The following is a 110,614-nucleotide window of genomic DNA, read 5'->3' as shown; positions in this document are numbered from 1 at the left end:
TTGTTGGGATGTTGAGAAGATCACGTTTCAATTCTCTTAGAGTCTTATTGCAACTTTCCGCAAAGGGTACTTTGAAAAGCCCTCAGGAGCCCCCAATTCAAGGATTGTGGGCGGATTTTTCAACCAGAACCGATTTCTCTCCCTTCCGCTTAGTGCATGAACAACAATGTTCAGAAGACTTCCCGAGCATTTTTAAGGCATTAAACCCAGATTACTCCGTTCTAACGTCTTTTTATGAGAAAATATCCAATTTTCACTAGGAGAAAGCACAAAAGAACCTCTCAAGTGCCCCCGCTCAAAGCTTTGAAAAAATTTCGTCACGATTTTTGCTGAATATATAACTTTTCGTTTGATAATAACTAAACGTTACTAAAGACTTCCCAACCCTCGACGCGGGCCTATTTTCAATAAAAGCCCATGAAAAAGGAGAACGGTCAAAAACAAAGCTTCTTAGCGTGATACAACGAAGTTGCCGATGACAAGAGTGTCGAGGCCCGCCTCTCTGAAAGTCTTCACAGCATCGGCAGGTGAACAGACTATCGGCTCCCCGTGCATGTTGAAGCTTGTGTTGAGAACCGCACTGAGCCCCGTCTGTTTGCTGAACTTCTCAATTGTGAGGTAGTACAATTCGTTGATCTCTTTCCTTACAGCCTGTGGTCTTGTCGTCCCGTCAACGTGGACAACGGCGGGAGCCATTTTTCTAAACTCCTCACTGGCAGTATAGCTCATTGTCATGAACTCGTTCGGCCTTCCGTTCAGGTCTTCAAGGTATTCTTCGGCTTTTTCCCAGAGCATGGAGGGCGCGAATGGCTGGAAGACGTCCCTCTTCAGGGCGATGTTAAGCCTCCCCTTCACGCCTTCGTCCCCCGGATTGGCGAGGATCGAGCGGTTGCCCAAAGCCCTCGGCCCGTATTCCATCCTCCCCTGGAAGAGGCCGACGAGATTGCCATCAACGAGGGCATCTGCAACGAATCCTGGAATATCACTTACCTCCTCATAATCAATGCCTTCCCTCCTGAGAAAGCTTTCTATCTCTTCACTGGAATACCCAGGCCCCAAATAGACATGCTTTAATCTGAAGGGCTTCCACTTTCCGTCCAACCTTTCCAGCTGGGCCTTGAGGAAGACAGCGGCACCAAAGGCGAGGCCACCGTCGTCCATCGCCGGGAATACCCACAGGTTGTCGTCTCCGAAAACGTGCCTTAAAACCGCGTTGGCCTTAACGTTCTGGGCGACACCGCCGGCGTAGGCCACGGGCAGGGAGTGGCCTTTAAGTCTAAGGCCAAGCTCCTCGATTAGTTTCTCAAGGTGGGCTTGGGCGCTGGCGGCTATCTCTATCGCCTTCCGCTGGAGCTTCCCGTCGAGCTTTCCGCGCTTCAGTTGCATAGCTATCTCCTTTGCATGCCTGAGCGGATACTTAAACAGTTCTGCCAGCTTCCTCGTTGCCTCGATGCCAACAACCTTGAGGTGGTTCTCGAAGGTCAGGCCGTTTAGTTCGATTATCGAGCTTAAATCATAGGTGGGCTTTCCATAGGCCGCTAAGCTCATCACCTTGCCCTCGTGCCTCATCGGCTTGAAGCCGAGCAGTTCAGTAACTGATGCATAGAAGTCCCCGAGGGAGTCGAGGTAAGTGCTCTGGGCTATCCTGATCATCTCACCGTCTCTCGCAACGTAGATGGATGAGCTAAGCCCGTCTCCTGCCGCATCTATGCTCAGCGCTATCGCATCCCTCCAGCCTGAGGTGTAGTAGGCCGAGGCGGAATGGGCAAGGTGGTGCTCGACGAAGAGGACCTTCCGCTTAAAATCTGGGCCAAAAATCGCCTTCAAGTTCTCCTCAAGCTCGATGAGCCGTTTCTGCTTCCGGAATATCCCCGCAACCGCTATAATCTCAACGTCCTCTGGGGAAGCCCTGGCCATCTCAAGGACTTTCCTTATGCTCAGCTCTGGAAAACCGCGGTACTTTTTAATTCGGTTTAAGCGCTCCTCGTTCACCGCGAAGATTCTCTCTCCGTCTATCAGAACAGCTCCCGCGTCGTGGCCGTCGTGGACTCCGAGGATCATCCCTTCCACCGCAAAAAATTTTGAAGCGAGATAATATTACGGCGATTCAAAAATGGAGAGGTCAGTAAGTCCTCGCGAACCTCGCGATGAACTTGGCTTCCCTGCCGCAGACCGGGCACTTCTTGCCCTCTGGGGCTTTGGCCTTCTCCTCAGGGTAGGGAATACCAAGCATCTTTGCCTCAAGTTCCTCCTCCATCTTGAGGCCGCACTCCTCCTCACCGCACCAGGGAATTTCAACGATCCCGCGCCTGTCCTCGAAGACCTTTTTGGCCTCCTCGATTGTGTCAACGCGCTTGATGTGGGTCTCAAGGAACTCTTTGGCCCTCTGGTAGAGGTTTTCGTGGATGGCATCAAGGGTCTTCCTGACTTCCTCGACGATCTTCTCCCTCTCGACGGTTATCTTTTCGAGGGTGTCCCTCCTAGCTAGGACGGCCTTCTTTCCTTCCACGTCCCTCGGGCCAACCTCTATCCTGAGTGGGACACCTTTAAGCTCCCAGTCGTAGTACTTCCTTCCGGGCCTTATGTCGCGCTCGTCAACGTGGACTCTGAGCCCGGCCGTTTTTAGCTCCTCAGCTATCTCCCTCGCGTAGGCGAAAACGTCAGCCTCACTGTCCTTCTTGGGGATGGGAACTATTACAACCTGTATCGGAGCTATCGTCGGCGGGAGCACCATTCCCCTATCGTCGCCGTGAATCGCTATGACGGCCGCTAAAAGCCTCTCGCTCATTCCAAAGGTCGTCTGATGGACGTACTCGTGGTCGCCGGTTTCGGTCTCGTACTGGATGTTGTATGCCTTTGCGAAGTTCTGCTTGTAGTTGTGCATCGTGCCTATCTGGAGCGTCCTTCCGTCGGGCATCATAACCTCAGCGCCGAGGGAGTAGTAAGCCCCGGGGAACTTGTCCCACTCCGGGCGCTTTGAGATTATGTAGGGCAGAGCGAGAAACTTCGCAAGGTTGTCGAATATCTCAAGGTCCTCCTTTATCTGCCTTTCAGCGTCCTCGTAGCTGTCGTGGGCGGTGTGGGCCTCGAAGAACCTGCTTATCTCCCTGACACGGATGAGGGGTCTGGTGTGCTTGGTCTCGTAGCGGTAGACGTTGACGATCTGGTATATCTTGAACGGCAAGTCAGCGTGAGACCTTATCCAGAGTGAGAACATCGAATACATGGCCGTCTCGCTCGTCGGTCTGAGGATGAGCCTTACATCGAGAGGATCGAGGCCAGCATGGGTTACCCAGTAAACCTCACCCTCGAACCCCTTTATGTGCTCCGCCTCTTTCTGGAACTCGGTTTCAGGGATCAAAGCGGGGAAAAGGACCTCGTCGTGTCCAGTTCTTTCCATCTCGGCGTGGATGAAGCGCTCTATGTTGCGCATGATCTTGAGGCCGTAGGGAAGCCAGACGTTCATTCCCTTAACCGGGTAGCGCTTGTCCTGGATTCCAGCAGTTTCGATCAGCTCGTTGTACCACTCGCTGAAGTTCTCGCTCCACTTCTTCCTCTCAACCGCCATCTCGACCACCTAAACGGGAAAGAGCAGTTTTATTTTTAAGCTTTCCCGGTTCCAAAAACCTTATTAGGCCCGTTTCGATGTATATCTTAAGGTGGTAAGATGAGGCCGAGGGTTCTCATTACGTTTAAGATGAAGAGGAAGCCCGTGGAGGAGCTGAAGAAGTACGCGGACGTTGACTTCCTCCTCTACCCGAGTGTCGAGGAGCTGACGGAGAAGGTTAAAGACTACGATGGACTGATCGTCTCCCCCCTAAACCCCGTCCCGAGGGAAGTTATCGAGAGGGCCGAGAGGCTCAGGGTCATAAGCTGTCATTCGGCAGGCTACGACCATGTAGACGTGAAAGCCGCGACCGAGAGGGGTATATATGTAACAAAGGTCTCCGGTGTCCTGAGCGAGGCCGTGGCAGAATTCGCAGTTGGCTTAACTATAGCCCTCCTCAGGAAGTTCGTTTACACCGACAAGCTCATCAGGAAGGGCGAGTGGGACAGTCACGCCAAGATATGGAGCGCTTTCAAGGAAATCGAGACGGTTTACGGCAAAAAGGTCGGAATCCTCGGCATGGGGGCAATCGGAAAGGCCATAGCGAGGAGAATGAAGGCGATGGGGACTGAGATAATCTACTGGTCTCGCTCAAGGAAGGAGGACATCGAAGCCGAAGTTGGGGCCAAATACCTCCCGCTTGAGGAAGTCCTAAGAGAAAGCGACATCGTCATCCTTGCCCTCCCAGCGGCTCCAGAGACCTACCACATCATCAACGAGGAACGCTTGAAGCTCCTTGAGGGCAAATACCTCGTTAACATAGGCAGGGGTACTCTCGTGGATGAGAAGGCCGTCATCAAGGCGATTGAGGAAGGAAAACTGAAGGGCTACGCCACCGATGTCTTCGAGAAAGAGCCTGTAACGGAGCACCCGCTCTTCAAGTACGAGTGGGAGACGGTTTTAACCCCACATCACGCAGGCCTTTCGAAGGAAGCCATGGAAGACATGGGCTTCCAGGCGGTAAGGAACCTCCTAGCCGTTCTCAGGGGAGAGATACCGAAAGACCTCGTGAACAGGGAAGTCGTGAAAGTCCGCCCGCCGGAGAAGGTTAAGATGCTGTGAGGTGATCATGATGCTTATTGAGGAGCTTAGGGAGATAACCCGGATTCCCGGAATTTCCGGCTACGAGGAGAAGGTCAGGGAGAAGATAGCCGAGTGGATAAAGCCCTACGCCGACTACACCGTGGACACCATCGGAAACCTCCTCGTCGAGCTCGGCGAGGGTGAGACGAAGGCGGTCTTTATGGCCCACATGGACGAGATAGGGCTTCTTATCACGGGCATAAGGCCCGACGGGAAGCTCACCTTCAGGAAGGTGGGAGGTATTGACGACAGGCTTCTCTACGGACGGCATCTGGATGTGATAACCGAGAACGGGAAGCTCGACGGCGTTATTGGGGTTTTGCCAGTTCACCTCAACCTTGAGAGAAAGTTCGAGACGGTTCCCTGGCACAGGCTCGTGATAGACATCGGGGCCGACAGCAGGGAGGAGGCAGAGACGCTCGGCGTCAAGGTTCTCGACTATGCCGTCTTCAAGAAGCACTTTGCCGTCCTGAACGACCGCTACGTCTCAACGCGCTCGCTTGACGACCGCTTTGGGGTAGTTGCCCTCGTCGAGGCGATAAAGGACCTGGTTGACCACGACCTCGATGGCAAGTTCATATTCGCTTTCACCGTTCAGGAGGAGATTGGACTTAAGGGCGCGAAGTTCCTAACCCAGAAGTACTCTCCAAAGTACGCCTTCGCCGTTGACTCCTTCGGCTGCTGTGCCGATTTAACCGGCGACGTTAGGCTTGGTGGCGGGGCGGTGATAAGGGCCGTTGACAACTCGGCCATCTACACGAGAAGGCTCGCGAGAAGGGTCGCGGAGATAGCCTCGAAGAACAAAATCCCGCTCCAGATAGGAGTCACCGGCGGGGGAACCGATGCGTCAGTCTTCCAGGACAAGAGCGAGGTCTTGGCTTTGAGCGTCCCCATAAAGTACCTCCACAGCGAGGTCGAGACGCTCCACCTCGGAGACCTTGAGGCACTGATAAAGCTGATAGAGGCGATAGCCTTCGAGCTTTAAAGAAGTCATTGGATGTTGTGGTTTTCATATTTTCTTTCCATTCCCCTCGTTCAGCCGGTTGATTTTTAAACCACCTACCAATTCTTCTCCCGATGCTCCTCCACATCGGCATTGATGACACAGATTCACCAAACGGCATGTGTACCACCTACCTCGGTGCCCTCATCTACCGCGAGCTCTCAAGGTTAGCCGAGCCTCTGGACCTGCCCAGGCTGATCCGCCTGAACCCGAACATCCCCTACAAGACACGCGGAAACGGTGCAGTCGCTATGTCCTTTAAGGCCGATGAAGACGTTATTCCCGAAATCAAGGACACGGTTCTTTTCTACGTCTCACAGCTGGCGGATTTTGCACACGAGAACACAAACCCCGGCGTTGTCTTCCTTGAGGGAGAAGTTCCCGGTGAGCTGAGGGAGTTCTCGCTCAGGGTCTTGAGGGAGCACGTGACCATCGAGGAAGCCGAGGAAGTCGCGAGAAAGGTTGGGGCAGAGTATTTCAAGTTCAAGCTCGGGAGGGGGGTAATCGGGTCCCTCGCGGCAATTGGCTACCCCCTTGAGAGGTTTACCTATGAGCTTTTGGCCTACCGGGAGCGGGAGTACTGGGGAACGCCGAGAAGGGTAAACGAGGAGAGCGTCTTCCTTGCAGATGGGTGGGCCTACCCCTTCAGCTACGACAACGTTGACCCCTACAAGCGGGTTGTTTTAATCACGCCCCATGGAAAAGACCCCGTCCTAGCTGGAATCAGGGGAGTTGATAGGGCCAGAGTCCTCCAGGTCTTTGAAATGGTCGAGTTTGAGGAGCCAGTAGCTTTCTACCAGCTCTACAAGACGAACCAGAACACTGACGACCACCTCACCCCAAAGAAAATCGGTGAGCTCAAGCTCTACGACAGCGCAGTGGTTAGGGGGAGAGTTGCCGGACCTTACTGGGAGCGTGGGAGGCACGTGTTCTTCGAGCTTGAGGACGAGACAGGGAAGATTCGGGTGGCGGCGTTCGAGCCAACCAAGAAGTTCCGCAACTGGGTGCGCAAGCTTCTCCCCGGCGATGAAATCATAGCCGCTGGCGGCGTCAAGGAGCACGAGGGAATACTAACGCTCAACCTCGAAAAGTTCTATCCGGTTGAGCTGGTTCCGAAGGTTGAGTACAGGAAACCAAAGTGCCCGGTCTGTGGAGGGACCATGAAGAGCAAAGGCGACTACCTGAAGTGCAAGCGCTGTGGATACAAAATGCCGAAAAGGCTAATCCCCGTTGAAGTCCCCCGCAACCTGGAGAGGAAAATCTACGAAGTTCCCCCCGATGCTAGGAAACACCTTTCAAGGCCGCTCGTCCTTCCCGGTGGGGAAGAGCGGCTGATGGAACTACTGTAAAAGGCCGTGGTGAGCAAAATGAGGACGTTCATCCTCAAGGCGAACACCGCCATAACATCCCCGGACTTTTCACTAAAAGACCTGCCTGGAACTGGGGGACGAATTGACCTGCTCTGCAGGTTCCTCAACAGCGCTTTCCTCCTCTCGCACGGGATAAGGAAGGATGTAAGAGTCTTCATAACGCTCTACGGAAAGCCCAACCCTCCGAAGACGATCCACTTTGAGGGTCCTAAGCTGAAGGTCAGACTCAACCCGGACGAGAGGAGCACCTCCCTTATTTTGAAGAAGGCCCTCGAGGTTGGGAAGGATCTCAGGGAGCCCACGAAGGAGGTTGAGGTCTTTCCAGGCGTTTACGTCAGCAACATGACGTTCGAGGATGTGGTAAGAAGATCCATGAAAGACTCGACGCTCTACTACCTCGTCGAGGACGGAAGGCCAATAACTGAAATCGAGTTCCCACAGAATCCAGCCTTCGTCCTCGGAGACCATCTCGGTCTCGGCAAAGAGGATGAACGCTTTCTGGAGGGAATAGCCGAGAAGGTCAGGGTTGGGAGGAGGAGCTATTTAGCTTCTCATGTTGTTGCCTTCGTGAACATCTGGCTGGACGGGATGTGAGAAACCTCGAAACCATAACCAACTGTTCTCAACCTTCCGTTTAAGAAACTCTTTAATTCCCGCCAGCTTTTGAGCTATTGATGATTGTGAGAGGCAGGATCCTCGGGACTGGAGTTGTCGCTCCCTTCGAGGTCAGGAAGGACGAAAGAGGGCTCCATGTTAAGGTTGAGCTTCCCAGTGGTCCCTTTGAGCACTCGATAGACTGCCCCTGCCTTGAACCCCTTGAGCTACTCGGCCTTCTTCTCCCGGCGCTCGAAGAAGAGCTCGGCGAGGTGAAGGGCGTTTTCGTGGAAAAAGTTGAGGAAGAAAAGCCTCACTCCCGCTTGAAGAGCTTCTTGAGGTTCCTCTCGAAGGGCGGCCACACAACGCCCCGGTCGGTGATTATCCCGGTCAGATACTTGTGCGGCGTTACATCGAAGGCAGGGTTGTAAACGTCCACATCCGGAGCTATCTTACAGCCGCCGCAGGTGAGGACTTCCTCCGGCTTGCGCTCCTCGATTGGTATCTCCTTTCCGCTCTTCAGGCTCATGTCGATGGTTGAGAGCGGCGCAACGGTGAAGAAGGGTATCCCGTGCTCCTTTGCGAGAACCGCGAGGCTGTAGGTTCCTATCTTGTTGGCGAAGTCGCCGTTGGCAACTATCCTGTCTGCACCGACTATTATCGCATCAACTTTGCCCTGCTGCATCACGAAGCCCGCCATGTTGTCGGTTATGAGCTTGAGCGGGATTCCGTCGTAGTGGTACTCCCATGCTGAAAGCCTAGCGCCCTGGAGGACGGGCCTCGTCTCGTCCACCCAGAGGAGCTTTAACGTCCCATCCTTATGCATGACCCTCAAAACGGCACCAACGGTTCCGAGTTGGACGGTAGCTAAGCTGCCAGCGTTGCAGTGGGTTAGAACGTTACCCTCTGGAAGAACCTCAGCACCGTAGTGACCCATCCTCAAGTTAGCTTCAACATCTTCGTCCGCTATCTTCTGCGCCTCGGCAACGATGAGCCTCTTTATCTCCTCCAGGCTGTCCTCCATGTGCTCCTCGACGAGGTTCTTCACTCTGTTGAGCGCCCAGAAGAGGTTAACGGCTGTTGGGCGGGTGTTCTTGAGCCTCTCGTACGCCCTCTCAAAGCCCTCCATGAACTCCTCCTTGGTCTTGGCCTTGGAGGTGTCAGCGTAGAGGGCCAGTCCAAAGGCAGCGGCGGCCCCTATTGCGGGAGCACCGCGCACCTTCATGGTGATGATGGCCTCAGCCACTTCGTCAACCGTCTTCAGCTCTATCTCCTTGAACTCCCTCGGGAGGAGGGTCTGGTCTACCATGATCACCCTTCCCGGCTCGTACCTAACGCTCCTTGGAAGCCTCGTGAGTTCCTCGGGCTTATATCTTATCTCCATGAGCACCACCCCAAAGGGTTTAAGGGAGGAACTTAAAGCTCCTTCGGTGAGTGAAATGGTTTTGAGAATATTCGTGACAGGCCCTGCAGGAGTCGGCAAGACAACCCTTGTGGAGAGAGTAGCAAGGGAGGTTGACCAGTGGGGTTACCTGGTGGGTGGAGTAATAACCAGAGAAGTGCGCAGGGGAGGAAGGCGCATTGGATTTAAGATAACTGCCCTTGACACGGGTGAAGAGGGAACCCTCGCAAGCCTCAGGGGGACTTCACACCTTCCAGGGGTTCCCTTCGGAAAGTACGTCGTCCACGTAGATGAGATAGAGAGAGTGGCCGTTCCGGCAATAAGAAGGGCGATCGTCGAAGCTGATCTTATCGTGATAGACGAAATTGGCCCGATGGAATACACGAGCGACGAGTTCATCAGGGCAGTTGGAGAAGTCCTGAAGTCCGAAAAACCGCTCCTGGCAGTGGTTCACAGAAAGTTCATCGACAGGTTCAGACCCCTTGGGGAAGTCCACACCTTGAGCTTCGAGAACAGGAACGCGGAGTTCGGGATAATCCTGGACAGGGTAATGAAAGAGCTGAAGGGGATCAGAGATTGAGCTCATCCTTACAGCTTTCACAGACCCACTTTTCCTGCCCTTCAATGTACACCTTGTAGAGCGGTCCGTACTGGCCGCATATCTCGCAGATGCCGTAGACCTCGGTCTCCTCCTCGATCTCTTCCTCTTCCTCGCTGTTCATGCTGTTTAAAGCCGCAAGAAGGTCGGCGGCAGTAACGAATCCTATCGGCTTCCCCACCCTCGTGACTAGGAGCCTTCTGATTCCCTTGTCCATCATCTTGTCTATGGCATCCTGGATAGTATAGTCATCCTCTATGGTGACGGGCTTCGTGGTCATAACATCTTTAACGAGAACCTTCTTGGGATCCTTCCCCTTGGCAACGACCTTATCTAGGATGTCGCGGTCGGTTATTATTCCAACTATCTCCTCGTTCTCATCAACGACCACAGCACTGCCCACCTTGTTGCGGGCTAATATCCTCGCGACCTTGTGTATGGTATCGTCCGGCCTAACGAGCACTGCCTTCCTTTTGACAACCTGTCCCACGGTGATCTCTGCCATGTTACCACCTCTCAAGCGAAAATCCTCACGGTCTCTTAAAAACGTTTCCGGAAACGATGCTCTAAAACACCAAATATGAGCATGAATGTTAAGACTGCAATAAGCACAGCGGCCCAGTCGATGGAAGTTTTTGACGCTTCCTGGGCAGTGTTCACGGCGAGTATTCTAACGGTTTCGGACTGTTCCCCATTTCTTCCCGTCAAAAGCTTAACCGCAAAGTACACCCCAGTAGAAGCAACGGCACTCACGGCGAGATTTATAACCCGGAGCTTTTCCCATGTCCTATGTTTCTTTTTTCCTCCTGGAAGAATCAGTATCGGCTTGCTTGAAGCCCTGTACAGCTTTACCTCCTGGAGGCGCTTCCCGTACTTCCTTCCCGCCACTTCAACGAGCCCGACTTTGAGCATTCGGTCTATGTGGTATGAGACTGTCGATATCGGAATCTCGAGCTCCTGAGAAATTTCGCTTATTGAGCGGGGTCTCTCCTCTATTAACTTGAGTATCGAGAGTGCCTTCTCGTTTGAAAGTATTTGGGCAAGCTCCTTAGCGCGCTCGTCATGAATGTCAATGACCTCGTAATTCAAAAGACCCACCGTGAAGAATCCGGGCAGGAGGTTATAAGAATTTCCAGAGCTTCAAGAAAAACTGAAGCGTTTGAAGGAAAAGGAAAGGGATCAAATTCACGGCTTCTCGAGAACGATCTCGATGGTTGAAGTGTTAGCAGTCCTGCCGTCGGCAGTCGGGAGCTCCTCGGTACCGATCTTGATCTCCTTAACCCTGACCTCTGGGAGGAACCTGTTCCTGACGATCTCAGCGACGTCAACGGCCCTGCTGATAGCCCTACCGCGAGCCCTGATGCTGACCTCCTTGGCGCCCTCGTTGAACTGGGTTATCACAGCGAGGACGTAGTTCATAACCGGCTTCTTTCCAATGTATACGACGTGCTCCTCAGCCATTTCTGGCACCTCCGGAAGTTTTGTCGTTAGGCTATCGCCGAGATGGGGTTAAATACTTTTCGGTCGTTTTCACTCAGCGGGAAACAAAATTGACACCTCCAAGGGGCTTTGCGAGCTTCACGAGATTAAGTTCTTACAAAATTATGACAACATAAACATTTTAAGGCGCAAAAATTGACTTAAACGTGGTGATAAAATGGCCGTTCACCCGATTGACTACCGCTACGGAAGCGAGGAGATGAGGAGAATCTGGGACGAGGAGAACAAGTTGCAGAAACTCCTCGACGTTGAGGCCGCCCTCGCGAGGGCACACGCGAAGGTCGGGAACATCCCAGAGGAGAGCGCACGCGTAATCTCTGAAAGGGGTAACACAAAGTGGGTGAAGCTTGAGAGGGTTAAGGAGATTGAAGAGGAGATACACCATGACATAATGGCAGTTGTCAAGGCGTTAAGCGAAGTGTGCGGCGAGCACGGGAAGTACGTTCACCTTGGGGCAACCTCAAACGACATTATAGACACCGCTAATGCTCTTCTAATAAAGGAGAGCCTCGCGATAGTCGAGAGAGACTTGAAGGAGCTCCGCTCAATACTCAAGAAGCTCGCGAAGGAGCACAAGTACACTGTTTGCATCGGGAGAACTCACGGTCAGCACGCGGTACCCACAACCTACGGCATGAAGTTCGCGATATGGCTGGACGAGGTGCAGAGGCATATAGACAGAATCAACCAGCTCAAGGAGAGAGTTCTCGTTGGCCAGATGAGCGGCGCTGTTGGAACAATGGCCAGCTTCGGGGAGAGAGGCCTTGAAATACAGAGGTTAGTCATGGAAGACCTCAGCCTCAAGCCCGCTAGAATAACCAACCAGATAATACAGAGGGACGTTTATGCAGAGTTAATGATGGTTCTTGCCCTAATAGCCTCGACCCTCGACAAGATTGCCCTTGAAATCAGAAACCTCCAGAGGACTGAAATCCTCGAGGTCAGCGAGCCCTTTGGGAAGAAGCAGGTGGGCTCGTCAACCATGCCGCACAAGAGGAACCCGATAAGGAGCGAGAAGGTGAGCGGTTTAGCCAGGGTTCTCTACTCCAACGTGATTCCGGCGTTGTTGAACAATCCTCTCTGGCACGAGAGAGACCTCACGAACTCATCAGTTGAGCGTGTTATTCTCCCTGAGAGCTTTGTCCTCCTCGATGAGATGCTGAAGACTACGATAAAGGTGCTTTCGGGCCTTGAGTTCTTCCCCGGGAACATTAAGAGAAACCTCTACCTTACCAATAACCTCATAATGGCCGAGCCGCTGATGCTGAAACTGACGGAGAAGGGTATGGGGAGACAGGAGGCGCACGAACTCGTTAGGCAGCTGGCTATGAAGGCGTTTCACGAAAAGAGAGACCTTCTTGAAGTCGTTAGGGAGAGCGAAGAGGCCATGAAGTACCTTACAGAGGAAGACCTTGAGTCCCTTAAGCCGGAGAATTACATCGGGCTTGCACCACAGATTGTGGACAATGTAATAGCGTTCATAGAGGCTAGAGAGCGGGAAGAAGCTATTAAAGGCGAGTAATTTCTTTTTAGGTCTCTTTTGTGCCTTTTTCTTTGCAAGTTCATTCTTGGTTCTTGCTGCAATTTATCTCTTGGATTTTTGGGTGAATTGTTACGTTTTATAATCTTAAATTCAAAAATTTGCTTGCGTTTAATTTCATTTATTTTGATAAAACACTTATATATTTTTATTTAGCTTTGTATTTTATCTAATATTTGGGTTTCTCTAATATACTTAAAAAATTTGAAGTTTTTAAAAACTATTATTAGTAGTAGAAAATGGCAAATTTGTACTACTTCCTGACGTTAAATAGACAAAGACGAACATTTAATTCCTAGAAATGGCCGAATGTCAAGAATGCTAATTATTCAAGCGAGAAGCCCGCTATCACAAGACCAGTTTTTCATTACGATGAAAGATAGTTATCGGCCGATGAGGTTAGCAGGATTTTAATCTAGAAGATCTCCACTACCATGTTGATAGACCCCCTTTTGAAATACCGACAACCCAAAAACGCAAGACAACTGTAGTCATTTCTAGATACTGCTATGGGAATCACGAAAACCAACCTTATTTGAGAGCACTCCCACTTTGGAGACAAGAGAGAAAGCTGGATGTGATTCAAGCGATAAAAACTCCGTTTCTTAGAAGATTGATCGGGAGAGTCTTTGAGAATAGTATCGAGGATGATATTAAACATGTTGCCGTTAATGATCCCATATGGTCACTTTTAGGCAGGTAGTTTACTTGGCTTCATATTATTTAAATAAGCACCCCAATAACGAGACCAGCGATGAAGGTCGTCTTATCGGAGAAACTGGTTCCCATAAGAAGTTCCTGATGAATAAACCCTGCCATGGGTTAAGTATAACACTGTGCTAGTTACCTGCTGAAGCTATATGTGTCTTGCTCTTATTTGGTTAACTATGATGTAAGTGCCCATTTTTGTACTGCAGTTTTTGATATAATGTACCTTATATGACAAACTGATGGACAATACCGGACATTAAAAAGAAAAAAGTTTGGGATTATACTTACATTTTGGTAGGAAATACAAAGGGACCCAACTCTCTACTTGTAGTGCATGCCCCCCTATCATAACTGAGATTCTGATTAGTCCAGAGCTATTGTCTGTTATACCCCCGTTCTATTTTTCGCCAAGCTCGTATTTGGGGTCTTTCAAGAGCTCGCTCTATTTTTCTGGAAAAGGTAGTCTAGGAGTGAATTATTATCTCTCATTGAGGATCCTCTCAAGGCTACTTCCAGTATCTTGGAAAGGTCTGGACAAGTAACTTTTTGTGAACTTCTAACTTTCGATTAGTTTGTGAGTATACATTCTCCCACTGAGGGTGGGGGTAGTATGGGTGACTGTGGGCTCAGCTTATATTTCTTTCCAGATTCCCCTGCACGTTGGTTTATAACTACCTTTAATTGTAACTAGAAGTTGTTGTATGATAGCGGGCTTATCTATGCAACTTCCTCTGTTTTGAGTGGGCATTATAATTCATTCATTGCCCATTTGTCGCTGTAGCTTGCGCCTTTTCTGCTGGCCCTCTATTGGCCATGGTTTTGTCCTTTTAACAACTCAATATTGTAAAAACTTATGATTTTCTATATTATTAAAACGTAATTTTATCGTATATATTATTTTGAATGTATTTTTATTTTTATTTCGTATTTATACGGAAAATTTTTGAGTTGGTTTTTATAAAACTAATATTAATTAATTAACTTATGTTATACTAAAGTAACAACTCACCCAAAAATCTGAGAGATAAATCTGCAGGGAATTTTAGGGTATCCTAACAAAATTCAAAAAGGCTTTAGATGCCTAGAACACCTAAGAAAAGACACGAAATGCCAAATCTAGCGAATAAAAACTTGTTGAGGCTTCACTCGTCTGCTCCCCTTGGAACCTCATTTCCCCCCGGGAGAATTATAAGCTCCCTACCCTCGACGAGCATCTGTGCCACCTTTTTCCTTGCAGAGGTCAAAGCCCTCCATACTGTGCCCCTCGAGACACCCATCCTCTGACCCGCCTCTTCCTGGGTCAGCCCCTCATAATCGACCAGCCTCAGTGCCTCAAACTCCTCATAGGTCATAAAAATCGGTGGTTTTGGCTGAAACACTGGTGGCTGAGCAGGATAGAAATGCCTGACCTGTGGTATAAATCCTATCATCCTCATCTTTCGTCTTCTTCCTCTTCCTCTGCCCCAGCCCATACCCCTCGGCATTCCAACACCTTCCCAGCTTTGGCCAGCAAGGGTTATAACTTTATTGCCTTCTTTATCTTACGGTGGGAAAATGAGTGAAAACTTCAGGGTAGTTGAGAGAAAGATAAGCTGGAACAAGGACTTTGACAGCTCCCACTTCCTTGCACTGCCCTACGAAAGCAAGTGCCTCAGGATTCACGGCCACACTTACCACGTTGATGTCGAGATATGGGGCGGGCTGAATGAGAGCGGTATGATCTTTGACTTCAACCACCTGAGCACCCTCGTCAAGCTCCTCGACCATCGAATCCTTGTAAGCGAGAACTGGGTAAAAGAGCGCAGGGATGAGGTTGTCATCATTGAGAAGAACGGCAAGCGGCTCGAACTGCCCGAGAGCGAAGCAGTGATCCTCAACAAGTCCAACGTGACGGCCGAATACATTGCCGAATGGTTCGCCGAAAGGATTGCAGAAAAGGCCGGAAACAACGTGAGGAAGATAAGGGTAAGAATATGGGAAGATCCAAGAAGCTATGCCGAGGTGACTCTCGAACGCTAACAGCCCTTTTCTTTTTCTACCGCTGAGACATCCGTTCCGCATTTTCCTCTCAGTTCATCAAGTATTCTATTGGCTGATTTGAACAGTTCATCATAGTACTCATTGTTGAACTTCTCCATGGCCTCCCTGGCTAGCTTTGCTATGACAACCGCGTAGGCTCCAGCGGTTTCGCAGTCTTCGTTCTCCACTATCATCGGCATCATGCTCACGAGATAGCCAACGAATGACGCCAGGAGCTTTTCCCAGTCCCTTTCAAAGCCGTTTTCATTGAGCCATCCTTTTAGGGTTATGAAGACCTTGACTGCCGGCTTGACAACCGCGTACTCGTTGAAGCGACGGTAGCGGATGAGCAGGTATTGAAAGAGCGATACCAGAAAACTCCTGACGACTTCCCTTCCAAGGTCGTTCTCCTCAACGAACTTCTGGAATTCGACTAAGCCTTCCCTTCCAGACTCCTCAAAGGCATCTATGACTCCGGGATAAGGCGGGTTGAACTGGGAGAAGTCAACGTCTCCCATCTCCTCGATCTGCGGCAGGATTTTCATGACTGTTTCAGCTTTCATTTCCTTACACCCAAAGCGTTAAAGCCTCCTGGGTTTATTAGGGTTGAGGTGAGAGTATGAAATTCAAACCCGGACGGATCTTCCTCTTCAGGGTTCCCGAGGGGGAAGACCTTCTGGAGGCAATAAACCGCTTTGCTGAGAGTAGGGGCATTAATGCCGGGGTCGTCATGGGTATCGGCTCCCTAAGGAATCCTGTGGTGGGATACTACTCTGAGGAAGAGAAGAAGTACAGGAGTATCAAGCTCAGCGGAACTTTTGAGCTCCTCTCATTGAATGGCAACATAAGCCTCAAGGAGGGAAAGTCCTTCGCACACCTTCACGTGACCCTCGGCGATGAAGAGGGAAGGGTCTTTGGCGGCCACCTAATCAGAGGAGATGTCTTCGTTGCGGAAGTTTACATAGGGGAGCTAATTGGGGAACCACTTGAAAGAAAAGACATGGGGAACAACCTCTGGCTCTGGGAGGCGGAGCGTTAGCGTATCGTCCTCCCTTCCTCTATCTCCTTCTTCAGCATCTTTGCCTCTTCCTCGGTCTTTCTCACCCGGAAGACCCTCGCTATCCTCTCAATAGCCTCGAGCTTCCTAACGATGCCGTCGAGCCACGTGAAGACATCTCCAGGATAGACTATGAGGCCGTAGACCTTTCTGAAGTGCTCCGCTATCTGGGTCGGGTGCTTTCCGTTCCTTCTAAGCTCGATTATCAGGTTGCTCACCCTCTCCATAGTGTACTCGGTGCAATCCTCCTCTGGACACATGAAGAACTCCTGGTAGATCGTGAACAGCCTCTCCGCTGCGTTGGGACTCAGCTCGGGAATAACCTTATCAAGTTCTTCAAGGATTGAGGCAAAACTCGGAGAGAAGACGTTTGCGCTTAAACGACCCCTAACAGCCCCTTCAAGCTCTCTCTGGAGAGTCCCGCTGAGGTAGAGGTTCTCGAACGGGAGGAGCTTGATCGCTATCCATCTAGCTTCCCTTTTCCTGAGGTTTTCCCTGATGAAGGTTGCCTCCTTTGGCAGGAGGAAGCTCATGCTGACGGCCCTTCCGTAGGGAGTAACTTCAACGACCGGTCTCTTTATCCTCACGAAGCCTAACCCCTCGAGCTTTTCAAGGACTTTTTCGGCGCTCTGATTAGCTCCTAAGCACATAGATTGGACTTCCTCGATGACGTCCAGCCGATTGAAGACGCAGGAGTGAGCTAAGACGTTGTCCTGCTCAAGCTCGTCGCTCCACTCCACCTGAACTGGCTCGATAGAGGCCGTCAGAAGCTTGAAGGCGATTTCATCTTCAGTTCCTTCCATCTGGGCGGAATACTTCCTTCCGGGTTCGACGAGAAGATAGACCTTCCCCTTCTCGTGGTAGAGCGGCCTTCCGGCTCTCCCTAGCATCTGGTGGAACTCCCTAACGGTTAGCCACTTGTTGCCCATGGCAAGGCTCTCAAAGATGACCTGGGAAGCGGGAAAGTCCACGCCAGCTCCAAGTGCCGCCGTCGTAACCACAACATCAAGCCTTTGAGCCAGAAACTCCATCTCGGTGAGCTTTCTCTGCTTGTACGGAAGGCCGGAATGATAGGGCTTGGCTTTGAGTCCTTTGCTCGTCAGGTAAGCCGCTAATTCGTGCGTTCTCTTCCTGGAGAATGTAAAGACAATACTCTGTCCCCTGTAGCCCTGCCTTGACTTCCTCATTGCCTCTGCCCTGCAGAGGTTCACTATATGCCTCCACTTCTCGCTCTCGTTTCTAACTATTATCACGTGTCTCTCAAGGTCAACGGGCCTCTCGTCGTAGAGCACCAGTTTTAGCCCAAGCTCCTTTGCAAGCTCCTCTGGGTTGCCGACTGTTGCGGAGAGGCCTATGAACTGGGCCTTTGGGTAGAGCTTTCTCAATCTCGCTATAAGGCCGTCAAGTCTCGGTCCGCGCTCCTCATCGTCGAGCGTGTGTATCTCGTCTATCACTATGGTTCCGACGTTTCCTATCTTTCGCCCTGCGCGGAGAAGGTAGTCTACACCTTCGTATGTTCCGACGATTATATCGGCGTCTATCCCTGTGTCAACGACCACGAGCTCATCCTTGGTCTTTATCCTGCTCATGCCGACCCTTATCGCCACCCTCAGGCCAAGCTTGGAATAGCGCTTCTTGAAGTCTTCGTACTTCTGGTTCGCCAAAGCTACCAGAGGTACCAGGAAGAGGAGCTTTTTCCCATTCATTGCCTTTGGTACCCCTGCCAGCTCGCCTATTAAGGTCTTCCCGCTGGCAGTTGCAGAGACTACCAGAAGGTTTTCACCCTCAAGGAGACCGTTTTTGACTGCAAGGCTCTGGACGGGCAGGAGTTCATTTACTCCTTCTGTCTTTAGGACTTCTTTAAACTTCTCTGGGATAGGTAATTCGTCGATTTTTATTTTCTCGACTTTAACGTGCTTGGCCTTGAGCTCGTCCCACTTGGTTATCTCCGGGTGCTTCGTCGGATCGAAGCGCGGGTCGAAGGCGTAGAGGACTTTATCAAGGTCACGGAAGCGGTCAAGGAGCTTCTTCGCCTGATCAAACATTGCTATGCTCTTGAATCGGAAGCGGAGCTCCCTCTTCAGCTCGTCCTCGGCACAGCGTTCGCAGATGTACTCGTTGCGGTACTTTATACGGTTGCCCTCTGTCAGGACGGTTATCCTGCCCTCCAGCAAGCAGAGGCGGCACAGCTCGGCCTTTTCAACTCTCTTGTTCTGAAGCCTCCTCTTGAAGTAGTCCTCCCACTCGTCGGCGTTGACGAGGACGATCCTGGATTGACGGAGGAGCTTCTCTATTTCCTTCGGGTTCCGGTACTGACTTCTCTCAAGTACTTTGAAAAGCCTGCCTTCTCTCATTATGAAGCGGTAAATCCGATCAGCTTTAAGGTTCTGCATTTGAGAGAGCTTTTCGGGCTCGTTTTCAATGAAAAACGCCTCAAGCTCGTTTTTCTTCCTTCCCGGTCTCACGACGAAGAGCATCTTTCACCGCCTCGCAGGGAAGTTTTCGCCCTTTCTTCTCTCACCAGTGAAGGGCACCCAGCAGTTTTTAAGTTCTTCCAGAACGAGCGTCGCCTCCACGAACGTTAAGTTTACCCCAAAAATGGCTTTTAACCTCTCAATAAAACGCCTGAGTTCATCGGTATCGGCGACGTTTACCTTCATGAGAACCTGACTCTCCCCGGTTCTTACATACAAAAATTCGACGTTCTCCATCGTGGAAAGCCGTGAAAGGTATGGCCTCAAGGAATCGTCGAACTCTTTAAAGTAGAGCTCCAGTATGGCAGAGACGAATTCATCCAGAAACGCATGATCAACAACGGCCGAATATCCCTTTATCGCGCCGAGCCGCTCCAGTTTTTCCAGTCTGTTCTTGACGCTGGCCGGGGAGAGGTTTACCCTTTTCCCAAGCTCGGTAAGGGTAATCCTGCCCTCTCCGCGGAGTATCCTTAGGATTTCTCTGTCCTTTTCATCTACGCCGGGCATCTTCTTCACCGGAACTGAAACGGAAAGAAAAAGAAAAATCACCTTGTTATCTTTATCTCTTTCATTAACTCGAGGGGCTCTGGGTGCTTCTCGAAGTAGTCCCTGACTGGCTTGAGAAGCTCAATTAGGTACTCCGCCACGGCGTTCTTGAGGTCAAGTGGATGGAGTTTTCCTTCCGCGAAGTCCTTCTTAAGCTCTTCGAATGTGGTATACGTGACGTCGCCGCCGAACTTCGCCGGCCTGTGGATGGTGAACTCTGTCGGCTCTTCACGGAAGACGATGTACTCGGTCCAGTCGAGAACCGGATTGTATTTAACCTCTCTAGCCGGGCAGAAGGCCTTCCTTAACTTTTGCCTTATCTCCTCAGGGCTGTCGTGGATGAAGACAGCCGAGTAGGGCTTGCTCTTGCTCATCTTCATCTGGGTCTTCAATTCCTTGAACTGCTCCTCGCTCTCTATCGGCCAGACTGGCGGCTCCTGCAGGCCGAGGAGGAGGTGGTGGTGGAGAGCTACTGGCTTTAGCTTCTCGCCTTTCCATTCAAGCGGGTGGTACTTGAGCTTTTGAGCCACCTCAATCGCTATAACGTGCGCTTTTCTCTGATCCATTCCCGCGTGGGCGATTGTAACGCCCTGGTAGAATATATCAGCAACCTGCATCATTGGATATATGAGCTTTGCAAAGTCCACGGCCTCTCTCATCTGTCTTCCCATTATCGTTATCGAGCGCATGACCCTGCTGAGGGTCACGTTCTTGGAGATGTCTATGACGGTCTGCCAGTAGTCACCCTTCTCGAGTATCTCGCTCGCCAGGACGAACTCAACCTTGTCCGGGTCGCCGCCCATGACCTTTATGCTCTGCTTCATGCCCTCCTTGAAGTAGGTGAGCGCGACCTTCTGGATCGTCTCGAGGTCTCCTCCGAGCTTGTCGTTTATCCAGCTGTGCCAGTCCGCCAGAAAGACTCTCGTCTTCACGCCAGCCTTCTGGAGGTCTGCTATCTTGGCCCCGGCCATCAAACCAGTCCCTAGGTGAATGTAACCGCTTATCTCGAAGCCTATGTAGTGCTGAAGCGGAGCGCCGACCTCAAGCAGGCGTCTCAGATTTTCCTCAGTGAGAAGCTCCTCGGTTGGCTTTCTCTTGATGAGCTCTATCTTCTTTTCTATGTCCATTCTATCACCACCGCTTGGAAAAAGGTGGAGTCCTTTAAGGACTTTGCGGAAGTTTTTCAGCCCTGTTAAAGTTCGAGCGATAAGATTTATAACTTAATCATGATTAATTCAAACGGTGATACCATGAAGAAGGCTGCAATAATACTGGCGGCTGTTGTGTTGCTGTCTGTTTTTGGAGTTGTGGGAATGCCGAAGGTCAGCGCCGCTGGGGGGGGTCGTTATAGCGGTCGACCTCGCCCACGGCGAGAACCCGAAGGGACTGAATGACCTGACCTACAAGAACCAGACACTGACAGAAGGAATGCTCACGGTTCTGACCGACTACACCTTCGTTTACTTTGGCGATGCCAAGTATGAGGCAGACCTCGGTATCAAGAACATCGGAGACAAGATAACCTACGAGGCCCTCAAGGAGAACAACGTTACAATCCTGGTGCTCGGCCAGCCGACCAGCCCGCTCTATCCTGACGAGGCTGAGGCAATAAAGAAGTGGCTTGAAGAGGGCGGCCACGTCCTCTGGATTGCCGGCGATTCTGACTATGGTAACGGTGCAAAGACCCAGCAGTTCGTTAACAGCTTCCTCGATCAGCTTAGTTTGACCAACCTCAGGCTCGACCTCGCTTCAGTTGAAGACCCAGTCAGCAACGCGGGCGGAAAGCCCTACCGTGTTGTTGCCTATGCCGATCCCTGGCAGGGCACTCCCAAGAGGGACATTCTCGTTCAGGGCTTTGAGCACAACGGTGCAGTCCTTGCCCACGGTCCAGGTGTTGTTGCATGGGTTGACGGTGTCGATGGAAGCGGTGACTGGCACCCGCTTACACCCGATGAAAAGCCCGAGAACACCTACGTCCTCGTTCACAGCAACAGCAGTTCTGACATAACAGAGAACAACGACCCGCCGGCCAACGCTTACACCGCCGGTGAGCAGGGTGAGTTCCCGATCGTTGCTGCTCAGATAATCAAGTTTGAGGGCAAGAAGCCAAGTGTGATCATCGTCAGCGGTGAGAGCCCGATCGGTGACTACGAGCCGATGTGGGCCAGTGTCTACTACCAGAGGCCGCTTGACGGACCCAAGGTCGTCTCCAATATCTTCAAGTGGAGCGTTGAGATGACCAAGGGCGAAGAGAAGACAGCCGGTGGATCAAGCAGCTCAAGCACCTGCGGCCCAGCGTTCCTCGTGGGCCTTGCCGTCGTGCCGCTCCTCCTCAGGAGAAGGAAGTGACTCCCTTCCCTTCTTTTTGTTTCATTCGACCGACATCCTTTTATTGGGTTCGTTAAAGTCCTAACGGGGATGGTACCATGAAGCGCTTTATCGGTGTCCTGTTGGTAATCGTTCTTGGCTTAAGCGTAGTCGCCAGCGGCTGTATAGGTGGCGGTGGTAGCAACACCAACACAGGAACTTCTGGAGAGGGAATAACCCTCACCATTGTTACGAGGCACGATGCTACAATCCAGTACAAAGTTAAGCAACTCTTCCTCCAGAGCGACATCGCGAAGCAGTACAACATCAAGGATCTCAAATTCATAGGTGTTCCTGAGTCTCTCTGGCCGAGCTACATCAAGAAGGGAGCCGACGTCGGTTGGGGTGGAGGCCCAACACTGTTTGACGATATGTACAGGATGGGCTACCTCGCACCGATAACCGACCAGAATATACTCGACCTCATTGGCAAGCAGATTCCGGAGGAACTCGCCGGAATGCCAATGGTCAGGAAAAATGGAAGCCAGGTTTACTGGATAGCGGCGGCGCTCTCATCATTCGGTTTCACAGTGAACAAGGAGGTTCTCAACAAGCAGGGTCTTCCCTTCCCCAAGAAGTGGGAGGATGTAGCCTCACCCGAGTGGGCCAGAGACCCGCAGATGTACGGCATAGCTGACCCGACGAGGAGTACCTCCAACACGAGGATATACCAGATTATCCTTCAGGCCTTCGGCTGGGACGAAGGATGGAGGATAATGACGCTCATAGCGGCGAACTCCAAGGTCTATGAGGCCAGCGACGCCGTTAGAGATGCAGTCATCAACGGTGAGATAGCCGCTGGAAACACCATTGACTTCTATGGTTACACTGCCATGAAGCAGAATCCGAACTGTGTTTACGTTATCCCTGAAGGAGAGAGCATCATTAACGGTGACCCAATAGCCCTCCTCAAGTACAGCAAGCACCCCGAGGCGGCTCAGGCGTTCATCTATTGGGTTCTCACCGAGGGCCAGAAGGTCTGGATGAGTCCAGACATCAACAGGCTTCCTATCAATCCTGATGTCTTCAACATGACCATAACCGAGGAAGATGCCAAGATACTCTTCAAGGGCCAGAATGTCGGTGAGACCTACGCCCAAGCTGCACCTGCCCTTTACAAGGCCTACCAGATCTCAATATCCAGCAAGGGCATCCCGTTTGACGATGCTAGGGCGCTCAAGACCGTCAACTCCCTCCAGTACTACTTCAAGGCGACCCTCGTTGATGTGAACGGCCCGCTCCATCAGGCCTGGATGGCTATAGTCAACGCCTACAAGGAAGGAAAGATCACCCAGGAGCAGTTTGAGAAGCTCAAAGACGAGCTTACCGCACCTATAGAGTTCAAGGATCCGGAGACCGGACAGATAGTCACCTTCACCGAGGAGTACGCTGCCAAGATCAACGACAGAATTGCAACCGACGCTGGATTCCAGAGCCAGCTCATGGACGAGTGGCGCACCGCGGCCCAGGAGAAGTACAACAAGGTCCTTGAAGAGCTGAACAAGATTACCGGCTGAAGTCTTTTACTTCCTTTTTCTCATGTTTTTGGTGGTACTTTCCACTCTTAAGTTCTGAATTGACCCGCCACTTGTTTCCACCTAGACGTCTAATTTTGTCGCTTGAAGTACGGGATGTTCCTTGGATTAAGACCAGAAACATTTAAAACACGCTTATAGACCCCATTCTGTTGGGACATGCTGTAACTTAGCGAGAGGTGGTCGTCCAATGAAGGTCAATAAGTGGAGCGAAAGGCTGTTCGGGACGCCGCTACCTGATGGCGTCGTCATAACGTCGTTCCTATTCCCGTTGCTCTACCTCGTGGCGTTTCTCATCATACCCACGTTCGTGATGCTAGCGACGGCGTTTGAGTACAACGGTCGTATCTCGGGGCACTGGTTCAGCAGCATCTTCAGGTCTGCCTATTACTTCAACCCGCTCCATCCGGACGGATACCTTGTAAAGACCCTGACTTACGGCGGGCAGGAGGTCTATCACTTCTATGGCTGGGACTTCGGTGTTGTCATTAACTCCATACTGGTATCAATAGCAGTAATGATACTGACGACGATCCTTGGAACGGTCTTCGCGTTCATAATGGCTCGCTATGACTTTCCAGGCAAGAACATAATGAGGATTCTCCTCTTTATTCCGCTCCTGGTTACCCCCTTCGTCAACGTGGTCGTCGTCAAGAAGATGTTTCTTCCTGATGGAATCATAAACTGGATATTCTACGAGCACCTGCATCTCTTCCCGAAGCCCATCTGGATAGACGGGCTGGTCGGTGTCATAATTGCCCAGACCATAACATACTACCCAATAGTTTACCTAAATGCCTACGCAAGCTTCATCAACATCGACCCGTCCCTCGAAGAGCAGGCTGAGAACCTCGGTAGCAGGGGCTTTCACCTATTCAGGACAGTTACCTTCCCGCTCGCCCTCCCGGGAATTATGAGCGGTGCAATACTCGTTGGAATATTCAGCCTTGAAGACCTCGCCGCGCCGATAGTCTTCCAGGGAAGTCCAATAGCAAAGAAGCTCATGTCCTACCAGATTTACAGCTCGTTCGTTTCAGGGTTTGCCGTGGGCAACCCGCAGATGGCGGCTTTGGCCCTCGTGATGCTCGTCTTAGCAGTTATAATGTTCCTCGCCGTCAGGTGGTATGTTGGCCTCAGGCAGTACGCAATGCTCAGCAAAGGTGGAAGGTGGAACCCGAGGGTTGCAAAGCCCAGGTGGTGGCAGGCGCTCCTTATAGCCTTCGTGGCAGTTCCACTCCTCCTTATAACTGTGTTCCCCCAGATAGGAGTCCTCCTCCTGGCGTTCTCCAAGAGCTGGTACGGTACATGGCCGAGCGGCTTCACACTTGACAACATGAAGGCTATTATAACACAGCCCGACATTGAGAGGGTCATCATAAACAGCCTTATGTACTCAACCGCTGCAGTCTTCATCATAATCCTGCTCTCTCTTACCTCAGCTTATGCCTCCAACAGGTTCAAGAAGGCCAGGCTCGCCCCGATAATAGATAGCCTCGCCACGATACCTATAGCAGTTCCGGGTATCGTCATAGCGATGAGCTATTTCTTCTTCTTCTCTACTGTGCCGCCGTTCAAGGGAAGCACCCTTGACCCCACCAACCTGCTGGAGTTCTTCCCGGGAGCGGCGCTGATACTGGCCTACTCGATCAGGCGTCTGCCCTTCGCCGCCCGTTCAATCTCAGCCGGGTTGCAGCAGGTTCACGTCTCCCTTGAGGAAGCGGCTATGAACCTCGGAGCGGGGAGGTGGAAGGCCCTCACCAGCGTTATAATACCGATGATATACCTCAACCTCTTCGGCGGTGCAATGCTCAGCTTCGTCTACTGTATGAGTGAGACAAGCGTCGGCATCACGTTAGGTTCGATAAACTCAACCTGGTATCCAATAACGGCTAAGATGAAGGAACTCATTATCGGTGCAGTTGGAAGCGCGAACCTTGCCGCCGCCCTCGGTGTCTTCCTTATGGCCGTCCAGATAACGGCCATAGTCATAGCCAACGTGATAACCAAGCAGAGGTACTCCTTCATAGGCCTAACCTGAGGTGATGATAATGGTCGATGTCAGGCTTGAAAACGTGGTTAAGGAGTTTGACGGCGTTCAGGCCGTCAAGGGGATAAACCTCCACATAAAGCACGGTGAGCTGTTTACACTGCTCGGTCCAAGCGGCTGTGGAAAGACTACAACGCTGAGAATGATCGCCGGCCTGGACTATCCGACGAGCGGGAAGATATACTTCGGCGACCAGGAGGTCACGTACCTTCCATCCTACGAGCGCGGTGCAGTCCTCGTCTTCCAGAACTACGCCCTCTGGCCACACATGACGGTCTTTGACAACGTCGCCTACGGCCTCAAGCTCAAGAAGCTTCCCAAGGAGGAGATAAGGAAGAAGGTCGAGTGGGCGCTTGAGCTTGTCAAGCTCAAGGGCTTTGAGAACCGCTATCCAACACAGCTCTCGGGCGGTCAGCAGCAGCGTGTTGCGATAGCCAGGGCTTTAGTAGTTGAGCCAAAGGTTCTTCTCCTTGACGAACCGCTCAGCAACCTCGACGCAAAGCTCAGGCTTGAGATGCGCTCCGAGATAAGGAGAATCCAGCGCGAACTCGGAATCACCGTTATCTACGTTACGCATGATCAGGAAGAGGCCATGGCAATAAGCGACAGGATAGCGGTCATGAACGTCGGAACGGTAGAGCAGGTAGGAACGCCGAGGGACATCTACGAGAGGCCCCAGAGCGAGTTCGTTGCCAGCTTCATGGGCAAGACCAATGTCATTCCGGCTAAAGTCGTTAAGAGAGAAGGGAACAAGGTTACGGTCGAGTTTGAGAGCTTCCGCCTCGACGGCCTCCACTACGATGGCGACGGAGATAACGTCGTTCTCGTCATAAGGCCCGAGAGGATAAAGCTCCACCCGGTTGAGAACGCGGTCTCCATCGAGGGTACCGTCGACCTTGTTGAGTACTATGGCTTCTTCACAGAGGTCGTCGGTCTCTTTGGGGAGACAAGAATAATAGCTAGGACAATAAGCGACAGGGAAGTCCAGGGACTTCGCCCGACCCAGCCCGTTACCTTCTACATCAACCGTGAGGACATAATCGTCCTGCCCAAGCAGCTCTGAGCTTTTTTCTTCTTTTTGAGGTGAACCCTATGATGAAGCTGATGAGGGAAGGCCAGGTTTACGAGCTCCTTCTTGTCTCAAAATCCAACGTCACCCCAGTCGGTGTCGTGAGGAAAGGAGAGACGCTTCATTTTAAGCTCTTTCCAGGGAAGAGCTTTAGAGATCTGTTGGAACACAACAGGGTCGCCCTTCAGATGGCCTGGGACGCTGAGCTCCTCGTGAAGACCGCTCTTAACCTCGATGTGGAGCTTTCCTTTGAGTCCGATGGGCAGTATCGGTGGATATCTAACCTTCCTGGCTGGCTGGGAAAAGTTCAGTGCAGAAGAGAGTTATGGAAGGACGAGCTCGGGACTACCGAAGTCCTTAAGTGTGAATTCTTTCCTGAGAAGGAGCTGGCAGGAAATGTCCAGCAGGTTCCCTTCACTAGGGCTGACTGCATTCTTGTAGAAATGGCTGTTCTTTTCACAAGATACCTTGTTAAACCCACATCGGAGCTTAAGAACAAAATCCTTGACCTTTACGCCCTCTACAAGCATCTCGGTGGAAACTCTGACGCGGTAGAGTACATCGTTAGGCATCTTGATTGAATCGTTCGAAAATAGCATCCAGAGGAAACGTTTTAAGCAGTGCGGGTTTCTTATTACCTGGTGATACCATGCTGAGGAAAGTCCTCCCCATATTACTTGCCCTGACTGCCGTTTTGGCCGCCGCAGGGTATGTCTCGGCGGGAGAGTACTCCTACACCTACAGCGACTACCTCTACCAGCCGGCACCAGTTGTTCCAGCTTTTGCACTTCCCGGAGGGAGCTTCGAGCTCTACGTAAAGGAGGGGATCTCAGTAAGCTCAATAGAAGCCGTCTCAGTGCTTCACGGCCCGTACCAGCTGGAAATCCAGGGAACATCGCCGGGAGAAGATGGGATGACTGTAGTGAAAGTCAAGACCCCGGAGGATATAGTCCCTGACACATACTTTCTGCTCATAAAGACCGACAAGGGCACCCTTGTTCTTCCCGACGGCCTGAAGGTGTTCAAGGAGTGGCCGAAGGAGCTTAAGCTCGCCTGGACGAGCGACACCCATGTCACTACGGGTGCCAAAGTGGGCTATGTCTGTGGGGACTACTTCCAGAGGGACATATACAAGCTTGAGGAGATGTGCTCGAATCCGATTCCGCTCCACAGCGTCGTCGCTACCTACAGCGCCTACCTCTACTGGGAGATGAATGGAGCGACACTGATGATAAACACTGGGGATGAAGTTGATACCAGCGGCGACATGGTTGGATACAAGATTATGTTTGACATAACAAAGGACACCTCCGCCGGCGACATGCCCGTTGTTGGAATCAAGGGCAACCACGATGACCCGCCGACGGTTTACACCCAGCTCCTCGGTCCGAAGTACTTCTACGTAACCATCGGCAAGTTCATCATAATAGGCCTCGATACCGGTGGTGACCAGGGATACCCCACAATGGATCAGATTGAGTGGATGGAGAAGGTTCTTGATGAACACAAAGGCTACACACCGATAATCCTCTACCACCACCCGTACTTCTTTGATCCGGGCTGGAACTATCTTGGTGGTGTCCTCAAGGGCCTTGACCCGGACGCAGACTGGGATCAGATTAAAGTACACCTCCGCAGGAGCTGGTCAGCACAGGAGGAGATTTCCAAACGCTTCCTTGAGGACATAGTCAAGTACAACGTGCCGCTTACCATGAGTGGACACATCCACCACGACATGTACTGGCTCTACATTGACAAGAACGGCAACAAGCACTACTTCCTCACCCTGACCTCAACTGGTGCCCCTGACAAAGAGACAAACCCACAGACTATCAAGACGCACAGCCCGACCTGGTACGGAAGCAACCTAGTTGTTATCAAGGAGGATGGAACCGTTGAGATGCCCTATGTCAACGTTGAGATCAAGGACGACAAAGTCCAGAGCGACTTCATGAGCGTTCCGGTTCCGCAGAGGTTCATGGCCTTTAGGCACATCTCGAAGGAAGGGACTGCGGTCAAGTTTATTAACGAGCTTAACGAGAGCGTCAGCGGCCCTATAGTTCTCCCGATACCTGAGGGAGCAAAGGTTGATCCAAAGGCCACGAACATAACCTACACGATCCTCGGTGAGAGGCAGATAGCCGACCAGTACTACATAATGCTGAACGTCACGATTCCCCAGGGTGTCTCCCAGCTTGTGATTGACACCGGCGCAGACACCGAGAAGCCAGTTGTCCAGATAGCCTACCTCCAGCCTAGCCACCCGAAGCCGAACGCCAACTTCATGGCCTACTTCACGGCCCAGGACAACCTCGGTATAAGGGACCTCTACGCCGTCATATATGACGAGAACGGAAACCCGGTCAAGTACGGCAAGGTTGACAAGTTCCCGGGCGAGCCATCAAGCGGAAAGCCTGGAGACACTTTCTACATCGTCCAGCTCCCCGGCCTTAATGAGGGCAAATACAAGATAGAGATAGTCGCAGAAGACTTCTACGGCAATAAGGCGACCGCTACCAAGGAGATAACCATCACCAGCACTTCAAAGGCCGCTAAGACCACTACAGCCAAGCAGACGTCCTCTGAGGGCAAGAGCACCTGCGGGCCAGCGGCCCTCGTTGGCCTTGCGGTTGTGCCGCTCCTTCTCAGAAGGAAGAAGTGACTTCTATCCTTTTTTATTTCCTCTTCACCGTAACTTTTATAAGAGCACTCCTCAAGTTCTCTCCCGAGGGCCCGTAGCCTAGCAGGATAGGGCGCCGGCCTTCTAAGCCGGAGGTCGCGGGTTCGAATCCCGCCGGGCCCGCCATAACAGCCCTTTCTTGCGAAAGCGCTGGCGGAAAGTTAGTATGCTTTTTGGAACAGGCTAATTTTATGAGGGTTTACAGACCAATTTGAAATCTTACAGGATTTTCTCACAGTATAGTGCCCAGAGGGCACTAAAAAGAAAGTTAAAATCCCATTAGCGAGGAGATTTTGGAGTTAAACCCGCGCGAGCTTGCCTTCTATAGGAGCATACACCCCCTAACAGGCGAGCTCAAGGGGAAGGGAACACTTTTGCTCAAGCTTTTTTCCAAAAGCTTCGCACCGTTTTTGTTCTCCATATAAGCAGATATTTTTCTGAAGTACTCCCTAAGCTTTTTTAACCCACTTCCCAATCCCTCTTCGATGCTCGCCGTAAAAGTTCCAAAGAGGGAAGCTGAAAACGTCCGAAGGAAGCTTATCGAGCTCGGCGTCCTGGCTAAAGGATACTCCCCCAAGCGAGAGAAAGATTTCGTGCTCTTTCCCGTTACAAGACCCGTAGAGGGGTTTGAACTCGCCGAGGCAGAGTTCAAAAAAACTGAAAGACGGCCCCACAGCTACCGTGAGGTCGTAGAAGTTCCCAAGGAGCTGAGGTCACTCCTCCCTAGCTCATTCGACATTATCGGCGATATCGCGATAATCGAACTACCGGAGGAACTCATAGAGTATGGAAAGGCCATTGGGGAAGCCATCCTTAAAGTCCACCGCCACATAAAGGCTGTTTTTGCAAAGGGGAGTAAGGTTTCAGGGGAATACCGCGTTAGAGAGCTCATACACCTTGCCGGTGAGAAAAGGACTGAAACCCTCCACCGCGAAAACGGAATAAGGCTAAAGCTCGATGTTGCTAAGGTCTATTTCTCTCCCAGGCTTGCCACCGAGAGAATGAGGGTCTTCGAGAAGGTCCAGCCTGGGGAAATAATCTTCGATATGTTCGCAGGAGTTGGGCCATACTCGATACTCCTCGCCAAAAAGGCAAAGCTCGTGTTCGCCTGCGACATAAACCCCTGGGCGATAAAATACCTTGAGGAGAACAGGAAGCTCAATAAGACACCCAATGTTATTCCCATCCTGGGCGATGTGCGGAAAGTGACCGGCCAAATCGAGGCCGACAGGGTTATAATGAACCTTCCCAAGTTTGCCGACAGGTTTCTGAGGGAGGCCATGCTGAGCGTAAAATCTGGAGGAATAATACACTACTACGGCTTCGACCCGGAAGAAGACCTGTTTTCAGAGCACAAGCGGAAGATAAAGAATGTGGCTGGGGAGTTTGGTTTCAAGGTGGAATTTCTCGACGAAAGGAAAGTCCGCCCCTACGCGCCAAGGCAGTTCAACATAGCAATAGATTTCAGGGTCTGGAAGTAAAGGCTTACTTTATGTGGACGACAAGGTTCATAATGGTGGTTGTTTTCCCGATAAAGCACCCAAAAGGTTAGGAGAAGAAAAGGCATCATTTTCCAGCGATCTTCACGTTCTCGAACTTTATGTGCGGCGTTATCATAGTGTTCATGAAGGGCATTACGGTCTGCTCCCTCGAGACCTCGCTCGCCTGCTGGAGAAGCTCGTAGACATTGCCAGCTATGAGGAAGACCGCTGAACCCTTTACCTCCCCATCCTCGATGAGGAACGCTGGATTGGCGGTTACTGCGAAGTTTCCGTTGTCCGGGTTGCTCGAGTGCGCACCCTGCAGGCCGTCCACGAGGTAGCCCCTGTCGATCTCCCCTACGATGTCCTCAAGGGAGCGCTTTCCGTTCTCGATGACGACGCTGTGGAAGCCTATGTTTATCCCACCACTCCTGAGGTCGCGCTTTCCGTTTCCAGTGCTCTCTGTCCCGTAGACCTTTGCCCAGTAGTTGTCCCAGACGAAGCCCTTGAAAGTTCCGTTTTCAATGAGGACGTTCTTCCTCGTGGGGACGCCCTCTCCATCGGCTATGAGGGGCTCGAGAGAAAGCGGGTGGAGCGGGTCGTCGTAGAGGGTAATTACTTCACTCGCTATCTTCTCCCCAACCTTCCCTGCGAGCGGCGTGGTCTCCTTGACCAAGCGCTCACCGCTGAAGGCTGGAAGGAGGGCGTAGCTGAAGAGCCCCGCTATTGCCCACGGACCGAAGACCAGAGGCACTTCTTCGTTCTTACTGGTAACGACGTTGTAAGCCCACCCAACCTTCTGGACGGCTCTTTCAACGACCCCCTCAACGTCGAGGTCGAGGTCTCTGCGTGCATCGAAGTCGAAGATTCCCGGTGTGACGACGCTTCCCTTCCTTCCAACAAGCTCAAGGTACATGTACGCCGCTCCACCTTCCTGGAAGACGTCGAGACCGTGTGAGTTGAGGACATGCCTCTCTTCCCATGAAACCCCGCTGGCTCCTCCAGCCACTACAGCGTTCTTGTCTTTCTCACGGGCGAGCTTTATCCCCCTGACAAGCTTCTCGACCAGAATATCGGGAGAAGCCTCCTTCAGCTCGTAGTTCGGCTTTGGCTTTTCCCGGTACTTCCCAGGCTCGGGCAGAGAGACCCACGTCTCGTCGGGTGAGTTTAGCTTTGCCATCTTGGCGGCCTGTTCTATGGCTTCCTTCACCTTCTCCTGCTCATCGCTGTCCACAATAGCTAGCCCGAGGCGCTTGTCCTTTATTCCGCGGATTATAGTTAAAGCCCCGCTCCTCGTTGAGGCCATAGAAATCTCGTTGAGCTCCACGTTGGCTGAGACTTCTCTTGAGCAGTAAACGGCTATCTCAAGCTCGTCAAAAAACTTCTCGCCGAAGCGTATGAGGTTCTCCATCTCCACCACCTCACCCGATGATTATTCCTCCGTCAAAGCGCATGTGCGGGCCGCCGGAGCTTACGAAGGCCGTCTGCCCCTTGCCGCAGAACCCTACTTCAAGGCCGAAGTCCTTGCCCACAGCTGAAATCTTCTTGAGAGCCTCGATGGCGACTCCGGTGATAGAGGTGTCCCTTATCGGCTCGGCTATCTCACCGTTCCTTATGACGTAGCCCTCTTGGATTCCAACCTGGAATGCTGAATTGAGCTGGGCCTGGCCGCCGCGGAAGTCCACGACGTAGTAGCCGAACTTGATATCCTCTATCAGCTCCTCGAAGGAGTGGTCGCCGGGCTCGAAGATGGTGTTTCTCATCCTGATTATCGGAGGATAGCGGTAGCTCTCCGCTCTTGCGTGTCCGTTCGGCTCCATGCCCCACTTGGCCGCGTATTCCCTGTTCAGCATTATTTCCTTGAGGATTCCGTTCTCGATGATGTGGATGTCCTTGACAGGAACGCCCTCGTCGTCGTACTTGTCGTTTCCAAAACCGCCCTCTACGATCCTCTCGCTCATCGTGACGAACTCCGGAGCGATTTGCTTGCCGATTAAGTCCTTGAAGGGCGAGTTTATCGTCAAATCGGCCTCAGCTAGGTGACCCAGCGCCTCGTGGGCTATGATGCCTACAACTATCGGTCCGGCCACGATGGGCCACTCACCGCGCTTTGGAGCAATGCCCTTGAGCTGGCTCCACATCTTCCTCTTCAGCCTCTCGGCGACCCTCTCGTTCGGCTCCTTCTCGGTCATCAGCTCCCAGCCGTAGTCAACCGCGCCGATGCTGTCCCTCGCCATTGCAAGCTTTCCGTCGGCCTTGCCGGTGACGTATGTCCCCTGGTAGAGGTAGTTGTAGTCCCACTCTATCCGCGTCCCCTCGTTGGTGAGGAGGAGTTTCTTACCTCCACCGTCTTCGTAGCGTATCTGGACGCTCTTTACGGCCTCGTCTTCCTTGAGAATCTTCTCCAGCTCGCGGAGGTGGTTCACCTTCTCCTCGATGTCAACTTCCCTCGGCTTGATCCTCATCTTGCTCTTCACGAAGTCCTCAACGGGCTTTATCTCCGCCAGCTCAATCTTCTCCCTCTTGGTCTGCGCTGCGGCTTTGGCTAGCTTGTAGGCCTCTTCAATCTTTTTCTCTAGGTTTGTTAAGTCGCTGGTTGAGGCGAATCCCCATGCTCCATCAGCCAGAACTCTTATTGCGACGCCCCTGTGGAGCTTTCCAGTGAAGCTCGTAAAAACGCCATCTTTGAGGCCGAGTGTTGTCTTTCTCAGGTCTTCATAACGGAGCTCTATGTACTCCGCCTTCAGGTTCTCCTCAGCCCAGCGGAGGGCCTTTTCGAGTGCTTCCATGTCCACCACCGTTGACGTTTGTCCAATCTATGTTCTCGTTGAGATATAAAAGTCTTTTGAGATAGATTGAACATTTCGATGAAATTCGAAAGGGAAGATTTTTCAATACTGGGGATAATCATATCACCGGAGGGGACAATATGAAAGCCGAAATCAAAAGCCTCATCGACCGAGGTACTTACCGAAAGCTCCCACTCTTCGAGGGCGAACTGCCCGATGGGAGCTACGCGCAGATAGTTGAGGTCAAGCCAAGGCAGACCGTCAAGAAGCACTATCACGAGCGCCAATATGAGCTGTTCTACATTATCAGCGGCGAAGCGAGGCTGGGGATCGGTGAGAAGGAATATACAGCGAGACCCGGAGACATCTTCCTCGTCAAGCCGAAGACCGTTCACTGGGTGGTCAACGAGAGGGACGAGCCGTTCAGGCTGCTTGTTGTCAAGCTGAACTACTACGGGGATGACTCCGTATGGCTTAATGAATGAGCGGGTGAGAGCATGCCCGAGAGGGTAATTGGAATCCTTGGTGGGATGGGGCCGCTGGCAACCTCAGATCTATTCCGCAGGATAGTCGAGAAGACTCCCGCAAAGCGCGATCAGGATCACCCGAGGATAATAATCTACAACAATCCCAAAATCCCCGATAGAACAGCCTTCATACTTGGAAGAGGGGAAGACCCAAGGCCAGAGCTCATAGCAAGCGCGAAGAGGCTGGAAGAGTGCGGTGCGGACTTTATAATAATGCCTTGCAATACCGCCCACTTCTTCTCCGAGACCATTCAGAGGGCGATAAACATCCCCCTAGTAAGCATGATAGAGGAGACTGCCAGAAGAATCGAAGAAATGGGCCTCAGAAAAGTGGGTCTCCTCGCCACCGACGGGACGATAAAGGGAATGATATACCACCGGGCGCTCCTCAAGAGGGATATCCATATAGCAGTGCCGAACAAAAAGGATCAGGAGCTCGTCATGAAGGGTATCTACGAGGGGGTCAAGGCTGGAAACCTCGAACTCGGCAGAGAACTTCTCTTGAAAGTTGCAAAGAAGCTGGAAAGGAGGAGCGAGGGCATAATAGCCGGCTGTACGGAGGTAAGCGTTGCTCTAAAGCCGGAAGACTTCACTGTCCCTCTGATAGATCCGATGGACGTGATAGCCGAGAAGGCCGTGAGGCTGGCACTTGGCATCGAGGACTTTTAAAGCCATCCCTTCTTCCTGAAGTATGACAGCATGCCAACCGCTATCACCAGCATCACCACCAACACCGCAGGATAGCCGTAGCGCCACTGCAGTTCGGGCATATACCTGAAGTTCATGCCATAGAGGCCCGTAATGAACGTCAGCGGAATGAATATGGTTGAAACCACTGTAAGAATTCTCATGATGTCATTGGTTCTCATTGAGATTGTGGAGTAGTAGAGATCTATCAGGCTGTTGGCGAGCTCACGCTGGCCCTCCAGGATTTCCAGAACCTCACGGACGTGGTCATGGAGCTCGTCAAGAAAAGGCCGTGTACCTTCACTGAAAAACCTTGACCCATCAATTTCGAGCTGTCTGAACGCCTCAAGGAGCGGAAAAACAGTTCTCCGCATGAAGAGGATGTCCTGCCGTATGCGGTGTATCTTCCTAAGAGTTCCTGTGTCGCCTCTCGAAAGTATCCCGCTCTCAAGCTCCTCGATTTTGGAGCTTATAGCCTCAATTATCGGGACGTAGTTCTCCACTATTGCCTCAAGGAGAGCAAAAAGAAGGTAGTCCGCTCCCTGTTCTCTGAAAAGGCCCTCTCCCTCTCTGATACCTTCCCGAATTGGGTCAAAAACATCCCCAGGTATCTCCTGAACCGTTATCAGGAAGTTGTCTTTCAGGATGATGCCAACTCTCTCCCTTTTTAAGCCCCCCTCGCTCTCGTAAACTTGGTGGACGATGAGAAACAGATACTCGGGAAACACGAAGACTCTGACACGGGAGGTCTGTCTTTGAAGAGCCCTTATGGGTCTCTCGTGAATTTTAAAAACATCCCTTAGCTCCTCCGCCAAAGAAAGGCCGTCAACGTTGAGCCAGACAACGCGATAATCTTGGAATCCAAGGGCCTCTTCTATATTTGAGAGTTTCTTACTAACGAATTTGTCTTTTGAGTAAGCTATCGCAGTAATCTTGGGCTTTTCCTGTTTTTCCATTTTTCTTCCCCCGTTTAACAGCATAGACAATTTGGCAGAAAATAGTAAGAGAGGAAATTATAGTTTTCGGCCGAAAGGACTTAAAAGTCAGTGGCGAATTTGGGCTGGTGGAGAGCATGGAGATAGGTGTCGTTGGAAAGCCAAACGTTGGAAAGTCCACCTTCTTCTCGGCGGCAACGCTTGTTGATGTGGAGGTCGCCAATTACCCGTTCACGACGATAGATGCTAACGTTGGGGTTACCTACGCGATAGCAGAGCACCCATGTAAGGAGCTCGGGTGCACTCCAAACCCGCAGAACTACGAATACAGGGACGGAAAGGCGCTGATCCCGATAAAGATGATAGACGTCGCGGGTCTCGTCCCCGGGGCGCACGAAGGACGCGGCCTTGGGAACAAGTTCCTTGACGACCTCAGGATGGCCTCAGCGCTGATACACGTCGTTGACGCCACCGGGAAGACCGATGCAGAGGGTCAGCCGACCGACTACCACGACCCGGTCGAGGACATTGAGTTCCTCGAGAGAGAGATAGACTACTGGATACTCGGGATACTCAAGAAGGGCTGGGAAAAGTTCGCCAAGAGGATAAAGCTCCAACACATGAAGCTTGAGCAGGCGATAGCAGATCATCTCTCTGGAATCGGTGTGAGCGAGGAAGATGTGTGGGAGGCTATTCACAGGCTCGGACTGGGCGACGATCCAACGAAGTGGACTGAGGAAGACCTGTTCAACTTCGTCCGCGAGCTCAGGAAGGTGAACAAGCCGATAATCATAGCGGCCAACAAGGCTGATGCAGCCAGCGATGAACAGCTTGAGAGGCTGAAGAAAGAGGGTGAAAAGAGGGGCTACATAGTAATTCCGACCTCGGCAGCGGCCGAACTGACCCTGAGAAAGGCCGCTAAGGCAGGTTTCATAGAGTACCTCCCCGGAAGCTCGGACTTCAAGGTTCTCAAAAAACTGAGTCCAAAGCAGGAAAAAGCCCTTGAGCTGATAAGGGAGAAAGTCCTCCAGCGCTTCGGCTCAACGGGCGTTCAGGAAGTAATAAACAGGGCTGTCTTTGAGCTCCTCAAGCTGATTCCCGTCTATCCTGTCCAGGACGAAAACAAGCTCACTGACCAGTTCGGGAACGTCCTACCGCACGTTTATCTGCTCTCAAAGGGCTCAACGCCAAAAGACCTGGCCTACAAGGTGCATACTGACCTCGGGAAGACCTTCCTCTATGCTGTCAACGCGAGGACAAAGCGGCGCGTTGGGGATGACTACGAGCTCCAGTTCAACGACATCATTAAGATAGTGGCCACTGCAAAGTAAGTTCCTGTTTTTGGATCAGTTTATTTCTTTTCAGCTTTTTATCAGCTGGAGCTCGCCTGAACCTTTTCCTTCAGGAGCTCCTGGTAGAGCCTCGGTTCAACGTCTTTATCGCTGAGCCCGAGCTTTTCGGCAATCTCCCAAATCCTTCTTTTGGCGTATTCAACGTCCTCACTCATGACTTCAATATCGAGAAAAGCACCCAGTCCCTCAACATCGCTCAGCTCGAGTGTCACATCGTCGAGCTTGTAAACGAGCCTCTTCTTCCTGACCCAGAGGTCTCCCCTGAAACCCAGCCTTTTGAGGATTTCAACTGTAGTCTCGAAATCAGAGACCTCGACCTCAAGCTCGTCGAACTCCTCGTTTCTGCCCGGGTCTTTTATGAACTTATATGTTAGAAAAGCCTTCCCAAGGTTCGTGATTCTCCGCACTCTGAGAAGATTTGGCAGCGGAATTGAAAAATAAAGGTCTTCCTGGACTTCCTCTCTGATGAAAGATGCCCCAAGCCCTTCAATTTTTCTCCTTATGTCCTCAAATCCAACTCTGAACTTTATTTCGATCTCCATCAGACGTCCACCAGGAAGCCTATAACATCTTTGCCCTTCACAATGCTCGTGAACGGGAATACTTCTACCCTTCTAAGGCTTGGAAGGGTTCTTATTGTGTCGTCAACGAACTTTTCTATCTGCTCCTCAGTTTCCCCACCGATAAGGGCCATAATTCCGTTTCTGCCGCTCTTTGCAACTGCCAGGACGTTCGGGAGCATTGAGAGGGTTTTTGTTATGTGATTGATGTACTTCTCAAGGAAGTCTTCTATAACTGGTATTTCCGTCTCGATGTACACTGCAACTACTGATTTTGGTTTCAGCGGCTCTCCAAGGATTATGGTGTACCTGTCGATCACGCCTTTTTCAATGAGCTTTTTTATTCTAAAGTGTATTGTGGATTCTGGCCTATTTAACCTCTCGGCAAGCTCGGATATTGTAAGTCGGGCATCCTGTTTTAACAGCTTGAGTATAGCCCTATCAAGGTCGTCCAGCTGTATCATGGATCGTCCCCCAACGTTTGTATAATTCGTGAGGTATTCCGAGAATATCTAAGATTCTGCCAATTATAAAGTTTATCATATCCTCCACAGTCTGGGGCCTTGTATAAAATCCAGGGGATGCCGGCATAATCACGGCCCCCGCCCTGGCGGCCTTCATCATGTTTTCAATATGAATCACGTTGAGTGGAGTCTCCCTAACGAGAAGAAGGAGCTTTCGTTTTTCTTTGAGTGCAACATCCGCCGCCCTTGTTATTAAGTTGTCGGCGTAGCCGTTGGCTATTGCCGAGAGGGTCTTCATGGAGCATGGGGCGACAACCATAGCATCAAAGGGGTAAGAACCTGACGCAACCGGGGCGAATAGGTCTTTCTCGTCGTAATCAGGCTTCAACTTTATGCCCAGCTCGTGGTACGCAACGGCTATTCCAGTCCGTGAGGCAAGGGTAACGACTTCATGCCCAAGTTCTTTCAGAACTTCTATCAATCTCACCCCATAAACGGCCCCGCTTGCCCCTGTTATCGCCACAATAATCTTCATTCAATCACCTAACGTTCGCTGGGAATGGCTGCTTTAAACTTTTCCGGCAGATTTTTATATTATTCCGAGTTACTATCTCAGGTTGAGGAAAATGGCCGAAGTTATTAAGGTGCTTTTAGAGGGGGCCGCAAAAGTAGCAGAAAAAATTGGTGCAAAAGCGTTGGTCATCATGGAGGAGCTTCCTGAAGAAGAAATACCGGATATCGGCATTACCGTTGTTATAGTTGGCTCCACGTTTGATGTGGAGAAGGATAAGGTTAAGAGAATATCGATCCCCCAGAACCTTGACCTCAACAATCTGCTCAACCTCATCTCGGCTTTTCTGCTTGAGCATGGAATTCTGGCTGAGGGTGATTCATTTGTCTACGTAACGGAGAACCTGATCGGGGTCCGTACAATAAAGAGGTCGATCATCGCCATGAAGAGCTTCTTTGCCCAGAACCAGAACGTCCTTCAGAGGATGCTGGAGATAGCGATAGAGTTGAGCATAGAGGGCAGGGAGGGAAATCCCGTTGGGACAATATTCGTCATAGGTGACACGAGGAGGGTTCTCAAACATTCGAGGCAGCTCATTCCAAATCCTTTCAAGGGGCACAGGATAAACGTTCTGGACAAGGAGAGCAAGGAAATAATAAAGGAGTTCGCCCAGCTGGACGGCGCGTTCCTCATCAGGGAGGACGGCAGGATAGTGGCCGCTGGGAGGTATCTGGAGGTAGAACCCAGAGTTATAGACCTGATGCTCCCCCCTGGGCTGGGAAGCAGGCACATAGCGGCCGCTGGAATAACAAAGATAACCAGCGCAATGGCCATAAGTCTCTCGGAGAGCGGCACTATAAGGATATTCAAGAACGGGCTGATGCTCCTCGAGTACAACCCGAGGCTGAAATACTGAAATATTGACAAAAAGAGATCAAACGTTGAAGATGCGGATGGTGTTCGTTCCTGCGGTCTTTCCTATGGGCGTTCCCTTCGTCAGCAGTACCGTATCGCCTTCGTTCACCAGTCCAAGCCCGGTTATCATGCGCAGTATCTCTTCTTCGCTGGTATCCTCAACGAGGAACGGATAAACGCCGTAGGAGAACATCAGAGTGTTTTTGACCCATTCATCAGTTACAAATGCCAGTACCCACTGTTTTGGCTTAAAACGGGCTATTAGCCTTGCGGTCTGACCCGTTCTTGTTGGGGTAAGGATGTACTTGATATCTATTGAGTTCAGGGCCTCTATTATGCTCCTTGTTATAGCATCCTTTATGGTGCCCTTGGCCTGTCTGACACCTCTCAGCTCGCTCATCTTCCATTCAACGGTCCTTTCAGCCCATTTGGAGTCCCTGTATGCTTCAGTCGTCTTGGCTATCTTTGCCATCATTCTGACGGTCTCAACTGGGTACTTTCCAACGGCTGTTTCTTCAGATAGCATCACGGCATCGGTTCCGTCGAGGATTGCATTTGCAACATCAGTGACCTCTGCCCTTGTTGGGAGTTTCTCATGCGTCATGCTCTCGAGCATCTGGGTTGCGGTTATCACGGGCTTTCCTGTACAGTTTGCCTTGTAGATAAGCTTCTTCTGGAGAATCGGGAGCTTTTCTATGGGCATTTCCACTCCGAGGTCTCCTCTCGCCACCATGACTCCGTCCGCCGCCCGAAGGATCTCGTCGAAGTTCCTTACCGCGTCAGGCCTTTCTATTTTGGCTATCAAGAACAGTCTTCCGTTCCTCTCCTCGATGAAGCGCCTTGCCTTGAGTATGTCATAAGCGGAGCCAACGAAGCTTATGCCAACGGCGTCGACTCCATGTTCCAGTGAAAACTCTAGAAACTCCAGATCCTTCTTGGTTATAGCCTCGATAGCTAGACGGGCCTTGGGGATGTTGATCCCCTTGCGGGAGAAGAGAGTTCCCCCGACGAGCACCTTACAGACTACATCCTGCTCCTGGACTTCCTCAACCCTCAGTGCTATGAACCCGTCGCTGAGGTAGATAACGTCCCCCTTCGAGACGAGCTTTGGAAAGTCTTTGAACTCAACGGGTATCACGGCCTCGTTGCCGATTACGTCCCTTGTGGTTAGGGTTACCGTCTGCCAGCGTCTCAGCGTCACTGAACCTCCTTCGATCTCACCAACGCGAATCTTTACTCCAGGCAGGTCTCCGAGAATTGCAACGGGCCTGTTGAGCCTCTCTGAAACCCTCCTCACAAGTTTTATCGATTTTTCGTGCTGTTTTAAATCTCCATGGGCAAAGTTTATCCTAGCAACGCTCATCCCCGCTCGAACCATGGCCGTTATGGTCTTCTCGTTGAGGGATGCCGGGCCGAGAGTGGCTATTATCTTGGTCTTCTGTCCTGGAAGCCGCATGATATCACCTAAGAAGAAACCGGAAAACATTCTAAATTAATCTTTCCCTGAAACCGGATTTCGGAGGCTCTCCTCAAGCTTCAGGTAGCATGAGTTACAGTATCCCAAAAACCTTGAGTCCCACTCCCCAAGCGTCTTTGGGGGGTTCATGACGCAGTCGTTTGAGCAGTGTTCCAGCCCAAAGGAGTGCCCAATCTCATGGAGCATGCCCTTGATCAGGCGCCTCTTGAACGCTGGAAGCTCCTTTGAGAGGACTCTCACCGCTAAGCTCTTCAGGTCGTCATCGGCCAGGGGATTATCGAGTATCTTCAGGGTCATCCTCATGGAATCGGACTCAAATGGACGCATGGAGAGGAGCATTATTCTCCTGCCAAGCCTCTCAGTCTGGAATCCTAGGAATTTCTCATAGAAGCCGAAGTATTTGTCCCTGGAAGCCAGAGGAAAACTCGTTATTCCGAGTATCTTGTTCATGTTTAGCCCGTCGTTCTTTTCAATCTCAACCTTGAGCCGGTAGTCCATGAAGTCCACCAAGACATCGAGAGGAAACAGTCTGACCTTTCCTTCCGGTGTTTCGAGGGTTATCAAGTACCCAGGCTCCAAAATCAGTTTGTCCAGGTACACGAGGCGAAGGGGTAGTTCCCACTCCTCTAAGAGCCTGTTTGCATCGTTGTAGGCCTCGAAGAGGACTTCCTCCACCCTTTTGGATACAAAGTTCGAGACGTATGTGAAGCCTATGTACTCCATTTTACTGCCCAGGGGATTTTAGAGAGAGCCTTATAAAGTTTTTAGGATGGTGACCGTGAAATTTTTAAAGTTGCTTTATATAACCCAGCGCGGGCGATGGCGTCCGCCCGGGGCTTCGAGCCCGAACCGCCCGAAAGGGCTGATGACGCCTGTTCTACTCCGAGGGAGGCGGTAGGATGGGCTCGAAGCTTGATGAGTTTGCACGCTTTGTTAACGTAGAGAAGGCCCTCGAGTACGTCGAGAAGAGGCGACACGAGGACGGAGGCTACTGCTTCGTGAGCGTTTTAGATGACACCAACGTCAACGACACATACTACGCAGTCAAGATATACGACCTGCTCGGCCTCGAAGTCCCGGAGAAGGAGAAGACGATCGAATTTCTTGAAAAAGCGATTCAGCCCCAGACGGCAGTAGTGGCCATAGCAATGGCCCTTGAAGGTCTTGCGATGCTTGGAGCGAAGGACATCGCAAGGGAGCACGTGGACATCGTCTACACCAAGTACAATCCCCTCGAAGACAAGTTTGCCGTTGGTCTTGGCGGCAGTGAGGAGTTCGGAACTGCGACGCCCCTTGAGGCTACATACTGGGTCGTTAAGGCGTTCAAGGCAATTGGCCAGCCGATAAGCGATGAGGAAAGGGACAGGATAAGGGCCTTCGTTATGAAATTTAGAATGGGCAACGGGTTCGGAGTGAAACAACCAACGACCACGATGACCTATCAGGCCCTCCACACCCTCTACGCGCTCGGCTATCGCCCGCCTAAGAGCCCCCACTTCAGGAACTGTGAGCTCTGCGGCGACTGGGGCGGCTTCACGGAGGTTCCATACAGCCTTCCCCCCTACCTTGAGCCGACTTTCTATGCAACAAGGGGGCTTGAGCTCCAGGAAGAAGCTCCAACCTGTCCGAGGAGGCACATCTGGTTCATACGTCAGCTTCAGAACTCCAACGGTGGCTTCAGGAGGAGTCTTGAACTTGGTATCTCAAACTTCCAGAACACATACAGAGCACTTGCAGTGGTAGATGCCATGATGAGATACCTCTGAGTGGTTGGAATGGATCTTATAGGCGTTTATCTCCGTGAGGCGATGGACGAGGGCTGTCCAGTGTGCAGAATCCTCCGCTCCTACGAGGAATCCCAGATAGAGACTATACTCTACGAGCACGTGAACGACCCAGAGGTTCGAAAGAAGTTCCGGAAAAGTCTTGGTCTCTGCACTTACCACGCGTGGAAGACGCTCGAGAAGGCATACTCAGAGCCCCTCCTTGGCCCGCTGGGAGTGGCGATAATCTACGAAGATGTCCTCTCCAGGTACATAGGTTTCCTTGAAGATGGAAGAGTCTCCAAGGAGGAAGGATGCTTCCTTTGTGAGTTGGTTAGGGAGAAGGAAAGAAGCACCATCGAGGGCTTTGCCGATAGAATAGACGAACTGCTTCCCGTTTACGAGAGCTCTAATGCGATACTCTGCAGAAGGCACTACGAAATGCTGCTCTCCGAAGTTGCTAGAAGGGATAATGACAAGGCAACTGTCCTGAAGGAAATTCAGTTGAAGAAGCTCAGAAAGCTACGAGAGAGGCTGAAGTCCTTCATAGATAAGTTTGACTACCTATCTAAGGAGGAGCCTACAAAAGAAGAAACTTCATCACTCCCTCTTACGATAGAAGCCCTCAAAGGCCTTGAAACTGGCATCACACTGGGAGGGCGTGGAAATTCCAAAAACGTAAAGAGGGGGCTTTTGAAGTGGAGATAATCCTCTCTCCGGAGGAGTTTGAGCAGGTGAAGAAGAACAGAAGAGAAATCGAAAAGCGGTTTCAAGACTTAGAGGGACTTGAGAGGACACTAAAAGCTCTCAAGTTTGAATACCTGATTGAGCACAGAAACAACCTCAGAGAAAAGCTTGAAGAGATGGAGGGGCGGTATCGAGAGCTTGTGGAGCTTGAGGAGAAGGCAAAAAGGGACAAGGAGTTCCTAATGAAGGTTAGAGAAGAGCTCAGCAGGGAAAACAGGAGCCTGAGAAGGGAGTTAGAGGAGAGCAAAAATGAAGGTGGTCGTTAAGTCTAAACGCGGATGGAGGAAGGTCACCTTTAATGTGCCAGACGAAACCTTTGAGCAGATAATGGAACTGGCGAAACGCTACGGCTTCAGGCCTGATGAGGTTCTGAGGATAATCCTCCTCCACGATTACATTGACTTCAGGGAAGGAGAGACAGACATTGAGAATCTGGAAAGGGAGATATCGGAGCTTGAAAGGAAGCTTTACGAGCTTGAGGGAAAGTGGTCCCCGCTAAGGTTCAGGACATACTACCTCGTCCTCGACAACCAGAACCTTGGAATACAGCTCTCTGGGATGATAGCCGAGAACAAACGTTTGAGGAAAATTCTCGACAAGCCGGAGAAGGACTACACCAATATTGAGGAGCTTATTCACTACTACCTCTCCTTTGAGGGTAAGGATTAAAAGGAAATGGCCTTCGGTGGTGGTGCCATGAACCTCAGGATAGTGATGGCGATAGCACTTGGAGGAGCGTTTGGGGCTGTCGCGAGGTTCTACATCTCAGGTCTGCTTCCCGTTTACGGCGATTTTCCAGTAGGGACCCTTATAGTGAACAGCATAGCGAGCCTCATCCTCGGTTATCTCTACGGCATTCTGTTCTGGGGCTTTGATGTCCCTCCGGACTGGAGGGCCTTCTTCGGAACGGGATTTTGCGGGGCGCTAAGCACTTTTTCAACGTTTTCCTACGAGACCTTCTCGCTCCTGCGTGAGCGTGAGTATCTAATTGCAACCCTCAACATTTTGGCAAACGTTATAATCACAATTGTGTTAGTATTTGCGGGCTTTATGCTGGCCCGGAGGTGAAAATATGGTAGAAGTCGAACACTGGAACACGCTCCGGCTTAAGATATACATCGGCGAGAACGACCGCTGGGAAGGGAAGCCTCTGTACAAGGCGATAGTTGAAAAGCTCAGGGAGATGGGGATGGCCGGGGCGACCGTTTACCGCGGAATCTATGGCTTCGGAAAGAAAAGCCGAGTTCACTCAAGCGACGTTATGAGGCTTTCAACAGACCTTCCAGTGGTTGTGGAGGTCGTGGATAGGGGGCACAAGATAGAGAAGGCGATATGCGAGATAAAACCCATGATCAAGGACGGAATGATAACAGTTGAGCCTGTAATAGTGGTGTGGGTCGGCACTAAAGAGGAGATCGAAAAGTTCGAGGAGGATGCCGTGAGGGAAACGTAATGTGTTAATTTTTTAAAATTTTTTAATACTAATCAAAAATTTAATAAACTCCAAGGGGGTGTTAGTATGTAATGCTCCCCTATAATCAGGGGTGATGTTCAATGATGTCCATTGAATTTGAGATTCCCCTTGATCTCCTCAATGACGTTATGGATTACATTATTGAAGAAGATGCCAAACTCCAGTGGGTTCGCTACTCCAAGAGGACGAATTCAGTAGTGGTACGGGTTTTGATCTCCGCCGAAGTTGTTGAGCAGTTCCTCTTCGGACTTGCGAAGGTTGTTATGATCCCCCTGGAGGTTACAATAGTTGAGGAAAAAATCGGGGAAAGGTTAATTCACGAGGCTTTTCTGTTCAGCGTGGAAGTTTCTGAGGGGATTTACCCAGTTTTTGTTCTCCTGTACTATAACGTTAGCAAGGTTTATCCAGATAAGATAGTAGTCGGGACGCTAGCAGAGGCCCCCCAGGAACTTATAGATGCTGTACTCTCTAGGACAGTTGGCAAGCTCAGACTCCTGGACACGGAGAAGATCAAAAGCACAGTGGAGAACGGGGTGCTTTTAATATACCTGCGAGCTAACCTGCCATTAAACGGGGCCGGTGCTGGTGTCATTTAGCCTGTTTTGGGCAAGGTCTTTAACCCCTTCTTCTAACTACCCACGGTGATTCAGATGCTCCATCACGTTAAGCTTATCTACGCGACCAAGAGCAGGAAGCTTGTTGGGAAGAAAATTGTGCTGGCCATCCCCGGGAGCATAGCGGCGGTGGAATGCGTCAAGCTCGCCAGGGAGCTGATACGTCACGGTGCGGAAGTTCATGCGGTCATGAGCGAAAACGCGCAGAAGATAATCCACCCCTATGCTATGGAGTTCGCGACTGGAAACCCTGTAATTACCGAAATAACGGGCTTTATCGAGCACGTCGAGCTTGCTGGGGAACACGAGAACAAGGCCGACCTGGTTCTCGTCTGTCCCGCGACGGCCAACACCATATCGAAGATAGCCTGCGGAATTGACGATACTCCAGTTACAACAGTTGTGACGACTGCCTTTGCCCACACTCCTATAATGATAGCTCCTGCCATGCATTCGACGATGTACGACCACCCAATAGTTAAGGAAAACATCGAGAAGTTGAAAGGGCTTGGGGTGGAGTTTATAGAGCCGCGCTTTGAGGAGGGCAAAGCGAAAGTTGCTTCAATAGATGAAATAGTCTACCGTGTGATCAGGAAGCTTCACCCTAAGAGCCTGGAAGGGAAGCGCGTTCTCGTCACAGCAGGCGCGACGAGAGAGTACATAGACCCGATACGATACATAACCAACGCAAGCAGCGGAAAAATGGGAGTGGCGATGGCGGAAGAGGCGGAGTTCAGGGGTGCGGAGGTAACGCTCATACGTACCAAGGGCAGCGTCCAGAGCTTCGTGGAGAACCAGATAGAGGTCGAGACAGTTGAGGAGATGCTTGAAGCGATAGAGAGCGAGCTGAAAGACAAAAAGTATGACGTCGTTGTCCTGGCTGCGGCCGTCAGCGACTTCAGGGTGAAGAACAGGGCGGACGTGAAGATAAAGAGCGGTCAGCCGCTCCTCCTTGAGCTTGAGCCGACGCCGAAGATAATAGACCGCGTTAAGAAACTCCAGCCTGAGGTGTTCCTGGTCGGCTTCAAGGCGGAGACAGGTCTCAGCGAGGAGGAGCTGATAACCGCCGCCAGGAAGCAGATTGAACGCGCCAGTAGCGATCTCGTCGTAGCAAACACCCTCAAAGCCTTTGGAAGCGAGGAGAACGAGGTTATCCTGGTCGGGAGGGACTTCACCAAGAAGCTCCCAAGAATGAGCAAGCGCGAGCTGGCGGAGAGGCTCTGGGACGAGATAGAGAAGAGGCTTTAGTTCGTTCGTTTTATCTTTGATTCTGACTTACTTATTTTAAAAACGTGGGGGGAAGTTTTTTAGCGGCACCTTTTGAACTTCCATCGGTGTACAAAATGAACGTAGAAATACCGAACTACGGAGAAGTCCAGATAGAGGCCGTGATCTTTGACCTCAACGGCACCCTTGGAGAGAGGGGCAGGGTTGATGAAGAAGTCAAGCACCTCCTTGAGAGGCTGGCAGATAAGTACACCGTCGTCGTGATAAGCGCCGACACCTTTGGCACACTGGAGGAAGAGCTTGGAGGTCTCCCTGTGAGGATTGAAAAGGCCTCAAACGCTGCCGAAAAGGTTGAGATAGCAAGGGGCTACTCCCCATATGCAGCGGTTGGCAACGGCAACAACGACGTGGCGATGCTTGAGGAGGCCGAGTTGGCGTTCTGTGTCATCGGAAAGGAAGGTGCCACTGTTGATGCCATCCTAGCGAGCGACATAGTTGTAACAGACGTTAGAGATGCCATAGCGATGCTCCTCGACGAGAAGAAGCTCATAGCGACGCTGAGAGGGTGAGGTGGTAGCGTTTGGAGTACAGGACGCTGAAGGGCGTCGGCACTGCCCAGCTAATAATTAGGAAGTCTGTCTTCATAGGTTATGCTTCTCCAGCGAACACCGAGGAGGAGGCGAAGGATTTTATAGCGAGGATAAAAGCTCACCACAGCGATGCGACCCACAACGTTTCGGCCTATCTCATCAACGACGGGAAGAACTTCGCGGTCAGGCATGATGGCGATGGAGAGCCAAAAGGCTCGGCTGGAAAGCCCGTCCTCAAGGTCATCCAGAACAAAGGGCTGAGCAACGTTGTAGTCGTGGTTACGCGATACTTCGGCGGGATAAAGCTCGGCTACGGTGGTTTGGTCAAGGCCTACAGCGATGCGGCGAGCTTGGCAATAGAAAACGCGGGAATCGTTGAGGTCTACGAGACGGAGCGCTTCGAGGTGACTTTTCCTTACAACCTCTTTCACACGGTCAAAAGTACAGTTGAGGAGAACGGCGGCAGGGTTGTGGGAGAAGAGTACGGGGAGCTCGTGAGGTTCACGGTCGAGACGAGGAAGGGCGAAGCAGAACCTCTGATAGAGCTTTTAACTGAGAGGACGAGGGGAAGAATAAGGCTAAAGCCGCTGTTTATGAGGAGCTTTTAGCTTGCTCATTCTCTCTACTGTTCTCCAGGATTTTCTCCCACACCCTTATGGCCAGCCATTTGTCCAGAAACTCGTTGAATGTTCCACACTTCGGTGAGAGGACACAGACGGGACAGCCGTCCTTGCAGGGGCAACCCCTGAGGTGTTCGAGGCTCTTCTCCATTAGCTTCTCGGCGTTCTCGTAGATTATATCAGCCAAACCTGCACCGTTCTCGTTGCCGTCGTAGATGAAAACGACCGGCTTTCCAAAATAGGGCATCCCCGGAAAGCTCTCGTAGCTGTAGCCGCCGAGCTCCCTGCTGTCTACGTAGGTGAATATCGGAGCTATCTTTATCATGTTGTGCTCTATCGCGTGGAGCGCGCTTCCGATTCCGTCCTTGCTGTCCGCCATCTTCTTTATGGCAAAGGCGAGCTCCTCATCCTGAATTCCGGCCTTCTGGAGGGCATCACCTATTGCCTTCCTTATTATGAAGCTCGTGGCGCCGAGGTAGAGCGGGAAGAGCTTTCTCCTGTCAAGGCTCTCGTATATTTGGAACGCCAAATCCTCAAACCCCTTCTCGGCCGCCCTGCCAAAGAACTCCCTGAACTCCACCTCCATCAGTTCTCGTATATCATCCGGGAAGACGAGCCATATTCCCTCGGTTTCGAACTCCCTGACGTAGGGCTCCTCGAATTCCACTTTTGCGAATTTCTCCCAGTTGAGTATCGAGAAGTCTTCCTCCGTCTCAACCCTCTCACCCGTCGTCGGAGATGAGATTTCGCCCTTGAGTATGCCATCTTCCTTCAGCTTCACCAGTTCGCCTACGTAGTTCCCTGTGTCAAGTCCCTTGACGGCAAATCCCGTGTAAACGTGCCTGACGCGGAGCCTTCCTAGCCCTATCTCAACGCCCTTGTAGGCCTTCTTTGCTCTCTCTTCCAGTATATTGACCTCTTCCAGCTTCCTCGCGAAGGTCTCGACGTCCCAGAGGCGGTTGAGTTGCTTCGCAAATATGAAGTGGAACTTTCCGATGCTGGCTCTTTCTTTAGTCATGTAGAGCTTTCCCCTTGAGAAGTAAGCCATTCCAGGTAAGAGCGAGCGGTGGTATTCGTCTTCATCAATTTCTTCAATGATGTAGCCCTTCATCTTGAGCCAGTTTATGAAGTTAAGGAGCTCCCGGAGGGAGGACTTCTCCACCAGCTTCGTCCTTATCCACGGCTCGTCCTTCACGAGGAAGAAGCTCTCGTCGCTTGCTGTCCTGAGTGAGGAGTACTCAAAGGCAGGTCTTCTAACCCTGACCTCAAGCTTCTCCGTGAGTGGGTTCTTCTTGAGGTCGGCCTTCCTCTCGATAACAAGCTTTTCGGCGATTCTCCTCTCAAACTCATCCAGCTCGTCCCAATCAACTATTCCAAGCTCGGTAAGGAGGTAGTGGAGGTGCTTCTCCGCTATGCGCTCGTTGTCAACTTTGACCGGCATGTACTCGATGATGCCCTTCTCAAGCCTCTCGACGAGCTCATCGAAGTGCTCGCGGTAGTAGTAATCGAGGCCGTTCTTTCTCAAAACAACGCCGTTGAGGGCTTCCCTGTCGGCGCTTCTCCCAGCTCTCCCAAAGCGCTGGATCAGGGAGAACAGCCCGTCGGGAGGGATGCCGTAGTTTATAACCGCGTCAAGGTCGCCTATGTCTATCCCGAGTTCGAGGGCGTTCGTAGTTAGGAGGGCAAGTAATTTCCCGTCCCTGAAGTCCCTCTCAACTTCCCAGCGGACGTTTTTCGGCAGGGTGCCCTTGTAGGTCGTCACCTTTGAGAAGACAGGAGAGTTGAGGAGAAAGCGCAGGGTCTTCTCGGTGCCCTTCCTGCTGTCGAAGAAGACGAGGGTCTTTATTCCTTTACTCACTAGCCGCTCTATCACTGCCCTCAAAAGCTGTTTATCATCGAGGTTCTTCGGCTCGAAGAGGACGAGATACCTCCGCGGGAACGGGTTCGTCGCTTGGGTTACCGGCTCGAATTCCATTCTGAAGATCTTCTCCGCAAACTCCTTTGGGTTTCTCAGCGTGGCGGAGAGGACAATTATCTGCGGCTTCACCCCAAGGTGTTTGAGCCTGAAGAGCAGACGCCTGAAGAGCCACGCCGCATTGCTCCCAAAGACCCCTCGGTAGACGTGGAGTTCGTCGACGACGAGGTACCTGAGGTTCCGGAGGAGCCACTCGTAGTCTCTCCACCTGCGCAGGATGTTGTAGTGGAGCATATCGGGCGTAGTGAAGACCACCCTCGGCCTCTCGCGGAGGAGCCTCCTCCTCTCTTCCCACGGAACATCCCCCGTTAGAATCCTCGCAGATACGAGCTTTCCAGTTATACGATAGAACGCAAGGTTCGCCCTCTGGAATTTCTCGAGCTGGTTGTTTATGAGTGCCCGCGTGGGGTAAACGAGGAGGTAGGTCTTCCGTGGATCTGAGAGGTAGGAGTCAAAAATTGCCAGGCGGAAGATTTCGCTCTTCCCGCTGGCCGTGGGCGTTGTAACGACGATGTTCTTGCCAGAGTAGAGCTTCTCCAGGGCCTCAACTTGGTGATTGTAGAGGGAAAAGCCCAGCTCTTCAACGAGGGCGTTTATTTCAGGGTTTTTGAACGTGAACTCCCTAAACTCACCTTCTCTCGGGGGAAAAACGTGGACTCTCACGATCTCTGACTTCAGCGGTTTGAGGACTTCAAAGAGGGACATGGGTTAGAATTGGAACTGCGGTTAAAAAATAAAGCGGTTTGGAAGTCACTCTTCGAAGGGCCACAAAACAGCATTTGGAACCGCTTGCCTAGTAATACTCGTTTAAGGAAGTTACGCTCTCGAAGAGGTTCTGGCCGTCGAACATGTAGAGGACAGGATAGCTCTTGGATCCTCTCTTAACTGTGGTTCGGGAAGTTTTGAAGCAGTGTAAAAACAGAGCATCAATAAAAACTAAACCTGACAATTACGCAATATTTTTATACACCAAAGTACAAATTTGTTGTGACAGCTTTTCCAGGTGTCTGCCAATGGTAGTGAAGAGGGAAATGACCCGGAAGTTTTTGGAGGATGCTTTCGCGGGCGAAAGCATGGCTCACATGAAGTACCTTATCTTCGCTGAGCAGGCAGAGAAGGAGGGACTTCACAACATAGCCAAGCTCTTCAGGGCTATAGCCCATGCCGAGTTCGTCCACGCTAAGAACCACTTCATAGCCCTCGGCAAGCTTGGGAAGACTCCCGAGAACCTGCAGATGGGAATAGAGGGCGAGACCTTTGAGGTAGAGGAGATGTATCCAGTCTACAAGAACTCCGCCGAGTTCCAGGAGGAGAAGGACGCGGTGAGGACGACCCACTATGCCCTTGAGGCTGAAAAAATACACGCCGAACTCTACAAGAAGGCCAAGGAGAAGGCCGAGAAGGGAGAGGACATTGAGATAAAGAGGGTATACATCTGCCCTGTCTGCGGCTACACGGCCGTTGATGAAGTGCCCGAATACTGTCCAATCTGCGGCACTTCAAAGGACAAGTTCGTGGTGTTCGAGTGAATCTTTCGATTTTCCTTTTCACAGGTTTGAGACGCAAACCTTATAAGGTATGACTAATAACGTTAAAACGGTGAAAGAAGATGGCGAAGTGGAAGTGCATGGTTTGTGGGTACATCTACGATGAGGATGAGGGCGACCCCGACAGCGGGATAGCCCCGGGAACCAAGTTCGAGGACCTTCCGGATGACTGGGTCTGCCCGCTCTGCGGCGCTCCCAAGGACATGTTTGAAAAAATTGAGTGAGGTGGTGGAAGATGCTTAGCCAGACCATAAAGAGTGGAGACTGGAAGGGTGAGAAGCACGTCCCTGTTATAGAGTACGAGAAGGAGGGCGACCTCGTCAAAGTCGAGGTCAGCGTCGGCAAGGAGATTCCCCACCCAAACACCCCGGAGCACCACATTGCCTGGATAGAGCTCTACTTCCACCCGGAGGGGGAGAACTTTCCCATAATGGTTGGCAGGGTCGCCTTCACAAACCACAGCGACCCGCTCACCGAACCGAGGGCGGTCTTCTTCTTCAGGACCCGGAAGAAGGGCAAGCTCTACGCCCTCAGCTACTGCAACATCCACGGTCTCTGGGAGAACGAGGTCGCGCTTGAGTGATTACTATCTTTTTTCCTCTCGTTTCTTCTTCTGGAATATTTTTTTGGAGTTTACGCAGGTTTAACTATGAATTTGTAAGTTTCTGCGGTTCAGGATAACATTTATTAGGTATTAGGCGACATTGTTCCTGGTGGTAAGTACTATGGGTCGGCGGATTTCGACGGGGGTTGAAGGCCTCGATGAGATGCTCAACGGCGGCCTCATTCCCGGGAGGGCTTACCTCATAGAAGGGGGCCGGGAGCTGGAAAGACAACCCTCGCAATGCACTTTATTATGGACGGGTTCAAAAACGGGGAGAAGTGCCTTTATGTCACGCTAGAGGAATCGGTCTCTTCTCTAAAAGAGGAGAGGATATGAAGAATTTTGGATTCGATCTTGACCATCCGAACTTAAAGCTTGTTGACGCCACCCCAGTTGGGAAAAAGAAGAGCATATTTGCGGATGTTATGTACCGGGACTTTGCGGTCAGCTTTGAGAAACTCACAGAGGCAATAGGCGAAGAGCTCAAAGCCGAAAACTACTCGAGGATAGTTATAGACCCAATAACTATGCTCAAGCTCACGATTAAGGATGAACTCGAGTACAGGAGGACATTCATGGCGTTTCTTAAGGTTGTGTCAAGCTCAACGCCACGGTTGTGTTCACCTCGGAGATGTCCAACAGTGATATTGAGGAGTACCTCGTGAGCGGGGTAATAGAGCTTAGGGTGCTCGAGCAGAATGGAAAGCCCCTCAGGGGCATCAAGATCAGGAAGTTCAGGGGGAGCTCCTTTGACGAAGAGATTAGGCCCTACAAGATAACCGACAGTGGCATAGTTGTGTACTGGCGTGAGTCCCTACTCTGAAAAATGAATGCCGGCAGGGAAGAGAAATGAAGCTGGGGGTTCCAAAGCTCGACGAGCTCCTCGGAGATATTGAACCGGGGAGTACACTGCTCCTGTTCACCGTTGGAGACCTTGGAGTGGACATCTTCTTCAACTTCCTCAAGGCCAACGAAGAGAGGGCAATGATATTTGCAACACCCCAGATCAAGCGCTTCCTGTTTGACAAGAGGAGTATAACGAAAGCTAAGTTCATCGTTCTCGGGGAGGAGGTTAGCCCGGAAAACCTCTTTGAGACAACTGATATAGTTAGGAAATTAGCAAAGGATAGCTACATAGGCGTGTTCTTTTTCCAGCCCCTCTTCCTTTTTCATCCAGTCGAAGTAGTTCAGAGGTTCTTCGCTCAACTCACGGAGATAGCACTTGAACGTCGTTTTATACTTCTTGCAATTCTCGACAAGAGGTTCCTCAAGGAAAGGGAGATAGCGGGCTTTGAGGCCAGCGCCACCCATGTCATCGAAATATCCGAGACAATCTCAGGGTTTGCGATAGTTAGGGGGATAAGGGTGAAGAAGTTCCCCTCCGGTGTAAGCGGGTTCTACCGGTTGATTTCAGGGACGGAGAGGTTACCGTGGGTGAGGCCCTTGGATGAGGGAGCTTTAGTTTACCTGCTGGTAATGTTAACGATGGCGACAGCGTTTTGGTACTTCTCTCTGACGCTCAAAAGGCTGGAGAGGTGCTTGAAGGGGTGTAAGAAAGTTCTTGGGTTCCATATTATCGGACTCTCCCTTGCCTTGTTGTCGCTAGCTCTCTGGAAGTTTAACTATCTCTCATCACTCCCACCGTATATTTTCCACGTTGGGGCCATAACTGGAAGCGTTCTTTACATATACCCTGCGGTGAAGTCCGGATGGCTCAGGCTGGAAAAAGAGCTTACCGCCCAGATCACAGCCCTGCTACTTGCGGTTCCCGTGTTCTTCCCGTTTATTTCGTCGAACTTAGAGGAAATTACTATATTTATCGCCATTTTCCAGTCCCTTGTACTGATGGTAATACGATGGTTCTACTCAATGAACATGCTCACAACCTTCGAAAAGAAAAACCTCCGCACGGCGGCGTGGCTCATAGTCCTGTCCGGATGGTTGAGGCTCTACCAACTGACCCATGGGAGCGCCTGCCTTTATTACACCGCGTTCCTTTCCCTGTTTATCCCATCAGTGTTCCTCCTGTACTCAGCCATAGTTGTCTATGAAAGGATCTCAAGGTGGTTGTGATGGGGTGCTGGATCACTGGATTACCTGATTTCATACTCGCGATCTTCGCCATTGTTGGATTCTCCTCAAGCAGGAATCCGGTACTGCACCGTTCCCCATGGGCACTGGGCGCAGGTGTTTCCCTTTTCATTACTTCCATTCTTGAGGCTGTTGGGATCACATTCTTCTGGATTTCAGCTCTAGAGTTCTTCATTATCCTGATCGCTGCAACCCAAATAGAACGTTTCGTCTCGATCAATACAGGCAAAAAGCCGCTGTACTGGCTTTTCGGGATGATTACCCTTCTGACAGTCTTCACGGCAATAGTCACTGAAAACCCCACCTACTTTGAGGCTGGTCTTCTCACAGTCCTTGGCACGGCGGCGGTAAGGTTCAGCTCAACGGGGATGCTCTTCGGAACGGAGATTAAGCTCCCCCTGCTCACCGCGGGGGCGATGGCATTCTTATCAGCACTCTCACTCGTTCCAGGCTTCAGGATGCTCTCTGCCTTCCTGTATACAGGAGCACTTATCCTCCTGATACTGACGATAGCAGAAAATATTATGGGTATTACCTGATGGTCTACTACGTTCTCAAAATCTTTATCCCGTGGGATGTCTCCTGGATGAACACTAAGTTTATTACCACCCACAGCACTAGTTCATAATGGACAAAACTCAACTGGTGATAATTAATGGATCTCTATTTCGGAATAATGGCCGTGGGCGGTTTAATGACTCTTATGGGCATAGTCTTAACATGGAACCTGTCAAGGCTTGTTGAGAAGTTTAGGGTCGGGAAGGGGAAGCTCTCATGGCTTATCCTCCTCGGGGGTTTGATTACTGCTATGGGGTTCATGCCTCTGATCCTGAGCGAAGGGGGACATCTGGTAGTTTGGGCACTTATAATCGGCCCGGTTCTCATTGGGTACGTCCTTTCGGAGAGCGGACTCGTCAGGGCGACTCTGGAAATGCTGCTGCAGGTATCTCTCGCGGTGTTCTCCCTTGTTTTTATGGGAGGGGACTATCTGGCTACTGCCGAGGTGTTTTCAGCCATATCCATAATCCTCCTGATGAATGCAGTGGCGTCCTATGTCCACTGTCCATCCAACATATCACGGATTTCACGGGCCGCGGCGTGGCTCTTCACGCTCTTTGTCCTTCTGAACGCCAGAAGGCATGGTACTGCGTATATTCCTATTCTGTACCTGCTCTCCCAGCTCCTCTGGCTCTATGCCCTTGTGAAACTGCACTTAGTTGCGAAAGATAAGTTCAACAAAACTGGTCAGGAAAGCTTATAACTGTGCAAAAGAAATTCCAAACGGTGAAGGAAAATGAAGGTTTACATGCCCGACCGAGAGTGGCCCGAGCCATACAGGGCCGTTCTGGATGAGCTTGCAAAGATAACCGACCCTATAACTGGGGGCGACATCCTCGACTCCGGCGTTGTTGCTGGCTTAGAGGTCACGGAGGATACGCTCAAAATCTGGCTCAACTTCGAGAGCCACGCCGAGTACAACATAACCGGCGAGAGCGCCATAGCCTATTCAAAGATCATCGGCGACATAATAGAGCGCTTTGCCCTCGTGAAATTCGAGAACGTCTACGTGTTTGACCTAAAGAACAATCCAGTTGGGGTCTTTGAAAACAGGGGGAGGTACAGGGCCGAAGACCTTGGAGGCGGATGATTTGGGGCTCTTTGGGGTCTTCAAAAGGACCGATAAAAAGCCCAAGCGCGGCCCTAGGGAAGACCTTCCGCCAGAAGTCCAGCGGGTGGTGGATGTTCTCAAATCGGTCATAGACCCCGAGACGGGCCTGAACGTCGTCGAGGAAGGTCTCGTTTACGGCCTGACCGTTGAGGGCAAAAGGGTTCAAGTTTTCCTTCTCTTAGCACGTTCGACGCCCGACTGCCACTTCTGCCAGGCTTTAGCTATCAACGTCCAGCGGAGAATTTTAAGAGACACGATAGAGGTCCTCAAAAAGAAGAGTTTAAGAGGGTTGAGATATATAATGAGATTGGACTACTGCTCGATGAATGGGGTGATAAATATGGTTCCACCTGAGCTTGAAGAGGGGCTCCCCCTCGAAAAGATGAAGGACTTCCCCCTTGAGGAGCTCCTTGGGATGGCCATTAAGGCTGAGATTGGTGCTAGAAAGTTCTACGAGAGCCTCGCGGAGAGGATTGACATACAGGAGCTGAGGGAAAAGATAGAGTGGCTCGCCGGAGAGGAGAAGAAGCATGAGGAGCTTTTGAGGAAAATCTACGCCAACATGTTCCCGGGGAAGGAGGTCGTCTTCCCGAAGGAGCACATAGGACCGGAGCTCCAGCCAGTAACGAGGAAGCTGGAGGGGATTCAGGACGTCATAGACCTCATCCGCTGGGCCATGAAGGCGGAGGAGATAGCGGCACAGTTCTACGCCAAGCTTGAGGAGATGGTTGATACAGAAGAGAAGAAAAGGCTCATGCGCTACCTCAGCGACATGGAGTGGGGCCACTACTACAATCTCAAGGCCGAGTACGAGCTCCTCCTCGACTGGGAGATGTACGGCCAGATGATGCACGTTGGCCCCTGAACCTTTTTATCTTAACGCATTAATGCAATGGGGGGAAAGATTTATAAAATTCGATAGTCCCAATGTTTTTAGGTGGGCCTAACAATGCTGGAAGGGTTCATAGCTAATTTATCCTCATGGCTACTCAGCATTTCGGGTGGCAGTCTCTTAATGGTTGCAGTCTATGCCGGCATATTCGTTGCTTTAATGACAACCTTTGGTGCTCTGCTCGCGATTTTCGCCAACAGGATGCCAGACTGGGGCGTTGACGTAAGCCTCTCATTCGCCGCTGGAGTGATGATCGTTGCAAGTTTTACCAGCCTTATCCTCCCCGCAATAGAATCAACTGGAAAATTTACCCCCGCAGGAGTTGGAATTCTCCTCGGTGTTCTGCTCATTTACATCATAGACCGCTTCGTTCCCCACGAGCACCTCGTCAAGGGCTATGAGGGGCCGAAAGAGTTCAAAGAAAAACTCAGGGTTGTGTGGCTCATAGTCCTGGCGGTAATCATTCACAACCTGCCGGAGGGAATGGCAGTAGGAACTTCGCTAGTCTACGACCTAAAAACAGGGTTGATAACAGCAATAGCCATCGGAATCCAGGACTTCCCTGAGGGAACCGTTGTCTCGCTTCCCCTTGCGACCCTCCAAAAGAAGCGCCTTATGCCCATTGTTATGGGCGCGCTAAGCGGTGTTGCCGAGATGGTGATGGTAATCCTCGGAGCGTTCCTCTTCACGGTTTTCCACTCCCTCCTGCCCTACGGGCTCGGAATGGCAGGCGGAGCAATGCTCTACGTGACAGTGAAGGAGATGATACCGGAGATATACAGGAGGGAGGAAAACGAAACGCTGGTCACTCTCGGCTTCTTTCTGGGCTTCTATGTGATGCTGTTCCTTGATTCCATGCTCGGTTGATTATCTCGTTTTTCTTTTCCCTTCTGAAGTCCAAGAGCAAATCTAGAAAGAAGATAATAAGAGCCTGAGAATTGGAGGACTAGAGATCAATCCTCCCCAAAAATTCTATCCACGAACCACTTCTCATCGAAGGGCCTTAGGTCTTCGTAGCCCTGTCCAACGCCGACGAAGAGTATGGGCGCGCCGATTGCGTGGCTTATGCTCAAAGCCGCTCCTCCCCTCGCATCTGCATCGAGCTTGGTGAGTATAACCCCGTCTATCCTCACAGCTTCGTTGAACTGCTTTGCCTGTTCGACAACGGCGTTACCTCCGAGCGAGTCCCCGACGAATATCACCAGGTCGGGCTTAGTGACGCGGACGATCTTCTTCATCTCGTCCATAAGGTTCCTGTTCAGTTCGTTTCTTCCCGCTGTGTCTATCAGGACGACATCAATTTTCCTCGCCTTGGCGTGCTGGATGGCGTCGTAGGCGACCGCAGCAGGGTCTGCGCCGTAGTCGTGCTTGATGACCTTGACGCCGACCCTCTTCGCGTGCTCTTCAAGCTGTTCTATAGCCCCTGCTCTGAAGGTGTCGCTGGCCGCTATTACAACACTGAACCCGTTCTTTTTGAGCCAGTGGGCGAGCTTCGCTATGGTTGTGGTCTTTCCAGATCCGTTGAAGCCCACGAAGGCTATGACGAAGGGCTTCTCCTCTTTCGATTTTACCATCTGAAGCAGATCAATTTTCTTTTCGGGGGTTAGAATTTCGAGAATGACATCCTTCAGGGCCTCTTCTATGATCTTGCCCTTGTTGGTACCTATCCTGACCTTTCTCCCCACAAGCTTTTCTTTAATCTTCTCGCGGAGGGCCTCGACGGTCTCAAGGGCAACATCCGCCTCAAGGAGTTCAAGCTCAAGCTCGTCAAGGGCATCTTCGATGTCTTTCTCCTTTATCTCCACCTGGAGGAGCCTTCCAAAGAATCCGGGTTTTTCTTCCTTTGCTTCTGTGGATCCTTGGACAGCCGTTGAATGTTTCTCCTCTGTCGTTGATACTTCAACGGCCTTTTCTTCCTCTTCTATCTTCTCCTCGACCTGCTTTGTGAACTTTTTGAGCTTCTCCCTTAGTTTTCCGAACATGCTCATCACCTGTAAAGTGAGCTTGCGGAGGTTATATATCATTATCGGCCTCAGCGATAGCTGGTGTCCTCACCGCTCGGACCCGAAGCCACTCATCACGGGCCTTTTCTCCGGATGAACTCCCTGGACTCAACTACTCTGCCACCTTCAATGCGATACAGCCTTATAACCTCTGCCCCAAGGGTTTCCCTGCGGTAGGCGAGGAGGTAGTCTATGAAGTTCCGTATCTGATAGCGAGTTATTGAGTCCCCTACGTATTTGGTCTCATAGAGGAGAATGAGCTTGTCCCGATTTTCTTCCAGCCAGTCATAAAGTCTTTCCCGTTCTTCTCTCGAGCGCGACAGGGGGTTTAATATGAGGTACGCATCAAAGCCTGGATTCTTCAAGGGGTCGCCGATGAAGACTTCTCCATCAACGACGAAGGGGAGCCCTTCCGCCAGGATTTTGTAGCCTTCCCTAGCCCATTCATTGAGGAATATCCTCGCTATTCTCCGGGGGCTCCCGGTCATCAGGATTCGCCCGGATTTGACATAAACGAGGTCGCTCAGCCTCATTCCGATCAGAATTACTTCTTGTATAGAGTTAAAAAGATTTGCCCGCTTTGTGAAACATTTTCTAAAAACGCTCCAAGTTGCTGAAAAGTCGTTGAACATCCCCGGGGCAAATTAGCAGACCACAAACTATATATTCCCCCCTAGACCCACACCATAATGACAAAACCTTCCAGGGGTGTTCCCATGAAGAAGAGCGTATTGGCAGTTTTCCTTGTGGGCTTGCTGGCCCTTAGCGTCTTCGCAAGCGGTTGTATCGGCGGAGGGGGGGAGGAAAAAGAAGCAAAAGCCGGCGCAATCGCCATCGTCTATGACGTTGGTGGTAGGGGCGACCTAAGCTTCAACGACATGGCCTACATCGGCGCCTCTAAGGCCGCCAAGGACTTCAACCTCGAACTTGTTGAACTCCAGAGCAACAGTGAAGATGACTACATAAAGAACCTCGAGACCCTCGCCAAGCAGAAGAAGTACAAGGTTATAATCGCGGTTGGTTTCATGATGACCGACGCCGTTAAGGCCGTCGCTGACAAGTATCCCGACCAGAAGTTTGCAATCATTGACGGCTATGTCCCGGACAAGCCGAATGTCATGAGCATCCTCTTCAAGGAAAACGAGGGTTCAGCCCTTGCAGGTGCTCTCGCCGGCCTTATTGCCGCCAACGACGGCAAGAACAAGGTCGGTATCGTCCTCGGCATGGAGATACCGGTTCTCTACAAGTTCGAAGCCGGATACCGCTTCGGTGTCAAGTGGGCCGAGGACTACTACAAGCAGAAGACCGGAAAGGATGTTAACATTGATGTCCTCTACCAGTACACGGGCTCCTTCAACGATGCCGCCAAGGGTAAGGCCGCCGCCCAGGCCCAGCTACAGCAGGGTGCCTGGGTCATCTACCAGGTCGCAGGTGGAACCGGTCTCGGTGTCTTTGATGCAGTCAAGGAAGTCCTTGACTCACAGGGTAAGAAGATGGGGCCGCCGTTTGCCATTGGCGTTGATTCTGCCCAGGACTGGATCAAGCCGGGAGTTATAATAGCCAGCATGATGAAGCGCGTTGACGTCGGTGTCTACAACGCTGTTAAGGCCGCTGTCGAGGGAACCTTCAAGGGCGGAATAGTCGAGCTCGGCCTCAAAGACAACGGTGTTGGACTGAGCACCGTTGACGATGTCATGGCCATGTTCAACTCCCTTCCGGAGGAGACCCAGAAGAAGAAGCTCCAGGAGCTTGGATTTAACAGCAAGGAGGAACTTCAGCAGTACCTCGAGAACACCAGGAAGCAGGTTCCCGACTGGATATGGCAGGCGGTTGACGAGCTCAAGCAGAAGATAATCAGCGGCGAGATCAAGGTACCCGCTCCGATGGACAAGGATGGCATTGAGAAGGTCAGACAGGCCAAGACCTGGCAGGAGATGGAGAAGCTGGCCAGCTGATTCTTTCTTTTCTTCTTCAACTTTGATAGGGGGGTTGTTCTGTGGGCGAGGAAAAACGGCCAATCATCGAGATGAAGGGCATCGTTAAGGTTTATCCCGATGGAACAAAGGCCCTTAAAGGCGTTGATTTGACCGTTTATGAAGGTGAGATTCTGGGTCTTCTTGGTGAGAACGGTGCTGGAAAGACTACCCTCATGAAGATTCTCTTCGGCATGCTCAAACCCACATCCGGTAAAATCATCGTTAAGGGTGAAGAGGTCCACTTCAAGAGTCCTTCCGATGCCATAGCCAAGGGCATTGGCATGGTTCACCAGCACTTCACCCTCGTTGACGTCTTCGATGCGCTCCACAACATAATCCTCGGCATGGAGGGGCATGGACTGTTCTCCAAGATAGACGTCGAAAACGCGAGGAAAAAGCTCCAGAAGCTCATGGACGAGCTGAACTTCCGGGTTCCGCTCAATGTCCCCGTTGAAAACCTCCCAGTTGGGGTTCAGCAGAGAATTGAGATACTCAAGATGCTTTACAGGAATGTTGATGTCCTCATCCTCGACGAGCCAACGGCAGTCTTGACTCCAATAGAGGTCGAGGAGCTTTTCAGGGTTCTCAGACAGCTCAAGGCCCAGGGGAAGACGATAATCTTCATCAGCCACAAGCTCAACGAGGTAATGGAGATAACCGACAGGGTCACGGTCATAAGGAGGGGCGAAGTCATTGGAACGGTCAACACGAGCGAGGCAACGCCGCAGCTATTAGCGAGGATGATGGTGGGAAGGGACGTGGTTCTGAGGCTCGAAAAGCCGCCAGCACAGCCTGGGAAGTCAGTACTCCGCGTCGAGAACCTCTGGGTCAAAGGAGACAGGGGAGAGGATGCAGTTAAGGGTCTGAGCTTCGAGGTCAGGGCGGGAGAAATATTTGGAATAGCCGGCGTTGAGGGCAACGGACAGACCGAGCTTATCGAGGCCATCACGGGGCTTAGGAAGGTCGAGAAAGGAAAGATCCTGATGGAGGATAAGGACGTCACCGGGAAGACCCCCAAGGAGCTCTACGACCTAGGTATGGCCCACATTCCAGAGGACAGGACGCACATGGGTCTCGTCCTTGACATGACAGTCACCGAGAACTCCATCCTCGGCCTTCACTGGCGGAAGAAGTTCCAGAGGTTCAGGGGGGTGATTCACTGGGGCAGAGCCAGGAAGCACGCAAAGAAGCTCATAGAGAAGTTTGACATCCTCGCCCCCGGAACCGAGGCCCCGGCAAAGGCCCTCAGCGGCGGAAACCAGCAGAAACTCATAGTTGCAAGAGAGGTCAGCAAGGAGCCGATTCTCATCATAGCGTCCCAGCCAACAAGGGGTGTTGACGTAGCATCAACTGAGTACATCAGAAACTACCTGATAAAGCTCAGGACTGAGGGAAAGGCAGTCCTGCTCGTCTCCGCCGACCTCGACGAGGTTCTCCAGCTGAGCGACAGGATGGGAATAATGTACGAGGGCGAGTTCATGGGCGTTGTAAAGCCCGAGGAAGTCACGATAGAGGAGATAGGCATGATGATGGGGGGCATCAGGTATGAAGAGCTCAGGAAGTGAAATCCTCAGAAAGCTCAACGTTAAGGCCTTCATCGAGAGCCTGATAGCGATCTTCGTGGGCTTCATCATCGGTGCGATAGTGATGTACGCCTTCGGGTACGATGCCATCAAAGCCTACGAGGGCCTTTTCACTGGGGCACTTGGCTCCATAGACGGTATAGCAGCGACCCTGGACTACTCAACGCCCATAATGCTCACAGCCCTGACTTTTGCCATTGGTACGAGGACGGGAATCTTCAACATCGGTGCTGAAAGCTCCTTCTACTTCGGGGCAATAGCGGCGGTGATCTTCACCAACCTCTGGGACAACATGTGGTTTGGTCTCATCATGGGAATGGTTCTGGGAGCTCTTTGGGCGCTTCCCGCTGCCGTTCTCAAGGTCTACCGCGGTGTTCACGAGGTTATATCGACCATCATGCTGAACTGGATAGGCTGGTACTTCGTGCTTTACCTCATAGTCGGCCCCTATGCCAATCCTCAGGATCCAAACAAGACGATAAGAATTCCGGAGGCGGCCAGACTGCCGCTTATAGGCGACACAACTCTATCCTGGGGCTTTATTATAGCCGTTATCGCGGCCATCTTCACGTACTTCCTGCTCTGGCACACTGGACTCGGCTTCGGCATGCGCGTAAGCGGGCAGAATCCGAGAGCTGCCGAGTACGGAGGCATAAACCCGAAGATGGCTGTAATGTGGTCGTTCATAATAGGCGGCATTATGAGCGGCCTTGGAGGGGCGATAAAGATAATGGGCGGCTATCCTGGCTACGCGATAAGTCAGGGCGGCGCGAACATCTACGGCTTGGGCTTTGATGGAATAGGCGTTTCCCTGGTCGGCAGGAACCACCCGCTCGGGATAATACTCTCAGCGATATTCTTCGGGATGCTCAGGGCGGGTACGTCGACGATGCAGGCAACTGCTCAAGTCCCCCTTGAAATCGTCAGGGTCATTCAGGGAATTATAGTCATTACCGTTGCAGTTCCCGGGCTCCTCGACCTGATTAAGAAGGCCTTCGGGAGGGGATCACAATGAACGTGGCGGACATATTTGGTCCTCTCATCCTGTCCCTTATGGCGATGGTTCCCATAGTTCTCACAAGCGTCGGCGCGGCCTGGAGCGAGCGGGCAGGAGTGGTCAGCATAGGCTATGAGGGAGTCCTGCTCATGAGCGCATTCTTCGGCGGCATATTTGCAGAGATGAGCGGTCATGCGACGATAGGCCTTCTTGGTGGACTCATAGTGGGCCTGCTCCTGGGAATGCTTCACGGCTTCCTCACTGTCTACCTAAAGGGCGACCACGTGATTCCGGGCATAGGCATAAACCTTCTCGCCGCCGGTGTTGTCCCATTCGGAATCCTTGCCTACTGGGGAACGGCCGGCCAGCACCAGCTCCCCTTCAAGCTCTACCACTGGAGAACACAGTACGGCGAGATAAGCCCTATGGTTCCAATAACGATAATCATAGCTGTGGTTACATGGTGGGTGCTCTTCAAGACCCCGCTCGGCCTGAGGGTCAGGGCAGTCGGTGAGAACCCGGAGGCGGCGGATGCCCTCGGTATAAACGTCGAGAAGTACCGCTTCTGGTCAACGGTCTACGGCCACGCCCTGGCGGGGCTTGCTGGAGCGTACATGAGCGTTGACTGGCTCGGTCTCGTCCACAAGACGATGTCAGGAGGAAGGGGCTTCATAGCGCTCGCAAACATGGTATTCAGCAACTGGAATCCGCTGGTTTCACTCATCGGCGGCTGGCTCTTCGGTTTCTTCGACGCACTGGCAACGTGGCTTGCTCCAAAGCACATAATCCCAGGACAGTTCATCCTGATGCTGCCCTACATAATGACACTAATCATCGTTGCGGGAATAATAGGAAAGGCAAAACCGCCGAAGGCTGACGGAAAACCGTACAAGAGGGAGTGATACCCTTTACTTTTTCATTATTACTCCGAGAGCAGTCCCAAGCACTATCCCCGTGAGCAGCGAAAGCAGGATGTACCTCTCGGTGTTTGTTCCAGTTTCTTTTTTGGGTTCTTGTGGCGTTTCTTTGAGGCCTTCTCCTTTGAGAGCCTCAATGATTGATGCAGTGTTCTTCACCAGCCAGTCTGTGTAGTTGCCTGAGCTCCAGAAGACTGTTATCCCAGCCAGCTGCTTCCCGCTCTTCTCGGCCAGCTCCGTCATTGCCTTCTTCATTTGATCCGGACTGTCGAGGCCGTACACGAGAATGTCCGCCCCCTTGGCTTTCTCAACGAGCGTGTCAACGCCCTTGGCCGGGACTTCTTCCTCAGGTTTCAGGGCCTCAGCGGCCTTAATTCCAAGCCACTCAAGGGCGTACTGGTCGGGCGGCATCTGAATGACTGCGGTGGCGTCTGAGTTGATGAGAGCTCTGTACGCCTTAACTACCCCCAGGACTCTTGCTTTAAATGCCTCAAACTGGAGCCTGTACTCGTTTTCTCTCGCAGGGTCGCTTTGAATCAGTGCTTCCTCTGTTGCCTCTGCTATCGCAATGGCATTGTAGGGGTCGAGCCAGACGCCGTGTGGGTTGTCCTTCTCGTTGTACCAGTGCTCTTTGAGGTATCTGAAGCCGTATTTTTTGTAGTCCTCCACGAGGAGTATCTTTCCGGCAATCTCGCCGTTCTCCTTGAGTTCTACCATCCTCCTCTCCACCGGGAGATGGCCTCCGGTGGTCACTATTACACTGGCCCTCTGGACGAGTTCGACCTGCTCTGCTGTCATCTGGTAGTCGTGGGGGTCAACTCCTGGAGGTATTAGAACCACCACATCAACTTCAGGAAACGCCTCCCTGACTATCGACCCGAGCGGCCCTATCGTGGCCACTACCAGTGGCTTCTCTCCGCTGGCCGTTGCTGAGGGGAAGAAGAGTGAGCCTATGAGCAGTAGGATCATGATTTCCCTCTTCATTTTTTGGTCACCCTAATTCACTTTTCAGAAAGCCTTTAAAACATTGTTCCCAGCTACTACTGGTGGTTGTCTTGAGGAGACTTGCTGGTTTGATAATCATGGGACTCCTTGCGACTGCTCTGTCCACATCGGCTTATGACACAGGTTCAAACGTTACCGTCGAGATAAGCCCAAACGCGGAGCTTCTCGGAGTTCTCTACTACCTCGCCTTCGGCAACGACACCTTCGTGATAGACAGAGGCGGCTATATTAAGGACGTTGAGGTTTATTTCGGGAAATACAGGGACTCGGATGCCGTTGCACTCGTGAGGGATTACTTTTCAGGTGCGAATACGATTCCAGAGAGGGATTACCGCCTTATGGTTCTCGAGTACTACCTTCTCCTATGCTCGGAACCCCCGGAGCTGAAGCCCCTCACCGAGCTGGGTTATCCCTGGTTTGAGGATGTCTTTTTGCCGGCCGTGAGGAAGTTTGCAGAGGAAAGCAACTTCATGGAGTTCTACCGTACGCATCAGAATTACTATCGGGAAGATTTGAGGATTTACATAGGTGCGCTCTCTCTACTCCCTCCTGATGAGTTCATGGCCAAAACCACAGGAATATCCAACGTGAAATACATCTTTCTCCATCCGTACCTCGTCGCGGTTCACGGTCACAGCTTCAATCCAGAACTGAACGGAACGCTCTACTGGGGCGCTGGCGGGATGATGCCACTCGTTAGAAGGACGTCGCAGAGGACAGTATGGAGCTACAAAACCGCACGCGATACGATGTTTGGTTTGCCCCTTAACAGAGACATAATCAACTCCACGTACCTCGATGAGCTGATATACCTCGGGTTCATCTACCACGAGCTCGGCCACGATGTCACTCTTCCAGCCCTTTACTCCATCAACCTCACGGAATATGAGTACCTCCAGGATGCCATAGAGGAAGACATGCCCTATCTGGCGCGCTACGACATCCACTTCTGGGACTCGGTTGGGATGATCTACGAGGGCTTTGCGGATGCCTGGGAAGACTACGCCCTCGCTCAACTGGACGAGAACTACACCCTTTTGGCCATGTACATGCAGAAGGCCTGGGGCGAGTTCTGGGTGGAAGAGCTGTTCTACAGGATTCAGGACTGCGTGGGTAAGGTTCGCCTTATGGAGGTGCCCAACCTTACCGCCTGCGTCCCGTGGGCCCTTGAGTCACTCAAGAAGTTCGTCTCCCCCGAGAACGCCAGCCTGGTCTATGAGAATGAAGTTCCAGTGACACCGCTAAGGGCCTTTGACAGGGCTGCCCAGGCTGGAAAGATTGTAATCGTCTACGGCACTCAAAATCCCGATGAAAACGGGACGGAGTACGACCGGAAGACAGCTGAGATGATAGCGGAAAACCTCAGGAAGTTCTACTCCCAGTGGCCTAGAGGGGTTGATGTCGTCATAAAAGCCGACAGCGAAGTGACAGACGACGACCTTAGGGAGAACCTCGTTCTCGTCGGCGGTCCCGTGGCTAACGCGCTCGTTAAGGAGTTTGAAGAGGAATTTCCTTTCAGGTTTGTCAACGTGAATGGGGATTGGAGGCTTGCCTACAAGTGTGTCAAATACTCAGACTGCCCCTACAGCGTCAAGTTCTTCACGATAACCAATGAGAGCATCAAGGGTATCGCATACCTCCTAACGGACAACGCATCAGTTATACTCACAGTCAGGAACCCATACAATCCAGAGAACTACGTTACGTGGATAGCGGGAGAGAACAGAGAACTGACGAGGCTGTACACGAACCCGACCTACTACCTCAGCAGCTATGAGGTGTATGATGGAAAAGAAATCCAGATGGGATTCTACGTTCAGCCGCTTTCTTCATGAGGCTCTTCTTCGCTCTTTTCTTTCCCGTTGCTCTTGATGTGAGGTTTGCCGATGGCTATCGTGAAGCCCTTGAAGCTGTCGTCCTTCCTGTTGAATTCTATTGCCAGTGGAAGGTCGTTGTCCTCGTTGAAAACTATCCTCACGATCCTCGCGCGGGAGTGGTCGTTTATGTAGTCCTCCTTCAGGCTCTCGTAGTTGTCAAGGACGTGGTTGATGCTCTCGCTGTGCATCTCGTATATCTCACGGGAGTAGACGCTGTGATTCTTTATCTCTTCAACCTTCCTCTCCCTGTCCAAGCTACCACTCCCTCAGGCTTTGAGCCACTTCCCTTCCCTGAACTTAAAAACCTTCCTCATTTCAGCCATCCTGAGGGCCTCTTCGAGCTTGCCCTTCGGGACTTCGAGACCATGGAGCTCCTTGAATAGTTCGACTATTTCGTCTGTGCTGACGGCTTCTTTCTCCTCGAGGATGTTGCTCACGAGGTTTATCATGTCCTCGACGAAGTTCCACGGGAAGACTATCCAGGCCCAGTCTATTTCCTCCCCGTAGTACTCAGGCTTAAAGCGGGAGCCTCTGATCGTTAGGAGTGTCGCAGTCCTGACTTCCGCAGGGCTCTTGCTCTCAACGTAGTTCTTCGCCAGCGTCAGGCTCTCACCTGTATCGCTGATGTCGTCGACAATGAGAACCTTTTTCCTGCTGAGGTCGTAGTTCGTGCCGTACTTGAGCCTGGCCTTGCCGTCCGGGGTTGCTGTAACGCCCCAATGCTCCACCTTGAGGCTGACGAGGTCTTTAATACCGAGGTAGTCGCAGTAGAGCCTCGCCGCGACCCAGCCTCCCCTAGCGAGACCAACCACCACGTCTGGCTTCCAGCCTTCTTCCAGAATCTTCCAAGCGCCTTCCTTCGCCCACCTTTCAATGTCTTCCCAAGAAGCGAGCCTTGCAGGAAACTTCTTCATTGGATTTCCCTTAAGGGAGCGAAGAGAAGGTCATATTTAAGCTTTTTGGAACGTGAATTGCCATAGAAATGCCGATTGTGTTTTGGGACTTGTGAGGGTGTTGTAGCGGCTAGGTTTTGAACAGTCGCCGATTTCCCTATCGTCAAAACGAGAAGAGAAACGTTTTAACTGCTTTTACAGACGTAAAACTGTGAATGTCATCAGAGGTGATAAAAATGGCTGACCCCAAGATAGAGGCACTGTTCAGGCCCAAGAGCGTTGCAGTTATAGGCGCTTCTGGAAAGCCTGGAAAGATAGGCTATGCGATTATGAAGAACCTCGTCGATTACGGATACGAAGGAAAGATATACGCTGTCAACATCAAGGGCGGCGAAATTGAGATCAGTGGAAGGAAATTCCCTGTTTACAAGAGCATTCTTGATGTTCCCGATGAGGTTGACATGGCAGTTATCGTCGTTCCGGCAAAGTTCGTCCCGCAGGTCGTTGAGGAGTGCGGTCAGAAGGGCGTTAAGGTTCTCCCAATCATAAGTTCGGGCTTCGGTGAGCTCGGTGAGGAGGGCAAGAAGGTCGAGCAGCAGCTCGTTGAGACTGCCCACAAGTACGGCATGAGGATTCTCGGCCCGAACATCTTCGGCGTCGTTTACACTCCCGAGAAACTCAACGCCACCTTCGGTCCGACCGACGTTCTCCCCGGTCCGCTCGCCCTCATCAGCCAGAGCGGTGCCCTTGGAATAGCCCTTATGGGCTGGACGATCCTTGAGAAGGTTGGTCTCTCCGCTGTAGTCAGCGTTGGAAACAAGAGCGACATTGACGACGCCGACCTGCTCGAGTACTTCAAGGAGGACGAGAACACAAGGGCAATCCTCATCTACATGGAGGGCGTCAAGGACGGAAGGCGCTTCATGGAGGTTGCAAAGGAAGTCAGCATGGTCAAGCCAATAGTCATCATCAAGGCCGGAAGGAGCGAGCGCGGTGCAAAGGCTGCCGCTTCCCACACCGGTTCGCTCGCCGGAAGCGACAAGGTCTACGATGCCGCCTTCAAACAGAGTGGTGTCATAAGGGCCTACACCATCGGCGAGGCCTTCGACTACGCAAGAACCCTCAGCAACCTGCCAGAGCCAGAGGGAGAGAACCTCGTCATCCTCACCAACGGCGGTGGAATAGGCGTCATGGCTACCGATGCGGCAGAGGAAGCCGGCCTGCACCTCTACGACAACCTCGAAGACCTCAAGGTCTTCGCCAACCACATGCCGCCGTTCGGCTCCTACAAGAACCCGGTTGACCTCACCGGTATGGCCGGTGCCGAGAGCTACGAAGGTGCCATAAGGGACGCTCTCGCCAACCCAAACATGCACAGCATAGCGGTTCTCTACTGCCAGACGGCCGTCCTCGATCCTAGGGACCTCGCCGACATAGTCATCCGCGAGTACAACGAGAGCGGCAGGAAGAAGCCGCTCGTCGTTGCTATCGTCGGTGGTATCGAGGCCAAAGAAGCCATTGACAGGCTCAACGAGGAGGGCATTCCTGCCTATCCTGAGCCGGAGAGGGCAATAAAGGCCCTCGCGGCGCTCTACCGCTGGAGCAGGTGGAAGAAGAAGCAGAAGAAGGAGTGAGCTTCTTTTTTCCATTCTCTCAAACTTTCTGTTCTTGCTTCATCCCAACAACAAGCGTTTTAATGGTCAACCCCAAGTGAGTTCTGGGGACACCTATGCTCATCGCCCTAATCTCAGACATCCACTCCAACTGGGAGGCCCTTCAGGCGGTGTGGAAGGAGGTAAAGTACGCCGATGTGATACTCTGCATGGGGGATTTGGTTGGTTACGGAGCAAGTCCAAATGAGGTTGTTGAGTTCGTCAGAAAGCAGATGGAGGAGAGGACCCTTCTCTGCGTCAGGGGCAACCACGACAACGCGGTGGCATTTGGAGCGGACTGGGGGTTCAATCCCTACGCGAGGGAAGCGGTTAGATGGCACCAGTGGGTTATGAAGAGCGAGAACCTGGAGTTTCTGAGGAGGCTCCCCGTGAGACAGCTCTTCACTGACGACAGGGAAAGGAGTTATCTCCTAATCCACGGCTCCCCGAGGGCACCTCTGGATGAGTACCTCTTTCCCTGGCTCCCAGAGAGCGAGTTCAGGTCTGTTCTTAACTACGTCAGGCAGGACGACCTTTTAGTGGGCCACACCCACATCTCGATGCTCAAAGTCATAGATGGACGGAGGATAATCAATCCGGGCTCTGTAGGCCAGCCCAGGGACGGGGACTGGAGGGCGAGCTACGCACTTATGGATACTGACGAGGAGCCTCCAGAGAACGTGGAATTCCACAGGGTAGAATACGATGTGGAAGAGGCGGCAAGGAAAATAATCGAAGAGGGTCTTCCAAGGTTTCTAGCGAATAGGCTGTTCGAGGGCCTTTAGTCCTTCCTCTGGAGGCCGCCGCCAAGCCTCTTCTCCCGTGCAGTTCCAGTCACGCTTGGAAGGTGCTTAAGCTTTGACTTAACAGCCAGTTTGTTGGAGTCTATTATTATGACCTCACCAATGCTCTTCACCGCGCTGATTGGGATTAGAAGGAGTCCTTCCTGGTCCGTCACAAACTCACTGACGTCGAGGTCCTCGTCGGGTTCTGCCACGATGACAAGTATCTCCCCCGTTTCCTCATCGAAGCTCAGGTCGTAGACCCATCCAAGCCTTATTCCCGTATCGGTTATCAGCTCAACGTCCCTAAGTTTTGATGCCATTATCTTTACCATTATCAGCCACCTCTGGAGTTGTTCCCACCGTTATTGGGCATCGGTGTATAAAACCTTTTCCAAAATAATAGAGATGGGAGCGTCAGAAGGTATAGTAGTCGGGGCCGCCTCTCTCCTTCCCTGCCTGCTTCTTTCTGTTCTCCTCAAAGCTCCTGTAGTACTCCATCATGTACGGCGTGACGCTCGGTTTGACCTTCTTCATGGCCATCTCGAAGTCCTTCTTTGACACCTTCAGCTTCTCAAGGAACTCCTCGGACTCGCTTTCAACTACCTCGCGCGGGAGCTCTCTCATTATCCTGCGCATCGCTATTAGGGCTGCCTCCCTGACGAGTGCGGCTATGTCTGCGCCGGTGTAGCCTTCGGTCTTCTTGGCGAGCTCTCTGAGATTAACGTCACCTGCAAGCGGTACTCTCCTCGTGTGGACTTTGAATATCTCGAGCCTGGCCTTCTCGTCCGGCGCTGGAACGAGTATCAGCCTGTCGAACCTTCCTGGTCTGAGGAGTGCTGGATCGATAATGTCCGGCCTGTTAGTGGCACCAATAACAACCACACCACTGTTCTCCTGGATTCCGTCCATCTCGGTGAGCAGCTGGTTGATCAGCCTGTCAGTAACCCTGTCCCCCTCTGACCCACGAGCTGGGGCTATTGCATCGATCTCATCGATGAACACCACTGTTGGGGCGGCCTGGCGAGCCTTCCTGAAGATCTCCCTAATTCTCTTCTCGGTCTCGCCGACCCACTTTGAAAGAACCTCCGGGCCGCGTATGGCTATAAAGTTTGCTTGACTTTCGTTGGCTACTGCCTTAGCCAGGAGGGTCTTACCGGTTCCCGGCGGACCGTAGAGGAGTATTCCCTTCGGCGGCTCAATTCCGAGCCTCTCAAAGGCCTTGGGGTATTTGAGGGGCCATTCTACTGCTTCTCTGAGCTCCTGCTTCACATCCTCAAGGCCGCCGATGTCGTCCCAGCGGACGTTCGGGACTTCGATGAGTACCTCCCTGAGGGCGCTTGGCTCTACCATCTTGAGGGCCTCGTAGAAGTCGTCCCTTCTAACGCGGAGCTCCTGAAGGACCTCTGGCGGGATTCTCTCCTGTTCTGGGCTTATCTTACCCTCTTTGATAAGCCTCCTGAGAACGACCATGGCCGCTTCTCTTGCAAGGGCAGCTAAATCAGCACCGACGAAGCCGTGCGTAACTTCAGCCAGCTCGTCGAGCATTTTGTCTATCAGCTTGTTCCTGACCTCCGAGTATATTTCGGCGTCCCTTTTGAGAGCCTCTTTAACTTCGCTTTCAGTCTTCGCGTTTTCAACTTCGGCGATGATATTGTCTACCCTTTCGGCGTCAAAATTACCCTTCTCCTTTATCTCGCGGAGCACTCTGAGGACGGCCTCTTTGTCGTAGTCCGGTTCGAGGGGCATTCCTCTGGTGTGGATCTGGAGGATCTCTTTCCTGCCCTGCTTGTCCGGGACGCCGACCTCAATCTCTCTGTCAAACCTTCCTGGCCTCCTCAGGGCCGGGTCGAGTGCGTCGGGCCTGTTGGTAGCGGCAATGACTATGACCTTTCCACGGCTCTTGAGACCATCCATCAGGGTGAGCAGCTGGCTGACAACGCGCTTCTCGACCTCTCCAACTACTTCTTCCCTCTTCGGGGCTATCGCGTCTATCTCGTCGATGAAGATTATGCTCGGAGCGTTTTCTTCGGCTTCCTTGAATATCTCCCTCAGTCTCTCCTCACTCTCGCCGTAGAATTTGCTCATTATCTCCGGTCCGTTGATTGCTATGAAGTGAGCGTTGGCTTCGTTGGCGACGGCCTTAGCGAGCAGAGTCTTACCCGTTCCGGGCGGGCCGTAGAGGAGAACTCCCTTCGGCGGCTCAATCCCAAGCCTCTCGAAGAGCTCCGGGTGCTTGAGAGGAAGCTCGACCATCTCCCTTATCTTCTGGATGGCGTCGCTGAGGCCGCCTATGTCCTCGTAAGTGACCTCCGGGATGCTCTCCTCCTTGACTTCGACTGCCTGCGGAAGGACTTCGACTTCGGTGTTGTATGTTATCTGAACGATGCCTTTTGGAACTGTGTTTACCACGACGAACTTCAGCTCACCGAAGCCTATCGGCATGGCCTCAAAGAACCCTCTGAGCAGCTCGTCAAAGGGTGAGTACACAGCCTCGTTCTGTCCGCCGGCCACTATGAGGTCGCCCTTAACGACGGGCCTTCCGAGGAGGTTCTGCTTTACAATCTCTCCCGGAATCTGGATGAAGACTCCCTTCTGGGCAGGAGCCAGAACGACCTTTTTGGCCTCTTGGACTTCCGCCCTGGAGACCGTGACGTAGTCCCCTATGCTCACTCCCGCGTTTCTCCTGATGTAGCCGTCCATCCTGATTATGTCAAGCCCCCTGTCGTCTGGATGGGCATTGGCGACTATTGCCGCCGTAACCCTCTCTCCCTTGAGCGCAACTATATCTCCAGGCTCAACGCCGAGCTTTCTCTGGTACTTTCTGTCGAACCTGACTATTCCCCTTCCAACGTCCCTTTTCAGGGCCTCCGCGACGCGGAGCTTAATCTCGTCAACCCTTTCATCTTCTTTACCGAATATCATCTTGAACGCCCCCTCCTGTGAATTTCTATCGCCTCCTCGAGCGTGAGGTTCCCGAGCGCAACCTCCCTGGCCAGTCTTGAGGAAATCGTAATGTTTCCGCTCAGCTCGCGGCTCCTCCTCTTTATGTGCTCTATCTCCTTTTTTGTGGGTTCTTTTACCTCAAGAACGTCGCCTATGGTGGTCTCCCTGCCTTCCCTGAGTCCGATGTTTATGGATGCAACGATATCAACCACGGAGGAGCTTTCAACCCCACCGACCTTTGGCGTCGTCCTGGACTCGTTCACAATGATTATTGGGTAGTCATGCCCTAGTACTTCTCCAAGGGCCTTCAGCATCATAGTCCTCTGTCTCTTAGCGCCGTTCCCGACCTTAAGCTTAGCGGTCGGGTATTTCTCAAGCAGTCCCACCACAGGTTCAACATCTTTGGGGCTTTTAAGCCTGTGGACTTCTATAACCCTTCCGTCGGCGACAACGCTCACTCCTGGCCTGTCCCCGGGGTCTATGGCTATGAAGACGTTCTGGAAGCGCTTTCTCCCCTCCAGCCTGGCGAGAAGGTCGTCTATGAAGTTTTCATCCCTCACGATGACCTTAACCGGGAACTCGACCTTATCTTTCTCACCCGTGAGAACGACCTCAACATCGTAGGGAATCCTCTCGCCAACCCTAAGGCTCAGAAAGGGTATTCCATACTCCTTTAACACCTTGGTGGCGAGGTAATAGACCCTCACGTTGTCGGTCATAATCGCTACTCTCATGGTCGAAAGTTAGCAGGGACGTTAAAAAACCTTTTCTGGGCTATGGTTGTTTGGCAGAGAGCAAAAAGAAGGAAGGGGCTTCAGCGGCCCTTCATCACCATCCACACCAGCAGTGGGAAGACGAGGGTAGCGTCAGCCCATATCTCAACGTAGTCCGCTTTAGCTCGTATCTTACCCCAGCTGACCCCTTCACTCGGAGGCGCGCCGCTCAGCGAACCGTCCCAGGGGACGGCCGTTGTGATGTAGATCGCGTAGTCGGTTCCGCCCCTGAAGAGGTTTGCGTTGATTATGGCGTGCTTTGGCAGTGAGCCACCGAGGATTATCGAGGCGGTTTCCTTCGCGGTAACTGCAATGTTGTTGAGCTTCACGATGTCGTTGGCGATGTCTATGATGAGTTCTCTATCTCCGCGCTCCTCTTTGAAGAAGTAGAGCATGTCCCCTATCGAGCCGTCAGTTATTGCCGGACAGAAAATCGGCACGTTTCTCTTGTAGGCCCAGTATATCACCGAGCGCTCCTTCTCCTTTCCCAGCTTCTCATCCATGTATCTTCCGAGCTCGTAGATGAACTCGCTGGCAGTCAGCGGCTTTCCGCGCTCCTTCTCCATCTCAAGAACGCGCTCGAAGAAGGGTATCATGTACTTCTCAAACTCGATGTAGCGGTCGTTGGGCACGAAGATGTTGCCTATCCTGTTTATGCCCTTCTCGCGCATCAGGGCGTCGTTCACGTGCCAGTCTCCGAGGATGAATGGCTTCAGGGCCTTTATGAAGTCCTCTTCGATTCCCCCTGCGGTCGTTACAATGACGTCAACCTTACCCTCCTTCACGAGCCAGGCTATCAGCTCGCGCAGGCCTGAGGAGATTATGTTGGAGGTATATCCAAGGAATACTCTGACTTCTTTCCCTTCGGCGCGCCTCTTCTCAACTTTCTTCCAGATTTCGATGGCCTTCCCGAGATGGGTTGCCTGGAAGCCTATCCGCTCGTAGTAGTCGATGACTTCTTCGAGGCTGGAAACCTCATCCAGCCACGGCCCCTCTATTGGAGTCCCCTCTACCTCTTCGCTCTCCTTAAGGACGATGTCTTTTGGTTCCGTCATGAGGAAGAATTGGGGAAAAAGCGTTTAAATCTTTTCACTATAAAAGGCGATGGAGATTAAACATCATGGACCTTCGTTTCTATGATCTCCTCCACGTTGCCTTTTATTGCCTTGCTTATGAGACAGTACCTGTGGGTCAGGTCTACAAGTCTTTCGACCTTAGGCCGGTCCTCCCGTGGGATGGAAAGTTCAATCGTGATGAAAATCTTGTCGAACTTAAATCCTCCATCGTTATCCCTAGCGAGAAGGGGTTTGGCGGTGACTTGAAGTGATTTGAGATTAATCCTCATCTTCTCACTTACTGTTGTCATTGTAGTTATAAAGCACGCGGCTAAGGCCGCCGGTAATAACTGCTCCGGCCAAGTTATCATCTCTTCGGAGTTCGTTGGAAGAACTGATAGCGGATTATCCACCTCAAGTTCAATTTTGCCCAGTTTTGTTTTTGTTCTGCCGTCCCCGACCCACGTTGAGGTTGCGGCGAACAGTTCGGCTGCGGCATTAAAGTCTATATCGACCATTTTTACCACCTTCATGCCGCATATTCCTGGGCGGTTCGTTGGATGAAATGTTTTTCCACTTTTAGACTCAGAATACTCTTTTTAAGTTTTGCTTTGGCATTGAAAACTGCACGCGAAAAAAGAAGGGATTATAAGAAGTGTTATCATCACCTACGAATAGACCATCTTAAACTTATTAGCACCTCCCGCTGACGACTTCGCTGATAAGCCTTGCCGCCACAGGAACCGGGAACACCTTCTTTGGAGCCTTCTTGAGTAGCCACTCCTCTATCTCCTTCGCCTTGGCCTTTCCTTCCCTCATGGCCGTTCCAATGTTCCTCGGAGCTACAACATCGCCCGCGAAGAAAATGCCAGCTTCCTTGAGGATCTTCTCGTTGGCGCAGACCACTTCCCTTATCGGGCTAGTGGGGAGCTGGCCAATAGCGTAGGCGACGATGTCAGCATCGAGAATGAAGCGCTCGTCCGTAGTGACAACGTTGCCTTCTTCAATCTTAGTCCTTGCGAACTCGACTCCGTGAACCCTTTCGTCTCCAATTATCCTCACTGGGGTGGCAAACTCTATGAACTCAACGCCCTCCTCAATGAGTTTTCTGATCTCGGTCTTTGCGTAGCTGTGTTCTAATCCCCTTCTGTAGACCATCGTTATCTTCTCCGCCCCAAGGAGTCTGCCCTCAATGGCGACGTCAACCGCCGTGTAGCCGGCGCCTATGACCACAATGTGTTTGCCCTTAAGGTCGGGTATCCTGTCCCAAGGATAATAACCTATCCTCGCCATCTTTATATGGTGGAGCAGGCTGAGGGCGTCGTAAATGCTGGGAAGGTCTGCACCCGGCACCTTCAGTTTTCTCGGCCTCCATGCCCCGGTTGCTATCAGAATTGCGTCAAACTCACCCAGAAGTCTCTCAAGCGAGACGAAGTGCTCGGCCCATTCATCGCCCAGCTCTCTGGGAGAATCGTAGACCACCTTCGTCCTGAAGTGGAAGTTCACGCCGAGTCTTTCAAGGTCTTTAACTCCTTCTCTAACTGTCCTTATTGGTATTCTGGCCTCTGGGATTCCAAAGGCAACCATTCCCCCGCCCTCTGACATCTTTTCGTAAACGTGGACTTCGTAGCCCCTGCAGGCTAGATAACCAGCCGCCGATAATCCTGCCGGCCCAGCACCGATGATCGCTATCTTGAAGGGCTTTGGCTCTTCTTTTTCCCTGCAGATGTATAACCTCACTCAATCACCCCCCAAGATTTTTTTAGAACTTCTGGTTTTTAACAAAAGGTTTTCAACTTTAAGGCACTTTTCGTGAAAAGCTTGTACAAACGGCGAAAACTCCTCAAATTCGGAAAGCCTAATTCGTCGGAAAGACAAGGTTATTAACTGCTATTTCCAAGGATACTCCATGAGCGTGGAGATAGACCTAGAGGGAATGAGGATCATCGTGACGGCCTCATCGCGGGGAATAGGCTTCAACGTCGCGCGCGAACTCTTGAAGAGGAACGCAAGGGTTGTCATCAGCTCTAGGAACCTTGAGAATCTCAAAAGGGCAAAGAAAGAGCTCGAAGAAGTTGGGGAAGTTTACGCTGTAAGGGCGAACCTATACGACCAGCGGGAGCTGGAGAACCTTGTAAAAACTTCCTGGGAACTCCTCGGCGGAATTGATACCCTAATCTGGAACGCCGGCAACGTGAGGTGTGAGCCCTGCTTCCTCCACGAGGCAGAGTATATGGACTGGCTTGAGGCGGCCGCACTTCACTCGGTTGCACCAGGATACCTGACCACGCTCTTGGTTCAAACCTGGCTTGAGAAGAAGATGAAGGGAACTTTAATTTACCTCAACTCGGTCTCGGTGAAGGAGCCTATGCCACCCCTTGTTTTGGCGGACGTGACGAGAGCAGGACTAATCCAGCTGGCGAAGAGTGTTTCAAGAACCTATGGGAAGTACGGCATTCGGGCTTATTCGGTATTGTTGGGAAGCTTCGACACGCCGGGAGCGAGGGAGAACCTGAGAAAGCTGGCTGATGAAAGAGGAGAATTCTTCGAGGAGACCTGGGAGAAGGAAGTCCTCTCGAGGACGCCCCTCCATAGGACGGGCAGGTGGGAGGAGCTTGGCTCGCTGGTGGCTTTCCTGCTGAGCAAGGAAGCCGAATACATGCTCGGCTCGACGGTCGTTATAGACGGGGCAATGACGAGGGCGGTGGACATCTGACGGAATAGTTTACATTTTCCTCAACACACCAAAAAGGGTTAGAAGAGATAGAGAAACTGACTCAGAAGTAAATCCCCATCTCCTCCGCTATCTTCCTGAGCCTCTCTATTCTCGCCTCGGTCGGCGGATGGGTTGAGAAGAGGTTCGCTATGCTCATGCCCCTGAACGGGTTCACGATGAACATGTGGGCAGTTGCAGGGTTACCGTCCTTCATCGGTCTATAGCGGACGGCCTGCTCTATCTTCATCAGCGCGCTCGCCAATGCGTGCGGCTTACCGCTTATCCTCGCACCGCCTTCATCCGCTAAGAACTCCCTTGACCTGCTTATCGCCGCCTGGATGAGCATCGCCGCTATTGGAGCCAAGACCGCCACTAGTATTGCACCTATGATGTCTCCGCTATCGTCCCTGTCTCTTCCGAAGCCGCCGAATATTGCTATCCAGCGGGCCCAGTAGGCGAGCTGCATTATCGCGCCGGCCATTGCAGCTGCCACAGTCCCTATTAGTATGTCCCTGTTCTTTATGTGGGTCAGTTCGTGCCCTATGACTCCCTCAAGCTCGTCCCGGTTGAGTATCCTGAGCAGTCCCTGGGTTACGGCCACTACGGCGTGCTTTGGGTTCCTTCCGGTTGCGAAGGCGTTGGGGGTCTCGCTTGGGATTATTGCCACTCTGGGCGTTGGAAGGCCGGCCCTCTGGGCGAGGTCTCTCACTATCGCGTACAGCTCTGGGGCTTCGTACTCATCAACTATCCTTGCGTTGTACCAGCTCAGCACTATCCTGTCGCTGTACCAGTATGTTATGAAGTTGAAGAACATTGAGAACAGGAACATTATGAACGCCACATTCGGTCCGCCGAAGAGGTAACCTATCCCCATTAGCAGGCCAGTGAGGATCGCCATGAGCACTCCGGTTCTCAGCCACATCACAAGTCCCATGCCCTCTCACCTCCAGACTAAAATAACAATCTGGTATTAAAAGCTTTGGTCTAGTATTAATTGCCGGCCTCTGTGCAGAAGTTTTTACTTTAGACTTATAATTCCTGCTGGAGGGAAAAGAGAAGTGAGAGAGGCATCACATGCCCATGTCCATGCCGCCCATTCCGCCCGGCATTCCGCCGCCCTGGTTGCCCTCATTCTTGGAGGGCTTTGCGGCGATGACGTCGTCGATCCTGAGGATCATTATAGCTGCTTCGCTGGCGCTCTTGATGGCCTGCTTGGTGACTCTTAGAGGAGCAATGATTCCACGTTCGAGCATGTCGGCAGGCTCACCGGCGAAGACGTCTATGCCGATGCCAAGGCCCCTGTTCTTGTGTTCGCTGATTACCTTGACGAGCATCTCAACGGTGTCAAGACCAGCGTTTTCAGCGAGGGTCTTAGGGATTATCTTGAGGGCCTCTGCGAAGTTCTCTATGGCGAGGGCCTCCTTGCCACCGACCTGCTTGGCGTACTCGTCGAGCCTGATGGCGAGCTCGATCTCCGGAGCGCCACCAGCCGGAAGAACGGCACCGTCCTCCATGACGTCCTTGACGACCTTGACAGCATCTTCGAGGGCCCTCTCGACCTCGTCAATGACGTGCTCGGTTCCACCGCGGATGAGGATGGTGACGGCCTTCGGGTTCTTGCAGCCCTCAACGAAGATCATGTTCTCGCCGGCGAGCTTCCTCTCCTCAACGACCTCAGCGTAGCCGAGGTCTTCTGGGGTGAGATCCTTCACATTGGTGACGATCTTAGCTCCAGTGGCCTTGGCGAGCTTCTCCATGTCGCTCTTCTTGACTCTCCTGACCGCCATTATGCCGTACTTGGCCAGGTAGTGCTGGGCAAGGTCATCAATACCCTTCTGAACGAAGACGACGTTCGCACCTGTCTGGGCGATGTGGTCGACCATGTCCTTGAGCATCTTCTCCTCCTGTTCAAGGAAGCTCATGAGCTGGTCGGGGCTGGTTATGTTGATCTTCGCATCTGTTTCAGTCTTCTTAACCTCAAGGGCCTCGTTGATGAGGGCGATCTTAGCGTTCTCGACCCTCTTCGGCATCCTCGGGTGGACGACCTCCTTGTCGATGACGACGCCACGGACGAGCTCGCTCTCCTCAACGCCCTCGCCGGCCTTCTTCTCGAACTTGATGTTGTCGAGGTCAACGAGGTACTTTCCGTCCTTCTTCTCGGCGACCTGCTTGACGGCCTCGACGGCAAGCTTAGCAAGGAGCTCCTTGTGGCTCTCGGCGTTCTTTCCGGTGATTGAAGTGGCGGCGATCTTGAGGAGGGTCTCCTCGTCGTCCGGGTCAACCTTTATGGCTATCTCGTCGAGTATTTCCTGGGCTTTTTCAGCGGCGAGGGCGTAACCTTTAATGATTATGCTCGGGTGAATGTTCTGGTCTAAGAGTTCCTCAGCCTTCCTGAGAAGCTCGCCAGCGATGACGACAGCAGTAGTAGTACCATCACCAGCCTCCTTATCCTGAGTCTTAGCAACCTCAACCATCATCTTAGCAGCCGGGTGCTGGAGGTCGATCTTGTCGAGGATCGTAGCGCCATCGTTCGTGACAACTATGTCGCCGAGGCTGTCGACGAGCATTTTATCCATTCCCTTCGGGCCGAGGGTTGTCCTGACAGTCTCGGCGATGATTCTCGCGGCAAGAATGTTCAGCCTCTGGGCGTCCCTACCAACGTACCTCTGAGTCCCCTCAGGCAGAATAACAACCGGCTGTCCACTAAGCTGTGCCATTTAACATTCCTCCTATCGAATTGCTTTTTGCAGAAACGCTTCGTTAGTGCTCTATAAAAGCTTTTGGGTCAAAAAGTTCATAAAAATTGTTTAAAATTGAATAAATGACGAATAAATTCCAAAAAGCAGAGGAAAGAACTAAAACGTTGAAGGCCCATTAACAGTGGGTGATAGGGTGAAGCTAATAGCCCAGGGGGCCGAGGCGAAGATATACGAGGCGAGCTTTGAGGAGGTCTTCGGCGTTCCCCTGCTCAAAGAAAGAGTCATCGTAAAGCACAGGATTCCGAAGAGGTATAGGATCAAGGAGATAGACGTGAAGCTGAGGAAGGAGAGAACCGTTAGGGAAGCGAGAATTCTCCACAGGGCAAAGGAGTTCGGCGTCAACTGTCCCCACGTTTACGAGGTTGACCTGGGGGACATGAAGCTCGTGATGGAGTACATAGAGGGACAGAGGCTCAAGGAGCTCCTTGAGAGCGTCCCGATGGAAGAGAGGCTTGAGCTGTGCCGCGAGGTCGGGAGGCAGATTGGGAAGTTACACAAGGCTGGAATAGTGCATGGAGATTTAACGACCTCGAACATGATATTCAGAGAGGGAAAAGTTTACCTGATAGACTTCGGTTTAGCTGACTTCGACTCGACCCTTGAAGCCAGGGGCGTTGACCTTCACCTCCTCAGGAGGGCGATGGAGAGCACCCACTACACCTGGTTCGAGAGGGGCTTTGAAGCCGTCCTTGAGGGCTATGCAGAGGTTCTCGGCGAGGAAGCCAGGAAAGAGGTCGAGGAGAAGATGAGGGAGATAGAGAGCAGGGGTAGGTACAGGGAGAGGAGCTGGATCACCTGAACTTCCTCAGGATCCTCTTGTATATCTCCTTTTCTGCACCTCTGGCCTTTCTCGCTAGCCTCTCGACGATCAGCTCGGGCGTGCTCCTTCCGAGCCTTCCGAATACAGGCTGTCTGTCCACTATGAGGTTCAGGTTTTCGTCAAGGCCCTTCGCCTCTATCCCGTCAACCCTCGCGAAGGGCAGTTCCTTCTTGAGGTCTTCCCCCAGGTGGGAGACTATAACCACGTGAAAGCCCTTATCGTGGGCGACCTTCAACAGCTCGCCGATTATCTTGACGGCCGCTCCCGGCTCTGTGATTGCTTCAAACTCGTCTATGAGAATGAGCTTGTTCCCCTTTCCGCGGAGAGACCTCACAAACGACCTGAGGGCAGTCTCAAAGGCACCGGCGCCGTAGACGCTCCTCTTCCGCCTGAAGAAGAACAGCTCGTCGAGGACTCCGACGCGGGCCCTCTCGGCAGGAACAGGAAAGCCCATGTGGGCAAGAATGGAAATCTGAGTTATCAGCTCTAGCAGGCTCGTCTTTCCACCGCTGTTGGCTCCAGTTAGGATAACGACGTTCTCACCCATCACGTTCTCTGCGTCTGGAACGTTGAACCACTCTGACTTTTCTCCGACAATGTAGCTAACCGGCTGCGGGTTCTCTATGAAGAGGTGTTGCCCGTTCAGAAAGGCTATCCCTCTTTCAGCTATCTCTGGAAAGGTGAAGCCCTCCGTGAATGCCTTCACCGCCTGGAGGAAGTCGAGCTCCCTGATTTTTGAAAGCTCCTCCCTGAGCTTTGGAAGGAGCGGTCTCACCTTTTCCGCTATCCCCCTCGCCTTCATGTAAACCTCGACCTTCAGCTCCCGCTCAAGCTCGGTTCTCAGACTCTCAACGACCTCTGGCGGGACTCTGACCGGGTAAAGCTCCTCGCGCGAGAAAAGCTCCACGTGAAGGCCAAGAACCTTTGAAAGCTCGCTCTCGGCCTCGTTTATCATGTCAAGGATTTCCCCTTCAATTTCGCGGAAGTGAGAGAAAATGGCCTCGTAGTTGCCCTCCCTCAGCTCGTTCAGGAACTTCACGAGGTCTCTTCCAGTGAGGGTGAGGCTGAACTTCTCAAGCTTCTCCTCTATCCTCTCGTTCAGCGCCCTCTCCTTCTCGGCTATGAGTTCATCCAGAGATCCTAGAAGCTTTTCCTTCTCAACGACCTCCCCGAAGGGTGCCAGGTGTTCGAGAATCTCGCCGGCAACGCTGCCCTCGCCGGTCAGCTCCCCTATCTCCTCAAGGGCCTTGAGCGTCTCTCTGTTCTCCCAGAGAGGAATGATGTAGAGCTCTGGAGCGACCTGCGATGGCAGAAGCTCTACGTCGATGCCGTAGCCGATCGTACTCAGGACGAGCGGGTAGCCTTCGGCCTCCTCTGGATTGGTCGTCACGTCGCAGAGGCCGAGCCTCCTAGCGGCTTCCAGCTCTGACTCATCAACGAGGAGAACCCTGTCGTGCAGGTAGTCGCGAGTGAAGCGGATGGGTCTGGCCCTCTCTATTAACTCCCTAATGCCTGGTTTAACTCTTTTAAGGGCCTCTCTCAGGTATTCCTGCCTCTTCAATATCTCCCCGCGGTCGTTAGTTGGGGAAAAGTTCTCAAGGTATTCGGAGCTCTCTTTGAGGACTAACCTGGACTTGATTTGAGATGCTATATCCCTGTAAACCGCCCTGGCTTCCGGGTTGAGCTTCAGCGCCATACCGAAGAAGATGAGCATCAGTCCTTATAAAACTGACCTGACCGGTCGGATGGTCAATGTAAGAAAGGGGCGAAGGGTTCAGAAGCCGGGTTTTCTAACCTTCACGACTTCCTTGTTCACGAGAGTCGGCGGCACCTCGCCGTTCTTGAACGCTATGAGGTTTCTCGCGACCAGCTCCGCCATGCCCTCCCTGGCTCCGTACGTCGCGCTCCCTATGTGCGGCGCCAGAACGACGTTCTTCAGGCTGAACAGCTCCTCGTTGTAGTAGGGCTCCTCCTCATAGACGTCGAGGCCAGCCCCAGCGATCCACCCCTCTTTCAAGGCCTTTATGAGGGCTTTTGTATCCACGACCTTGCCGCGCGCTATGTTCACCAGTATGGCGGTCTTCTTCATGAGCCTCAACCTTTCCTCGTTTATCATATACTGAGTTTCCTTCGTCAGTGGCACTGCCAGGACAACGAAGTCGCTCTCCCTCAACAGCTCATCCAGAGGTTTGAACTCAGCCCCAAGCTCCTTCTCTGCATCTGGTTTTCTGCTCCTAGAGTAGTAGAGGATTCTCATGCCAAACCCCCTTGCGCGCCTAGCAACTGCCTGACCGATTCTTCCGAAGCCGACTATTCCGATCGTCTTTCCGTAAACGTCGTAACCCAGGAACCAGCGTGGATGCCAGGCAATTCCTCTCCTCTTCCACTCTCCGGAGCGAGTGAAGTTGTCGGCCTCTATCAGCCCCCTGGCCGTTGCTAGGAGGAGCGTCCAGGCAAAGTCAGCAGTGGCGTCGGTCAGGACGTCGGGCGTGTTGGTGACGTAGATGCCCCTCCTTGTGGCCTCTTCGACGTCTATGTTGTCGTAGCCGACCGCGTAGTTGGCGACTATCCTCAGCCTTGGAGCGGCGTCGAAGACCTCACTGTCAATCCTCTCGCTGAGCATGGTCACGAGAGCATCAACATCCCTGACCTTCTCGAGTAGAACCTCCCTGGGTATCTCACGCTCTTCAGGCCATACCTCAACCTCAAAGTGCTCCTTCAATATCGCGATGCCGTTCTCGGGAATGGCACGGGTTATGAAAACCTTAGGCTTCATGTCCATCACCGTTTAACACTTCGAAAAAGGGAATAAAAACGAAGCGCTCACTTTTAGTGCTTTACTTTGTGAACCACCAGCATCAGGATTGGGAGCACTATGAAGGCGAGCATGTCTCCCGTGTCCCCCGCGAGGGCAAGAACGTCGGCGAAGTTTCTGACGCCTGCGAAGTAGACGATGGCCGGGGGTATTACAGTCAGAGCCCACGCAACGGGTCTCTTGAGCTTAACGAACTCCTCGTTGTTGCTCTGCTGGGCCAGCGAGATGCCGATGTAGCTTGTTGTTATGGCGAGGAGCGGTATCAGGTTTCCGATGAGCCATCCCAACTTTCCGTAGAGGAGTTCCAGGCCCTGGGTAGCCATCTGTGGTGTATCCCTTCCGAAGACGAGCAGGAAGGTCGCCATGAATATCGCGTAGATTACCGTCGGGATTACGAAGGCCCACACCACTACCTTTTTGGTCTCCTCGTAGCTTCCCAGCCCCTTGTAAACGTCAGGAATGACCGTGTGGCAGCCGAGGGCGAAGATTGCAACACCAGTGATGCTCCACAGGCCCGAGAGGTCAACGTAGAGACCCTTCTCAAGCTTCGCATGGGGCAGTATCATTGCCGTCACCGCTATGAAGAGGAAGAGCATGACGAAGCTCATGGCCAGCTCGGTCTTTCCGCTCGCCTCTAGGCCTTTGTAGACGACTATTGAAGCCAGAACCCAGAATACTGCCGCTCCCACCGTATCGCTCACTCCAAACAGGCTTGAAATTACGTTCCCCATACCTGCTACGTAGGCAAGCACCGCACCGAAGCTCATTAGGGATATGCTGAGGTACATGAGCCAGCCGCCGGCCCTTCCGAGGACCCTCTGGGCCGCTGTGCTCATCTGCGCCCCGCCCATTTTGGCGGAGAACTTAAGGACGATCATCGCAGTCCAGAGCATCAGGAACATGACCCCCATGAGGACTCCGAGCGCGGGTATAAGGCCGACCTTGCTGGCGGCGTACGGCAGTCCAAGAACCCCGGCTCCTATCTGCGTTCCAACGAGTATAGCCAGCACTTCTCCCTTCGTTATGTGTGCTTTCTCAATCCTTATCGGGCTTGTCCTCAGCCCGTGGGTTCCCTTTTTCCGCCTGAGGCCCTGAATGAGCATGATTTTCTTCCTGCGCTGGGCGGCTATCCTCATTGAATAGTACCGCCCGCTTGAGGTTGGGACCTTCTTTCTCTCAACACCATCTGAAACCGGCAACCTCTCACCTCCAGAATGAACGGATGGATACATTATATAAAGCCACGCTCGAAATAGTGAAATCTCCTTCTAATATAATTCGACACAACCATGGCTATGCCGTACCTGTTGGGAGGAACTTTTTAAAAGGGCGAATCCAACCATTGACCATGCTGGGGCATGCTGCAAAGCTCCTTGCAAGGGCGAGGTTTGCCATAGCCTTTACTGGAGCCGGCATAAGCGCTGAAAGCGGCATTCCAACGTTCCGCGGCAGGAACGGCCTCTGGAAGACGTACCGAGCCGAAGAACTCGCCACACCAGAGGCTTTTAAGAGGGACCCGCACCTCGTCTGGGAGTTCTACAAATGGAGGATGAGGAAGATTCTGGAGGCGGAGCCAAATCCCGCTCATAAGGCCCTTGCAGAGCTTGAAAATATGGGCGTCCTCAAAGCGGTGATAACCCAGAACGTTGACGACCTCCACAGGGAAGCTGGGAGCAGAAAGGTAGTCGAGCTTCACGGCAACATCTTCCGCGTCAGGTGCGTTTCATGTTCCTACCGGGAGAACCTAAAAGAGAGTGGCAGGGTCTTCGAGTTCGTCCGGGAAAAAGAGCTGCCCAAATGCCCGAAGTGCGGCTCCCTTTTGAGGCCCGACGTTGTGTGGTTCGGCGAGCCTCTGCCGAGGGAAGCGCTTGAGGAGGCGTTCTCCCTGGCTGAGCGTGCCGACGTCGTTCTCGTGATAGGGACGAGCGGCGTCGTTTATCCAGCGGCGTACATCCCCTACATCGTAAAGGAGCGCGGTGGGAAGGTCATCGAGATCAACGTTGAAAGGAGCGGGATAACCCCAATAGCGGATGTTTTCATCAGGGGAAAGGCCGGCGAGGTCATGCCCAAGCTTCTAGAGCGGGTTAAAGACATCTTAGCAAGCGGGAATCACTACGGTTAAATACTCGTATCCCGTAGAGAATGTGGGGGAGCGGTTATGATTAAGGCTGTCCTCTTTGATCTTGACGATACCCTTGTGGATACAACAAAACTTGCCGAGCTCGCGAGAAAGAACGCCGTTGAGAATATGGTGAGGCACGGGCTTCCCGTTGATTTCAATACCGCTTACAACGAGCTCCTTGAGCTGATAAACGAGTACGGGAGCAACTTCGGCAGGCACTTTGACTACCTGCTCAGAAGGCTTGACCTTCCCCAGAACCCGAAGTGGGTAGCCGCGGGTGTGATAGCCTACCACAACACGAAGTTTGCCTATCTAAGAAGCGTGAAGAACTCTAGGAGGGTTCTGCTCGAGCTTAAACGCGAGGGTTATAAGGTGGCTGTCGTGACCGACGGCGACCCGATAAAGCAGTGGGAGAAGATACTCCGGCTGGAGCTGGATGAGTACTTTGACGAGGTCTTCATCTCCGACTACCTCGGAGTTAAGAAGCCCCACCCGAAGATATTCCTGAAGGCCCTCAAAAAGCTCGATGTAAAGCCGGAAGAGGCAGTCATGGTTGGAGATCGTCTCTACTCGGACATTTACGGTGCCAAAAACGTTGGGATGGTCACGGTATGGTTCCGGTACGGCAAGTACAGAGACAAGGAGATGGAGTACGTCGAGTACGCTGATTTCACTATAGAAAGGCTTGAAGACCTTCTTAAGATAATCAGGGGGTTAAACAATGAGGAGAAAGTCAGTTCAGATACGGAAGTTCATGCTGATTGACTCGGCCTATAAATCCCGCATACTGCGGGGCGATAAAGTCACCACGATCCGCTACGGCGACTACGAGGCGAAGCCAGGGAGCGAGGTCTATCTGGTAATAACGCCGAGCGATACCGCCGTTGCCAAGGTGAGGATAACCAAAGTGGAAAAGAAGAAAGTCAGGGAGCTCACGAACGAAGACGCCAAACTGGACGGCTTTTCGGACGTTAAAGAGCTCCTCCGTGAGCTCTCAAAAATATACGGAGAGCTTCACGGTGACGATGAAGTTACCATAATAGGCTTTGAGGTGGTTAAGCGCTTTGAGGACGGAATCCCGCTCAAGTGGCTTAAGGGGTTAAACTACCGCGAACCTGAGGAGATAGCACGCCTCTACCTCGAAAACCAGGAAAAGCTGAACCTCAACAGGGAGGCTGACTTCATACTGCGCAGGATTTACAACGAGGGACTTGGAAGGGCTGTGAGGACATTCGGACCAAAGAGGGTGCAGAACGCGCTCCTGAAGGCTTATCACCAGCTCTATGCGGAAGGACTAATCTGAGGAGGCATAGGGGATGAACAGAAAACCAGCAGTTCTAGGTGCTCTAACTGGATTCCTGCTCCTTATCTTGGCCCTTCAGGTTATGGGCCTCATGGATGGGGTGAACACCTACGTGGATGCCCATCTTCCCGCTTCGTCTTCACCTGGGGTTAGAATCCTCACGGATACCGCGGAAATGGTGTTCTTTGCCCTTATTGCTATCTTCTTCATTATCCTCGACATTCGGGAGAGGAGGCACCTCTCGTACACGACCCTCAAGTTTATCCTCTCGGCGGTACTGGTCCTTATGACTGTCGCCCTCCTGAAGGCCCTTTTACAGACACCCCGACCTGGTGAGGAGGAGCTTTCGCTCCCCCTTCTCCTCGCCCTCAAGAACGTTGACTACTTTGCCTTCCCCTCGGGCCATACCGCTAGGGCCTCGGTTCTCGCTTCCTACCTTCAGGAACGCTTTCCAAGGTATGCCCCGCTCTGGTGGGCCTACGCCGTTGGAATCGCCCTTACGAGGCTTATTCTTCGTGTTCACTGGTTCGGTGACGTCCTGTTCAGCCTTCTGCTGGGCCCCTGGGCTTACCTGCTCCTAGACGTTACAGCGCCACGCTGGCTTCTGATTTACAGGAAGGTCGTAAAATCACTGAGGCTGGAGGTGTTTGACGTTGAACAGTCTCCTTGAGGTCTTCCTGCTCTCGTTGGTTCCCACCTTTGAGGGACGCTACGCCATAGTCTATGGAATTGGGAGGGGATACCCGCTATGGGGAACTCTCCTGGCGGCAGCTTTCGGGGTTCTGATCCTGTCCATTGTTCTACCAGCTCTTCTCCCGCTGATAGACAGGCTAATGCTCTGGCTTGAGGAGACCCCTTTTAGGAAGATTGCCCGCCTGTATCTCTACTATGTCGAAAGGGCAAGAAAGAAGGCCCATCCCTACGTTGAGAAGTGGGGGTTTATAGGCCTTACTGTTTTCGTTGCAGTTCCATTGCCCGGAACTGGTGTGTGGACCGGGGCCCTAGCGGCTTACCTGTTCGGTATTGAGAAGAGGCAGACAGTCCCTGCTCTCATACTGGGTGGTCTTCTGAGCATGGGAATAACAGTAGGACCCGCCCTCGGACTTTTAAAGTGAGAAAAGAGAAGTAAAGAAAAGGATTATGCAGAGTCGTAGTAGACGACATAGGTGTCATCGTCGTCGTAGATTTCCTGAGGGGCGACGCCGTTGAGATATTTAAGCGTCCATCCGGGGTTGGCATCGAGGTCAACGGTGCCCCCGCTGGCCGCCATGTACGCGGCCCAGACAAGTTCGGAGCAGTAGTAGGAGTCGCCGTAGACCTCTTTTGTGTACCATCCCCAGTCATAGGGTTTTCCGAGCTGGTAATAGGCGAAAACGACAGCGTTCCACCTGATGTCGTCGGTTGTTGCAACGCGGAGGACTGCGAAGGTGTCATACCTCTTCATGAAGTCTCTTAGATACACCATCCTTACTGCGCTCGGGTCGTCCCAGGCTTCTATGACGACCCAGTCGCCGGCGTAATCGTCATAGTAGGCAACGATCCCCGTGTGGGTCCAGTAGCCGGGGATAACTATTGAGCTAACCGGGTTGTGGCCAATGACGATATCTCCCGGTATTATGTTTGTTGGGTACGGGTGGTAGTAGTTGGCATCTCCCTTGCTACTGCTTGCAGCTACGGGGTGCATAAAGAGGGCCATTACAAAAACAATGGCTGTCAGGATTCCAGCTGCTCTCTTCATCTCAATTCCCCCATGCAGTTGATCATCAATAACGTTCATTGATGTCTAATAAAGGTTTTCATTTTCCACTGTTATTCGTTCGCGGAATGGGAGAGATTCAATGAAACAATATGTGACTGTGAATACTTTCTGGCCATCGACTATGGACATTGATTAGCTGAGTCTTTTTGAGCAAAAAATATTTGAACTACTGTGTTCATTCTCTACCATGCCGAAGTTCAGCGTCTGCATGCGGGACTGCTACGACACCTGTTCAATGTTGAGCGAGTTCAGGGACGGAAAGTTATCAGTGAGGGGAAATCCAGAGCACCCGATAACAGCCGGCTTCCTCTGCCCCAAGGGTGCTCTCCTGCCGAAGTGGTTCCACTATCCTGAGAGACTGAAAAACCCCCTGATACGCATCGGAGAGAGAGGAAGTGAGGAGTTCAGAGAAGTAAGCTGGGACAAGGCAATAAACATCATAGCCAATAAGCTCAGGGAAACGATAGAAGAGTATGGAAGCGAGAGTGTCCTCGTTTATCAGTACGCCGGTGACAGGGGCGTTGTAAATTATGCCTTTCCGCTGAGGCTCTTCCACTATCTCAATACCGCCATGCTCGACTATGGAATATGCGATAGGGCGGGACAGGAAGCACTTAGGGATGTCTATGGGACCGCCGTGGGTCTAGACCCGGAGGATCTGAGGAAGCAGAAGCTAATAGTCTACTGGGGCGTCAACCCTTTCTGGACCAACCTTCACGGCTTCATGCTGGCAAAGCGCTACGGCCTTGAGACTTGGACAGTGGATGTGGTAAGAACTGAAACAGCCAAGCGCTCTCATAGGTTTTTCCAGATAAAGCCCGAGACAGATGTCCTCTTCGCGCTGGGCATTGCAAAGCTGATAATCGAGAACGAGCTCTATGAGAGAGACTTTATAAGGGAAAACGTCTACGGCTTTGAAGAATTCAAGAATTATGTAAAAAGACTATCACTCAATTATGTGGTTAAAAAAACAGGACTTCCGCTTGAAGAGATTGAAAACTTTGCCTTCGGTTTCGCCGAGAAGAGGGGGGTAATCCACATAGGCTACGGCTTCCAGCGCTCCCTCTCTGGCGGTGAAGCTGTAAGGGCGATAGCTATTCTTCCTGCGCTCGTCGGCCACCCCTTTGGCTTTATCTACGACATGAAGACGATAGACAAGAGCTACGCTGAAGGAGAATTTCTCAGAACCAAGCCTGTCAAAAGGATTCCCCAGATGAAGCTGGCTGAGTACATTGAGAAGGGTGAGATAAAGTTCCTCTACATCTACAACTCGAATCCGCTCGCGAGCCTGCCAAACCAGGACCGGATCAGGAAAGCTCTAAAGGAGAGCGACGTTTTCGTGGTTACTCACGACATTTTTTTGACCGACACTGCTCTCTACTCTGACGTTGTTCTTCCTGCGAACACGTTCTTCGAGCGGCCCGACATAGCTGACAGCTACTACCACCGCTACGTTGCCTTGAACGAGCCAGTTGTGAGGCTATACGGCAAGTCCAACAGTGAAGTAACGAGGCTACTCGCAAAGGCTCTCGGTATCGAGAACCCCTATCTTTACGAGAGCGACGAAGAAGTGATAAGGAAAATCCTCGAACTCAACGGCCTGAGCTGGGATGAGCTGAGGAGAAAGGGCTTTATCAGAGTTCCTGAAAAGCCACGCAGATGGGAGACGCCGAGCGGAAAGATAGAGTTCTACTCCCAGCGAGCCGTTGAGCGCGGTCTCTCTCCGTTCCCGGAGTACAGGAAGAGGGAAGGCAAGTATCCCCTAAAGCTCCTAACGCCTACCTACCGCATGACGATAACGAGCCAGTATCACAACACCTACGGGATGATTGACCCCAACCTCTACATGAACCCCGCCGACGCTGAGGAGAGGGGAATAAAGGACGGCGACGATGTTGAGGTCTTCAACGACAGGGGGAGGATAACGACCACCGTAAAGCTCACCGAGAATGTGCCGAGGGGAGTCGTCCTCCTCTACAAGGCCTTCTGGATTAGGCTCCTCGGATGGAATGCAAACTTCCTTACTGCAGACGAGACTGTTGAGGGCTACGGAAACGGCTCGGCGTACCATTCGACGTGGGTGGATGTAAGAAAAGCGAAGTAAAAGTCAGGAAAGCTCCGTTCCCTTCGTTTCCCTTCCCAGGATCAAGACGTCCAGCGCTCCGATAATGGCGACTACTGCAATGACCAGCACCGTGAGAGCGGCACCGCTCACTTCCATTATTTTTCCCGCCAGTATCGGAGCCGTTCCGCCACCTATTCTGGCCATTGCCCCTGCCCAGCCCGTTCCAGTCCCTCTGACCTCTGTTGGGTAGAGCTCGGGGGTGTATGCGTAGATCGCTCCCCAGGCTCCGAGGTTGAAGAAGCTGAAGGCTATTGCGCTCGCCATTATGTAGGTCTCGCTTCCCGAATTTGTCGCGAAGTAGAACCCTATTCCGGCTAATCCTGAAAGTAAGAGATAGTAGGAGAGCGTCTTCTTCCTGCCAATCCTTTCAAGCAGATAAGCCGCGCTCCAGTAGCCAGGAAGCTGGGCGATGGCCGTTATTATGAAGTACTGGAAGCTCTTGAAGACCGTTATCCCCAGGGTTGCCGAGAGGAACTTCGGAAGCCAGATGAAGAAGCCGTAGTAGGCGAAGGCAATGCTGAACCAGGCAATGGTTAGCATGAGTGTCGTCCTGCCGTATTTTCTCCAGAGGTCAGCAACGCTGGCTCTTCCAGCGGCTTTTGGGACTTCAAGCCCGACCGAAGCTCCAAACACCCTCCTGACTATCTCTTCAGCTTCCTTCACCCTTCCGGTTATCAGGAGAAAGCGCGGGGACTCAGGAAGGGTGGCCAGAATGGGGAGTATTACAACCACGGAACCCCCGAAGAGCAGTATGCTCCTCCAGTCCGCTTTGACGAGAAGGGCAACGACGCCGATTATTATCGTGCCTATCGCCCAGAAGCTCTCGAGGATGGAAATCATGGCGCCCCTCACGGACTTCGGCATGAACTCGGCGAAGTAGGAGCTCGCAACGGGGAGGGAGCCGCCGAGTCCAAGACCAACAATGAATCGGAGGAGAATGAGCTGGTCGAGGTTCTTTGAAAAGGCGCTGACTATAGAAGCGAGCGAGAACGTTGAAACTGCCAAAATTAGCGTTTTCTTCCTGCCAATCCTGTCGGCGAGGTATCCAAAGAGCCAAGCGCCGAAGAGCATGCCGAAGAGCGCCGCCGAACCAAGGGAGCCCAGCTTTGCCAGACTCCCCTGAAAGGCGGGCTCCTTCTTGAGAAGGGCTATGACGAAGCTCGCCGCTATGGTGTTCACAGCTATGAAGGCCCAAACCGTTCCGAGGACCGCTAAAAGCCTGTAGTGGAACTTATTCAAACGGGAGTTTTCGACTATCTCCATTTTCCCACCCCCATACTTTGTAAATGTGGAGAAAGTCTTAAGCGTTTTTATACATCCATACGAAGAAGACTCTCGCGTCCTACCACAACGTTTAAATCCCTTTGGGGAGAGTTGTCCTCCCGCGGTGGTCCAATGAACTGGCTAACGCGGTTCAAAGCGCTCTTTGTCCTCACTTATACCGGATTTCTGGGCAACATCGCGGTGATTTACTACCTCTCGCGCGGCCTAAGCTACTCTGAGATAGGACTCGCCACGGCATTTTCTGCCCTTGGTTTCTTTCTCTTCGAAGTGCCCACGGGCGTCGTCGGCGATAGGGTAAGCAGAAAGACCAGCGTCCTCATAGGCCTCTCGATTTATCCCCTGAGCCTTCTTCTCCTCCTGTTCCTCCGAAACTTCTGGATGTTATTGGTGTCAGAGCTAATAAGCGTTCTTGGGGCTTCCTTCATCAGTGGCAGCCTCCAGGCCTGGTTCTTTGACAACCTCAAATCCGAGGGAAGAGAAGGGGAGTTCAAGGAGATATGGCGCTCTATTCAAAAGGCGACGGTTCTTGCTAGTTCCTCCACAACGATTGCGGGTGCGTTCATGGCCCAGCTCTGGGGCTTTGAAGTCCCGATACTGCTGAGCCTCATACTCCACCTGACTATGATACCCCTCACCTGGAGCATTCCGGAGATGGGCTTTTCAAAGCTCGAAACCTCCTACACGAGCCACGTCATCCACTCCTTTCGCGAGCTTCTGAAACCCGAGGTTTTCTGGCTGATAACATACCTTCTTACCGTTACCCTCTCACTCACTCAGTTCCGCAATTTCTTTGAGCCCTACCTCGGTGAAGTTCTCGCTAAAAGCCTCGGGACCACAATAATGGGCACTCTCGGAATTCTGGGTATTGTGGAGGTTCTCACGAGAACAGCCCCGAGATACGCAGGCATAGCCCTCAAGGGGAGGAGTGGAAGGCTGCTCCACGAGACCGCTCCCGTTGCGATACCCCTATCCACCCTTCTTTCAGTGCTCTATCCAAACGCGGTTTTTATAATCGCTCTTGGGATTATGGCAACCCTTTTTGCGTCAGCTTTCACATTCAACTTCTCTGTCGAGTTCCAGCGCAGGATTCCAAGCGAAAAGAGAGCCACGATATTATCCCTCAGAAACATGGTGCTGGCAATTGTTTCGGCGCTCTTCTATGCTGTTTATGGATTTGTCGTTCAGCATATGGGGCTGAGGAAGGCCCGCCTCATGTTCGCCCTTCTTTTCCTGGCATTTGGAGCGTCTTTTAAGCTGGCTCAGCTCGGCCCTTTGGGAAAATACCTGGTGATGGGGGAAGGTGAGAAAGAATAAAAGGAAAAGCCTCACTTCGTCGCCCTCGTTATGCCGACGTCCTTAACGAGAACGTAGGGAGTTGAGACCGGCGTGCGTACCTCCCACCAGTGGATGTGGTAGAGCTCTTTTCCGAGGGCTATAATGTTTTCGAGGATCCTCTGCAGGTTGTCGCTTACGCGGATGTTCCTTATGGGCTTCAGCTCACCGTTCTCAACGAGGAAGATGCCATCCCTCGGGATCGTTGAGAAGTCGCCAGCAACGTAGTTCTGGAAGCGCGTGTACCAGACGTTGGTTATGTAGATGCCCTTCTTCACTTCGCTGAAGAGCTCCTCTTTTGAGTAGTCCCCCGGCTCGAGAACGATGTTCCAGGCGTGCGGCATCACCAGACCGGCGTTGGCGGTTGTTTCGGTTCCGTACTTTCTGGCGAGGCTCGTGTTGAGGAGGAACGTCCTGAAGGTCCCGTTCTCGATTATGGTCGTTTCTCTCGTTGGTACACCTTCGTCGTCGAACTTCCTAGTTCCGTAGCCGTTGGGCAGGTTCCCGATGTCCTTAAGGGTCACTATCTTGTTGGCGACCTTCTGCCCAAGCTTGTTCACGAGGAAGGAAAAGCCGGCCTCGGCGGCATAGGCGGAGGTCATGAAGCTCATGTAGCTGAGCAGGTTGGCAAACGCTAACGGGTCGAATATGACGTCGAACTTCCCTTCCGGCCCCTGCTCCGGGTTTCTTGCCAACCTTGCTATCTCTCCCGCCTTCCTTCCGGCGCTCTCGGGGTCGAACTTCTTGAGCACCCTCACGGAGTTCGTCCCGTGGCCGCTCTCGAGGTCGCCTATGAAGGCCCTGACGCTTATCTCTATTCCCGTTCCCTCGTCGAAAGCTTCCACCCCGTTGCTCGTGGTCAGGTAGAGCTTGTTGTGGTCTGTGTAGAGGACTCCAGCAACTCTCTTCGCCCCTTCCTCAAGGGCCGCGTTTATTGCCCTCTCGACGTACTCGTTAGGCTCGTCGAGCTCGACTATGGCCTTATCGAACGTCTCCGGGATATCCTTGTACTCGAAGGGCCCCTCGGCTATGCCGTAGTAGTCCTCCTTGGGGGCCATGCCCTTCATGTTCGAGAGGAGCGTTTTTAGTGTGCGCTCTATATTCTCCTCGCTCAGCTCGGTTATGGTGGTGCTCGCTACCCTCTTCTCCTTCTCCACGAAGAGCTCGACCTTCCTCTCGTGCCAGTTCTTTGCGATGGTTATCTCATTGTTGGCAAAGCGGACCTGTCTCCTGTTGGTCTCGTAGCTCAGGACAACGACGTCGCCGAAGCCGAGCTCCTTCGCCTTCTTAAGGATGAACTCGTTAACGTCGAACATCTTCACCACCTCACGGCCTCCTAAGCGGAATATCGCGCAGTCTCGCGTGCGCTCCGCCCATCCAGACGGGGACACCCTGTCCAGGCTCGCCCTTGCCGCAGGTTCCTGGATAAAACTCAACTTCCTTTCCTACGGCATCAACGCTGCTCCACAGTGCCCTCGTCGTTATCTCAAGGATGGGCCTCCTGACCGGGTGCTTTATCTCGCCGTTCTCGATGAGGTAGGCCTCCCTTCCGATGTACCTCTGCTGGTATCTTCTATCGTCTATGTTCCACTCGTTGAAGCTCACCATGTAGACGCCGAGCTTGATGTCCTCGATTAGCTCCTCGAAGGAGTGGTCGCCCGGAGCTAAATAGGTGTTCGCCATCCTCACTATCGGCTCGCGGTTGTAGTTGATGGCCCTGGCTGACGCGTTTGAGCGCTGGCCGAGCTTGTAGGCATACTCCCTGTTGGTCAGGAACTCGTTTATGATTCCGTTTCTTATGAGGTACCTCGGACGGGCCTTAACGCCCTCGTCGTCGTAGAGGTAGAAGCCCCAGCTGTTCGGGATAGTTGGATCTTCGATGACGGTAACGACGTCGCTACCGATTCTCTTCCCGAGCATGTCTGGCTTTACAAAGCTCTCTCCCGCCTGCGCCGCTTCCCTTCCGAAAATCCTGTCGGCCTCATACGGATGTCCAACGCTCTCGTGGACTGCTATGCCAGCCACCTCAGGACTTATCACGAGGTCAACCTTCCCTTCGGGCGGCTTCTGCCCCTCGTAAATGAGCCTCTTAAGGGCCATTACGTCCTTAACGGCCCACTTCCAGGGCTCGTCCTTCTCTAAGAGCTCAAGACCGCCGGAGAAAGCCCTCTGAACGAAGGGCGCCTGCTCCATCTGGCCGTTCTCAAAGACCACGAGGTTGTAGGTAAGGGAAACTCTCGGGATGTAGCTCTCAACGAAACCACCGTCGCTGTGGGCTATTATCTTGTGCCACATCCAGTCGGAGTACATGAGGTAGCGCATCGGCACGTTCACACCCGTTCCCTTTACCTCCTCCTCGACCTTCTTGAGGAGTTCAAGCTTCTCCTCCGGCGGTATGTCCCGGAAGTCCTTCCTCATCTTGACTTCATAATAGACCTCGTGGAAGTCCTCCTCGGAGAAGCGTATAGGTTCGTTCCTCACCTTCGAGGCGGCTTTTGCCAGCTTCACGGCCTTTTTCACGGCCTCTGCAACGCTCTCCTTCGTCAGGACGTTGGTTGATGCAAAGCCCATGCCGCCGTCAACGAGAACCCTTATCCCTATGCCCCTGTCCGCGAGAATCCCGAGGCTCTCCGCGTTACCGTTCTTCATTACTAGCTCAGTACCATTCTTTTCTTCAAAACGCGCTTCGGCGTAGTCCGCCCCCAGTTCGAGGGCCTTTTCAACGGCGAACTCTACAAGTTCATGCATGCACATCACCCCGGTTTACTGCATAGAATAGTGCCCTCTGAAGTATAAAAATCTTTCCGCTTCGATTTGTGTCGAAATGTTGCACCCGTTTGGTTTTTAAGGCCGCTGATGAGATGCCGTCAGGTGGTGAAGGTGGAGATACGCGAGTTCCAGGGGATGATACGCGATATTTACTTTCACAAGGACTCGAAGAGAGGCGTTGAGAGGACTTTCCTCTGGTTCGTTGAGGAGGTAGGTGAGCTTAGCGAGGCGATAAGGAAACGTGACAAAGAAGCCATGGAAGAGGAGTTTGCAGACGTTCTCGCCTGGCTCGCCAGCCTCGCCAACCTGCTTGGGATAGATCTCGAAGAGGCCGCGAAGAAGAAATATCCTGGAGTCTGTCCGTACTGTGGCAAGAACCCATGCGAATGCGGGGAGAAGTTCTGAACTACCGGGTAAAAAGAGGGAAGCGGAAGTATTCAGCCGAGGATTTCCCTCTTTATAACCTCGGCAATCTCAACTATGGCCTTTGAGGCCTTGGCCTCTGGGAAGGCCTCGACTACGGGCTTAAGCATACTCATGCTCTCTGGAACGGCTCTGTCGTAGGGAATCCTCCCCAGTATCGGGATGCCCTCTTTCTCAGCCCACTCCTCAAGGCCAGTAAAGCCGGGGTTGATGTCTGCCTTGTTGATGATGAGGTAGGCCGGCTCCCTGAAGTGCTGGACGACCTTGTAAGCTCTCTGAACGTCGCTGAGCGAAGCCGGGGTAGGCTCTGCTATGAGTATGGCAACGTCTGCCCCACCGAGGCTCGCTATCACCTGACAGCCTATTCCAGCGGCCGAATCAACTATCATGTGCTCGAGGTTGAGCTCCTTCATCAGCTTCGCGGCCCACTCTTTCTCCTCCGTGACGAGCTTTCCGCTCTCAGGCCTTCCGACGTCGAGCTGGGCCGAGATGAGCGGGAAGCCGTACTTGGTTGTCGCCTTCCTGATGACACCGGAGCGGACTTCTTCTAGGGTTATTGTTCCGGTCACCGGACAGACTAGCCCACAGACGTTGCAGCCCTCACAGGTGAGCTCGTTCACGACGTAGTTGCCTTCCTCATCTATGTAGATGCACCCGTAGGGACAGCGCTCGTAGCAGATTCCACACCTTACGCAGCTCTCGGTGTTTATCCTTGCCACCTTAGCGCCTATGTGCTCCCGTTCCTCTTCCCACTCCGTTACTCCGAGGAGAAGACCGAGGTTCGGGGCCTCTGCGTCGGCATCAACCGCCACAAACGAGTACTCGTCCTTCAGCAGGTAGAGGAGCGAGGCCGTTATCGTGCTCTTCCCAACGCCGCCCTTACCGCTCGCTATCGCTATCTGCATCACTCACCACCTCCGAGGAACTCAGCGACCCTTTCGGCGAGGCCGGTGAATATCTCCGCCTCCGGATAATCGGTAAGGACTATCGGCTTCCCTTCAACGTAGGTCTTGACTATGTTCTCGCTGTATGGGATCTCGGCCACGATCTCGGCGCCATACTTCTCCGCCAGCTCCCTGACCTTACCAACGTCTCCGAGGTCAGACCTGTTCACCACAACCCAAGTCGGGATCTTCATCAGCTTCCCGAGCTGTAAGATAAGCTCCGTGTCATGTATTCCTAGGGGCGTTGGTTCTGTTACCGCTATGAGGAGCTTCGAGCCTTCAACTGCTTTTGAGACTGTGTTTCCAGTTCCAGCGGCCGTGTCCACCATGAGGAGACCTTCCCTGACCTCTTCGGCCCTTCTCTTAGCCGCGACGACGAGCGGCATTGACCTCTCTTCTCCCTCCCTAAGCTTCCCTGTGACGAGCGTGAAGCCGTAGGGAGTTGGAGTAACGTACGTGTGGCCTATAACTCTGAATGCCTCTTGAATGGCCCCTGGGACGGGACAGACTATCTCACAGGCCCTGCAGCCGGAACAGAGGGTCGGCATGAGGAAGGGTGTCCCGTCCTTCAGCGTCACTATCGCGTGCTCCTCACATACCTCTGCGCACTTCCTGCACTTGGTGCACTTCGAGTAGTCGAAGCGCGGCATGAACTGGTTCACAGGTTCTTCGTTTGCAAGCTCAACTCCCAGAAGTATGTGGTCGTTCGGCGCCTCGACGTCGAGATCCGCCAGAGTAAGCTTGACCCCAATCTTCCTGAGCGCCACCGCGAGGTTAGTGGCCACGGTCGATTTTCCGGTTCCACCCTTTCCACCGCTCACCGCTATCTGCAAGCTCTCACCTCCGGAAATTAGGGAAGCCGAATTGGTTATAAGCTTTGTGCATATGCAGAGAAAATTGGAAAAGATTGACAAGAAAAAGATCACTCCCTGCTCTTCAGCTTCCTCATGTAGAACTTCTTCCCGTTGTACTCGAGCTCTATCAGCTTTCCCTCTTTCAGGAGCTTCTCAACGACGCCCCAGTCAGCGTTTGCCTTCCTCAAAAGCTCTCTGACGGCGTCTTCCCTCATGGGATGAACTGCCGTAATGCTCAACAGATCCTCCTCAACGTTCCCAGTGAAGGCGAAGGCGTTCTCCTCGTAGCCGATCAGGTATTCCACGCGCTCTTCCCCGAGGGCCTCCGTGAAGACCTGATAGGCGTGGTTGATGACCTCCTCCTTCGCAGGTTTAACCCAAGACTCTGCCGGCGGCCTCGTTGGGATAGCTATGTAGGCTTTGTCGGGTTTCAGCTCTTTCAGGAACTCTGCTATCTTCTCGAACTCGTCCCCGTAGTCTATCCCATCTATCAGCATCGTCTCGGTGACAACCTTTCCTCTGAACTCTCTCCTGAACTCCAGCATGCCGTTGAGGATCTTCTCAAGGCTCAGGCTCTTGTGTGGCCTATCGACTTTTCTCCAGATTGGCTCGCTTACGGCGTCGACCTTCAGCGAGACAAAGTCGAGCTTCAGAAGGTCTTCCCTTACGTCATCTCTCCAGATGAGTGAGGAGTTTGTGAGCGCGGCGAGCTTTATCCCGAGTTCGCGGAGAAGGTCTATCTCCTTCCCGAGGTTTATGTCGAGGGTCGGTTCTCCATCGGGGACGAAAGTAATGTAGTCTATCCGCTCGTTCCTCTCTCTGGCGTCCCTAACCTTCTTCTCAACCTCTCTGAATATCAGCTCCGGCTCGTAGAAGGGCCTCCTCTCGATTTCCATTCTGAGAGTTTTCCCTATCTGACAGTAAACGCAGGCGTAGGTGCATACCTTGTCGGGGATGTTGTTTACCCCAAGGCTCCTTCCAAGCCTCCTTGATGGGACGGGTCCGAAGGCTATCATACCACCACCGGAGTTAGGTTGTCCTAAATGCGTATAAACCTTGTGAGGAACAAAAGCAATAAACGGGAAGCACGAACAAGGGGCGGGATGGTCTATGCCGAAGATCGAGCCCTTCGAGAAGCACCGCGACAGGTACGAGAACTGGTTTGAGAGGAACCGCTACGCTTACCTCTCCGAGCTCGAGGCCTTCAAAAGGCTCCTGCCGAAGGAAGGGAGAGGAACTGAGATAGGCGTAGGAACAGGGAGGTTCGCGGCTCCTCTCGGCATAAAGCTCGGCGTCGAACCTTCAAAAGCGATGGCAGAGATAGCGAGGAAGAGGGGCATAGAGGTCATCGAGGGAACGGCCGAAAACCTTCCTTTCGAGGACAACAGCATGGACTACCTCCTTATGGTCACAACGATCTGCTTCGTCGATGACCCTGAGAAAGCCCTGAGGGAAGCCTACCGCGTCCTGAAGCCGGGTGGAGCGTTGATAATCGGCTTCGTTGACAGGAACAGCACAATAGGAAGGTTCTACGAGGAGCACAAAAACGAGAGCATTTTTTACAAAGAGGCGAGGTTCTTCTCGACTGAGGAGCTCCTAGAGCTTCTCAAGAAGGTCGGCTTCAGGGAGTTTGAGATAGTGCAGACCCTCTTTCACAGGCTTGACGAGATTAAGTCCGTCGAGCCGGTAAAGCCCGGGTACGGTGAGGGTAGTTTCGTTGTGATAAAGGCGGTGAAGTGATGGCTATGCTGCTCTCGGAGATTAAGAAAAAGACCTTGAGGCTTGCAAACGGACTTGAGTTAGTTGATTTCGGCTTTGCTTTGCCCTACACATGGGTTTTAGTTGAGGGGCCCGATGGAAAGGCCTTAGGTGTTGCGATGACCCTTCCAGAGGAAGTCCAGCGCTACACCAACTCCATAAGTGAGCCTTCCATTGAGGCTTTCATTGAAAAGACCGACAGCCTGAACGTCATCGAGCGAACCCTCGGGATAGCTACGGTAAACGCGGTCTCCCAGTACCACCTTGATGTCTCAGACCTCCCTGATATTGACGTCGTTGAGCTTGTTGAAGGCTTTGATATGGTTGCTGTGATCGGCAACATGCCGCCGGTGGTCAGGGCTCTCCGCGAGAAAGGAGTCAAAACCCTCGTCTTTGAGCGGAACCCGAAGCTCTGGGATCGAGAGACACTCAGCGATGCTCTGGAGTACGTTCTCCTTCCGGAAGCTGAGGCTGTCCTCGTCAGTGGTTCGGCACTTGTGAACGGTACCATTGAGATGATCCTCGATAGGGCGAAAAATGCTAGGATAGTAGTCCTGACCGGGCCGACTGCCCAGATACACCCTGAGCTCGTTAAAGGGACAGGAATAACTCACCTCGCGGCGATGAAGGTGATAGACCTCAAAAAGGCAGTTCTCGGCCTCAAGCTCGGCTCTTTCAAGGGGTTTGAGAGGGGGAACAGGAAGTATGTGGTGAGAGTATGAGGCTGGTGGTTTTGAACGATAATGTCCCGGCGAAAGGGCTGCTAAACGACTGGGGGCTGGAGCGCACTCGTTGAGGGTAAAAACCGCTTTATCTTCGACGCCGACACGAACCCGCTCGTTTTAGCCCACAACTCAAAGGCCCTTGGAGTCTCACTTAGGGATCTCGACTTCGCCTTCCTGAGCCACTGGCACTACGACCACTATGGCGGTCTTCCCTATGTGGCCGAACTGAATCCAGGGCTGAGGCTTTATACTCCGCCAGGGAACGGGGCTATGGCCCTCAGGTGGGGCTTCGACCTGATGGAGGTTTTTAAAGCTGGAGAAATCACCGATGGAGCCTGGACTTCAGGGCCTTTAGAGGACTTTGAGCAGGCCCTTGGAATGGAAACACCCTCGGGATTGGTCGTCATCGTCGGCTGTTCCCATCCCGGTGTTGACAGGCTCACGAAGGCTATCCTCAACGTTTCAGGCTACGATAAGGCATACCTTGTTATCGGGGGCTTCCACGGGCCTTCTCAGAAAACCCTTAACAGGTTGGCCGGAATGACAGAGTTCATAGCGCCTGCCCACTGCTCTGGAGATTTTGCCAAGGCCTATATGAGGAAGACTTATCCCGAGAAGTTCGTCTCTGTGAAAACTGGGAGCATCATCGAGTTTTAATTCCAAGGAATTCGACGAGGAAGCTAAAGAACCGCGTTGCCCTTCCGGAGGGTGTTATAAAGCGGTAAACTAGCAGTTCCTCTTGAATTTCTTCTCTCTGGAACTCCTGTGGTAGGTCTTCAAACTTTCCGCTCCTTGAGAGCCCTTTTATAACTTTCCATCCGTTGGGAAAGAGCGAATTAAAGTACTCCTTCAGCCACTTCTCGTCAATTCTCCTCACGAAGAGCTCGCCCTCCCTTGAGAGGCGGTAGTATGTATGGTGCTTATGAACCTCAAAGGCCTTCTTGAACCTCGCCTTGCTCCTCTTTATCGCGCTACCTGAGTCCCTCTCAATTAATCCGGCTTCCATCAGGTCTCTTACGGCATCTTCGATTAGAGAAAGGGGTAGCTCGCTTATCTTCGCCATCATCTTGGCGTAATCTACTCCGGCTTTTTTAAGGTGGGAGAGGACGTAGAGGTGGACGGGGAGGAGCTCAAGGCCTCGGTATGAACCTGGGCGCTCTCTCAGAGTATTCCCTCCACTCATCGCCGAACCTCTCCTCAAGGGCTTTCTCCTCCTCGCCTATGAACCCGAGCACACCCGCCCAGTAAACGAGAGGAAGGAGAAGCATGAAGCCGCCGAAGAGCAGGGAGAAGCCTGGAACGATGAGAAATCCCCAGATGGAGTATATTGGATGCCTGATCTTTGAGTAGCACCCCTTTGTGAACAGCTTCCCCTCCGAGTAGGCCTTTGAGACCTGAAGGTAGCAGAGAAACCAGAGGGCGAGGCCAAGAGCAATCATTACAAGTCCAAGAGTTGGAAAAGCGAAAAGACCAACCTCAAGCCTCTCGTTAAGGTAAAACGCCAGGATTGCATAGATTGAAGAAATGAGAGCAACCTTCGGAAAGATGCCCCAGAACTTCATGTTCACTCCTCTATCGGCGGTTTTTCGGCCTTCTTTTTCTGCACCTGCTCCCAGAGGTCGTCGAAATTCTCCACGACCCTCTGAAGGGCAAGCTTTAAGTCCCTTGTCCTCGTGAAGAAGGCCACTTTGTTGGTCTTGTCGCGGATCCTGAGAAAGTTTGGCCCCATCCTGAAGGCGGCGAGGACATCAACGTCGAGGAGCTGGCCCACAACTGCCTTAAACTTCCTCGGATCGCCGTGCCCATCATCATCTTCCTCGAAATCCTTGGCCTTATTGTGTCTCTTCTCGAGAAGTTTGTAGTCTCCGTCCTCGCAGATTTCGTAGATCGCGAAGAACTCTGAGTCCCCGTAGTGAGCATCTATAAGGTGTTCGTCATCCTCCATTCCAAACGCGACCTTGAGGCATCTTTTCTCCATGAGCATCACCTGAATTCTCTTCGGTATCGGCTTTATAAGAGTTAGGCATACCGAAAACTTTAAATGCTGTGCATATGCACAAAATAACGGAGGTGATGAACATGAGGATTGCGGTTCCAACTAACGGTGGAGGTAGGGAAGATAACGTCGCTCCAGTCTTCGCAAGGGCACCTGCCTTTTACATAGCTGACGTTGACGAAAACGGCAACATCGTCAGCGAGAAGGTCATTCAGAACAGTGCTGCCATGGCTGGCGGAGGAGCTGGTCCAATGGCCGTCCAGACCCTCATCAACGAGGGCGTTGAGGCCATAATAGCTCCCCAGGTCGGTCCGAACGCCCTCGGGGCTATACAGGCGGCCGGCATTAAGCTCTACCAGGTCGCCCCAGGGACGCCAGTGGAGGAGGCTATAAAGATCGTCGTGAGTGGGAGGGCAGCCCAGTTCACCGCACCCGCTCCGCAGGCCCCCGTCGCTCCAGCGGCCCCTGCAACTCCGGCAACACCCGTGCCACCAGCGTACGGTCCAGCCTATCCAGCCTACGGCTTTGGCCCAGGTTGGGGTAGAGGCTGGGGCCGCGGCTGGGGAAGAGGACGTGGCTTTGGCAGAGGATGGGGCAGAGGAAGAGGCTGGGGAGCGAGGCTCGGCTACTGCCCGTGGACTGGCCAGCCCAGCAGGAGGTCCCTCCGCTGGTATTACGGCTGGTGGTGATGTCTTTCCCTTTTTAGATTTTTGAGGTGCCCAAAATGCCGCGCGGTTACGGAAGAGGTATAGGACGTGGCGGTCGCTTTGGCCCGTATCCTCCCTATTACGGAGGCTTCTTCGGTCGCTTTGGCCTCTACTGGATCATAGACCTGATATTCCTGCTCCTGATCCTCTACCTGCTCTTCAAGCTGTTCCTGGTGGCTGCAACCTACGTTGTAGCACTTGTGGTGCTCTACATCCTCTGGGGCTTCATAAGCCCGAGGAGAGGGCGCTGGTTCTGGCCTTAGCTCTCTTTTCCATGTTTTTTCAGGCCGTTCAGTACAGGTTTTTGAGCCGCTCTATTGAGAGGTACGTGAACAGCATTGTAAGAAAGACCAGAATCAGCGCCGAATAAACCGGGTGGGCGACCTCTGTGTATTTCAGCATCGAGAAGCGGAGCCCTTCTACGAGATAAGTCATCGGTGTCAGGTAGCCTGCTATCAAAAACCAGCGCGGGAAGAGGAGGAGGGAAGCTATAGCACCGCTTGTGAACATCATAGGAAGCCTAAGGAGATTCAGCCAGGTCATAGCGCTTATCGGATTCTCGACGACGAGTGATATGTAGAGAGCTAATCCGGAAAAGGCAAGCCCGCCGAGGAAGGCGTAGCCAACAACCATCGGCACGTTCCAGACTGGATAAACCATGAAGTGGGACACTAGGGCGAGACTGACGAGCGCGACAAAGAGGCCGAAGAGGGAGCCAACTAAGAGCTTGGCAAGGATTATCTCGATGTAGCTCACCGGGGCAACGAGGAGACGTTCAAACGTTCTGAGCCTCCTCTCGAAGATTATGGATGAGGCAACGAATGAGGTCGTGCCGAAGACTATCGAGATCGAGACGAGACCTGGGGCGAGGTGGTCTATGTCGCCGAAACGGACGATGAAGGCTAAGGTAAAGACGATCGGAAACACCACTCCCCAGCTTATTGAGCCCGGCTTTAGAACGTACTCCTTGAGTTCCTTCCTAGCTATCGTGAGAACCTTCAAAGGGGACACCCCCCACAGCCGCAGGCCTTCCCCTCGAAGCCCTCCACCGTCAGCTCGATGAAGACATCCTCGACGCTCGGTGCCTCCGTCGAGACTTTCAGGATCCTGAAGCCGAGCTGGTTTTTGAGTCTGCACAGCTCTCCGATAAAACCATCAACGTCCTGAACGGTAAGGATAAGGTCCCCCTCATCGAAGGTTGGGCCATAATCTGAGAGGGCATCGAGGAGTTTGTTGGAGAGCGGCTCGACCTGAAGCCTGACCCTCGTTCCCTTTCCGATTAGTTTTGGGAGCTCCGTCCTCTTTCCCTCCGCTATTATCCTGCCCTCCTTCATTATCGCGACCCTCTGAGGTATCGTCTCGGCTTCAATCATGTTGTGAGTTGTGAGGAAGATTGTCATGCCCCTCTTGTTCAGCTCCCTTATGAGCGCCCTTAGGGCCTTGGCGGAGTGAACATCGAGTCCATTTGTCGGCTCGTCTAAAAAGAGTATTTCCGGCTCGTGAACCAGCGCTGCCGCTATCGTTACCCTCCTCCTGAAGCCCGAGCTGAGCTTTCCGAACTTTTTCTTGGCCGGGAGGTTGAACTCCCTAATGAGTCTGGCCACGTTCTCCTTTGGAGCGTCGTAGAGGTCTGCGGTGAACTTCAGGTTCTCCTCTACAGTCAGCTCCTCGTAAAGGTTGGATATGTCGGGAACGAGACCTATCGAGCGCCTTACCATTAGACCTTCCCTCTTCACGTCGTAGCCGTTCACGTAGGCCTCTCCTGATGTTATTTTGGTGAGCGTCGTGAGCATCCTCACGGTCGTTGTCTTTCCGGCCCCATTCGGGCCGAGAAGTGCAAAGGCCTCCCCGCGCTTAACCGTGAAGCTTATCCCCTTAACGGCCTCGAAGTCGCCGTACCTCTTCACGAGGTTTTTCGCTATTATTGCTTCCTCCGCAGCCATATCAGCACCCCAAGGAGAGCTATTCCGACCAGAATTCCGCCCGCGACGAGTGGGTTGTAGCCAGGGTTTGTGTAGCTTTCACTTTCTGATGTTTTGATCTGGTTCTCAGCTGGAGTGATGGAGTAAGCCACTATGACGCTGTAGCAGTTGTCTATCTCGTGGGAACCGTAGTCAATGACAAAGTAGCCTGTGGGTGAAAAGCCGACGTGGTAAACAGTCCCGTTGAAGCTCTCGAACCACTCAACTGTCCCGTTTGGGGCTATAAGCTCGGCGTTCTTTCCGTAGGCCACCACAGTGTAGCCTTTAAACGTTGCAACGTCGTTGGCATAGCTCAGGAGGGGTGTTGAATAGACCAGCTTTCCAGCAGAATCAAGGAGCGTCACATTCCCTGTCATTCCTGCGGCCGCTATGTGTTCCCCGTCGGTGGAAATTGACCGGATGTAGCCGTTAAAGTGCTTCTTCCACAGAACTGAGCCACCATTCGAGAGGAAAATCAACTCGCTCCAGCTCTCGTCCTGCGGGACTACAAGAACTGCTATGCCGTTTTTGAGGACGGCAACCTTTCGCACTGCCCCATCAAAGGTCTTCTCCCAAACCAGGCTCCCGTCGAGCTTTAGGATGTGAATGCCAGTGTCGCTACCGGCTAGAATTTTATCCCCCGAAAGTACAACGCTCCAGATGTATTTACCAATGCTCTTTTCCCACTCCAGCTCACCATTCCGGAAGAGGTAGATGTAGCCAGCGGCGTCTCCAGCCGCCGCCGTACCCCCATCAGGGGAGATTGAGACGCTCACAACGGCTTCCCGGAGCTTTCTCTCCCAGAGCAACTTTTTGGGCTCCGAAAACGCCTGAACCCAGCTTCCCTCCGTGCCTATCAGGAGGACGTTGTTGTCGGAGAGGGCGGAGGAATATGCTATGCCCCTGGTGGGTGCCTTCATGAGAAGCTTCCCCTCGGGGGAAAGAAGCTCGGCATCGTAGCCAAAGGCGATGCCAACGTAGCCATCTGAGTTGAAGGAAACCGAGAACGCCGCGCACTGATCCGAGTAGTTCCATATTTGGACGGGTTCAGCAAGTGTTAGCGGGAGCATGAGCGTTAGCATTAACATAAGGACTACTGGGAATCTCAACTTCATCATTCACACCAGCTTCGGATTTCAGAACTCAGAAAATAAACCTTCCGCATGGAATCCGAACTCCAGCCCGGGCTTAGTCCTTATCGTTCTTCGCTACTATGAGCCTGACCACGCCGCTGTAGTGTCTTTCTTCTTTTTCCACCTCGAAGTACTCCCTCACAAGCTCGTGGGTTTCTCTCAGTGGGTCGTCGTCAAGGAGTGGTTTCAAGATGAGCTTCATGGGAAGGAGAAAGAGGTAATCCACAAGCCTGCTCTTGCTCCTAGTGTGCTCGAGGAAAATTGCCCTTCCGCCGGGCTTGAGGACGCGCTTTATTTCCCCCATTGCCCTTTTGGGATTCGGGACGGTACAGAAGACGAATGATGAGATCACCGTGTCAAAGTAGTCGTTAGGAAAGGGCAAACTCTCTGCCTCCGCAACCCTGAACTTCACGTCTATTCCGAGTTCTTTTGCACGCTTTTTGGCAATTTCAAGCATCTTCTCCGAGCCGTCAACGGCGTAAAGCTCAATATCCGGAGGATAGTACCTGAGCGTCTTCCCTGTGCCAACTCCGATTTCAAGCGTTCTCCCCCTGGCGAGAGAAACCGCTCTCCCCCTGAGTGGATTGAAGAACCTGTCCAATGGCCTCTCCAGAAGCTCGTAAAAGCCCGCTATCCTGTTGTACTTCCCGCGGTACATAAAAGACACCGGAAGGGGGCTCACATGCCCCCGCTTACGGCAAGCTCGATTATCTTCCTTATCTCGACGAGGAACTCCATCGGGATGTCCTTGAGCATCGGGTCGAGGAAGCCCTTGACTATGAGCTGAGTGGCCTTCTCCTCGTCCAGCCCTCTTGACATGAGGTAGAACAGCTCTTCCTCCCTTATCTTGCCTATGGCCGCTTCGTGACTGAGCTCCGCATCGTCTACCCTGCTTACAAGCCCCGGATAGGTCTCCATGACGGCCTTGTCGCTCATGAGAAGGGCGTCACAGCTTATGTGGCCCTTCGTCTTCGGAGCGTCAGCCTCTATGACTCCCCTCGTTATGACCTTGCTCTCGTCCATTATGACGCTCTTGCTAGCGTTGATCCCGCTCGCCCCTGGCCCCTGGAGGAACATCCTGCCGCCGAGGTCAACGTAGAAGTCCTTCTGGCCGAGGATTATGCCGTTCAGCTCGACGTGGCCACCCTCCTCGACCCAGTAGTGCGGGTCGCCTATGTTGCTCTTTCCGGAGCCGAGGGTCACCGTTGTGTTGATGAAGCGAGCGTTCTTACCGATTTTCGCCCTCGTCATCGGTCTAGTGTGGACGTACTCCGGCCAGTTCTGGAGGACAGTGAGCTGTCCCTTTGCCCCCTCGTGGAAGTATGCCTCGGTCATATCAAGGTGAAGGGAATGCCTAGTAAGAACAGGTGAGGTACAGCCCTCGATCAGGTGGAACTCGGTGTTCTTCTCGGCGATGATGATTATATGTGGTGCCTGTGCCAGCGCACTCTCTTGGATGAGGAAGAACAGATGCAGTGGGAACGGAACCTTTAGGCCCTCCTTTATATAAAGGAAGATTCCGCCGTTCCATATTGCAGTGTGGTAAGCTGCTAGCTTGCTCTCGTCGGCACGGAAAAGTTTGAGGAAGTGCTGTTTAACGATATCTGGATACTTTCTAACCGCCTCTTCCGTCGGGAGAACTATGAGGCCTTTCTTCTCCCACTCCTTAAGGAACTGGTTGTAGATAACTCCAGTGTCTGTTTGAACAGCTAAACCTGCTAGATATTTCTGCTCAACCTCGTCTATTCCGAGCCTGTCGAGCAAAGCCTTCATCTCTGGCGGGAGGTCGTCGAGACTCTCTATCTTTTCGGGGATGCCCTCAACCTCGGGTTTGGCAATGAACTGGAGCAGTTCCTCCTCACTTATGATGGGGTCCCTGTGAGGGGCTTTTTCAAAGGTCTCAAGTCCCTTATACCTTATCTTTGTCATCCACTCTGGCTCTTTGTTCCTCCTCGCGAGCTCCTCGATCTGGTTCTCGATGATGGCCTTTGCATCGGCCATTGTTATAGTTTCAGTCATGCTCCCACCTCCTCGAATATCTTGGCGAAGCCCTCGCGGTCGATTTGGTCGGCGAGCTCTCCGGAGCCGGTCCTGACGATCCTGCCGTCCTTCATGACGTGAACCCTAAGCTTCTCCCTGTCGAGGTGGCCGAGGATTCTGCCGTAGTGGGTGATGAGGAGTATCGCCGTCCCGCGCTGGTGGAGTTCCTCTATCTTCCTGCTGATTATGCTGAGGGAGTCCACATCAACGCCGCTGTCTGGTTCGTCGAGTATGAGAAGCTTCGGCTCGATGAGGAGCGCCTGGAGGAGCTCAAGCCTCTTCCTCTCACCGCCGGAGAAGCCAACGTTCACGTAGCGGTGCAGGTCCTCTTCCTTGAACCACAGCTCCTTGGCTTTCTCAACTACAAGGTCGTAGGCCTCAGCTGAATCCATTCCCTTCAGCTCCACGAGCACCTGCTGAAGGAACTCGATGATCTTAACTCCCTCAACCTCCGGCGGAACCTGGAAAGCGAGCAGGATTCCCTTCTTTGCCCTCTCGTCCGGGCCGAGTTCGGTGATGTCCTTGCCCTCAAAGATGATCTTTCCACCTGTAACCCTGTACTTTGGATGACCGGCAACGGTCAGTGCAAGCGTTGACTTTCCTGAGCCGTTTGGCCCCATGATTACATGAAACTCACCCGGGTTAACTTCAAGATCTATGCCCCTTAGAATCTCTTTGTTCTCAACTGAGACGTGAAGGTTCTCAACTTTGAGCATTAGCTCACCTCCGTGGGTAACGTTGATGGGACGTTTTTTAAGCATTTTGGAACATACATGTGTAATGAGCATATGCACAAGACTTTTAACTTAGGCTATCCTAAATCTGATGGGGGTGAAGAACATGAGAATAATCGTTTCAACCATTACTGGGGGTCTCGATGACAGAGTAAACCCTGCCTTTGGAAGAACTCCAACGTTCACGATCGTGGACGTTGAGAACGGGGAGATAGTGAACGTTCAGGTAGTTCCTAATCCGGGCTACTCACAGCCGAGGGGAGCAGGAGTTACGGCGGCGCAGTTCGTCATAGACCAGGGCGCCGACGTTGTCATATCCAGCCAGTTTGGCCCCAACTCCTCTGGAGTTCTCCAGGCCGCCGG

117 protein-coding genes, 1 tRNA gene, 1 pseudogene and 1 riboswitch (1 of these 120 cut by a window edge) are annotated in these 110,614 nt (G+C 52.4%); of the genes and pseudogenes, 67 read left to right on the top strand and 52 right to left on the bottom strand.

The annotated features are described in order from the left end of the window. Window positions 1-450: 450 nt before the first annotated feature. Together A0127_RS01960 and proS are read right to left on the bottom strand one after the other, a co-directional pair. Window positions 451-2,061, bottom strand: coding sequence for a carbamoyltransferase family protein (locus A0127_RS01960; protein ID WP_062387304.1), 1,611 nt, complete (start codon window positions 2,059-2,061; stop codon window positions 451-453). Window positions 2,062-2,122: 61 nt separating this feature from the next. Next, entirely contained in the window at window positions 2,123-3,568 is a 1,446-nt protein-coding gene (gene proS / locus A0127_RS01955; RefSeq protein ID WP_062387301.1) for a proline--tRNA ligase, read from the bottom strand. A 99-nt stretch (window positions 3,569-3,667) separates the two neighbouring features. On the opposite strand from proS, the gene A0127_RS01950 reads away from it, so the two are divergent. The 5 genes from A0127_RS01950 (at window position 3,668) to A0127_RS10370 (ending at window position 8,088) form a co-directional block, all read left to right on the top strand. After that, complete coding sequence (locus tag A0127_RS01950; protein ID WP_062387297.1) at window positions 3,668-4,669, top strand: 2-hydroxyacid dehydrogenase; 1,002 nt, start codon at window positions 3,668-3,670, stop codon at window positions 4,667-4,669. A gap of 10 nt (window positions 4,670-4,679) precedes the next feature. Next, on the top strand, window positions 4,680-5,675 hold the full coding sequence (locus tag A0127_RS01945; protein WP_062387294.1) for a M42 family metallopeptidase: 996 nt from the start codon (window positions 4,680-4,682) through the stop codon (window positions 5,673-5,675). 92 nt (window positions 5,676-5,767) lie between these two features. Beyond that, window positions 5,768-7,042 (top strand): tRNA(Ile2) 2-agmatinylcytidine synthetase TiaS, encoded by a 1,275-nt coding sequence (gene tiaS, locus A0127_RS01940; RefSeq protein ID WP_062387291.1) that lies wholly within the window; start codon window positions 5,768-5,770, stop codon window positions 7,040-7,042. 18 nt (window positions 7,043-7,060) lie between these two features. After that, window positions 7,061-7,657, top strand: a complete 597-nt coding sequence (gene trmY / locus A0127_RS01935; protein WP_062387288.1) for a tRNA (pseudouridine(54)-N(1))-methyltransferase TrmY — start codon at window positions 7,061-7,063, stop codon at window positions 7,655-7,657. A gap of 80 nt (window positions 7,658-7,737) precedes the next feature. Beyond that, complete coding sequence (locus tag A0127_RS10370) at window positions 7,738-8,088, top strand: hypothetical protein (protein WP_156471137.1); 351 nt, start codon at window positions 7,738-7,740, stop codon at window positions 8,086-8,088. Here the strand turns inward: A0127_RS10370 and mtnA are convergent. After that, window positions 7,971-9,041, bottom strand: coding sequence for an S-methyl-5-thioribose-1-phosphate isomerase (mtnA, locus tag A0127_RS01930; protein ID WP_062387284.1), 1,071 nt, complete (start codon window positions 9,039-9,041; stop codon window positions 7,971-7,973). The two genes, A0127_RS10370 and mtnA, sit on opposite strands and share 118 nt — an antisense overlap. Window positions 9,042-9,096: 55 nt before the next feature. Here mtnA and A0127_RS01925 point away from each other — a divergent pair, with 55 nt between their 5' ends. Beyond that, window positions 9,097-9,639: an NTPase gene (locus A0127_RS01925; RefSeq protein WP_062387281.1), complete on the top strand. Its 543-nt coding sequence runs from the start codon at window positions 9,097-9,099 to the stop codon at window positions 9,637-9,639. Here A0127_RS01925 and A0127_RS01920 read toward each other — a convergent pair. The 3 genes from A0127_RS01920 to albA form a co-directional block, all read right to left on the bottom strand. Continuing rightward, window positions 9,629-10,162: a CBS domain-containing protein gene (locus A0127_RS01920; protein WP_062387279.1), complete on the bottom strand. Its 534-nt coding sequence runs from the start codon at window positions 10,160-10,162 to the stop codon at window positions 9,629-9,631. The genes A0127_RS01925 and A0127_RS01920 overlap by 11 nt on opposite strands. A 35-nt stretch (window positions 10,163-10,197) precedes the next feature. Continuing rightward, a complete protein-coding gene (locus A0127_RS01915) occupies window positions 10,198-10,755 on the bottom strand; it encodes an ArsR/SmtB family transcription factor (RefSeq protein WP_394347090.1) in 558 nt (185 codons plus the stop codon). Window positions 10,756-10,842: 87 nt separating this feature from the next. Beyond that, window positions 10,843-11,118, bottom strand: coding sequence for a DNA-binding protein Alba (gene albA / locus A0127_RS01910; protein ID WP_062387272.1), 276 nt, complete (start codon window positions 11,116-11,118; stop codon window positions 10,843-10,845). A 196-nt stretch (window positions 11,119-11,314) separates the two neighbouring features. Between albA and purB the strand changes: the two genes are divergently transcribed. After that, window positions 11,315-12,679 (top strand): adenylosuccinate lyase, encoded by a 1,365-nt coding sequence (purB, locus tag A0127_RS01905; RefSeq protein WP_062387269.1) that lies wholly within the window; start codon window positions 11,315-11,317, stop codon window positions 12,677-12,679. A 1,871-nt stretch (window positions 12,680-14,550) separates the two neighbouring features. Here purB and A0127_RS01900 read toward each other — a convergent pair. Beyond that, window positions 14,551-14,892 carry a DUF134 domain-containing protein gene (locus A0127_RS01900; RefSeq protein WP_011249517.1) on the bottom strand — a complete coding sequence of 114 codons (342 nt, stop codon included), beginning with the start codon at window positions 14,890-14,892 and terminating at the stop codon, window positions 14,551-14,553. A gap of 70 nt (window positions 14,893-14,962) precedes the next feature. Here A0127_RS01900 and A0127_RS01895 point away from each other — a divergent pair, with 70 nt between their 5' ends. Then, window positions 14,963-15,427 (top strand): 6-carboxytetrahydropterin synthase, encoded by a 465-nt coding sequence (locus A0127_RS01895; protein WP_054841429.1) that lies wholly within the window; start codon window positions 14,963-14,965, stop codon window positions 15,425-15,427. Here A0127_RS01895 and A0127_RS01890 read toward each other — a convergent pair. Next, window positions 15,424-15,990 (bottom strand): hypothetical protein, encoded by a 567-nt coding sequence (locus tag A0127_RS01890; RefSeq protein ID WP_054841430.1) that lies wholly within the window; start codon window positions 15,988-15,990, stop codon window positions 15,424-15,426. The two genes, A0127_RS01895 and A0127_RS01890, sit on opposite strands and share 4 nt — an antisense overlap. Before the next feature lie 56 nt (window positions 15,991-16,046). On the opposite strand from A0127_RS01890, the gene A0127_RS01885 reads away from it, so the two are divergent. Next, a complete protein-coding gene (locus A0127_RS01885; RefSeq protein WP_062387266.1) occupies window positions 16,047-16,466 on the top strand; it encodes a PPC domain-containing DNA-binding protein in 420 nt (139 codons plus the stop codon). Here A0127_RS01885 and A0127_RS01880 read toward each other — a convergent pair. From A0127_RS01880 to A0127_RS01870, 3 genes are read right to left on the bottom strand one after another with little or no spacing between them, the layout of a single operon-like run. Then, the gene (locus A0127_RS01880; RefSeq protein ID WP_062387262.1) at window positions 16,463-18,961 is read right to left on the bottom strand and encodes a DEAD/DEAH box helicase; all 2,499 of its coding nucleotides are present in this window, start codon (window positions 18,959-18,961) and stop codon (window positions 16,463-16,465) included. The genes A0127_RS01885 and A0127_RS01880 overlap by 4 nt on opposite strands. A gap of 3 nt (window positions 18,962-18,964) precedes the next feature. After that, complete coding sequence (locus tag A0127_RS01875; protein WP_062387259.1) at window positions 18,965-19,465, bottom strand: Lrp/AsnC family transcriptional regulator; 501 nt, start codon at window positions 19,463-19,465, stop codon at window positions 18,965-18,967. Window positions 19,466-19,503: 38 nt separating this feature from the next. Next, window positions 19,504-20,631 (bottom strand): tyrosine--tRNA ligase, encoded by a 1,128-nt coding sequence (locus A0127_RS01870; protein ID WP_062387256.1) that lies wholly within the window; start codon window positions 20,629-20,631, stop codon window positions 19,504-19,506. Window positions 20,632-20,803: 172 nt separating this feature from the next. On the opposite strand from A0127_RS01870, the gene A0127_RS01865 reads away from it, so the two are divergent. The 8 genes from A0127_RS01865 to trm5b all read left to right on the top strand — a co-directional run bounded on the left by A0127_RS01865 (window position 20,804) and on the right by trm5b (window position 30,683). Beyond that, window positions 20,804-21,853 (top strand): CGP-CTERM sorting domain-containing protein, encoded by a 1,050-nt coding sequence (locus tag A0127_RS01865; RefSeq protein WP_231855784.1) that lies wholly within the window; start codon window positions 20,804-20,806, stop codon window positions 21,851-21,853. A gap of 77 nt (window positions 21,854-21,930) precedes the next feature. Then, window positions 21,931-23,388, top strand: coding sequence for an ABC transporter substrate-binding protein (locus tag A0127_RS01860; protein WP_062387253.1), 1,458 nt, complete (start codon window positions 21,931-21,933; stop codon window positions 23,386-23,388). Between the two features lie 208 nt (window positions 23,389-23,596). Further along, window positions 23,597-25,444: an ABC transporter permease gene (locus A0127_RS01855; protein WP_062387250.1), complete on the top strand. Its 1,848-nt coding sequence runs from the start codon at window positions 23,597-23,599 to the stop codon at window positions 25,442-25,444. Window positions 25,445-25,454: 10 nt separating this feature from the next. After that, window positions 25,455-26,516, top strand: a complete 1,062-nt coding sequence (locus A0127_RS01850; RefSeq protein WP_062387247.1) for an ABC transporter ATP-binding protein — start codon at window positions 25,455-25,457, stop codon at window positions 26,514-26,516. Between the two features lie 29 nt (window positions 26,517-26,545). Continuing rightward, window positions 26,546-27,103 (top strand): DUF447 domain-containing protein, encoded by a 558-nt coding sequence (locus tag A0127_RS01845; RefSeq protein ID WP_062387244.1) that lies wholly within the window; start codon window positions 26,546-26,548, stop codon window positions 27,101-27,103. Between the two features lie 68 nt (window positions 27,104-27,171). Continuing rightward, window positions 27,172-29,184 carry a CGP-CTERM sorting domain-containing protein gene (locus tag A0127_RS01840; protein WP_062387241.1) on the top strand — a complete coding sequence of 671 codons (2,013 nt, stop codon included), beginning with the start codon at window positions 27,172-27,174 and terminating at the stop codon, window positions 29,182-29,184. Between the two features lie 67 nt (window positions 29,185-29,251). Continuing rightward, window positions 29,252-29,328: transfer RNA gene (locus tag A0127_RS01835), tRNA-Arg, on the top strand. A gap of 359 nt (window positions 29,329-29,687) precedes the next feature. Next, on the top strand, window positions 29,688-30,683 hold the full coding sequence (gene trm5b, locus A0127_RS01830) for a tRNA (guanine(37)-N1)-methyltransferase Trm5b (RefSeq protein WP_062387238.1): 996 nt from the start codon (window positions 29,688-29,690) through the stop codon (window positions 30,681-30,683). Between the two features lie 85 nt (window positions 30,684-30,768). Here trm5b and A0127_RS01825 read toward each other — a convergent pair whose 3' ends face one another. Then, on the bottom strand, window positions 30,769-32,094 hold the full coding sequence (locus A0127_RS01825) for a TldD/PmbA family protein (protein WP_062387235.1): 1,326 nt from the start codon (window positions 32,092-32,094) through the stop codon (window positions 30,769-30,771). Window positions 32,095-32,104: 10 nt separating this feature from the next. After that, window positions 32,105-33,472: a TldD/PmbA family protein gene (locus A0127_RS01820; protein WP_062387232.1), complete on the bottom strand. Its 1,368-nt coding sequence runs from the start codon at window positions 33,470-33,472 to the stop codon at window positions 32,105-32,107. Window positions 33,473-33,612: 140 nt separating this feature from the next. Here A0127_RS01820 and A0127_RS01815 point away from each other — a divergent pair, with 140 nt between their 5' ends. Both A0127_RS01815 and A0127_RS01810 read left to right on the top strand, forming a co-directional pair. Beyond that, entirely contained in the window at window positions 33,613-33,957 is a 345-nt protein-coding gene (locus A0127_RS01815) for a cupin domain-containing protein (RefSeq protein ID WP_054841438.1), read from the top strand. Between the two features lie 12 nt (window positions 33,958-33,969). Beyond that, entirely contained in the window at window positions 33,970-34,668 is a 699-nt protein-coding gene (locus tag A0127_RS01810; protein WP_062387229.1) for a cysteate racemase, read from the top strand. Here A0127_RS01810 and corA read toward each other — a convergent pair. Next, entirely contained in the window at window positions 34,665-35,642 is a 978-nt protein-coding gene (gene corA, locus A0127_RS01805; protein WP_062387222.1) for a magnesium/cobalt transporter CorA, read from the bottom strand. The genes A0127_RS01810 and corA overlap by 4 nt on opposite strands. Window positions 35,643-35,758: 116 nt before the next feature. Here corA and A0127_RS01800 point away from each other — a divergent pair, with 116 nt between their 5' ends. Further along, a complete protein-coding gene (locus A0127_RS01800; protein ID WP_062387219.1) occupies window positions 35,759-36,952 on the top strand; it encodes a redox-regulated ATPase YchF in 1,194 nt (397 codons plus the stop codon). Between the two features lie 41 nt (window positions 36,953-36,993). Here the strand turns inward: A0127_RS01800 and cyaB are convergent, their stop codons facing one another. From cyaB to A0127_RS01785, 3 genes are read right to left on the bottom strand one after another with little or no spacing between them, the layout of a single operon-like run. Continuing rightward, the gene (cyaB, locus tag A0127_RS01795; protein WP_062387217.1) at window positions 36,994-37,515 is read right to left on the bottom strand and encodes a class IV adenylate cyclase; all 522 of its coding nucleotides are present in this window, start codon (window positions 37,513-37,515) and stop codon (window positions 36,994-36,996) included. Continuing rightward, complete coding sequence (locus A0127_RS01790) at window positions 37,515-37,997, bottom strand: Lrp/AsnC family transcriptional regulator (RefSeq protein ID WP_062387214.1); 483 nt, start codon at window positions 37,995-37,997, stop codon at window positions 37,515-37,517. The genes cyaB and A0127_RS01790 overlap by 1 nt, the downstream gene beginning before the upstream one ends. Continuing rightward, on the bottom strand, window positions 37,975-38,532 hold the full coding sequence (locus A0127_RS01785; RefSeq protein WP_062387211.1) for a UbiX family flavin prenyltransferase: 558 nt from the start codon (window positions 38,530-38,532) through the stop codon (window positions 37,975-37,977). Before A0127_RS01785 ends, A0127_RS01790 begins: the two co-directional genes overlap by 23 nt. 91 nt (window positions 38,533-38,623) lie before the next feature. Between A0127_RS01785 and A0127_RS01780 the strand changes: the two genes are divergently transcribed. Then, window positions 38,624-39,424, top strand: coding sequence for a DNA integrity scanning protein DisA nucleotide-binding domain protein (locus A0127_RS01780; protein WP_062387208.1), 801 nt, complete (start codon window positions 38,624-38,626; stop codon window positions 39,422-39,424). A gap of 18 nt (window positions 39,425-39,442) precedes the next feature. Here A0127_RS01780 and pyk read toward each other — a convergent pair whose 3' ends face one another. Next, window positions 39,443-40,879 carry a pyruvate kinase gene (pyk, locus tag A0127_RS01775; protein ID WP_062387205.1) on the bottom strand — a complete coding sequence of 479 codons (1,437 nt, stop codon included), beginning with the start codon at window positions 40,877-40,879 and terminating at the stop codon, window positions 39,443-39,445. Window positions 40,880-40,915: 36 nt separating this feature from the next. Further along, window positions 40,916-41,623, bottom strand: a complete 708-nt coding sequence (locus tag A0127_RS01770; RefSeq protein WP_062387201.1) for an archaemetzincin — start codon at window positions 41,621-41,623, stop codon at window positions 40,916-40,918. Window positions 41,624-41,706: 83 nt separating this feature from the next. Continuing rightward, a riboswitch (Fluoride riboswitch) is annotated at window positions 41,707-41,782 on the top strand. Window positions 41,783-41,799: 17 nt separating this feature from the next. On the opposite strand from A0127_RS01770, the gene A0127_RS01765 reads away from it, so the two are divergent. The 10 genes from A0127_RS01765 (at window position 41,800) to A0127_RS01720 (ending at window position 47,923) form a co-directional block, all read left to right on the top strand. Beyond that, window positions 41,800-42,666, top strand: coding sequence for a prenyltransferase/squalene oxidase repeat-containing protein (locus A0127_RS01765; RefSeq protein ID WP_062387197.1), 867 nt, complete (start codon window positions 41,800-41,802; stop codon window positions 42,664-42,666). A gap of 9 nt (window positions 42,667-42,675) precedes the next feature. Next, window positions 42,676-43,371, top strand: a complete 696-nt coding sequence (locus tag A0127_RS01760) for a DUF6062 family protein (protein WP_062387194.1) — start codon at window positions 42,676-42,678, stop codon at window positions 43,369-43,371. Further along, window positions 43,362-43,676: a hypothetical protein gene (locus A0127_RS01755; RefSeq protein ID WP_062387191.1), complete on the top strand. Its 315-nt coding sequence runs from the start codon at window positions 43,362-43,364 to the stop codon at window positions 43,674-43,676. The genes A0127_RS01760 and A0127_RS01755 overlap by 10 nt, the downstream gene beginning before the upstream one ends. Beyond that, on the top strand, window positions 43,660-44,079 hold the full coding sequence (locus A0127_RS01750) for a V-type ATP synthase subunit I domain-containing protein (RefSeq protein ID WP_062387187.1): 420 nt from the start codon (window positions 43,660-43,662) through the stop codon (window positions 44,077-44,079). Before A0127_RS01755 ends, A0127_RS01750 begins: the two co-directional genes overlap by 17 nt. A gap of 27 nt (window positions 44,080-44,106) precedes the next feature. Further along, window positions 44,107-44,478, top strand: a complete 372-nt coding sequence (crcB, locus tag A0127_RS01745) for a fluoride efflux transporter CrcB (RefSeq protein WP_062387184.1) — start codon at window positions 44,107-44,109, stop codon at window positions 44,476-44,478. A gap of 4 nt (window positions 44,479-44,482) precedes the next feature. Then, complete coding sequence (locus A0127_RS01740) at window positions 44,483-44,863, top strand: DUF190 domain-containing protein (RefSeq protein WP_011249470.1); 381 nt, start codon at window positions 44,483-44,485, stop codon at window positions 44,861-44,863. A gap of 101 nt (window positions 44,864-44,964) precedes the next feature. Next, entirely contained in the window at window positions 44,965-45,480 is a 516-nt protein-coding gene (locus A0127_RS01735) for a hypothetical protein (protein WP_062387180.1), read from the top strand. A gap of 54 nt (window positions 45,481-45,534) precedes the next feature. After that, on the top strand, window positions 45,535-46,746 hold the full coding sequence (gene coaBC, locus A0127_RS01730; RefSeq protein ID WP_062387177.1) for a bifunctional phosphopantothenoylcysteine decarboxylase/phosphopantothenate--cysteine ligase CoaBC: 1,212 nt from the start codon (window positions 45,535-45,537) through the stop codon (window positions 46,744-46,746). A gap of 95 nt (window positions 46,747-46,841) precedes the next feature. Further along, window positions 46,842-47,294, top strand: a complete 453-nt coding sequence (locus A0127_RS01725; protein ID WP_062387174.1) for an HAD family hydrolase — start codon at window positions 46,842-46,844, stop codon at window positions 47,292-47,294. Between the two features lie 11 nt (window positions 47,295-47,305). After that, complete coding sequence (locus tag A0127_RS01720; RefSeq protein ID WP_062387171.1) at window positions 47,306-47,923, top strand: IMPACT family protein; 618 nt, start codon at window positions 47,306-47,308, stop codon at window positions 47,921-47,923. On the opposite strand, the gene A0127_RS01715 is transcribed toward A0127_RS01720, so the two are convergent. Next, on the bottom strand, window positions 47,907-50,615 hold the full coding sequence (locus tag A0127_RS01715) for a DEAD/DEAH box helicase (RefSeq protein ID WP_062387166.1): 2,709 nt from the start codon (window positions 50,613-50,615) through the stop codon (window positions 47,907-47,909). The genes A0127_RS01720 and A0127_RS01715 overlap by 17 nt on opposite strands. A 308-nt stretch (window positions 50,616-50,923) precedes the next feature. Here A0127_RS01715 and A0127_RS01710 point away from each other — a divergent pair, with 308 nt between their 5' ends. The 13 genes and pseudogenes from A0127_RS01710 to A0127_RS01665 all read left to right on the top strand — a co-directional run bounded on the left by A0127_RS01710 (window position 50,924) and on the right by A0127_RS01665 (window position 57,580). Then, window positions 50,924-51,439, top strand: coding sequence for a rubrerythrin family protein (locus tag A0127_RS01710; protein ID WP_062387162.1), 516 nt, complete (start codon window positions 50,924-50,926; stop codon window positions 51,437-51,439). An 80-nt stretch (window positions 51,440-51,519) separates the two neighbouring features. Beyond that, a complete protein-coding gene (gene rd, locus A0127_RS01705; RefSeq protein ID WP_062387158.1) occupies window positions 51,520-51,681 on the top strand; it encodes a rubredoxin in 162 nt (53 codons plus the stop codon). 11 nt (window positions 51,682-51,692) lie between these two features. Next, on the top strand, window positions 51,693-52,040 hold the full coding sequence (locus A0127_RS01700; RefSeq protein WP_062387155.1) for a class II SORL domain-containing protein: 348 nt from the start codon (window positions 51,693-51,695) through the stop codon (window positions 52,038-52,040). Window positions 52,041-52,301: 261 nt separating this feature from the next. Continuing rightward, window positions 52,302-52,397, top strand: a complete 96-nt coding sequence (locus tag A0127_RS10850) for a hypothetical protein (RefSeq protein ID WP_331710451.1) — start codon at window positions 52,302-52,304, stop codon at window positions 52,395-52,397. After that, window positions 52,394-52,726: a hypothetical protein gene (locus A0127_RS10845; RefSeq protein ID WP_082781373.1), complete on the top strand. Its 333-nt coding sequence runs from the start codon at window positions 52,394-52,396 to the stop codon at window positions 52,724-52,726. The genes A0127_RS10850 and A0127_RS10845 overlap by 4 nt, the downstream gene beginning before the upstream one ends. Then, window positions 52,693-52,884 carry an RAD55 family ATPase gene (locus tag A0127_RS10840; protein ID WP_082781372.1) on the top strand — a complete coding sequence of 64 codons (192 nt, stop codon included), beginning with the start codon at window positions 52,693-52,695 and terminating at the stop codon, window positions 52,882-52,884. Before A0127_RS10845 ends, A0127_RS10840 begins: the two co-directional genes overlap by 34 nt. A 26-nt stretch (window positions 52,885-52,910) precedes the next feature. Further along, the gene (locus A0127_RS01690) at window positions 52,911-54,134 is read left to right on the top strand and encodes a hypothetical protein (protein ID WP_062387152.1); all 1,224 of its coding nucleotides are present in this window, start codon (window positions 52,911-52,913) and stop codon (window positions 54,132-54,134) included. Continuing rightward, window positions 54,134-54,691 carry a hypothetical protein gene (locus tag A0127_RS01685; RefSeq protein ID WP_062387149.1) on the top strand — a complete coding sequence of 186 codons (558 nt, stop codon included), beginning with the start codon at window positions 54,134-54,136 and terminating at the stop codon, window positions 54,689-54,691. The genes A0127_RS01690 and A0127_RS01685 overlap by 1 nt, the downstream gene beginning before the upstream one ends. A 116-nt stretch (window positions 54,692-54,807) precedes the next feature. Further along, window positions 54,808-55,413, top strand: coding sequence for a hypothetical protein (locus A0127_RS01680; protein ID WP_062387146.1), 606 nt, complete (start codon window positions 54,808-54,810; stop codon window positions 55,411-55,413). A gap of 33 nt (window positions 55,414-55,446) precedes the next feature. Next, a complete protein-coding gene (locus A0127_RS01675; protein ID WP_062387143.1) occupies window positions 55,447-55,800 on the top strand; it encodes an iron-sulfur cluster assembly protein in 354 nt (117 codons plus the stop codon). An 85-nt stretch (window positions 55,801-55,885) separates the two neighbouring features. After that, window positions 55,886-55,990, top strand: a pseudogene (locus A0127_RS10835) (iron-sulfur cluster assembly protein); the annotation flags it as partial. Between the two features lie 171 nt (window positions 55,991-56,161). Beyond that, window positions 56,162-56,686 (top strand): ferritin family protein, encoded by a 525-nt coding sequence (locus tag A0127_RS01670; protein WP_062390814.1) that lies wholly within the window; start codon window positions 56,162-56,164, stop codon window positions 56,684-56,686. A gap of 84 nt (window positions 56,687-56,770) precedes the next feature. Continuing rightward, window positions 56,771-57,580: a ZIP family metal transporter gene (locus A0127_RS01665; RefSeq protein ID WP_062387141.1), complete on the top strand. Its 810-nt coding sequence runs from the start codon at window positions 56,771-56,773 to the stop codon at window positions 57,578-57,580. Between the two features lie 86 nt (window positions 57,581-57,666). Here A0127_RS01665 and ftsY read toward each other — a convergent pair whose 3' ends face one another. Beyond that, window positions 57,667-58,695, bottom strand: coding sequence for a signal recognition particle-docking protein FtsY (gene ftsY, locus A0127_RS01660; protein ID WP_062387140.1), 1,029 nt, complete (start codon window positions 58,693-58,695; stop codon window positions 57,667-57,669). Between the two features lie 95 nt (window positions 58,696-58,790). Beyond that, window positions 58,791-59,249 (bottom strand): hypothetical protein, encoded by a 459-nt coding sequence (locus tag A0127_RS01655; RefSeq protein WP_062387137.1) that lies wholly within the window; start codon window positions 59,247-59,249, stop codon window positions 58,791-58,793. A gap of 183 nt (window positions 59,250-59,432) precedes the next feature. Between A0127_RS01655 and A0127_RS01650 the strand changes: the two genes are divergently transcribed. The 4 genes from A0127_RS01650 to A0127_RS01635 all read left to right on the top strand — a co-directional run bounded on the left by A0127_RS01650 (window position 59,433) and on the right by A0127_RS01635 (window position 64,174). Then, entirely contained in the window at window positions 59,433-60,671 is a 1,239-nt protein-coding gene (locus A0127_RS01650; protein WP_062387134.1) for a BMP family lipoprotein, read from the top strand. Window positions 60,672-60,742: 71 nt separating this feature from the next. Next, window positions 60,743-62,257, top strand: a complete 1,515-nt coding sequence (locus tag A0127_RS01645) for an ABC transporter ATP-binding protein (RefSeq protein ID WP_062390812.1) — start codon at window positions 60,743-60,745, stop codon at window positions 62,255-62,257. Next, window positions 62,238-63,290, top strand: coding sequence for an ABC transporter permease (locus A0127_RS01640; protein ID WP_062387131.1), 1,053 nt, complete (start codon window positions 62,238-62,240; stop codon window positions 63,288-63,290). The genes A0127_RS01645 and A0127_RS01640 overlap by 20 nt, the downstream gene beginning before the upstream one ends. Next, window positions 63,287-64,174 carry an ABC transporter permease gene (locus A0127_RS01635; RefSeq protein ID WP_062387128.1) on the top strand — a complete coding sequence of 296 codons (888 nt, stop codon included), beginning with the start codon at window positions 63,287-63,289 and terminating at the stop codon, window positions 64,172-64,174. Before A0127_RS01640 ends, A0127_RS01635 begins: the two co-directional genes overlap by 4 nt. 6 nt (window positions 64,175-64,180) lie before the next feature. Here A0127_RS01635 and A0127_RS01630 read toward each other — a convergent pair whose 3' ends face one another. After that, window positions 64,181-65,173, bottom strand: coding sequence for a metal ABC transporter solute-binding protein, Zn/Mn family (locus A0127_RS01630; RefSeq protein ID WP_062387124.1), 993 nt, complete (start codon window positions 65,171-65,173; stop codon window positions 64,181-64,183). 62 nt (window positions 65,174-65,235) lie between these two features. On the opposite strand from A0127_RS01630, the gene A0127_RS01625 reads away from it, so the two are divergent. Beyond that, the gene (locus A0127_RS01625; protein WP_231855783.1) at window positions 65,236-67,029 is read left to right on the top strand and encodes a hypothetical protein; all 1,794 of its coding nucleotides are present in this window, start codon (window positions 65,236-65,238) and stop codon (window positions 67,027-67,029) included. Here A0127_RS01625 and A0127_RS01620 read toward each other — a convergent pair. Continuing rightward, the gene (locus A0127_RS01620) at window positions 67,011-67,325 is read right to left on the bottom strand and encodes a hypothetical protein (protein ID WP_054841453.1); all 315 of its coding nucleotides are present in this window, start codon (window positions 67,323-67,325) and stop codon (window positions 67,011-67,013) included. The two genes, A0127_RS01625 and A0127_RS01620, sit on opposite strands and share 19 nt — an antisense overlap. A gap of 12 nt (window positions 67,326-67,337) precedes the next feature. Next, entirely contained in the window at window positions 67,338-67,985 is a 648-nt protein-coding gene (locus A0127_RS01615) for a phosphoribosyltransferase (protein WP_062387118.1), read from the bottom strand. A 215-nt stretch (window positions 67,986-68,200) separates the two neighbouring features. On the opposite strand from A0127_RS01615, the gene acs reads away from it, so the two are divergent. Together acs and A0127_RS01605 are read left to right on the top strand one after the other, a co-directional pair. Then, window positions 68,201-69,598: an acetate--CoA ligase alpha subunit gene (gene acs / locus A0127_RS01610; RefSeq protein WP_062387115.1), complete on the top strand. Its 1,398-nt coding sequence runs from the start codon at window positions 68,201-68,203 to the stop codon at window positions 69,596-69,598. A gap of 95 nt (window positions 69,599-69,693) precedes the next feature. Then, a complete protein-coding gene (locus A0127_RS01605; RefSeq protein WP_062387112.1) occupies window positions 69,694-70,401 on the top strand; it encodes a metallophosphoesterase family protein in 708 nt (235 codons plus the stop codon). On the opposite strand, the gene A0127_RS01600 is transcribed toward A0127_RS01605, so the two are convergent. From A0127_RS01600 to A0127_RS01575, 6 genes are all read right to left on the bottom strand, one after another. Continuing rightward, complete coding sequence (locus A0127_RS01600) at window positions 70,398-70,733, bottom strand: PRC-barrel domain-containing protein (protein ID WP_062387109.1); 336 nt, start codon at window positions 70,731-70,733, stop codon at window positions 70,398-70,400. The two genes, A0127_RS01605 and A0127_RS01600, sit on opposite strands and share 4 nt — an antisense overlap. Window positions 70,734-70,815: 82 nt before the next feature. Next, complete coding sequence (locus A0127_RS01595; protein WP_062387106.1) at window positions 70,816-73,323, bottom strand: CDC48 family AAA ATPase; 2,508 nt, start codon at window positions 73,321-73,323, stop codon at window positions 70,816-70,818. Further along, window positions 73,320-74,078: a hypothetical protein gene (locus A0127_RS01590; protein WP_062387103.1), complete on the bottom strand. Its 759-nt coding sequence runs from the start codon at window positions 74,076-74,078 to the stop codon at window positions 73,320-73,322. The genes A0127_RS01595 and A0127_RS01590 overlap by 4 nt, the downstream gene beginning before the upstream one ends. Window positions 74,079-74,158: 80 nt before the next feature. Next, window positions 74,159-75,172, bottom strand: a complete 1,014-nt coding sequence (locus A0127_RS01585) for a deoxyhypusine synthase (protein WP_062387098.1) — start codon at window positions 75,170-75,172, stop codon at window positions 74,159-74,161. A gap of 56 nt (window positions 75,173-75,228) precedes the next feature. After that, on the bottom strand, window positions 75,229-75,690 hold the full coding sequence (locus A0127_RS01580; protein WP_197463592.1) for an OsmC family protein: 462 nt from the start codon (window positions 75,688-75,690) through the stop codon (window positions 75,229-75,231). 175 nt (window positions 75,691-75,865) lie between these two features. Continuing rightward, complete coding sequence (locus A0127_RS01575) at window positions 75,866-76,912, bottom strand: FAD-dependent oxidoreductase (RefSeq protein ID WP_062387093.1); 1,047 nt, start codon at window positions 76,910-76,912, stop codon at window positions 75,866-75,868. A 196-nt stretch (window positions 76,913-77,108) separates the two neighbouring features. On the opposite strand from A0127_RS01575, the gene A0127_RS01570 reads away from it, so the two are divergent. Beyond that, window positions 77,109-77,888: an SDR family oxidoreductase gene (locus A0127_RS01570; protein WP_062390810.1), complete on the top strand. Its 780-nt coding sequence runs from the start codon at window positions 77,109-77,111 to the stop codon at window positions 77,886-77,888. Window positions 77,889-77,949: 61 nt separating this feature from the next. Here the strand turns inward: A0127_RS01570 and A0127_RS01565 are convergent, their stop codons facing one another. Together A0127_RS01565 and thsB are read right to left on the bottom strand one after the other, a co-directional pair. Continuing rightward, a complete protein-coding gene (locus A0127_RS01565; RefSeq protein WP_062387090.1) occupies window positions 77,950-78,822 on the bottom strand; it encodes a zinc metalloprotease HtpX in 873 nt (290 codons plus the stop codon). Between the two features lie 136 nt (window positions 78,823-78,958). Then, complete coding sequence (gene thsB, locus A0127_RS01560; RefSeq protein WP_062387087.1) at window positions 78,959-80,605, bottom strand: thermosome subunit beta; 1,647 nt, start codon at window positions 80,603-80,605, stop codon at window positions 78,959-78,961. Window positions 80,606-80,780: 175 nt separating this feature from the next. On the opposite strand from thsB, the gene A0127_RS01555 reads away from it, so the two are divergent. Beyond that, the gene (locus A0127_RS01555) at window positions 80,781-81,446 is read left to right on the top strand and encodes a Kae1-associated kinase Bud32 (protein ID WP_062387084.1); all 666 of its coding nucleotides are present in this window, start codon (window positions 80,781-80,783) and stop codon (window positions 81,444-81,446) included. Here A0127_RS01555 and A0127_RS01550 read toward each other — a convergent pair. The 3 genes from A0127_RS01550 to A0127_RS01540 all read right to left on the bottom strand — a co-directional run bounded on the left by A0127_RS01550 (window position 81,439) and on the right by A0127_RS01540 (window position 85,481). Then, window positions 81,439-83,163 (bottom strand): MutS-related protein, encoded by a 1,725-nt coding sequence (locus A0127_RS01550; protein ID WP_062390808.1) that lies wholly within the window; start codon window positions 83,161-83,163, stop codon window positions 81,439-81,441. The two genes, A0127_RS01555 and A0127_RS01550, sit on opposite strands and share 8 nt — an antisense overlap. Before the next feature lie 78 nt (window positions 83,164-83,241). Beyond that, the gene (gyaR, locus tag A0127_RS01545; RefSeq protein WP_062387081.1) at window positions 83,242-84,243 is read right to left on the bottom strand and encodes a glyoxylate reductase; all 1,002 of its coding nucleotides are present in this window, start codon (window positions 84,241-84,243) and stop codon (window positions 83,242-83,244) included. Between the two features lie 53 nt (window positions 84,244-84,296). Next, entirely contained in the window at window positions 84,297-85,481 is a 1,185-nt protein-coding gene (locus A0127_RS01540) for an aromatic amino acid transport family protein (protein WP_062387077.1), read from the bottom strand. Between the two features lie 149 nt (window positions 85,482-85,630). Here A0127_RS01540 and cobB point away from each other — a divergent pair, with 149 nt between their 5' ends. From cobB to A0127_RS01515, 5 genes are read left to right on the top strand one after another with little or no spacing between them, the layout of a single operon-like run. Continuing rightward, complete coding sequence (gene cobB / locus A0127_RS01535; RefSeq protein WP_062387074.1) at window positions 85,631-86,404, top strand: NAD-dependent protein deacetylase; 774 nt, start codon at window positions 85,631-85,633, stop codon at window positions 86,402-86,404. Between the two features lie 36 nt (window positions 86,405-86,440). Beyond that, entirely contained in the window at window positions 86,441-87,169 is a 729-nt protein-coding gene (locus tag A0127_RS01530) for a TIGR02253 family HAD-type hydrolase (protein ID WP_062387070.1), read from the top strand. Then, a complete protein-coding gene (locus tag A0127_RS01525; RefSeq protein ID WP_062387068.1) occupies window positions 87,126-87,707 on the top strand; it encodes an ASCH domain-containing protein in 582 nt (193 codons plus the stop codon). Before A0127_RS01530 ends, A0127_RS01525 begins: the two co-directional genes overlap by 44 nt. Window positions 87,708-87,720: 13 nt before the next feature. Beyond that, window positions 87,721-88,377, top strand: coding sequence for a phosphatase PAP2 family protein (locus tag A0127_RS01520; protein WP_062387065.1), 657 nt, complete (start codon window positions 87,721-87,723; stop codon window positions 88,375-88,377). Then, the gene (locus A0127_RS01515; protein WP_062387061.1) at window positions 88,361-88,822 is read left to right on the top strand and encodes a COG2426 family protein; all 462 of its coding nucleotides are present in this window, start codon (window positions 88,361-88,363) and stop codon (window positions 88,820-88,822) included. Before A0127_RS01520 ends, A0127_RS01515 begins: the two co-directional genes overlap by 17 nt. 23 nt (window positions 88,823-88,845) lie before the next feature. On the opposite strand, the gene A0127_RS01510 is transcribed toward A0127_RS01515, so the two are convergent. Beyond that, window positions 88,846-89,484, bottom strand: coding sequence for a YiiX/YebB-like N1pC/P60 family cysteine hydrolase (locus A0127_RS01510; protein ID WP_331710450.1), 639 nt, complete (start codon window positions 89,482-89,484; stop codon window positions 88,846-88,848). Window positions 89,485-89,653: 169 nt separating this feature from the next. Here A0127_RS01510 and A0127_RS01505 point away from each other — a divergent pair, with 169 nt between their 5' ends. Beyond that, on the top strand, window positions 89,654-91,570 hold the full coding sequence (locus A0127_RS01505; RefSeq protein WP_062387055.1) for a molybdopterin-dependent oxidoreductase: 1,917 nt from the start codon (window positions 89,654-89,656) through the stop codon (window positions 91,568-91,570). Between the two features lie 3 nt (window positions 91,571-91,573). Here A0127_RS01505 and A0127_RS01500 read toward each other — a convergent pair whose 3' ends face one another. Then, window positions 91,574-92,854, bottom strand: a complete 1,281-nt coding sequence (locus tag A0127_RS01500) for an MFS transporter (protein ID WP_062387051.1) — start codon at window positions 92,852-92,854, stop codon at window positions 91,574-91,576. A 132-nt stretch (window positions 92,855-92,986) separates the two neighbouring features. On the opposite strand from A0127_RS01500, the gene A0127_RS01495 reads away from it, so the two are divergent. Further along, entirely contained in the window at window positions 92,987-94,189 is a 1,203-nt protein-coding gene (locus A0127_RS01495; RefSeq protein WP_062387046.1) for an MFS transporter, read from the top strand. An 11-nt stretch (window positions 94,190-94,200) separates the two neighbouring features. Here the strand turns inward: A0127_RS01495 and A0127_RS01490 are convergent, their stop codons facing one another. Together A0127_RS01490 and A0127_RS01485 are read right to left on the bottom strand one after the other, a co-directional pair. Then, complete coding sequence (locus A0127_RS01490) at window positions 94,201-95,523, bottom strand: TldD/PmbA family protein (RefSeq protein WP_062387043.1); 1,323 nt, start codon at window positions 95,521-95,523, stop codon at window positions 94,201-94,203. A gap of 10 nt (window positions 95,524-95,533) precedes the next feature. Next, entirely contained in the window at window positions 95,534-96,955 is a 1,422-nt protein-coding gene (locus A0127_RS01485; RefSeq protein WP_062387040.1) for a TldD/PmbA family protein, read from the bottom strand. A gap of 132 nt (window positions 96,956-97,087) precedes the next feature. Here A0127_RS01485 and A0127_RS01480 point away from each other — a divergent pair, with 132 nt between their 5' ends. Next, window positions 97,088-97,381: a MazG nucleotide pyrophosphohydrolase domain-containing protein gene (locus tag A0127_RS01480; RefSeq protein ID WP_062387037.1), complete on the top strand. Its 294-nt coding sequence runs from the start codon at window positions 97,088-97,090 to the stop codon at window positions 97,379-97,381. A 32-nt stretch (window positions 97,382-97,413) separates the two neighbouring features. Here the strand turns inward: A0127_RS01480 and A0127_RS01475 are convergent, their stop codons facing one another. The 3 genes from A0127_RS01475 to A0127_RS01465 form a co-directional block, all read right to left on the bottom strand. Then, window positions 97,414-98,304 carry a nucleotide-binding protein gene (locus tag A0127_RS01475; RefSeq protein ID WP_062387033.1) on the bottom strand — a complete coding sequence of 297 codons (891 nt, stop codon included), beginning with the start codon at window positions 98,302-98,304 and terminating at the stop codon, window positions 97,414-97,416. Beyond that, a complete protein-coding gene (locus tag A0127_RS01470) occupies window positions 98,304-99,176 on the bottom strand; it encodes a P-loop NTPase (RefSeq protein WP_062387030.1) in 873 nt (290 codons plus the stop codon). The genes A0127_RS01475 and A0127_RS01470 overlap by 1 nt, the downstream gene beginning before the upstream one ends. 89 nt (window positions 99,177-99,265) lie before the next feature. Then, window positions 99,266-100,213 (bottom strand): radical SAM protein, encoded by a 948-nt coding sequence (locus A0127_RS01465; RefSeq protein ID WP_062387027.1) that lies wholly within the window; start codon window positions 100,211-100,213, stop codon window positions 99,266-99,268. A gap of 94 nt (window positions 100,214-100,307) precedes the next feature. On the opposite strand from A0127_RS01465, the gene A0127_RS01460 reads away from it, so the two are divergent. The 3 genes from A0127_RS01460 to A0127_RS01450 all read left to right on the top strand — a co-directional run bounded on the left by A0127_RS01460 (window position 100,308) and on the right by A0127_RS01450 (window position 102,337). Next, the gene (locus A0127_RS01460; RefSeq protein WP_062387024.1) at window positions 100,308-100,937 is read left to right on the top strand and encodes a class I SAM-dependent methyltransferase; all 630 of its coding nucleotides are present in this window, start codon (window positions 100,308-100,310) and stop codon (window positions 100,935-100,937) included. A 5-nt stretch (window positions 100,938-100,942) separates the two neighbouring features. Next, entirely contained in the window at window positions 100,943-101,677 is a 735-nt protein-coding gene (locus A0127_RS01455) for a Rossmann-like domain-containing protein (protein ID WP_062390807.1), read from the top strand. 90 nt (window positions 101,678-101,767) lie between these two features. Next, complete coding sequence (locus A0127_RS01450) at window positions 101,768-102,337, top strand: MBL fold metallo-hydrolase (protein ID WP_331710460.1); 570 nt, start codon at window positions 101,768-101,770, stop codon at window positions 102,335-102,337. On the opposite strand, the gene A0127_RS01445 is transcribed toward A0127_RS01450, so the two are convergent. From A0127_RS01445 to A0127_RS01435, 3 genes are read right to left on the bottom strand one after another with little or no spacing between them, the layout of a single operon-like run. Then, on the bottom strand, window positions 102,324-102,863 hold the full coding sequence (locus A0127_RS01445) for a DUF2250 domain-containing protein (protein ID WP_054841056.1): 540 nt from the start codon (window positions 102,861-102,863) through the stop codon (window positions 102,324-102,326). The two genes, A0127_RS01450 and A0127_RS01445, sit on opposite strands and share 14 nt — an antisense overlap. Beyond that, window positions 102,811-103,242: a methyltransferase family protein gene (locus A0127_RS01440; RefSeq protein WP_062387020.1), complete on the bottom strand. Its 432-nt coding sequence runs from the start codon at window positions 103,240-103,242 to the stop codon at window positions 102,811-102,813. Before A0127_RS01440 ends, A0127_RS01445 begins: the two co-directional genes overlap by 53 nt. A 2-nt stretch (window positions 103,243-103,244) precedes the next feature. Beyond that, on the bottom strand, window positions 103,245-103,664 hold the full coding sequence (locus tag A0127_RS01435; protein WP_231855814.1) for a NifB/NifX family molybdenum-iron cluster-binding protein: 420 nt from the start codon (window positions 103,662-103,664) through the stop codon (window positions 103,245-103,247). A gap of 95 nt (window positions 103,665-103,759) precedes the next feature. Between A0127_RS01435 and A0127_RS01430 the strand changes: the two genes are divergently transcribed. Next, window positions 103,760-104,365 (top strand): NifB/NifX family molybdenum-iron cluster-binding protein, encoded by a 606-nt coding sequence (locus A0127_RS01430; protein ID WP_062387013.1) that lies wholly within the window; start codon window positions 103,760-103,762, stop codon window positions 104,363-104,365. A 35-nt stretch (window positions 104,366-104,400) separates the two neighbouring features. Beyond that, complete coding sequence (locus A0127_RS01425; protein ID WP_062387009.1) at window positions 104,401-104,646, top strand: hypothetical protein; 246 nt, start codon at window positions 104,401-104,403, stop codon at window positions 104,644-104,646. Between the two features lie 28 nt (window positions 104,647-104,674). Here A0127_RS01425 and A0127_RS01420 read toward each other — a convergent pair whose 3' ends face one another. From A0127_RS01420 to sufC, 6 genes are all read right to left on the bottom strand, one after another. Beyond that, window positions 104,675-105,394 carry an ABC transporter permease gene (locus A0127_RS01420; protein ID WP_062387006.1) on the bottom strand — a complete coding sequence of 240 codons (720 nt, stop codon included), beginning with the start codon at window positions 105,392-105,394 and terminating at the stop codon, window positions 104,675-104,677. Next, a complete protein-coding gene (locus A0127_RS01415; RefSeq protein WP_062387003.1) occupies window positions 105,382-106,326 on the bottom strand; it encodes an ABC transporter ATP-binding protein in 945 nt (314 codons plus the stop codon). The genes A0127_RS01420 and A0127_RS01415 overlap by 13 nt, the downstream gene beginning before the upstream one ends. Next, window positions 106,305-107,459: an outer membrane protein assembly factor BamB family protein gene (locus A0127_RS01410; RefSeq protein WP_062386999.1), complete on the bottom strand. Its 1,155-nt coding sequence runs from the start codon at window positions 107,457-107,459 to the stop codon at window positions 106,305-106,307. The genes A0127_RS01415 and A0127_RS01410 overlap by 22 nt, the downstream gene beginning before the upstream one ends. Before the next feature lie 73 nt (window positions 107,460-107,532). Then, on the bottom strand, window positions 107,533-108,135 hold the full coding sequence (locus A0127_RS01405) for a class I SAM-dependent methyltransferase (protein ID WP_062386994.1): 603 nt from the start codon (window positions 108,133-108,135) through the stop codon (window positions 107,533-107,535). A 20-nt stretch (window positions 108,136-108,155) separates the two neighbouring features. Beyond that, on the bottom strand, window positions 108,156-109,496 hold the full coding sequence (gene sufB, locus A0127_RS01400) for an SUF-like minimal system protein SmsB (RefSeq protein WP_062386991.1): 1,341 nt from the start codon (window positions 109,494-109,496) through the stop codon (window positions 108,156-108,158). After that, entirely contained in the window at window positions 109,493-110,233 is a 741-nt protein-coding gene (gene sufC / locus A0127_RS01395; protein WP_062386988.1) for a Fe-S cluster assembly ATPase SufC, read from the bottom strand. The genes sufB and sufC overlap by 4 nt, the downstream gene beginning before the upstream one ends. Window positions 110,234-110,357: 124 nt before the next feature. Here sufC and A0127_RS01390 point away from each other — a divergent pair, with 124 nt between their 5' ends. Then, window positions 110,358-110,614, top strand: the 5' portion of a protein-coding gene (locus A0127_RS01390; RefSeq protein ID WP_062386985.1) for a NifB/NifX family molybdenum-iron cluster-binding protein. The gene runs 244 nt beyond the window's last position; only the first 257 of its 501 coding nucleotides appear in the window; its start codon is at window positions 110,358-110,360; the stop codon falls past the right edge of the window.

The organism is Thermococcus peptonophilus (genome assembly GCF_001592435.1).
GTDB lineage: Archaea > Methanobacteriota_B > Thermococci > Thermococcales > Thermococcaceae > Thermococcus > Thermococcus peptonophilus.
This window is presented reverse-complemented; position numbering and strand designations above follow the sequence as displayed.

Excerpts from the sequence above, each read along its gene's own strand:
- A0127_RS01960 (WP_062387304.1), bottom strand. The coding sequence starts at position 2,061 with ATGATCCTCGGAGTCCACGACGGCCACGACGCGGGAGCTGTTCTGATA.
- proS (WP_062387301.1), bottom strand. The coding sequence starts at position 3,568 with ATGGCGGTTGAGAGGAAGAAGTGGAGCGAGAACTTCAGCGAGTGGTAC.
- A0127_RS01950 (WP_062387297.1), top strand. The coding sequence starts at position 3,668 with ATGAGGCCGAGGGTTCTCATTACGTTTAAGATGAAGAGGAAGCCCGTG.
- A0127_RS01945 (WP_062387294.1), top strand. The coding sequence starts at position 4,680 with ATGCTTATTGAGGAGCTTAGGGAGATAACCCGGATTCCCGGAATTTCC.
- tiaS (WP_062387291.1), top strand. The coding sequence starts at position 5,768 with ATGCTCCTCCACATCGGCATTGATGACACAGATTCACCAAACGGCATG.
- trmY (WP_062387288.1), top strand. The coding sequence starts at position 7,061 with ATGAGGACGTTCATCCTCAAGGCGAACACCGCCATAACATCCCCGGAC.
- A0127_RS10370 (WP_156471137.1), top strand. The coding sequence starts at position 7,738 with ATGATTGTGAGAGGCAGGATCCTCGGGACTGGAGTTGTCGCTCCCTTC.
- mtnA (WP_062387284.1), bottom strand. The coding sequence starts at position 9,041 with ATGGAGATAAGATATAAGCCCGAGGAACTCACGAGGCTTCCAAGGAGC.
- A0127_RS01925 (WP_062387281.1), top strand. The coding sequence starts at position 9,097 with ATGGTTTTGAGAATATTCGTGACAGGCCCTGCAGGAGTCGGCAAGACA.
- A0127_RS01920 (WP_062387279.1), bottom strand. The coding sequence starts at position 10,162 with ATGGCAGAGATCACCGTGGGACAGGTTGTCAAAAGGAAGGCAGTGCTC.
- albA (WP_062387272.1), bottom strand. The coding sequence starts at position 11,118 with ATGGCTGAGGAGCACGTCGTATACATTGGAAAGAAGCCGGTTATGAAC.
- purB (WP_062387269.1), top strand. The coding sequence starts at position 11,315 with ATGGCCGTTCACCCGATTGACTACCGCTACGGAAGCGAGGAGATGAGG.
- A0127_RS01900 (WP_011249517.1), bottom strand. The coding sequence starts at position 14,892 with ATGCCGAGGGGTATGGGCTGGGGCAGAGGAAGAGGAAGAAGACGAAAG.
- A0127_RS01895 (WP_054841429.1), top strand. The coding sequence starts at position 14,963 with ATGAGTGAAAACTTCAGGGTAGTTGAGAGAAAGATAAGCTGGAACAAG.
- A0127_RS01890 (WP_054841430.1), bottom strand. The coding sequence starts at position 15,990 with ATGAAAGCTGAAACAGTCATGAAAATCCTGCCGCAGATCGAGGAGATG.
- A0127_RS01885 (WP_062387266.1), top strand. The coding sequence starts at position 16,047 with ATGAAATTCAAACCCGGACGGATCTTCCTCTTCAGGGTTCCCGAGGGG.
- A0127_RS01880 (WP_062387262.1), bottom strand. The coding sequence starts at position 18,961 with ATGCTCTTCGTCGTGAGACCGGGAAGGAAGAAAAACGAGCTTGAGGCG.
- A0127_RS01875 (WP_062387259.1), bottom strand. The coding sequence starts at position 19,465 with ATGCCCGGCGTAGATGAAAAGGACAGAGAAATCCTAAGGATACTCCGC.
- A0127_RS01870 (WP_062387256.1), bottom strand. The coding sequence starts at position 20,631 with ATGGACATAGAAAAGAAGATAGAGCTCATCAAGAGAAAGCCAACCGAG.
- A0127_RS01860 (WP_062387253.1), top strand. The coding sequence starts at position 21,931 with ATGAAGCGCTTTATCGGTGTCCTGTTGGTAATCGTTCTTGGCTTAAGC.
- A0127_RS01855 (WP_062387250.1), top strand. The coding sequence starts at position 23,597 with ATGAAGGTCAATAAGTGGAGCGAAAGGCTGTTCGGGACGCCGCTACCT.
- A0127_RS01850 (WP_062387247.1), top strand. The coding sequence starts at position 25,455 with ATGGTCGATGTCAGGCTTGAAAACGTGGTTAAGGAGTTTGACGGCGTT.
- A0127_RS01845 (WP_062387244.1), top strand. The coding sequence starts at position 26,546 with ATGATGAAGCTGATGAGGGAAGGCCAGGTTTACGAGCTCCTTCTTGTC.
- A0127_RS01840 (WP_062387241.1), top strand. The coding sequence starts at position 27,172 with ATGCTGAGGAAAGTCCTCCCCATATTACTTGCCCTGACTGCCGTTTTG.
- trm5b (WP_062387238.1), top strand. The coding sequence starts at position 29,688 with ATGCTCGCCGTAAAAGTTCCAAAGAGGGAAGCTGAAAACGTCCGAAGG.
- A0127_RS01825 (WP_062387235.1), bottom strand. The coding sequence starts at position 32,094 with ATGGAGAACCTCATACGCTTCGGCGAGAAGTTTTTTGACGAGCTTGAG.
- A0127_RS01820 (WP_062387232.1), bottom strand. The coding sequence starts at position 33,472 with ATGGAAGCACTCGAAAAGGCCCTCCGCTGGGCTGAGGAGAACCTGAAG.
- A0127_RS01815 (WP_054841438.1), top strand. The coding sequence starts at position 33,613 with ATGAAAGCCGAAATCAAAAGCCTCATCGACCGAGGTACTTACCGAAAG.
- A0127_RS01810 (WP_062387229.1), top strand. The coding sequence starts at position 33,970 with ATGCCCGAGAGGGTAATTGGAATCCTTGGTGGGATGGGGCCGCTGGCA.
- corA (WP_062387222.1), bottom strand. The coding sequence starts at position 35,642 with ATGGAAAAACAGGAAAAGCCCAAGATTACTGCGATAGCTTACTCAAAA.
- A0127_RS01800 (WP_062387219.1), top strand. The coding sequence starts at position 35,759 with ATGGAGATAGGTGTCGTTGGAAAGCCAAACGTTGGAAAGTCCACCTTC.
- cyaB (WP_062387217.1), bottom strand. The coding sequence starts at position 37,515 with ATGGAGATCGAAATAAAGTTCAGAGTTGGATTTGAGGACATAAGGAGA.
- A0127_RS01790 (WP_062387214.1), bottom strand. The coding sequence starts at position 37,997 with ATGATACAGCTGGACGACCTTGATAGGGCTATACTCAAGCTGTTAAAA.
- A0127_RS01785 (WP_062387211.1), bottom strand. The coding sequence starts at position 38,532 with ATGAAGATTATTGTGGCGATAACAGGGGCAAGCGGGGCCGTTTATGGG.
- A0127_RS01780 (WP_062387208.1), top strand. The coding sequence starts at position 38,624 with ATGGCCGAAGTTATTAAGGTGCTTTTAGAGGGGGCCGCAAAAGTAGCA.
- pyk (WP_062387205.1), bottom strand. The coding sequence starts at position 40,879 with ATGCGGCTTCCAGGACAGAAGACCAAGATAATAGCCACTCTCGGCCCG.
- A0127_RS01770 (WP_062387201.1), bottom strand. The coding sequence starts at position 41,623 with ATGGAGTACATAGGCTTCACATACGTCTCGAACTTTGTATCCAAAAGG.
- A0127_RS01765 (WP_062387197.1), top strand. The coding sequence starts at position 41,800 with ATGGGCTCGAAGCTTGATGAGTTTGCACGCTTTGTTAACGTAGAGAAG.
- A0127_RS01760 (WP_062387194.1), top strand. The coding sequence starts at position 42,676 with ATGGATCTTATAGGCGTTTATCTCCGTGAGGCGATGGACGAGGGCTGT.
- A0127_RS01750 (WP_062387187.1), top strand. The coding sequence starts at position 43,660 with ATGAAGGTGGTCGTTAAGTCTAAACGCGGATGGAGGAAGGTCACCTTT.
- crcB (WP_062387184.1), top strand. The coding sequence starts at position 44,107 with ATGAACCTCAGGATAGTGATGGCGATAGCACTTGGAGGAGCGTTTGGG.
- A0127_RS01740 (WP_011249470.1), top strand. The coding sequence starts at position 44,483 with ATGGTAGAAGTCGAACACTGGAACACGCTCCGGCTTAAGATATACATC.
- A0127_RS01735 (WP_062387180.1), top strand. The coding sequence starts at position 44,965 with ATGATGTCCATTGAATTTGAGATTCCCCTTGATCTCCTCAATGACGTT.
- coaBC (WP_062387177.1), top strand. The coding sequence starts at position 45,535 with ATGCTCCATCACGTTAAGCTTATCTACGCGACCAAGAGCAGGAAGCTT.
- A0127_RS01725 (WP_062387174.1), top strand. The coding sequence starts at position 46,842 with ATGAACGTAGAAATACCGAACTACGGAGAAGTCCAGATAGAGGCCGTG.
- A0127_RS01715 (WP_062387166.1), bottom strand. The coding sequence starts at position 50,615 with ATGTCCCTCTTTGAAGTCCTCAAACCGCTGAAGTCAGAGATCGTGAGA.
- A0127_RS01710 (WP_062387162.1), top strand. The coding sequence starts at position 50,924 with ATGGTAGTGAAGAGGGAAATGACCCGGAAGTTTTTGGAGGATGCTTTC.
- rd (WP_062387158.1), top strand. The coding sequence starts at position 51,520 with ATGGCGAAGTGGAAGTGCATGGTTTGTGGGTACATCTACGATGAGGAT.
- A0127_RS01700 (WP_062387155.1), top strand. The coding sequence starts at position 51,693 with ATGCTTAGCCAGACCATAAAGAGTGGAGACTGGAAGGGTGAGAAGCAC.
- A0127_RS10850 (WP_331710451.1), top strand. The coding sequence starts at position 52,302 with ATGCACTTTATTATGGACGGGTTCAAAAACGGGGAGAAGTGCCTTTAT.
- A0127_RS10845 (WP_082781373.1), top strand. The coding sequence starts at position 52,394 with ATGAAGAATTTTGGATTCGATCTTGACCATCCGAACTTAAAGCTTGTT.
- A0127_RS10840 (WP_082781372.1), top strand. The coding sequence starts at position 52,693 with ATGTCCAACAGTGATATTGAGGAGTACCTCGTGAGCGGGGTAATAGAG.
- A0127_RS01690 (WP_062387152.1), top strand. The coding sequence starts at position 52,911 with ATGAAGCTGGGGGTTCCAAAGCTCGACGAGCTCCTCGGAGATATTGAA.
- A0127_RS01685 (WP_062387149.1), top strand. The coding sequence starts at position 54,134 with ATGGGGTGCTGGATCACTGGATTACCTGATTTCATACTCGCGATCTTC.
- A0127_RS01680 (WP_062387146.1), top strand. The coding sequence starts at position 54,808 with ATGGATCTCTATTTCGGAATAATGGCCGTGGGCGGTTTAATGACTCTT.
- A0127_RS01675 (WP_062387143.1), top strand. The coding sequence starts at position 55,447 with ATGAAGGTTTACATGCCCGACCGAGAGTGGCCCGAGCCATACAGGGCC.
- A0127_RS01670 (WP_062390814.1), top strand. The coding sequence starts at position 56,162 with ATGGTTCCACCTGAGCTTGAAGAGGGGCTCCCCCTCGAAAAGATGAAG.
- A0127_RS01665 (WP_062387141.1), top strand. The coding sequence starts at position 56,771 with ATGCTGGAAGGGTTCATAGCTAATTTATCCTCATGGCTACTCAGCATT.
- ftsY (WP_062387140.1), bottom strand. The coding sequence starts at position 58,695 with ATGTTCGGAAAACTAAGGGAGAAGCTCAAAAAGTTCACAAAGCAGGTC.
- A0127_RS01655 (WP_062387137.1), bottom strand. The coding sequence starts at position 59,249 with ATGAGGCTGAGCGACCTCGTTTATGTCAAATCCGGGCGAATCCTGATG.
- A0127_RS01650 (WP_062387134.1), top strand. The coding sequence starts at position 59,433 with ATGAAGAAGAGCGTATTGGCAGTTTTCCTTGTGGGCTTGCTGGCCCTT.
- A0127_RS01645 (WP_062390812.1), top strand. The coding sequence starts at position 60,743 with ATGAAGGGCATCGTTAAGGTTTATCCCGATGGAACAAAGGCCCTTAAA.
- A0127_RS01640 (WP_062387131.1), top strand. The coding sequence starts at position 62,238 with ATGAAGAGCTCAGGAAGTGAAATCCTCAGAAAGCTCAACGTTAAGGCC.
- A0127_RS01635 (WP_062387128.1), top strand. The coding sequence starts at position 63,287 with ATGAACGTGGCGGACATATTTGGTCCTCTCATCCTGTCCCTTATGGCG.
- A0127_RS01630 (WP_062387124.1), bottom strand. The coding sequence starts at position 65,173 with ATGAAGAGGGAAATCATGATCCTACTGCTCATAGGCTCACTCTTCTTC.
- A0127_RS01615 (WP_062387118.1), bottom strand. The coding sequence starts at position 67,985 with ATGAAGAAGTTTCCTGCAAGGCTCGCTTCTTGGGAAGACATTGAAAGG.
- acs (WP_062387115.1), top strand. The coding sequence starts at position 68,201 with ATGGCTGACCCCAAGATAGAGGCACTGTTCAGGCCCAAGAGCGTTGCA.
- A0127_RS01605 (WP_062387112.1), top strand. The coding sequence starts at position 69,694 with ATGCTCATCGCCCTAATCTCAGACATCCACTCCAACTGGGAGGCCCTT.
- A0127_RS01600 (WP_062387109.1), bottom strand. The coding sequence starts at position 70,733 with ATGGTAAAGATAATGGCATCAAAACTTAGGGACGTTGAGCTGATAACC.
- A0127_RS01595 (WP_062387106.1), bottom strand. The coding sequence starts at position 73,323 with ATGATATTCGGTAAAGAAGATGAAAGGGTTGACGAGATTAAGCTCCGC.
- A0127_RS01590 (WP_062387103.1), bottom strand. The coding sequence starts at position 74,078 with ATGAGAGTAGCGATTATGACCGACAACGTGAGGGTCTATTACCTCGCC.
- A0127_RS01585 (WP_062387098.1), bottom strand. The coding sequence starts at position 75,172 with ATGACGGAACCAAAAGACATCGTCCTTAAGGAGAGCGAAGAGGTAGAG.
- A0127_RS01580 (WP_197463592.1), bottom strand. The coding sequence starts at position 75,690 with ATGGTCGATATAGACTTTAATGCCGCAGCCGAACTGTTCGCCGCAACC.
- A0127_RS01570 (WP_062390810.1), top strand. The coding sequence starts at position 77,109 with ATGAGGATCATCGTGACGGCCTCATCGCGGGGAATAGGCTTCAACGTC.
- A0127_RS01565 (WP_062387090.1), bottom strand. The coding sequence starts at position 78,822 with ATGGGACTTGTGATGTGGCTGAGAACCGGAGTGCTCATGGCGATCCTC.
- thsB (WP_062387087.1), bottom strand. The coding sequence starts at position 80,605 with ATGGCACAGCTTAGTGGACAGCCGGTTGTTATTCTGCCTGAGGGGACT.
- A0127_RS01550 (WP_062390808.1), bottom strand. The coding sequence starts at position 83,163 with ATGGCGCTGAAGCTCAACCCGGAAGCCAGGGCGGTTTACAGGGATATA.
- gyaR (WP_062387081.1), bottom strand. The coding sequence starts at position 84,243 with ATGAAGCCTAAGGTTTTCATAACCCGTGCCATTCCCGAGAACGGCATC.
- cobB (WP_062387074.1), top strand. The coding sequence starts at position 85,631 with ATGCTGGGGCATGCTGCAAAGCTCCTTGCAAGGGCGAGGTTTGCCATA.
- A0127_RS01530 (WP_062387070.1), top strand. The coding sequence starts at position 86,441 with ATGATTAAGGCTGTCCTCTTTGATCTTGACGATACCCTTGTGGATACA.
- A0127_RS01525 (WP_062387068.1), top strand. The coding sequence starts at position 87,126 with ATGAGGAGAAAGTCAGTTCAGATACGGAAGTTCATGCTGATTGACTCG.
- A0127_RS01520 (WP_062387065.1), top strand. The coding sequence starts at position 87,721 with ATGAACAGAAAACCAGCAGTTCTAGGTGCTCTAACTGGATTCCTGCTC.
- A0127_RS01510 (WP_331710450.1), bottom strand. The coding sequence starts at position 89,484 with ATGAACGTTATTGATGATCAACTGCATGGGGGAATTGAGATGAAGAGA.
- A0127_RS01505 (WP_062387055.1), top strand. The coding sequence starts at position 89,654 with ATGCCGAAGTTCAGCGTCTGCATGCGGGACTGCTACGACACCTGTTCA.
- A0127_RS01500 (WP_062387051.1), bottom strand. The coding sequence starts at position 92,854 with ATGGAGATAGTCGAAAACTCCCGTTTGAATAAGTTCCACTACAGGCTT.
- A0127_RS01495 (WP_062387046.1), top strand. The coding sequence starts at position 92,987 with ATGAACTGGCTAACGCGGTTCAAAGCGCTCTTTGTCCTCACTTATACC.
- A0127_RS01490 (WP_062387043.1), bottom strand. The coding sequence starts at position 95,523 with ATGTTCGACGTTAACGAGTTCATCCTTAAGAAGGCGAAGGAGCTCGGC.
- A0127_RS01485 (WP_062387040.1), bottom strand. The coding sequence starts at position 96,955 with ATGCATGAACTTGTAGAGTTCGCCGTTGAAAAGGCCCTCGAACTGGGG.
- A0127_RS01475 (WP_062387033.1), bottom strand. The coding sequence starts at position 98,304 with ATGCAGATAGCGATAGCGAGCGGTAAGGGCGGCGTTGGGAAGAGCACG.
- A0127_RS01465 (WP_062387027.1), bottom strand. The coding sequence starts at position 100,213 with ATGATAGCCTTCGGACCCGTCCCATCAAGGAGGCTTGGAAGGAGCCTT.
- A0127_RS01460 (WP_062387024.1), top strand. The coding sequence starts at position 100,308 with ATGCCGAAGATCGAGCCCTTCGAGAAGCACCGCGACAGGTACGAGAAC.
- A0127_RS01455 (WP_062390807.1), top strand. The coding sequence starts at position 100,943 with ATGCTGCTCTCGGAGATTAAGAAAAAGACCTTGAGGCTTGCAAACGGA.
- A0127_RS01445 (WP_054841056.1), bottom strand. The coding sequence starts at position 102,863 with ATGAGTGGAGGGAATACTCTGAGAGAGCGCCCAGGTTCATACCGAGGC.
- A0127_RS01440 (WP_062387020.1), bottom strand. The coding sequence starts at position 103,242 with ATGAAGTTCTGGGGCATCTTTCCGAAGGTTGCTCTCATTTCTTCAATC.
- A0127_RS01435 (WP_231855814.1), bottom strand. The coding sequence starts at position 103,664 with ATGCTCATGGAGAAAAGATGCCTCAAGGTCGCGTTTGGAATGGAGGAT.
- A0127_RS01430 (WP_062387013.1), top strand. The coding sequence starts at position 103,760 with ATGAGGATTGCGGTTCCAACTAACGGTGGAGGTAGGGAAGATAACGTC.
- A0127_RS01425 (WP_062387009.1), top strand. The coding sequence starts at position 104,401 with ATGCCGCGCGGTTACGGAAGAGGTATAGGACGTGGCGGTCGCTTTGGC.
- A0127_RS01415 (WP_062387003.1), bottom strand. The coding sequence starts at position 106,326 with ATGGCTGCGGAGGAAGCAATAATAGCGAAAAACCTCGTGAAGAGGTAC.
- A0127_RS01410 (WP_062386999.1), bottom strand. The coding sequence starts at position 107,459 with ATGAAGTTGAGATTCCCAGTAGTCCTTATGTTAATGCTAACGCTCATG.
- A0127_RS01405 (WP_062386994.1), bottom strand. The coding sequence starts at position 108,135 with ATGTACCGCGGGAAGTACAACAGGATAGCGGGCTTTTACGAGCTTCTG.
- sufB (WP_062386991.1), bottom strand. The coding sequence starts at position 109,496 with ATGACTGAAACTATAACAATGGCCGATGCAAAGGCCATCATCGAGAAC.
- sufC (WP_062386988.1), bottom strand. The coding sequence starts at position 110,233 with ATGCTCAAAGTTGAGAACCTTCACGTCTCAGTTGAGAACAAAGAGATT.